This is a genomic window from Shewanella sp. 10N.286.52.E4 (assembly GCF_041468785.1).
In the GTDB taxonomy this organism is placed as follows: domain Bacteria; phylum Pseudomonadota; class Gammaproteobacteria; order Enterobacterales; family Shewanellaceae; genus Shewanella; species Shewanella electrodiphila.
The window spans coordinates 57,672-159,656 of the sequence record NZ_JBFRJJ010000005.1; the positions used below are offsets into that span (position 1 = coordinate 57,672).

At 38.6% G+C, this 101,985-nt stretch carries 83 protein-coding genes and 3 tRNA genes (1 of these 86 cut by a window edge); 36 read left to right on the forward strand and 50 right to left on the reverse strand.

Going from position 1 to position 101,985, the window contains the following annotated elements:
* From AB4153_RS02600 to AB4153_RS02610, 3 genes are all read left to right on the forward strand, one after another.
* On the forward strand, positions 1-360 hold the 3' portion of the coding sequence (locus AB4153_RS02600; RefSeq protein ID WP_303517632.1) for an NUDIX hydrolase. The gene continues 72 nt to the left of window position 1, outside the view; only the last 360 of its 432 coding nucleotides appear in the window; its start codon lies beyond the left edge, outside the window; its stop codon occupies positions 358-360.
* Positions 361-487: 127 nt separating this feature from the next.
* Positions 488-1,108 (forward strand): FMN-binding negative transcriptional regulator, encoded by a 621-nt coding sequence (locus tag AB4153_RS02605; RefSeq protein WP_371996265.1) that lies wholly within the window; start codon positions 488-490, stop codon positions 1,106-1,108.
* 26 nt (positions 1,109-1,134) lie between these two features.
* Positions 1,135-1,608 carry a GNAT family N-acetyltransferase gene (locus tag AB4153_RS02610; RefSeq protein ID WP_371996266.1) on the forward strand — a complete coding sequence of 158 codons (474 nt, stop codon included), beginning with the start codon at positions 1,135-1,137 and terminating at the stop codon, positions 1,606-1,608.
* A gap of 77 nt (positions 1,609-1,685) precedes the next feature.
* Here AB4153_RS02610 and rrtA read toward each other — a convergent pair whose 3' ends face one another.
* Both rrtA and queC read right to left on the reverse strand, forming a co-directional pair.
* Positions 1,686-2,321, reverse strand: coding sequence for a rhombosortase (gene rrtA, locus AB4153_RS02615; protein ID WP_102527223.1), 636 nt, complete (start codon positions 2,319-2,321; stop codon positions 1,686-1,688).
* 101 nt (positions 2,322-2,422) lie between these two features.
* Positions 2,423-3,106: a 7-cyano-7-deazaguanine synthase QueC gene (queC, locus tag AB4153_RS02620; RefSeq protein ID WP_229371814.1), complete on the reverse strand. Its 684-nt coding sequence runs from the start codon at positions 3,104-3,106 to the stop codon at positions 2,423-2,425.
* Positions 3,107-3,344: 238 nt separating this feature from the next.
* On the opposite strand from queC, the gene queE reads away from it, so the two are divergent.
* The gene (gene queE / locus AB4153_RS02625; protein ID WP_248956341.1) at positions 3,345-4,013 is read left to right on the forward strand and encodes a 7-carboxy-7-deazaguanine synthase QueE; all 669 of its coding nucleotides are present in this window, start codon (positions 3,345-3,347) and stop codon (positions 4,011-4,013) included.
* Between the two features lie 122 nt (positions 4,014-4,135).
* Here queE and AB4153_RS02630 read toward each other — a convergent pair whose 3' ends face one another.
* The 4 genes from AB4153_RS02630 to AB4153_RS02645 all read right to left on the reverse strand — a co-directional run bounded on the left by AB4153_RS02630 (position 4,136) and on the right by AB4153_RS02645 (position 5,784).
* Entirely contained in the window at positions 4,136-5,197 is a 1,062-nt protein-coding gene (locus AB4153_RS02630; RefSeq protein WP_303517618.1) for a PLP-dependent cysteine synthase family protein, read from the reverse strand.
* 222 nt (positions 5,198-5,419) lie between these two features.
* Positions 5,420-5,504 (reverse strand) — tRNA-Tyr (locus tag AB4153_RS02635).
* 80 nt (positions 5,505-5,584) lie between these two features.
* Positions 5,585-5,669, reverse strand: a tRNA-Tyr gene (locus AB4153_RS02640).
* Positions 5,670-5,699: 30 nt separating this feature from the next.
* Positions 5,700-5,784 (reverse strand) — tRNA-Tyr (locus AB4153_RS02645).
* A 124-nt stretch (positions 5,785-5,908) separates the two neighbouring features.
* Between AB4153_RS02645 and AB4153_RS02650 the strand changes: the two genes are divergently transcribed.
* The 3 genes from AB4153_RS02650 (at position 5,909) to AB4153_RS02660 (ending at position 9,242) form a co-directional block, all read left to right on the forward strand.
* Complete coding sequence (locus tag AB4153_RS02650; RefSeq protein WP_229368580.1) at positions 5,909-6,412, forward strand: VC2046/SO_2500 family protein; 504 nt, start codon at positions 5,909-5,911, stop codon at positions 6,410-6,412.
* A gap of 132 nt (positions 6,413-6,544) precedes the next feature.
* Positions 6,545-6,832, forward strand: a complete 288-nt coding sequence (locus AB4153_RS02655; protein ID WP_102527228.1) for a DUF406 family protein — start codon at positions 6,545-6,547, stop codon at positions 6,830-6,832.
* Between the two features lie 232 nt (positions 6,833-7,064).
* A complete protein-coding gene (locus AB4153_RS02660; RefSeq protein WP_229368697.1) occupies positions 7,065-9,242 on the forward strand; it encodes an EAL domain-containing protein in 2,178 nt (725 codons plus the stop codon).
* A gap of 28 nt (positions 9,243-9,270) precedes the next feature.
* On the opposite strand, the gene AB4153_RS02665 is transcribed toward AB4153_RS02660, so the two are convergent.
* Positions 9,271-9,753, reverse strand: a complete 483-nt coding sequence (locus tag AB4153_RS02665; RefSeq protein ID WP_371996270.1) for a YchJ family protein — start codon at positions 9,751-9,753, stop codon at positions 9,271-9,273.
* Between the two features lie 147 nt (positions 9,754-9,900).
* On the reverse strand, positions 9,901-10,512 hold the full coding sequence (locus AB4153_RS02670; RefSeq protein WP_303517189.1) for a DUF4440 domain-containing protein: 612 nt from the start codon (positions 10,510-10,512) through the stop codon (positions 9,901-9,903).
* Between the two features lie 128 nt (positions 10,513-10,640).
* On the opposite strand from AB4153_RS02670, the gene smrA reads away from it, so the two are divergent.
* Positions 10,641-11,231, forward strand: a complete 591-nt coding sequence (gene smrA / locus AB4153_RS02675) for a DNA endonuclease SmrA (RefSeq protein ID WP_371996272.1) — start codon at positions 10,641-10,643, stop codon at positions 11,229-11,231.
* Positions 11,232-11,307: 76 nt separating this feature from the next.
* Here smrA and AB4153_RS02680 read toward each other — a convergent pair whose 3' ends face one another.
* The 3 genes from AB4153_RS02680 to AB4153_RS02690 form a co-directional block, all read right to left on the reverse strand.
* A complete protein-coding gene (locus AB4153_RS02680; protein ID WP_371996273.1) occupies positions 11,308-11,448 on the reverse strand; it encodes a hypothetical protein in 141 nt (46 codons plus the stop codon).
* 547 nt (positions 11,449-11,995) lie between these two features.
* Entirely contained in the window at positions 11,996-12,136 is a 141-nt protein-coding gene (locus AB4153_RS02685) for a hypothetical protein (RefSeq protein ID WP_157936199.1), read from the reverse strand.
* A 623-nt stretch (positions 12,137-12,759) separates the two neighbouring features.
* The gene (locus AB4153_RS02690; RefSeq protein WP_371996275.1) at positions 12,760-14,634 is read right to left on the reverse strand and encodes a M2 family metallopeptidase; all 1,875 of its coding nucleotides are present in this window, start codon (positions 14,632-14,634) and stop codon (positions 12,760-12,762) included.
* 193 nt (positions 14,635-14,827) lie between these two features.
* Here AB4153_RS02690 and AB4153_RS02695 point away from each other — a divergent pair, with 193 nt between their 5' ends.
* Together AB4153_RS02695 and AB4153_RS02700 are read left to right on the forward strand one after the other, a co-directional pair.
* Complete coding sequence (locus AB4153_RS02695) at positions 14,828-15,472, forward strand: TetR/AcrR family transcriptional regulator (RefSeq protein WP_102527232.1); 645 nt, start codon at positions 14,828-14,830, stop codon at positions 15,470-15,472.
* Positions 15,473-15,481: 9 nt separating this feature from the next.
* Positions 15,482-17,758 carry an acyl-CoA dehydrogenase gene (locus tag AB4153_RS02700; RefSeq protein ID WP_371996277.1) on the forward strand — a complete coding sequence of 759 codons (2,277 nt, stop codon included), beginning with the start codon at positions 15,482-15,484 and terminating at the stop codon, positions 17,756-17,758.
* Positions 17,759-17,883: 125 nt separating this feature from the next.
* On the opposite strand, the gene pyk is transcribed toward AB4153_RS02700, so the two are convergent.
* Both pyk and AB4153_RS02710 read right to left on the reverse strand, forming a co-directional pair.
* Complete coding sequence (gene pyk, locus AB4153_RS02705) at positions 17,884-19,323, reverse strand: pyruvate kinase (protein ID WP_102527234.1); 1,440 nt, start codon at positions 19,321-19,323, stop codon at positions 17,884-17,886.
* A 206-nt stretch (positions 19,324-19,529) separates the two neighbouring features.
* The gene (locus AB4153_RS02710) at positions 19,530-20,384 is read right to left on the reverse strand and encodes a MurR/RpiR family transcriptional regulator (protein WP_076541003.1); all 855 of its coding nucleotides are present in this window, start codon (positions 20,382-20,384) and stop codon (positions 19,530-19,532) included.
* 330 nt (positions 20,385-20,714) lie between these two features.
* Between AB4153_RS02710 and zwf the strand changes: the two genes are divergently transcribed.
* The 7 genes from zwf (at position 20,715) to AB4153_RS02745 (ending at position 27,874) form a co-directional block, all read left to right on the forward strand.
* Entirely contained in the window at positions 20,715-22,187 is a 1,473-nt protein-coding gene (gene zwf / locus AB4153_RS02715) for a glucose-6-phosphate dehydrogenase (protein ID WP_371996279.1), read from the forward strand.
* 9 nt (positions 22,188-22,196) lie between these two features.
* The gene (pgl, locus tag AB4153_RS02720) at positions 22,197-22,895 is read left to right on the forward strand and encodes a 6-phosphogluconolactonase (RefSeq protein ID WP_229368590.1); all 699 of its coding nucleotides are present in this window, start codon (positions 22,197-22,199) and stop codon (positions 22,893-22,895) included.
* Positions 22,896-22,906: 11 nt separating this feature from the next.
* Complete coding sequence (gene edd, locus AB4153_RS02725) at positions 22,907-24,733, forward strand: phosphogluconate dehydratase (RefSeq protein WP_303517184.1); 1,827 nt, start codon at positions 22,907-22,909, stop codon at positions 24,731-24,733.
* A gap of 19 nt (positions 24,734-24,752) precedes the next feature.
* Positions 24,753-25,394 (forward strand): bifunctional 4-hydroxy-2-oxoglutarate aldolase/2-dehydro-3-deoxy-phosphogluconate aldolase, encoded by a 642-nt coding sequence (locus AB4153_RS02730; RefSeq protein ID WP_229368592.1) that lies wholly within the window; start codon positions 24,753-24,755, stop codon positions 25,392-25,394.
* Positions 25,395-25,557: 163 nt separating this feature from the next.
* Positions 25,558-26,235, forward strand: coding sequence for a class I SAM-dependent methyltransferase (locus AB4153_RS02735; protein WP_371996280.1), 678 nt, complete (start codon positions 25,558-25,560; stop codon positions 26,233-26,235).
* A gap of 68 nt (positions 26,236-26,303) precedes the next feature.
* Complete coding sequence (locus tag AB4153_RS02740; protein ID WP_371996282.1) at positions 26,304-27,287, forward strand: hypothetical protein; 984 nt, start codon at positions 26,304-26,306, stop codon at positions 27,285-27,287.
* A gap of 134 nt (positions 27,288-27,421) precedes the next feature.
* Positions 27,422-27,874, forward strand: a complete 453-nt coding sequence (locus AB4153_RS02745) for a DUF4124 domain-containing protein (RefSeq protein ID WP_303517181.1) — start codon at positions 27,422-27,424, stop codon at positions 27,872-27,874.
* Between the two features lie 124 nt (positions 27,875-27,998).
* On the opposite strand, the gene AB4153_RS02750 is transcribed toward AB4153_RS02745, so the two are convergent.
* The 4 genes from AB4153_RS02750 to yfbR all read right to left on the reverse strand — a co-directional run bounded on the left by AB4153_RS02750 (position 27,999) and on the right by yfbR (position 34,055).
* A complete protein-coding gene (locus tag AB4153_RS02750) occupies positions 27,999-28,556 on the reverse strand; it encodes a DUF1569 domain-containing protein (RefSeq protein WP_371996284.1) in 558 nt (185 codons plus the stop codon).
* Between the two features lie 203 nt (positions 28,557-28,759).
* Positions 28,760-31,378 carry a bifunctional acetaldehyde-CoA/alcohol dehydrogenase gene (gene adhE, locus AB4153_RS02755; RefSeq protein ID WP_102527243.1) on the reverse strand — a complete coding sequence of 873 codons (2,619 nt, stop codon included), beginning with the start codon at positions 31,376-31,378 and terminating at the stop codon, positions 28,760-28,762.
* A 613-nt stretch (positions 31,379-31,991) separates the two neighbouring features.
* Positions 31,992-33,371 (reverse strand): anti-phage deoxyguanosine triphosphatase, encoded by a 1,380-nt coding sequence (locus AB4153_RS02760; RefSeq protein ID WP_229368600.1) that lies wholly within the window; start codon positions 33,369-33,371, stop codon positions 31,992-31,994.
* A gap of 75 nt (positions 33,372-33,446) precedes the next feature.
* Positions 33,447-34,055: a 5'-deoxynucleotidase gene (yfbR, locus tag AB4153_RS02765; RefSeq protein ID WP_102527245.1), complete on the reverse strand. Its 609-nt coding sequence runs from the start codon at positions 34,053-34,055 to the stop codon at positions 33,447-33,449.
* Positions 34,056-34,246: 191 nt separating this feature from the next.
* Between yfbR and AB4153_RS02770 the strand changes: the two genes are divergently transcribed.
* The gene (locus AB4153_RS02770; RefSeq protein ID WP_371996285.1) at positions 34,247-35,155 is read left to right on the forward strand and encodes a hypothetical protein; all 909 of its coding nucleotides are present in this window, start codon (positions 34,247-34,249) and stop codon (positions 35,153-35,155) included.
* A 15-nt stretch (positions 35,156-35,170) separates the two neighbouring features.
* Here AB4153_RS02770 and AB4153_RS02775 read toward each other — a convergent pair whose 3' ends face one another.
* Complete coding sequence (locus tag AB4153_RS02775) at positions 35,171-36,016, reverse strand: endonuclease/exonuclease/phosphatase family protein (protein WP_371996327.1); 846 nt, start codon at positions 36,014-36,016, stop codon at positions 35,171-35,173.
* Positions 36,017-36,173: 157 nt separating this feature from the next.
* Here AB4153_RS02775 and cls point away from each other — a divergent pair, with 157 nt between their 5' ends.
* On the forward strand, positions 36,174-37,625 hold the full coding sequence (gene cls, locus AB4153_RS02780; RefSeq protein WP_371996286.1) for a cardiolipin synthase: 1,452 nt from the start codon (positions 36,174-36,176) through the stop codon (positions 37,623-37,625).
* A 126-nt stretch (positions 37,626-37,751) separates the two neighbouring features.
* On the opposite strand, the gene AB4153_RS02785 is transcribed toward cls, so the two are convergent.
* From AB4153_RS02785 to AB4153_RS02815, 7 genes are all read right to left on the reverse strand, one after another.
* Entirely contained in the window at positions 37,752-38,966 is a 1,215-nt protein-coding gene (locus AB4153_RS02785; protein WP_229368604.1) for a pyridoxal phosphate-dependent aminotransferase, read from the reverse strand.
* A 313-nt stretch (positions 38,967-39,279) separates the two neighbouring features.
* Positions 39,280-39,840, reverse strand: coding sequence for an elongation factor P (gene efp, locus AB4153_RS02790; protein ID WP_102527250.1), 561 nt, complete (start codon positions 39,838-39,840; stop codon positions 39,280-39,282).
* Positions 39,841-39,886: 46 nt separating this feature from the next.
* Positions 39,887-41,134 (reverse strand): elongation factor P maturation arginine rhamnosyltransferase EarP, encoded by a 1,248-nt coding sequence (gene earP / locus AB4153_RS02795; protein WP_371996287.1) that lies wholly within the window; start codon positions 41,132-41,134, stop codon positions 39,887-39,889.
* Between the two features lie 284 nt (positions 41,135-41,418).
* Positions 41,419-41,946 (reverse strand): flavodoxin FldA, encoded by a 528-nt coding sequence (gene fldA, locus AB4153_RS02800; RefSeq protein ID WP_102527252.1) that lies wholly within the window; start codon positions 41,944-41,946, stop codon positions 41,419-41,421.
* Positions 41,947-41,995: 49 nt separating this feature from the next.
* Complete coding sequence (ybfE, locus tag AB4153_RS02805; protein ID WP_055023987.1) at positions 41,996-42,268, reverse strand: LexA regulated protein; 273 nt, start codon at positions 42,266-42,268, stop codon at positions 41,996-41,998.
* 8 nt (positions 42,269-42,276) lie between these two features.
* Positions 42,277-42,498 carry a DUF2788 domain-containing protein gene (locus AB4153_RS02810; protein ID WP_102527253.1) on the reverse strand — a complete coding sequence of 74 codons (222 nt, stop codon included), beginning with the start codon at positions 42,496-42,498 and terminating at the stop codon, positions 42,277-42,279.
* Between the two features lie 133 nt (positions 42,499-42,631).
* Positions 42,632-43,396 (reverse strand): alpha/beta fold hydrolase, encoded by a 765-nt coding sequence (locus AB4153_RS02815; RefSeq protein ID WP_371996288.1) that lies wholly within the window; start codon positions 43,394-43,396, stop codon positions 42,632-42,634.
* A 334-nt stretch (positions 43,397-43,730) separates the two neighbouring features.
* On the opposite strand from AB4153_RS02815, the gene seqA reads away from it, so the two are divergent.
* Positions 43,731-44,354 carry a replication initiation negative regulator SeqA gene (seqA, locus tag AB4153_RS02820; protein ID WP_371996289.1) on the forward strand — a complete coding sequence of 208 codons (624 nt, stop codon included), beginning with the start codon at positions 43,731-43,733 and terminating at the stop codon, positions 44,352-44,354.
* Positions 44,355-44,376: 22 nt separating this feature from the next.
* Positions 44,377-46,017, forward strand: coding sequence for a phosphoglucomutase (alpha-D-glucose-1,6-bisphosphate-dependent) (gene pgm, locus AB4153_RS02825; protein WP_303517174.1), 1,641 nt, complete (start codon positions 44,377-44,379; stop codon positions 46,015-46,017).
* Positions 46,018-46,159: 142 nt separating this feature from the next.
* Here the strand turns inward: pgm and AB4153_RS02830 are convergent, their stop codons facing one another.
* The 18 genes from AB4153_RS02830 to AB4153_RS02915 form a co-directional block, all read right to left on the reverse strand.
* Positions 46,160-47,341 carry a DUF1501 domain-containing protein gene (locus AB4153_RS02830; RefSeq protein ID WP_102527257.1) on the reverse strand — a complete coding sequence of 394 codons (1,182 nt, stop codon included), beginning with the start codon at positions 47,339-47,341 and terminating at the stop codon, positions 46,160-46,162.
* A gap of 1 nt (position 47,342) precedes the next feature.
* Positions 47,343-48,848, reverse strand: coding sequence for a DUF1800 family protein (locus tag AB4153_RS02835; RefSeq protein WP_371996291.1), 1,506 nt, complete (start codon positions 48,846-48,848; stop codon positions 47,343-47,345).
* Between the two features lie 335 nt (positions 48,849-49,183).
* Positions 49,184-49,348: a hypothetical protein gene (locus tag AB4153_RS02840; RefSeq protein ID WP_198589538.1), complete on the reverse strand. Its 165-nt coding sequence runs from the start codon at positions 49,346-49,348 to the stop codon at positions 49,184-49,186.
* A 49-nt stretch (positions 49,349-49,397) separates the two neighbouring features.
* Positions 49,398-49,742, reverse strand: coding sequence for a hydrogenase maturation nickel metallochaperone HypA (gene hypA / locus AB4153_RS02845; protein ID WP_303517172.1), 345 nt, complete (start codon positions 49,740-49,742; stop codon positions 49,398-49,400).
* Complete coding sequence (gene hypE, locus AB4153_RS02850; RefSeq protein ID WP_371996329.1) at positions 49,742-50,755, reverse strand: hydrogenase expression/formation protein HypE; 1,014 nt, start codon at positions 50,753-50,755, stop codon at positions 49,742-49,744. Before hypE ends, hypA begins: the two co-directional genes overlap by 1 nt.
* Complete coding sequence (hypD, locus tag AB4153_RS02855) at positions 50,748-51,869, reverse strand: hydrogenase formation protein HypD (protein WP_371996293.1); 1,122 nt, start codon at positions 51,867-51,869, stop codon at positions 50,748-50,750. Before hypD ends, hypE begins: the two co-directional genes overlap by 8 nt.
* Positions 51,869-52,111 carry a HypC/HybG/HupF family hydrogenase formation chaperone gene (locus tag AB4153_RS02860; RefSeq protein WP_102527261.1) on the reverse strand — a complete coding sequence of 81 codons (243 nt, stop codon included), beginning with the start codon at positions 52,109-52,111 and terminating at the stop codon, positions 51,869-51,871. The genes hypD and AB4153_RS02860 overlap by 1 nt, the downstream gene beginning before the upstream one ends.
* A gap of 1 nt (position 52,112) precedes the next feature.
* Complete coding sequence (gene hypB, locus AB4153_RS02865; protein WP_371996294.1) at positions 52,113-52,829, reverse strand: hydrogenase nickel incorporation protein HypB; 717 nt, start codon at positions 52,827-52,829, stop codon at positions 52,113-52,115.
* A gap of 119 nt (positions 52,830-52,948) precedes the next feature.
* Entirely contained in the window at positions 52,949-55,441 is a 2,493-nt protein-coding gene (hypF, locus tag AB4153_RS02870; protein ID WP_371996295.1) for a carbamoyltransferase HypF, read from the reverse strand.
* A gap of 9 nt (positions 55,442-55,450) precedes the next feature.
* Positions 55,451-57,439 carry a hypothetical protein gene (locus tag AB4153_RS02875; RefSeq protein WP_371996296.1) on the reverse strand — a complete coding sequence of 663 codons (1,989 nt, stop codon included), beginning with the start codon at positions 57,437-57,439 and terminating at the stop codon, positions 55,451-55,453.
* The gene (locus AB4153_RS02880; protein WP_102527265.1) at positions 57,432-57,986 is read right to left on the reverse strand and encodes a HyaD/HybD family hydrogenase maturation endopeptidase; all 555 of its coding nucleotides are present in this window, start codon (positions 57,984-57,986) and stop codon (positions 57,432-57,434) included. Before AB4153_RS02880 ends, AB4153_RS02875 begins: the two co-directional genes overlap by 8 nt.
* A gap of 3 nt (positions 57,987-57,989) precedes the next feature.
* Positions 57,990-58,655 (reverse strand): Ni/Fe-hydrogenase, b-type cytochrome subunit, encoded by a 666-nt coding sequence (cybH, locus tag AB4153_RS02885; RefSeq protein ID WP_229368617.1) that lies wholly within the window; start codon positions 58,653-58,655, stop codon positions 57,990-57,992.
* 29 nt (positions 58,656-58,684) lie between these two features.
* Positions 58,685-60,388: a nickel-dependent hydrogenase large subunit gene (gene hyaB, locus AB4153_RS02890; RefSeq protein ID WP_371996298.1), complete on the reverse strand. Its 1,704-nt coding sequence runs from the start codon at positions 60,386-60,388 to the stop codon at positions 58,685-58,687.
* Between the two features lie 3 nt (positions 60,389-60,391).
* Positions 60,392-61,528, reverse strand: coding sequence for a nickel-dependent hydrogenase small subunit (hyaA, locus tag AB4153_RS02895; RefSeq protein ID WP_371996300.1), 1,137 nt, complete (start codon positions 61,526-61,528; stop codon positions 60,392-60,394).
* A gap of 510 nt (positions 61,529-62,038) precedes the next feature.
* Positions 62,039-64,525: a hypothetical protein gene (locus AB4153_RS02900; RefSeq protein ID WP_371996302.1), complete on the reverse strand. Its 2,487-nt coding sequence runs from the start codon at positions 64,523-64,525 to the stop codon at positions 62,039-62,041.
* A 259-nt stretch (positions 64,526-64,784) separates the two neighbouring features.
* A complete protein-coding gene (locus tag AB4153_RS02905; RefSeq protein WP_371996304.1) occupies positions 64,785-67,019 on the reverse strand; it encodes a multiheme c-type cytochrome in 2,235 nt (744 codons plus the stop codon).
* A gap of 194 nt (positions 67,020-67,213) precedes the next feature.
* Positions 67,214-68,926: an alkaline phosphatase family protein gene (locus tag AB4153_RS02910; RefSeq protein WP_371996305.1), complete on the reverse strand. Its 1,713-nt coding sequence runs from the start codon at positions 68,924-68,926 to the stop codon at positions 67,214-67,216.
* A gap of 136 nt (positions 68,927-69,062) precedes the next feature.
* Positions 69,063-69,917 carry a hypothetical protein gene (locus AB4153_RS02915; RefSeq protein ID WP_371996306.1) on the reverse strand — a complete coding sequence of 285 codons (855 nt, stop codon included), beginning with the start codon at positions 69,915-69,917 and terminating at the stop codon, positions 69,063-69,065.
* A gap of 288 nt (positions 69,918-70,205) precedes the next feature.
* Between AB4153_RS02915 and AB4153_RS02920 the strand changes: the two genes are divergently transcribed.
* Positions 70,206-70,454 (forward strand): YdcH family protein, encoded by a 249-nt coding sequence (locus AB4153_RS02920; RefSeq protein ID WP_102527273.1) that lies wholly within the window; start codon positions 70,206-70,208, stop codon positions 70,452-70,454.
* A gap of 315 nt (positions 70,455-70,769) precedes the next feature.
* Here the strand turns inward: AB4153_RS02920 and AB4153_RS02925 are convergent, their stop codons facing one another.
* The 3 genes from AB4153_RS02925 to AB4153_RS02935 form a co-directional block, all read right to left on the reverse strand.
* Positions 70,770-72,041 carry an ectonucleotide pyrophosphatase/phosphodiesterase gene (locus AB4153_RS02925; RefSeq protein ID WP_371996308.1) on the reverse strand — a complete coding sequence of 424 codons (1,272 nt, stop codon included), beginning with the start codon at positions 72,039-72,041 and terminating at the stop codon, positions 70,770-70,772.
* Positions 72,042-72,246: 205 nt separating this feature from the next.
* Positions 72,247-75,450: an efflux RND transporter permease subunit gene (locus AB4153_RS02930; protein ID WP_371996309.1), complete on the reverse strand. Its 3,204-nt coding sequence runs from the start codon at positions 75,448-75,450 to the stop codon at positions 72,247-72,249.
* 4 nt (positions 75,451-75,454) lie between these two features.
* On the reverse strand, positions 75,455-76,651 hold the full coding sequence (locus tag AB4153_RS02935) for an efflux RND transporter periplasmic adaptor subunit (RefSeq protein ID WP_102527276.1): 1,197 nt from the start codon (positions 76,649-76,651) through the stop codon (positions 75,455-75,457).
* A 433-nt stretch (positions 76,652-77,084) separates the two neighbouring features.
* On the opposite strand from AB4153_RS02935, the gene galE reads away from it, so the two are divergent.
* Together galE and AB4153_RS02945 are read left to right on the forward strand one after the other, a co-directional pair.
* On the forward strand, positions 77,085-78,113 hold the full coding sequence (gene galE / locus AB4153_RS02940; protein WP_371996310.1) for a UDP-glucose 4-epimerase GalE: 1,029 nt from the start codon (positions 77,085-77,087) through the stop codon (positions 78,111-78,113).
* A gap of 469 nt (positions 78,114-78,582) precedes the next feature.
* Entirely contained in the window at positions 78,583-80,184 is a 1,602-nt protein-coding gene (locus AB4153_RS02945) for a glycoside hydrolase family 43 protein (protein ID WP_371996311.1), read from the forward strand.
* Positions 80,185-80,289: 105 nt separating this feature from the next.
* On the opposite strand, the gene tal is transcribed toward AB4153_RS02945, so the two are convergent.
* From tal to xylB, 3 genes are all read right to left on the reverse strand, one after another.
* Entirely contained in the window at positions 80,290-81,240 is a 951-nt protein-coding gene (gene tal, locus AB4153_RS02950) for a transaldolase (protein ID WP_371996330.1), read from the reverse strand.
* Between the two features lie 37 nt (positions 81,241-81,277).
* The gene (gene xylA / locus AB4153_RS02955) at positions 81,278-82,597 is read right to left on the reverse strand and encodes a xylose isomerase (protein WP_371996313.1); all 1,320 of its coding nucleotides are present in this window, start codon (positions 82,595-82,597) and stop codon (positions 81,278-81,280) included.
* A gap of 73 nt (positions 82,598-82,670) precedes the next feature.
* Positions 82,671-84,131: a xylulokinase gene (xylB, locus tag AB4153_RS02960; RefSeq protein ID WP_371996315.1), complete on the reverse strand. Its 1,461-nt coding sequence runs from the start codon at positions 84,129-84,131 to the stop codon at positions 82,671-82,673.
* Between the two features lie 208 nt (positions 84,132-84,339).
* On the opposite strand from xylB, the gene AB4153_RS02965 reads away from it, so the two are divergent.
* From AB4153_RS02965 to AB4153_RS03010, 10 genes are all read left to right on the forward strand, one after another.
* Complete coding sequence (locus AB4153_RS02965) at positions 84,340-85,296, forward strand: Gfo/Idh/MocA family protein (RefSeq protein WP_371996316.1); 957 nt, start codon at positions 84,340-84,342, stop codon at positions 85,294-85,296.
* A gap of 257 nt (positions 85,297-85,553) precedes the next feature.
* Positions 85,554-86,588, forward strand: a complete 1,035-nt coding sequence (locus AB4153_RS02970) for a LacI family DNA-binding transcriptional regulator (RefSeq protein WP_102527282.1) — start codon at positions 85,554-85,556, stop codon at positions 86,586-86,588.
* Positions 86,589-86,953: 365 nt separating this feature from the next.
* Entirely contained in the window at positions 86,954-87,670 is a 717-nt protein-coding gene (locus tag AB4153_RS02975) for an NrtR DNA-binding winged helix domain-containing protein (RefSeq protein WP_102527392.1), read from the forward strand.
* Between the two features lie 134 nt (positions 87,671-87,804).
* Positions 87,805-89,160 carry a glycoside-pentoside-hexuronide (GPH):cation symporter gene (locus AB4153_RS02980; protein WP_248956387.1) on the forward strand — a complete coding sequence of 452 codons (1,356 nt, stop codon included), beginning with the start codon at positions 87,805-87,807 and terminating at the stop codon, positions 89,158-89,160.
* Between the two features lie 89 nt (positions 89,161-89,249).
* The gene (locus AB4153_RS02985; RefSeq protein WP_371996318.1) at positions 89,250-90,317 is read left to right on the forward strand and encodes a glycoside hydrolase family 43 protein; all 1,068 of its coding nucleotides are present in this window, start codon (positions 89,250-89,252) and stop codon (positions 90,315-90,317) included.
* Positions 90,318-90,639: 322 nt separating this feature from the next.
* Complete coding sequence (locus AB4153_RS02990; protein ID WP_371996319.1) at positions 90,640-93,663, forward strand: TonB-dependent receptor; 3,024 nt, start codon at positions 90,640-90,642, stop codon at positions 93,661-93,663.
* A gap of 199 nt (positions 93,664-93,862) precedes the next feature.
* Positions 93,863-94,591: a SapC family protein gene (locus tag AB4153_RS02995; RefSeq protein ID WP_303517148.1), complete on the forward strand. Its 729-nt coding sequence runs from the start codon at positions 93,863-93,865 to the stop codon at positions 94,589-94,591.
* Positions 94,592-94,720: 129 nt separating this feature from the next.
* Positions 94,721-96,208, forward strand: a complete 1,488-nt coding sequence (locus AB4153_RS03000) for a tryptophan halogenase family protein (RefSeq protein ID WP_371996320.1) — start codon at positions 94,721-94,723, stop codon at positions 96,206-96,208.
* Between the two features lie 6 nt (positions 96,209-96,214).
* Positions 96,215-96,898 (forward strand): DUF6445 family protein, encoded by a 684-nt coding sequence (locus AB4153_RS03005; protein WP_102527287.1) that lies wholly within the window; start codon positions 96,215-96,217, stop codon positions 96,896-96,898.
* Positions 96,899-96,911: 13 nt separating this feature from the next.
* Entirely contained in the window at positions 96,912-97,766 is an 855-nt protein-coding gene (locus tag AB4153_RS03010; protein ID WP_371996322.1) for a ThuA domain-containing protein, read from the forward strand.
* Here the strand turns inward: AB4153_RS03010 and AB4153_RS03015 are convergent.
* Positions 97,763-98,773: an SMP-30/gluconolactonase/LRE family protein gene (locus AB4153_RS03015; protein WP_371996323.1), complete on the reverse strand. Its 1,011-nt coding sequence runs from the start codon at positions 98,771-98,773 to the stop codon at positions 97,763-97,765. The two genes, AB4153_RS03010 and AB4153_RS03015, sit on opposite strands and share 4 nt — an antisense overlap.
* Positions 98,774-98,958: 185 nt before the next feature.
* Here AB4153_RS03015 and AB4153_RS03020 point away from each other — a divergent pair, with 185 nt between their 5' ends.
* Together AB4153_RS03020 and AB4153_RS03025 are read left to right on the forward strand one after the other, a co-directional pair.
* Positions 98,959-100,161 (forward strand): endo-1,4-beta-xylanase, encoded by a 1,203-nt coding sequence (locus AB4153_RS03020; RefSeq protein ID WP_371996324.1) that lies wholly within the window; start codon positions 98,959-98,961, stop codon positions 100,159-100,161.
* Positions 100,162-100,723: 562 nt separating this feature from the next.
* Positions 100,724-101,890, forward strand: coding sequence for an endo-1,4-beta-xylanase (locus AB4153_RS03025; protein ID WP_371996325.1), 1,167 nt, complete (start codon positions 100,724-100,726; stop codon positions 101,888-101,890).
* Positions 101,891-101,985 lie beyond the last annotated feature (95 nt).

The following is a 101,985-nucleotide window of genomic DNA, read 5'->3' on the forward strand; positions in this document are numbered from 1 at the left end:
CTCGTATATCGAAGAGATAATATAGACAGCATCCCTTTTCCTAACTTATGGGATTTCCCTGGCGGCGGTAGAGAAGGAAATGAAACGCCTGAACAATGTGTGTTACGTGAATTGCATGAAGAATTTTCTATTGCATTACCTACTGAGAGGTTGATATACAAACAACAAGCCATTAATCAAACATCTGATGGTATTTCATTCTTCTTTGTTGCACAGGCGACACAGCTAGAGATTGAGTCGATTCACTTTGGAGATGAAGGTCAATATTGGCAATTAATGTCGATTGAAGAATATATGAATGACAAAGATGCCATTTTGCCATTACAACAGCGTTTAGCTTATTACTTAGAGACTAAATAACTTGAACTTAGTTAGGTAAGATTATTTATCCAAAGGATAAGTATTAAGATAAAGAGTTAACCTAAACAAGTAGCATAGGGAGTTTATATAAGCTTTTATATAAGCTTTTTTTATAGCAGGGAGCAATATGTATATACCTAAGAACTTACAAATGGAATCACTTGAACAGATCCATGACTTTATAGATGAATTTAGCTTTGCCATTTTAACCACTCAAGACTTAACTGCTTCACATCTCCCTTTATTATTAAAACGTGATGAAGGAGAACTAGGCACTTTATATGGTCATCTTGCTAAAGCGAATAGTCATTGGAAAGCGTTTGATACCAAAGCTATTTTAGCGGTGTTTTCTGGTCCTCATGGCTATATTTCTCCCACATGGTATGACAGTTATCCAGCGGTGCCGACCTGGAATTATGCTGCCGTACATGTAAAGGGGCATATAAGCCTAACAAGCAGCGAAGAGACCTTACAAATACTTTCAGACACGATTCAATATTATGAACCGTCATTAGCTGAAAGTGGCGGTTTTATTCCTGAGGAATATAAGCAAAAACTCGCTAAAGCCATCGTGGGTTTTAAAATTGAAATTACCCATGCTGAGGGAAAACTGAAACTAGGCCAGCATCGCTCAGAGGCTGATCAACAAGGTGTATTAAATGGCTTAGCAAAGTCGTCAAGGATGGATGATAAAGCCTTACTTGCTTATACAAAGAGCCTGATTGAACATTCTGTAAATAAAACCTAATGACTAATTGTGTAAGGCGTGATGGCATGGATAAAAGCGGCAGTGATAGAAAAGACCTCCAAGTGAAAGGGTTTAAAATTAGCACAGATAAAAATGATATTGATATCAATATCGTTCACGAATTTATCACTCACTCTTATTGGGCTAAAGATATACCGATGGCCGTGTTGCAAAAAGCGATAGAGCATTCAAGTTGTTTTAGTGTGTTAACTGAATCAAATCAACAAGTCGGTTTTGCAAGATTAATTACGGACCATGCAACTTTTGGTTATTTAGCAGATGTGTTTGTTGTTGATGAACACAGGGGCAAGGGATTAAGTAAATGGCTTATCGATACCATTATGAATCATGAACAGATTAAAGGTTTTCGTAGAATGATGTTAGCCACACGAGATGCACATGGCCTTTATGCCCAATTTGGTTATTTACCTATAGATAATCCAGAAATTCTAATGCAAGTGTGGCGGCCTAATGTATATCAAACATCACTCAAACGATGATCTTTTGCATCTACTTAATTTGTGGTTAAAGTATCAAACAAAAATGGGTGCAATTGCACCCATTTAATTTATTCGCTCTAACCTGAAACCAATTTCTGATGTTTGAAAAATCTGATAAGAGGCAACCAAACAAGACCACAAAGTAATCCGCTAAGTACACCAATGAAGTGTGACTCAGTGGCGACTCTTGCATTAATCAGTGAGCTAACACTTTCACTCGCGCCAAAGTACATTTCATAAGCCACTTTAAGACAGACTCCGACGAGTAATAAGTAGCCTGAAATATACCCTTTTCGGATGTCTAATAACGCGCCAAAGGTAAATAAGCCGTGCAGTAGACCACTTAAACCGACGTATCCTTTAAGTTCTGGATAAAAGAAGTACAAACCTAGGCCTTCAAGAATACATAAACTGAAAAACAATCCCATAAACTTGCTAGCATGACCTTTGTAGTGCATCTCATGTAAAAACAAAATGACCCAAAAACCAGCTAAGTTCATTAGCAAATGCCATAGGTTAGTATGGAGTAAGTTGCCAGTCGCAATCCGCCATAGTTCACCTGCAGCGATATTGTCGTAACGATAACTGAGTAAAGCATCAATGTTTATGTTTGCCATTGGTGTCATCGTTGAGACAAATAACACAGTGCAAATGACACTGATTACTAGTGCGAAATAGTAGGTTCCTGCACTGCTGTTGCGGCTTCTTGGCATAGTAAAATCCATTTAAATCGAGTCATAGTGTTAATTGTAGCTAAGAATAAACTTTAATCATTGGTAACGATTCTGATTAGAATTAAATAATTCGAATAACGTTATTGCTTAGACTCTAAAGACGCCATCACAGTTGATTTATTACTAAGATAATCATCCAACCCACGTTGACGTAACAAACACGCAGGGCAGTCTCCGCAGCCACTGCCTTTAATGCCGTTGTAACAAGTGAGCGTTTCTTCAGTTACTAATGATAACGAGTGGTACTTATCTGCCAGTGCCCAAGTCTCAGCTTTGTTTAGCCACATTAATGGCGTCACAATTTTAAGTGGCTTATCCATACCTAATGCCAGTGATTGTTGCATGGACTTAATAAATTCATCGCGACAATCTGGGTAACCCGAGAAATCGGTTTCACAAACGCCGGTGATAATGGCGTCGCAACCTAGCTGATACGCATAAATACCAGCAAGAGTTAAGAACAAAATATTTCTACCTGGGACAAACGTACTTGGTAGACCGTTTTCCATCAATTCATGTGAGACAGGAATTGAATCTCGAGTTAACGCTGAAATAGCGAGCTCGTTCAATAAGCTGACATCCATGACCTTGTGACTGGCGATATTAAGCTGTTTAGCTAATGATTGAGCTATTTCAATCTCTTGACGATGACGTTGACCATAGTCAAAGGTTATTGCATGAACTTCATCATATTCTGTCATTGCCTGTATTAGGCACGTTGTGGAATCTTGACCACCACTAAAAACAACGATTGCTTTTGACATAAAATCTCACTGTAAAACTCATATCGGCTTGTTATTAAACAAACTGAACCTCAGTTGTTTAAGAATGACTCGCTATGAGTTTGAAAAATACATTATCCCGCTATTTTATCTTATTGCAGCAAGCGATAGCAAAAACTTGCAGCTACATTGAAAATCATCTATAAATGCGCCCTCGAAACAAAACATACTCTCTATATAGCAGATGATTATCTGCACTTTTTAAAAGTAAGGCATTTACATGAATTATCCAGTAAACGAAGTGTTTGAAACAATCCAAGGCGAGGGAACGTTTACTGGCGTACCAGCGATTTTTGTTCGTCTACAAGGCTGTCCTGTAGGGTGTTCTTGGTGTGATACCAAGCAAACCTGGGAAGTGCTCGCTGAAAACAACGTCTCACAAGAACAAGTGATTCAAGTTGATGGCACTATCGGCCGCTGGTCAGAACATAATGCATCAAGCCTTATTAATGCCTTTAAAGCGAAAGGTTTTACCGCAAAGCATATTGTTCTAACGGGCGGTGAACCATGTTTATATGATTTATCAGCATTAACCAATGAATTGATTGACGCAGGTTACGATATACAAATTGAAACCAGTGGCACATTTGATGTGGTTTGTCATAAAGACGTTTGGGTTACCGTATCGCCAAAAGTGAACATGAAGGGTGGGTATGCCGTACTTGATCAAGCATTAATGCGTGCAAATGAAATAAAACATCCTATAGCAACTCAAAAACATATCGATGAATTGGATGAATTGTTAAACCCAATAGATACCACAGGTAAAACCATTTGTTTACAACCAATCAGTCAAAAGCCAAGAGCGACTGAACTTGCGATGAAAACCTGTATTGCACGTAACTGGCGATTATCAATCCAAACACATAAGTATTTAGATATTGATTAATAAGTTGTACAAGAGAACTTCACGTTAAGTTACTCAGCATTCTGATTATAAAAAAACCGCTATTAAGCGGTTTTTTTATGCAAACTAATCAGTCATTAAATACGCTATTTGAGTAAGCGAGACTATTTAAGTGAACCAGACGTATTAAACTTTTCTAACAATGCATCATACTGCGCTGTTGAGCCGATATTGTTATCAATCCATTGTGCATTGTAATAAGTATCAAGATAACGTTCACCTGAATCACATAAAAGCGTCACTAGCGAACCCGTTTGGCCTGCTTGTTTCATTGCGCAGGCAAGTTCCAGCACACCGTATAAATTAGTTCCTGTAGAGGGACCGACTTTTCTTCCAATCAACTTGGCAAGCCAATTCATGGTTGCAAGAGAAGCAGCGTCTGGGATTTTTTTCATGTCATCTACAACACCTGCAATAAATGAAGGCTCAACTCTTGGTCGACCAATACCCTCAATTTTACTGCCATTTTCACAGGTGATTAATTGATCGCCTTGATGATAGTAGTCGTAAAAGACCGAGTTTTCTGGGTCAACAACACATAACTTGGTCGATAATTGCTGATAGTTCAAATAACGGCCTATGGTAGCGGATGTGCCACCAGTGCCTGGACTCATCACAATCCATTCAGGTATTGGATAGGGCTCTTTTTGCATTTGATTAAATATAGAATCAGCGATGTTGTTATTACCACGCCAATCGGTCGCACGTTCAGCATAAGTAAATTGATCCATATAGTGACCATTTAATTCCTCTGCTAAACGTTGCGATTCTGCATATATTTTACTGCTATGATCAACAAAGTGGCATTGGCCGCCATAAAATTCGATTTGCTCAATTTTGGTTTTTGCGGTCGATGAAGGCATGACGGCAATAAAAGGTAGACCTAATAAACGTGAAAAATATGCTTCTGATACGGCAGTGCTGCCTGATGATGACTCAATGATACTGGTGTGTTCGTTTACCCAACCGTTGGATATGGCATATAAGAACAATGAACGAGCTAATCGGTGTTTGAGACTGCCAGTTGGGTGAGTGCTTTCATCTTTAAGGTAAATATCGATGCCATCAAGTTGCGGAAGGTCTAATTTGATTAAGTGCGTGTCAGCGCTTCTCTGAAAGTCCGCTTCGATTTTGGCGATTGCCTGTTTAACCCATTGTTTAGACATAATGGAACCTTTAAAAGAAAAGAGATCAATATCATAGTCTTATTTATATTTTGCTTAAAGGATGTTTTAGCCGATGAAAGGTAAAAATCATTAATTTACAGTTAGGTAATAGAAGGCGTTCTGATTAATGTGAGCAAGATCAAAAAATATCAGTTTAAAAACGAGACAAACTTAATCAAGAAATAAAGAATAAAATGAGATTTCATTTTAAAGCATAAGAAGTGGTGGAGGGAGAAGGATTCGAACCTTCGAAGGCTGAGCCGTCAGATTTACAGTCTGATCCCTTTGGCCACTCGGGAACCCCTCCACATTTTCTTACTTGTCTTACTTTTTATGCAAAATTGTTGGCCACAACAATTTATTTTTAATAATAACCATACCGATAAATGGTGGAGGGAGAAGGATTCGAACCTTCGAAGGCTGAGCCGTCAGATTTACAGTCTGATCCCTTTGGCCACTCGGGAACCCCTCCACGAAACGGTATATTTATCATTGGTGCAAATGGTGGAGGGAGAAGGATTCGAACCTTCGAAGGCTGAGCCGTCAGATTTACAGTCTGATCCCTTTGGCCACTCGGGAACCCCTCCTCAATTGCGGCGAGAATAATAGTCACGAATTAAATATAAGTAAAGCCAAAATCGAAAATAACTCTCAAGTATTTGTTCAAGTGGTCGATAAAATAACAATCGCAGTAATTAATGATGTTTTTATATGCAAATTGAGTTTCCTTTAGTCAATGAACTACAACTGGGCAATCGTTTAAATGATGCGATTGAACATGATCGTCGTGGTGAATTTGGCCTTCTTTTATCTATGTTGTCTGTTGATGCTCGTGACATGTCACAATTTCAACTTGATAAAGAACTCAATGTCGATGAAAAACTATACAAAACTTTTCAGTTACCTCAAGCTCAACAACTCGTATGTGATTTATCACAACAGCAAGCTATAGATCACGCCACTGATTTTCAACGCGGCGGGGTATCGCAATTTCATTTACAACAAGCTTTAAAACCCGAAGCATTAGTGACTCGCGGGCAATATGAGGATGAAATGCAAATCGTTTTGGCTAATTGCGATGAGCTTACTAAATTAAAACACCAACAATCAGTTCCAGAAATTACAGAAATAAATCAAATTCATTTCTTAGATCAATTAGCCACTCAGCGTAAAATAAGTGAGACTTTAGCAAACCAGCTTTATGCAGTTGCTTGATTTTTAAACTGTAATGATTGTTGTTGTCACATTTGTTGAATATTATGTTCTGCTAATTGTGTGAACTAGCTAGATAATAAATGACAGTTTTTACGTTATGCTGACGCTTTATAGCAGTGAAAGGCGATTAATATGATTAAAACGATTACTAAGCAAGACGTTCAAGTTAGTGATAGCTGTAATGATTGTGGTTCATTTGTTGATATCGGTACTGTGATCGATGAACAAGATACGCAGTTGATTTTGCAAGTTGAAGGCGAAACAGCCTTAGCGGATGCTCAGGCGATTATTGAAAAAGCAGAAACACGATTTGACTCTGTTAACACTCGTTTTGATGAAACCGACAATCACATAACGGTGTTTATTGAGTTTGAATTTACAGCTGAAAAAATGATTTTTCAGTTAGAAAACAGTCTGTAAAAGCGAAAACTCTTGGTTACAATCTAAATTTAAGGGTTACATCTTGCAATTTTATGTCGTAAGTGTAACCTTCGTAACACTAATACTTTTGGGATAGACCTTTTGTTTATTCCTATATACAGGTTTTTTTCTGTATAACACTTATGGGTATGATAATTACCCTGATTTTAAATGGATAAAGACCTCCTAAGAATGAGGTCAACCCGATTGCTATGCTGTCTTTTTGGGAATAATAATGAAGCAAACTGAGCAACACTTATTAGAGTTAATTGTAAACTCTGTGGCTAAAGAAAAGGGGGACTTCACCGGAACCTCTGAATTAGTCTGTAAATTGCTGTTGAAGCATTTTAATGCCACTTGTGTGTCTGTTATTTCTCTACGAAATAAAGCACTTGAGCAAAAAGTTGTTGCCTGCCTTTCCCCAGTAGTCGCTATTAGTGATGCGATTAAGCAATTACGTCATGATAATTTTGCCTCTGAATCATATTTTGAAGAAATCCGCCGTTATAGACACATTGCTAGTAGCATTTCAGCAACTGATAAGCGTTTAAGCTGTTTTTCTGACTATTATAAACAAACTGGAATTGAATCTAATCTTGATGTGGCCATCCGAATAAATGGCCATATCGAAGGTCTACTTTGTATTGAGTTTGATCACCAAGTTGAATTATCCATACCAAACATAGAATTTGCATGTCAATTTGCAGATCAATTAGCACTGACCCTCGCAACGCGTTATGCCTATGACAATAATGAACGACTAACTTTGTTTCATAGTGCGACAGAACAAGCTAAGCATGTACTGATGTTAATCAATCTGAAAACTCAGATCATTGAGTACGTCAATCCTGCTCATGAAAAGATGACAGGGCTTGCTCGCGAAATTGTTCAAGATAACGAGTTAATTACTTTAGATTTTTTCCGTGGTAAACGTGAACTTGCCAATGAACTCACTGAAAAATTAATTGCTGGTGAAACGATTCAAGGTGAAGCAGAGCTGGAGAGAGTCGATAACACTAAATACTGGGTACAGTATCAAGCCAACCGCTTTGTAACAGAGCAAGGTAATTATTATGCCTTGGTTTCTTGTATTAATGTTTCTGAGCAGCGTCGACATAAAGACGAATTAGAAAACCTTGCTTGGAATTGTACTTTAACAGGCTTGCATAATCGGCTGCATTTCACCCAGCAACTTGACCGAGCTTCAAACGGTATACTGTTTCTAATCGATTTGATGGGCTTCAAACGTTTTAATGACACCAGTGGTCATGAGCAAGGTGATGCACTGTTAACTGAAGTTGCACGTAGATTAAAACACTTCGCACTAAGTAATAATGCCATTGATGTTGCACGTGTAGGCAGTGATGAGTTTGCCGTTTTGTTACCTGATCTTGAATCAACAGAAATTCTTGAAGAAGTTGTTTTTAAGCTTTATCAAAAGCTAGCTGTTCCTTCTGTTATCGGTCGCGAAAAAGTTGATCCTAAAGCAGCCATCGCGGTTGTGGATGTCGCTGCTGTTGCATCACAATTCTCACCTTTATCTTGTGCTGATATTGCACTGCAATATGCCAAGAAGAAAGCCATGTTGAATTTTCAGATATTCAATGATGATTTATTAGCCACGTTTAAAAATAATGCTGATATAGAAAGAGATTTAATGTCTGCTATCCGTGGTAGGCAATTTGAACTCTATTATCAGCCGTTAATGGATTTAAAAAACCACAAGTATATTGGTGCTGAGGCGTTAATACGCTGGCATCACCCTAAAAAGGGCATACTTTATCCTGGTGCGTTCATTGAAATAGCAGAACAATCAGGAATGATTAATGCTATCGGTGACTGGGTACTCGAAGCGGCTTGTAAACAGCTTAATTTATGGCAGCGTAAAGATGTCGACATAGTGATGCATGTTAACGTTGCAGCAAGACAGTTCTTCAGTGGCAATTTATTCGAGCAAGTTTGGAATTTAGTCACTCGTTATAGAATAAAACCACAGAGTTTGATTCTAGAAATAACAGAAACTGAATTAATGGGTGATATTCGACATGCCACTCGTTTGTGTCAAGAATTAGCTGACTTGGGTGTAGGCTTAGCCATTGACGACTTTGGTACGGGCTATAGCTCTATGCGTTATCTAAAGCAATTTCCTATTACTAAGTTAAAAATAGATCGTTCATTTATATCAGATTTAACCACTAGCCATGAAAGCCGAGAGATAGTTAGCGCAATTATCGCAATGGCCAAAGCCTTGAACATATCATTGACAGCGGAAGGGGTTGAAACTAAAGAGCAGGAAATATTCCTCGAAGATAGTAGTTGCCATCATGCACAAGGGTATTTATACAGTCCCGCTATAAGAGAAAACGAATTTTCAAAGTTCATTTTTGAGCAAAATACAGCGGTACATTAAGCATTGATTTCACTTTAAAGCTTTAACGTTAGACAATTTTTCGCATGCAACAAGCTTTAAACTTTTGTCCACTGTAGCAAACGCACTTATCATTTCGTTTGGGTAACTCAGCCGCTCTTTGTTCTCCTTCTGTGTAATACCACATGCCATTCAACTTCTGAAATTGTGAACACTCGTAAATAGCATCGATGTCATTATTGTTTATATACCATGCTTTAAAAGTGACTGTGCCTTCGACCAAATCATTTTGCGATTCTTCTACGTCTAATCCTAACCATTCAGTGTCATTTGCGCCTTGCGCTAGAAGTTCAACGGTTAAGCCATTTAAGTAGTCAGGGTGGTGGGTGTCGATTAAGTATTGATGATGCTGTAGAACAAAAGCGCAATAACGAGAGCGCATGAGTGTTTCTACATCATTTGCAGTGTTAACTTTTAAGTGAAATGGCTGGCAACACTGGGCGTAAGTGAGTGTTCTGCCGCAAGGGCAAAGAGATTGAATGTTTATTGTCATGTTAATGGCTAATGATCTGCTGGCATTTTATTGATTAGTATTGAAATGACAATGGTACAGATTTTTAAAGCGTAACAGAATATCTTTATCGATTCACCGTCGTTATGGCATTTCTAATTGCGATTTTATTGACTGAACATGAACAAATTAATGGTCGTGTTCGTCAGACTCTTGATGATTTTCATGTAAAGCCGTGGTTTCTTCATGTGATTCTATTAGTGGGTTAAATTGACGCCCGTAGTATAAGTTTGAACTTGGTTTTGCAGAGAAGTAGAAATCAGGTTTAACTTTAGTATTTGAATCAACGATAAACTGCCATTGTTGCTCACCAACTTTACGAGACACGAGAACAAACTTTCCTGAGAATACACTCGTTGGTTCGCCAGTTTCTTTACGGGGATGGAAACGCACTAAGTAATAACCTACATCGGTTGCATTTTCATCGGTCAATTCTCGGTTGATGACTCTAAAATCGACATCGATATGGGCTGATTTTTTGGCAATTTTCTTAAAAAAGACTTTATACAAGGATAAGATATTTTCTTTACCTGTCACAATTTCTTTATCGAAGGTTTCTGAAATGTAAACGGCATCGTCAGCATAAATTTGATCAATGATGTTGAGATCTAATTTTTCAAATCCTGAAGAAAAGACTTTATAGTTAGCATTAATTAAGTCGTTGTCTGTCATTGTTTCAGCAGTTGAAAAGTGACTGAAAAAAGATAAAACGAAAATAAACAAAAGTTTTATATGGCTCATGTAAATATAATGCTCTTAAAATGAGTTTTAAATGAATGCGTATGCAGTTCAAGATATGGATGACACTATAAATTATTATAATCCGCAGCAAAAGCGTGGAATCTTTACAAATTGTGTAGGAGTTGATGATGCAGCAAGAAGACAGTGATTTATTTTGGGAAGAAATGGCAGGTGTTAAGCCACTTAAGGTCAATGATAGTCATTTTATTCAATCCACTCATTTACCGACTGACTCACAGTTAGCAAGACGAGCTGCGGCAGCACAAAACGAGTATTTGGATAAACTTACTGTTGATCCTGCTTTGATACTACCGGTTGAACCAGAGGAGATCATTAGCTATAAAATCAATGGTGTCCAAGAAGAAGTGTTTCGTCATTTACGTTTAGGTAAATATAAAACTAAATCTGTAATAGATCTGCATGCTTATCGTTTGGTTCAAGCACGTGAATTGTTAATCGATGCTGTTTTACAAGCCTATGGGCGAGGTGAGAGAAATATATTAGTTATTCACGGCAAAGGGTTTAAAAGCAAACCTTTTGCTGGATTGATGAAGTCGGCTGTTAATCATTGGTTAGTTCAGTTAGAAGAGGTACAAGCTTTTCACAGTGCAACCCGCGAACAAGGTGGAACAGGAGCTTTGTTTGTGATGTTAGTCAAATCTGAACAGCAACGCGTAGTAGCAAGTGAAACCAATCGCAAAGGCAGCGGCTTTAGATAATGCATATGTCGTTAGGAATATGTGATTAATAAAGCCCGTGGGAAAGGGCTTTACGTGTTGTTTATCTTTGCTGCAGTTATATCAGTAAATAGCCAAGTACACCGATAAGAATCACAAATATAATGATTGTGGTTGTGTTGTTTGCTTTATCACTGCTTTCGTTATTTAAACGTTGTGAACGTTCATTTCTGTGTTTTTGATAACTTTTCTTGTTCATGTTGTGCCTAGGTTTCATTGTTTGAAACCGATTTAATGTTTTAGAAGGCTGCGGGATTAGGTTTGATGTCTTGTAGACTCGACCATAACTCCTGGAGATCATTAAATTGTATTAAGTAAAACAAAGGATATTGCGGCTTAGATACACCGAACGGAGTCAATATTCTTCTCAATAGAAGCATTCAATCACAGCTAATGATTAAATCTTTTTAAGCAAAAAGTTGTAATCAACAACCATTGGTGACAATCACTAATAACAGTCATTAATTAATAATCACTCACGTTCAAATATTAGTTAGTAGTACTGAGGTTTGAGTGCTACTGAAATTGATTCCATTAATAACTTTGTCATTTTCATCTAAAAAAATAACTATGTTTTATCCATAAATGTGAACTAGTGAGACATTTCATAAAAGATATTGTATAAAGCAAAGCTGATGGTTATAAAATGTTTAAAGTCGAAACTAATAAGTTAATTAACAGTATCTTACATGTTGTGGGTTGTTGCTGAATTATTCACAAAAGGCATCATTGAACCGGCTTTGCACTTACATGACGAAATACAACACTGCCATAGTGATGAAGAGAAAGTGAATGCTAGTTTTGTGGTTAGCATAATTTAATGTCGAACCTTTACGGATCCGTTTAGCTCGACCATTTCTTAGTTTTACATAGTTACTTTTTTTCACACAAAACTCCTTGCTCCTGAATAATTCAAGAAAACAATACTTAGAATGAAGAAGGGCTAATTAATAATTGAATGATTAATTATATTTTTAAACGAAGGCGGGTGTTTAACGGTATTGAAATCAACAGAAATCCGAATGTGGATTGTTGATGTAATAGGATCACCTACGCATTCGCTGCACAAGTAACTCCATTCACTTTGTGTTCGAACGTAAATTACCACAAAGACTTGTCTCATAAACGGCTATTTATGTGATCCAGATCGTATAAGTCAAAATAACAACAGGTGTCATATTAATGTCGTTAAAAGGTGTGCGGCTTTTGGTTGCTCACCTGTTTCTCATTTGTTTTGATCTGGTTAAATTGTGGCGTTGTGTTCAGTAAAGGGATAAATAAGATTTTGTGTGATTGAAGAAGCAAAAGGTTATGTTGTTGGTATTTGTATTCGATTTATATTAATTGATTAGGATATGCAAAGACTGACATTAGCAGTCATCAGGTTAATGTGCCTAGAATTGATTTAAGGCTAAATATTACTGTAGCTACAAAAAGAGCACCTTAATTAGGTGCTCTTTAATGTTTTGATTATTTACCAAAACCAATAGGTGTATCTATATTGACTCGATTACCAACCGCATTGACGATTTTCGGTTTTATTCTGCTCATCAAGCCAAACCTGCAATGGTGCAAAATAATCCAGTACCGCTTTAGCATCCATTGACTTAGTACCAGTAACAATATTCAGTGCTTCAGGCCAAGGCTGACTGAGTCCAGCTTCTAGCATTTGATTTAACTTCTCGCCAGCTTCTTTGTTGCCGTAAATACTGCATCGGTGGACAGGGCCTTCATTACCAGCAATGTCACATAACGATTTGTGAAATTGGAATTGAAGTACATGAGCTAAGAAATAGCGTGTATAAGGCACGTTACCTGGTACGTGGTATTTAGCTCCGGGATCGAAATCAGCTTCTGTACGTGCTATCGGTGCAGCCACACCTTGATATTTTTCACGTAAATCCCACCAAGCTTGGTTGTATTGTTCAGGTGATATTTCGCCATTGAAGACTTTCCAGCGCCACTGATCAATCATTAAGCCAAATGGCATAAAAGCAATTTTATCGAGTGCTTGTTTTAATAATAGACCGATGTCTTTAGAAGCATCAGGTACCTCGTCAAGTAAGCCTATTTGTTTTAAGTAGCTTGGGGTGATTGATAATGCGATGGTATCGCCAATAGCTTCATGGAAACCATCATTGGCAGAGCCTTTAAATAAATGAGGCTGGTTTTTATAGGCTCGTTGATAATAATTGTGGCCAAGCTCATGATGAATAACAGTAAAGTCTTCAGCAGTTTTTTGAATACACATCTTAATACGAATATCATCTTCGTTGTCTAAATCCCAAGCCGATGCATGACAAACGACATCACGATCTTTGGGTTGAACAAAAAGGGAACGTGTCCAAAAAGTATCTGGTAATTCATCGAAACCAAGAGATGAGAAAAAGCCTTCAGCTTGTTCAACCATTTTAATTTCGTCATAATTATTTGCAGCAAGTAGGGCTGTTACATCATAACCTGGATCAGCATCTTCAGGTGCCACTGAATTGTATATGGTTCCCCATTGCTGTGCCCACATGTTACCCAATAGATGAGCAGGAATTGGACCTTGCTTAGGTGCTATGTCATCACCATATTGCTCGTTTAACTCGCCTCGTACGTAACAATGTAGAGAATCATATAAAGGCTTAATGTCACCCCATAATCTATCGAGTTCTGCAGAAAAGTCGTCTGGTTTCATATCATATTGACTACGCCATAATTCAGATAGATCAGCAAAACCTAAGTCTCTAGCGCCTTCATTAGCAAGTTCAACTTCTCGTTCAAACAAAGGGCGCATCGGCTTAGCTATTTCACGCCAACCTTGCCAAGCCTCTAATAATACAGCGGGATCTTGAGACTCTGCCATTAACGCTGAAAGTTCAGGCTGCGTGAGACAACGTCCATCATCAAAACAGTATTTCCCTTTGCCATATAAGCCGTTTAATTCTGAACTGATTTGTGCAAGTTCTGCATTCTTTACTGGATCGAGAGGTGCGGGCAAAACAAGGCTACTGCGTAGAATATGTAACTTACGGGCATTGACAGGATCGAGTTCTACATTGGCATATTTGGCAGCTTCGGTAGCAAAGCTAACTGAGCGAGAAGTCATTTTCTCACCAATAGCAGCTGAGAGTGCGGCTGTATCTTCAGTAATAAAGTTACTATATACCCATTCAGTACGAGCGCCTTCTATAGACAATTGAGCCAACTCAGCTTCTGCTTGATTAATAAACTTAATTGCTGATTCACTATCAATTGTTGATGTTGCTTTAATAACAGTATTTTGAACTTCCGCTGTTGAAGTGATGATTTCTTCTTCTGCTTGTTGGCAGGCAGTAAGCCCTAATGCAATTGAAATAACCAATGCAATTTTGGACGGCTGTTTAAAAGGGTGTTTCATCTTATCGTTTTCCTTATTTTTATTGTCGGCGTTAGTTTACATAAATAAGGCTTATATTGCATATAAGTTAACAGAACCCGCTGTGATGCCTATAAACCTGCTATTAACTTAGTCTGTTAACAGTAAATTAGATTGACAAGTGTGCGCTCAATGTTTAATTTAAACGAGTGTTTTAATTGAAATGGGTCATGGAATGGCAAGCAGAACAGATACAAAAACAAGAATTCTTGATGCCGCTGAAAAATTATTTGCCGAAAGAGGCTTTTCAGAAACATCGTTAAGGTTAATTACCAGTAAAGCTGAAGTCAATTTGGCATCCGTTAACTATCATTTTGGTTCAAAGAAAGAACTCATTCGAGCGGTGTTAGCACGCTACTTAGATGTGTTTATGCCTAGTGCAGCAGCTGAAATACAAAGGTTATTTAAAAATCCAGAGCTTGCTAATTTGAATGAAATATTTTCATCGCTAATTAAGCCCTTGCTGGAACTCAATCAGGTACGTCATGGTGGAACAACGATTTTTCTACAGTTGTTAGGTCGTGGTTATATTGAGAGTCAAGGTCATTTGCGTTGGTTTATCACAACGCATTATGGACAATATTTAGAAGCGTTCGTAAAAGCGGTTTCAGCAAGTGCGCCGCATATTCCGCCTGCAGAAATGTTTTGGCGTCTACACTTTACCTTAGGCACAATTGTTTTCACTATGGCTTCTGCAGATGCATTAAATGAAATTGCTGCAGCAGATTATGGTGAACATAACGATACCGAAGCAATTATACGTAAAGTCATACCATATATGGCAGCTGGCGTTTCAGTACCCATTTTAGCAAAGGAATAAGGGATTAACATGACTGTCCTCATACTAGTTTTAATAGCACTGATTGTGCTATTTGGTGTCCGAAATTTAAGGATGCGTTTTATTACTCGTCCTGTTTTTAGTTTTTTCAAAAAAGTGTTACCACCGCTCTCAAGTACTGAAAAAGAAGCTATGGAAGCTGGCGATGTGTGGTGGGAAGGTGAGTTATTCCGTGGTAACCCTAACTGGAATACGTTACATAACTACGGCAAACCAACACTCTCTGCTGAAGAACAAGACTTTATTAACAATCAAGTGATGACAGCTCTCACAATGATTGACGATTATGACATTGTTCATAATCGTAAAGATCTACCTCCTGAATTATGGGATTACTTTAAAAAAGAAGGTTTTTTCGCCTTAATTATCCCTAAAAAGTTTGGTGGTCGTGAGTTCTCTGCTTATGCGAATTCAACTATTGTAAGTAAAATTGCTACCAGAAGTATCAGTGCTGCTGTGACAGTTATGGTTCCTAATTCACTGGGGCCTGGTGAATTATTGACTCACTATGGTACTCAAGAGCAAAAAGAGCGTTGGTTACCAGCATTAGCGGTTGGTGAAGAATTGCCGTGTTTTGCGTTAACTGGCCCTGAAGCAGGTTCAGATGCTGGTGCTATTCCAGATGTTGGTATCGTTTGTCGTCGTGAGTTTAATGGTGAAGATACCCTAGGATTAAGTTTAACTTGGGATAAACGCTATATCACTTTAGCACCTGTTGCGACCGTACTCGGATTAGCGTTTCAAATGCGCGATCCTGAAGGTTTATTAGGTGATGAACAAAACATTGGTATAACTTGTGCGTTAATTCCTACCGATCATGAAGGGGTTGAAATAGGCCGTCGCCATAACCCACTCATGATGGCATTTATGAATGGCACCACCACAGGTAAGGATGTATTTATCCCCCTTGATTGGATTATTGGTGGCCCTCAATTTGCCGGTAAAGGTTGGAGAATGTTGGTTGAGTGTTTATCAGCTGGTCGCGGTATTTCTCTACCTGCACTTGCCACGGCATCAGCGCAAATGGCGACTAAAACAACAACTGCTTACAGTTATGTGAGACAACAATTTGGCATGCCAATTGGTAAGTTTGAAGGCGTACAAGAAGCTTTAGCCCGTATCATTGCTAATACTTATCAACTTGAAGCCGCGCGTTGTTTAACGACAACAGGTATTGACCTTAAGGTTAAACCGTCAGTAGTAACGGCTATTGCAAAATACCATATGACTGAACTGGGTCGAGATGTGGTTGAAGATGCAATGGATATTCAATCAGGTAAGGGTATTCAGCTTGGCGCTAAAAATTACTTAGGTCATGCATACATGTCTAGCCCAATTTCGATAACGGTTGAAGGCGCAAACATCCTCACTCGTTCTCTGATGATTTTTGGTCAAGGAGCAACACGTTGTCATCCTTATGTCCTTGCTGAAATGGAAACGGCAGTGATGGAAGATCAAAAAGCAGCCATTAACCGTTTTGATGCTTTGTTGATGGGTCATATGGGCTACGCAGCACGTAATGGTGCTATGGCGTTCTTTAATGCATTAACAGCCAGTAAAACTAATTCATCGCCAGTGAGTGGTACCACGCAGCAGTATTACAAAGACATGAGCCGATTATCATCGGGTTTAGCCATCATGACGGATTTGTCTATGCTAATAATGGGCGGTGACTTAAAGCGTAAAGAAATGATTTCTGCGCGTATGGGTGATGTACTTAGCCAACTTTATTTAGCATCTGCCACTTTAAAGCAATTTGAAGACAACGGCCGTCAACAAGACGATTTGCCGATTGTGCATTATGTAATGACAGAACGTTTACATCTTGCGGCTAAAGCGCTTCATGAAGCAACACGTAACTTCCCAAGTAAGCTTGTTGGCATATTATTGAAAGTGATTATATTCCCATTAGGCAATCATTTTAATGCGCCATCAGATAAACAAGCGACGACATTAGCAGACAACTTCTTACAACCATCACCAGCAAGGGATCGTATTACTTTCTTATGTGCTGATTTTGAAGGGGATAAGAGTGGTATTGCTGAAGTTGAACAAGCTTTTCTTGCAAAGATTGAGTGTAAGCATTTATATGCTCGCTTGAGAAAAGCACAGAAGGCAGGTGAACTCACGCCAAAACTTCCTGCTCTAGCTAGTTTCAGTGAGGCGTTAGAAAACCATGTAATTGATCAGCAAGAGTACGACCAATTGGTTGATGCTGATACAAAACGTTTAGCTGCGATTAATGTGAATGATTTTGAATCACTATAATTAATGTTATTTGAAAGATTAAAACACACGTAATAAAAAACCACCTCATTGAGGTGGTTTTTTTATGAAGCTAAATAGCGAGTTAATTACCATTGAGCTTGATGTAAATGTAGTTACAAAATCAACTAAGCTACGACTAACACTTTACAAGTGTTTGTGCCGCCAACTGTTTCCATCGCATCACCTTTAGTCATTAAGACCATGTCACCTGATTTAAGGTAACCAGCTTTAGCGACAGCTTTTAGTGCTTCAGAAGCTAATGCATCGGCAGCGACTGCTGTAGAGTCAAACTGAACTGGCATTACACCACGGAATAATGCAAGCTTTGCTAACGTCTTTTGATGACGTGACAGCGCAAAAATAGGTAATGACGAACTGATACGAGACATTAATTTAGTTGTCTCACCAGATTCAGTCAAACTGATAATCGCTTTAACACCTTCAAGGTGGTTAGCTGCATACATAGTAGAAAGGGCGATAGTTTCTTCAATAGAATTGAACTTTTGATCCAATCTATGTTTAGAAGACATCACTGAAGGATGTTGCTCTGCACCTTTACAAACGTTGCTCATTGCTAACACAGTTTCTTCTGGGAAGTCACCGGCAGCTGTTTCAGCTGAAAGCATTACCGCATCTGTGCCATCTAATACAGCGTTAGCTACATCCATCACTTCTGCACGTGTTGGCATAGGACTAGAAATCATTGATTCCATCATTTGCGTCGCTGTAATAACAACTTTATTAAGTTGACGTGAGCGCTTAATGAGTTTCTTTTGAACAGCCACTAATGCAGCATCGCCAATTTCAACACCTAAGTCACCACGAGCAACCATTACAGCATCAGATGCTTTAATAACATCGTCCATTGCTTCGTCAGTACCAACAGCTTCAGCACGTTCCACTTTTGAAACGATTAATGCATAGCTACCAGCTTCTTCAGCAAGTTTACGAGCTAAGTCTAAATCTGCACCTGTACGTGGAAATGAAACGGCAAGGTAATCAACTTGAATTTGAGCAGCTGTTAAAATGTCAGCTTTATCTTTTTCAGTTAATGCTGGTGCAGTTAAACCGCCACCTTGCTTATTGATACCTTTATTGTTTGATAGAGGACCAGCAACAGTAACAGTAGTGAAAACTTTTTGACCGTCTACTGAATCAACACGAAGTTGAACACGACCATCATCAAGCATTAAGATGTCACCGATAACAACGTCGTTTGGTAACTCTTTGTAATCAATACCAACTTGCTTTTCGTCACCTTCGCCTTTGCCTAATGCCGCATCTAAAACAAAGATATCACCTAAATTCAGTTGAATTTTTTTGTTATCTTTGAAAGTAGAAACACGAATTTTAGGGCCTTGTAAGTCACCTAATACTGCGACATGAACACCTAACTCTTTAGCGATGTTACGAGCGTCAGTAGCACGTTTAAGATGATCTTCTGGTGAACCATGTGAGAAGTTAAGACGCACCACATTCGCACCCGCTGCGATGATTTTACGTAAATTGTCATCACGATCAGTTGCAGGGCCAAGTGTAGTAACGATTTTAGTTCTGCGGAACATAAGATACTCCGTTAATTTAAAGAAAAAGAATTCGGTACATATAATGAAACTATATTAACAGAGATTTTGGCATTATGTAGGAAAGTTACAAACAAAAAGAACGGTTTTTGTGTTTTATTTTTGTGACATAATCGATCTTTAGACAAAAAAAAGGCCGAACAGTTAATACTGTTCGGCTTTTCAGTCTTGTCATTTAAAGGAAATATTTAAATAGTAAGATCTTTATTAACCCGTGATTCTTTTAAAACTTCCTTAACACGCTTCAAATTATCCCGAAAACGTGGGCCTCTGCGAAGGGTAAACCCGGTTGCCAGAACATCAATTGTGACGAGCTGTGCTAAACGAGATGCCATAGGCAAATACATATCTGTATCTTCTGGCACTTCCATCGTCACTGGTAGAGTACATTCGTGTGAAAGAGGGGAATTACGTGCAGTAATACCAATCACGGCAGCGCCGTTCTCACGTGCAATACGGGCTATTTCAATTAATGATTTGGTACGTCCAGTATGTGAAATTAGTACGACCACATCACCTTCATCACAGCCAATGCAGCTCATTCGTTGCATCAGTACATCATCAAAGCATATAACTGGAACATTAAAGCGGAAGAATTTATTTTGCGCATCGTGAGCAACAGAAGATGAAGCACCTAGGCCGAAAAACGAGATGGTTTTAGCTTGAGTCAGGATATCGACTGCTTTGTTAACTGCTACTACATCTAGGCTTTGACGTGCTGTATCAAGGGATGCCATTGAAGATTCGAAGATTTTTGTTGTATATGATTCTGGAGAATCATCTTCTTCGACATGACGGCTAACATAAGGCGTGCCGTTAGCAAGACTTTGCGCTAGATGTAATTTAAAATCAGGAAAGCCTTTAGTGTCTAGACGGCGACAAAAGCGATTCACCGTTGGCTCACTGACGTCAGCCATTTTCGCAAGCGTAGCTATACTAGAGTGGATAGCTGTTTGTGGAGAAGATAAGATAACTTCTGCCACTTTACGCTCTGACTTACTAAATTGTGTAAGGCTCTTTTGCACCTTTTCAAGGGTATTCATAAGCAATTGTCCGCTAAAATGGATGATGTAATTTTATATCATAAATTACATTTTAATAGTAAATGAAGTAATTTTCGTACTTCTATAAACGTTATGTAGTCAGTTTACTGAGTTATTCTGTAACTATAAAGAGATAGTAGAGTAATTTAATCACCAAAATACTATCAGGTTTTATGTTAAAAAGGCTAGATACAAGACAAACGAATATTTTCAAATTATAGATGCACAAATCTATTTCTGTTGTTATATTACAACAAAAGTGTGTTTTAAATCATCGGCAGCACAAAATAATAGCCAATGAGCACACAATATAAAGGAGTATGTAAAGCAATGAGTAACTCATCATCAGGGGCTAAGGCTTGCGATTTTGTACTTTTTGGTACGAAGGGCGATCTCGCGAGACGTAAATTACTGCCTTCACTTTATCAATTAGATAAAGCAAACCTGCTAGATAAAGATACGAAAGTGATTGGTGTCGCTAAAGATGCCTTCACTCATGAAGAGTTTGTCGCCTTAGTACATAAAGCGTTAAACACATTTGTTAAAGACAAATTGTGTGAAGAAACCCTAGAAAGATTTATTGCTCGTTGCCATTACATCGGCACTAACTTTACAGAAGCTGAAGGCTATAAAGCATTCCATGACTTATTAGAGCCTACTAAGCGTGTCATGGTAAGTTATTTTGCAACACCTCCTTCTATCTTCGGCGATATCTGTCGTTGTCTTAATGAACAAAATCTTATTCACTCTGATACGCGTATCGTGCTTGAAAAGCCAATTGGTACTTGTCTTGAGTCTTCAAAAGTTATCAATAATAAAGTATCTGAGTATTTCAATGAAAATCAGGTTTACCGTATTGACCATTACTTAGGTAAAGAAACAGTACAAAATCTGATAGCACTTCGTTTTGCAAATTCTTTATTTGCATCGAAGTGGGATAACCGAACCATTGATCATGTACAAATCACTGTCGCTGAAGAAGTGGGTATTGAAGGCCGTTGGGGTTATTTTGATACTGCAGGTCAAATGCGTGACATGATCCAAAACCATTTATTACAAGTGTTAACCCTTGTTGCAATGGATCCTCCAGTCAATCTTGATGCTGACAGCATTCGTGATGAAAAGGTAAAAGTCCTTAAATCATTGCGTCCAATCACACCATATAACGTTTTTGAGAATACTGTGCGCGGTCAATACACCGCTGGTTTCTTAAAAGGCAGCCCAGTACCTGGTTACCTTGAAGAAGAAGGTGCAAACGTTAAATCAAGTACTGAAACTTTTGTAGCACTGCGTGTTGATATTGATAACTGGCGTTGGGCAGGCGTACCTTTCTACTTACGTAGTGGTAAGCGTATGCCATTTAAGAGTTCTGAAATTGTGGTTTACTTTAAAAATCCACCGTTGAACTTATATCGCGACAGCATGCGTAATTTGCCTCCAAATAAATTAACGATTCGTCTACAGCCTCATGAAGGCGTTGAAATTCAAATGATGAATAAAGTGCCTGGTTTGGAAGAGAAACAGCGCATTCAAACTACCAAGCTTGATTTAAGTTTCACCGATACTTTCAAAAACGAACGCATTGCAGATGCTTATGAACGTTTGTTATTAGAAGCCATGATTGGTAACCAAGCCTTATTCGTTCGTCGTGATGAAGTTGAAGAAGCATGGACTTGGGTTGACGGCATCATGAATTCTTGGGAAAACGGCGGCGAAAAGCCAAAGCCTTACCCTGCAGGCACTTGGGGCCCAGTTGCTTCAGTTGCTCTTATTACTAAAGACGGCCGTTCTTGGGACGAGTAAGGATTGATGATGATAAAAGAATCTGTATTTAAATCATTTGATACACCTAGCGATTTAGAAGCAAAGCTTGCTGATAAAATTGCTAGCCAATTACAAGACGCAGTTGATAGCCGAGGTAAAGCTAGCTTAGTTGTTTCTGGTGGCTCAACACCATTGAAATTATTCAAATTACTCAGTAATAAAGCCATTGATTGGGCCGATGTATACATTACATTGGCTGACGAACGTTGGGTTGATGCTGAAGCCAATGACTCAAATGAGCGTTTAGTCCGTGAACATCTATTACAAAACCGTGCAGCAAATGCAAAATTTCGCGGTTTAAAAAACATGTTTGATAGCCCAGAGAAAGGCTGTGATATGACCATTGAGTCATTAGCTAATTTCCCTAAACCTTTTGATGTTGTTGTTTTAGGTATGGGAACAGATGGACACACCTGTTCTTGGTTCCCGTGCAGCGCTGAATTAGATAATGCATTTACCACCGAGTCTTTGTGTGCAGCGGTTAATCCAACGACAGCGCCACATGCACGTATTACTTTATCTAAAGGTGCAATCTTAAACAGCCGTCAAATCTATCTTCACCTTGTAGGTGAGTCAAAATTATCCGTATATCGCCAAGCGTTAGAAAATGACGATGTGAACGAAATGCCTATCAGAGCAGTATTAGCGCAGCGCAAGACGCCCGTTGATGTGTTCTATAGCGCTTAAAGGAGTCCATTATGCACTCAGTAGTTCAAGCTGTAACCGATAGAATTATCGAACGCAGCAAAGATTCTCGTAAAAAATATTTAGCGGCATTAAATGATGCCAGTGCCAAAGGTGTTCATCGCAGTGCATTAAGCTGCGGTAATTTAGCTCATGGTTTTGCTGCTTGTCAGCCTGCAGATAAAGAATCATTGCGTCAATTAACAAAAGCCAATATTGGTATTGTTACTGCGTTTAATGACATGCTTTCTGCACATCAACCATATGAGACTTATCCAGATTTTTTAAAGAAAGCGTGTCAAGAAGTCGGTAGTGTTGCACAAGTTGCAGCAGGTGTTCCTGCAATGTGTGATGGTGTGACTCAAGGTCAGCCTGGCATGGAACTCAGCTTACTTAGCCGTGAAGTCATTGCTATGTCAACTGCAGTGGGTCTTTCTCACAATATGTTCGACGGTGCATTACTGCTGGGTATTTGTGACAAAATCGTACCTGGTTTATTGATTGGCGCACTGAGCTTTGGTCATTTGCCTATGATGTTTGTCCCCGCAGGGCCAATGAAGTCGGGTATTCCAAATAAAGAAAAAGCACGAGTACGTCAGCAATTTGCCCAAGGTAAAGTTGATCGCGCTGCATTGCTTGAAGCTGAATCAAGCTCTTACCATAGTGCGGGGACATGTACTTTCTATGGTACTGCAAACTCAAACCAGTTAATGCTTGAAATCATGGGGCTGCAGCTTCCTGGGTCATCTTTTGTGAATCCAGACGATCCATTACGTGATGAATTAACCGCTATGGCTGCCAAGCAAGTGTGTCGTTTAACCGAAATGGGCACCCAATACACACCAATTGGCGAAGTCGTTAATGAGAAATCAGTGGTTAACGGTATTGTCGGCATTCTTGCAACAGGTGGGTCAACTAACCTAACAATGCATATTGTTGCCGCCGCTCGTGCAGCTGGCATCATTGTTAACTGGGATGACTTTTCTGATTTATCTGATTGTGTGCCATTAATGGCGAAAGTATATCCGAATGGTCATGCAGATATTAACCATTTCCACGCTGCAGGCGGAATGGCATTTTTAGTTAAAGAATTACTGGATGCAGGCCTTATTCACGAAGATGTTAATACCGTCGCAGGTTTCGGACTACGTAAATACACTCAAGAACCACGTATTCTTGATGGCAAGCTAACCTGGGTAGATGGACCGGTTGAAAGTCTAGACAAAGAAGTTTTAACCAATGTTGCTACACCATTCCAAAATAATGGTGGTTTAAAATTGGTTAAAGGTAATTTAGGCCGTGCAGTGATTAAAGTCTCTGCAGTACCTAACGGTAACCGTATTGTTGAAGGTCCTGCCGTTGTTATTGACGATCAAAACAAACTTGATGCCATTTTCCAAGCGGGTGAATTAGACAGAGATTGTGTCGTTGTTGTTAAAGGACAAGGACCTAAAGCTAATGGTATGCCTGAATTACACAAACTCACGCCGTACCTTGGCACGCTCCAAGACAAAGGATTTAAAGTTGCATTAGTCACCGACGGACGTATGTCTGGTGCGTCGGGTAAAGTACCTGCTGCAATTCATTTAACGCCAGAAGCGTTAGATGGTGGAATGATTGCCAAAGTAGAAGATGGCGATTTAATCCGGGTTAATGCCGAAACTGGCGAATTAAGTTTACTTGTGGATGAAGCAACCTTAGCTGCACGTGTTGCCGGTAAAGTGGATTTACATCATTCAAGTTATGGCATGGGACGCGAACTATTTGGTGCACTTCGAAATAGTTTAAGCAGTCCTGAAACAGGCGCTCGCAGTACCAGTGCCATTGACGAAATTTACTAATTTTAAGGAAGATTAACGAATGCTTGAGAATAACTGGACAATACAGCCGCAAGATATTTTTAAACGCAGTCCGATTGTTCCTGTAATGGTTATCAATAAAATTGAGCATGCTGTACCGTTAGCGAAAGCATTGGTTGCGGGTGGCATAAGTGTTTTAGAGATTACCTTACGCACAGAGTGTGCTTTAGAAGCAATTGAATTAATTGCTAAAGAAGTACCAGAAGCGATTGTGGGTGCAGGTACAATTTTAAATGAACTTCATCTTCAGCAAGCCATTGATGCAGGATCACAATTTATCATTACCCCTGGTGCTACAAAAGGATTACTTGAAGCTGCGAAAAAAGGTAATGTGCCTTTAATTCCTGGTGTTGCGAGTATTTCTGAAGTTATGGTTGGAATGGAGCTGGGTTATACCCACTTTAAATTCTTCCCTGCAGAAGCGTCTGGCGGCGTGAATGCGCTTAAAGCTTTCTCGGGTCCTTTAGCTAATATTCGTTTTTGTCCAACGGGTGGTATTACGCCATCGAGTTACAAAAATTACTTGGCCCTGCCAAACGTTGATTGTATAGGTGGAAGCTGGATTGCGCCAACTGATGCAATGGAGCAGGGTGACTGGGAACGTATTACTCAGTTATGTAAAGACGCGATTAGTGCACTTTAATTATTGCACTAGCACTAGTTTAGTTCTAGATACGCAATGATTGTAAAAACCACCTTAGGGTGGTTTTTTTATATCCAAAAATTGTAATATTGGTTAATCTTTTACCCACTGTGAATTGAATATTTTTGTTTCTGTAAGCTGACTAAATGGACTGAATAATTATATGGATAAGGTCAATGAGACTGTCTCAACTTTTAATAAAATGGCCCAAAAATATCAAGATAAATACATGGACTGTGGTTTATATAGCGACAGTTTAGATAAGTTATGTGGACTAATCTTTGAAGAACAAACATTGAATAGATCAACCATACTAGAGGTCGGTTGCGGCCCTGGTAATGTTAGCCAATACTTATTGAACTGGCGCTCCACAGATAACGAAAAACTTAATATTGATATTGCCGGTTTTGACCTTGCACCATCGATGATTAAACTTGCTAAGCAAAACAATCCGCAATGTCATTATCATGTTAGAGATATGCGTGACTTGAATGATTTACGCCCTCAATCTTCAATTTACGTATTTAATATTGCTATATGTGCGTTTTGTATCCCTTATTTAGAGCAATTCGAGTTAACACAATTTATTACTGATTTAGCTAATGTATTAGCTGCCAACAGTTTATTGTTTATTAGCTTTATGGAAGATGATTATCAGAATTCCGTCACCCAAGAATCAGCAGTGGGTGACCGCGTGCATATGCACTATTTTCAATCTGAAGATGTGATTAAATTATGCCAAGCGCAAGGTTTTGAGCTTGTTGAAAAACATACTAAAGATTATCTGGTTGATGATGTTAAACAAGCCACGGATTGTTTTATTTATCTAAGGCGAGAGTAAATAATTCAGCTATTAATGACTAATGGTAACAATACTAAATAATGTGTTTATAAAGGAATATATCCACCATGACAAAGCACAAGTTAATACTAAAGCTTCCTTTTGTTTGCTTCGTTTGTATGTCGATAGCTTGGTGGTATTTTTATACCCATGATATGTGGCTAAACGATTTTGGCAGAGTAAAAAGTGAATGGCTTTTACTGATTGATATGATGGTGACAATGCCATTAATTTGTTTTATGTGTGTAAAATCCAATAAGTTAGCCTTGCTCAAGTCATTAAGTTACTTTGCGCTGTTTGTCGCTCTCGGTAGTTATGTTATTCCAGCTGAAAATCAAGTCTTATGGCTACACTTAACAGATTTACGCTATGTACTAATCACGGGATTTTTTATCATAGAGTTAAGTGCTATTTTGTGCGTAATACTTGCTATTAGGCAAGCCGTAAAAAGCGGTGAAGATCCTGATATAGCTATTGAGAATTCAATTATAAACCTCGTAGGCAATGGCATACTGGCCAGTGTGCTAATGCTTGAAACGCGAGTATGGAGTTTTGTTTTTTGCAGTCGTTTTATTAAACCAAGTAGCTATAAAGGGGAGCAACATTTTTATTATCACCTTAAGGATGCTAATCAATCGAATGCACTTGGTTTTATGTTAATGATTGCTTTTGAAATCCCCTTAATGCATTTACTGATTCATTTTATATGGTCACCTTTTGCTGCAAACATCATTACTGGTTTAACCTGTTTTAGTTTGGCTTTTTTCATTGCAGAGTATCGCGCGATGTCACGTCGTCCTATCAGCATTGACCAACAAACATTATATGTGCGCTATGGGGTGTTAAACCAATTTACGATTAGTCTGTCTAACATCACCTCAATTAATATCAATCAAGATGTGATTGCTCGAAGTGAACATATTAAGCGTTACAATTTCAGTGGTGTACCTAATGTCCGTATTTTACTTACAAATCCTGTCAACGGTATTGATGCCATTTATCTTGGCGTAAATGAACCACATAAGTTAATCAGTGCTATTCATAATAGTTAATAAAATATGTATGCCTTTACCTATACGGTCATAATTACCGTAAAATTGAATTAGACACCCTAAAGAGCTATTTATTTTTGAACTTACTTTCAGTAAGTTAGGGTTACTATTCATAATTATTATACGATTTACAAATGATAAAATTAAATATTAAGCCTTCCCTCATATCCACTAGCTTATTAATAGTGCTCTCCTACCCAGTGTCTGCAGAAATTTATAAATGGGTAGATGAGGCTGGAGTGGTGCATTTCTCTCAGCATGAACCTAAAAATTTACAGGTTGAAGAGATTGATGTTGCCGTCGTTAATAATATGAAGACCAGTGGTTCTCACAGCAGCGCTGCAGGTTTATCGCAATTAAATTGTGATAAAGCGGTACGAAATTCAACTAAGTTAATTTTAGCGGATTTGAAAAGTAAAGCTGAAGGTCAGTCTAACCTGTTTATTAAAACCATGAGTTCGCCAAGCTTTATAGATGATGGCGTTAAGCGGTGTAATAGGGATAAAAACGATCCTAAACGCGCAGGTGCTTGGCTGTGCCAACAAAGAGCAGTATCTGCCAGTGCTGTTAAAAGTTGTGAAGCTTAAAGTTTTCTACCGCGGTAAATGAATGCACTCAATTATTTTATTATTATTTTTTTCATTAAGTCAGTTTTAATGAGTTAATTACTCGCTGACTCAGTTAGGTGTATTTAAGTTCGGTGTATTTAAATTAGACCACCATAATTTCTTTTAAATGGTTATTAAAGTGCATCACATGTGCTAATTCATATTCTGATTTCGTTAATTCGCCATAAGCGAAGTGTGGTTGCAGCTTACCTGCGTGTTGCTGGAAGTCAGTTAATGACAGTTGCAGACGATTTAAAGCCACATCAATATCTTTAGGGGTGAGTAGTGGTGCGCCTGGTATTGCTTCGCTGAGGTTATGACTCATTTTCCCTTTTGCAGCAAATGCTGAAAAAGCGAAGCTACCGAGGGTATTTTTGAATAACTCAGATTTATGCTCTGGGTATTCGCTGATAGAGTATTCAACACTTTGAGCACAATGATTTAAAATTTGGCTAAGTTCCCAATTACCAGTCGTTAAAATTCTTGAATCGTTTGTCTGTAAATTCAGTAAATTCTGTTTCATTTCAGCAATGCGCTTCAACGTATACTCAATAGTTAACGGACCTTCTTCGGTATCCATGGCAATCCAAGTGGTTGCGCCTGCAACCGTTAATATAGCGCTACCAGTTAATACAGATTTTAGAAGTAAACGACGTTCCATTCAGACCCACATGATTGTTGTGTTAGCTGACTAGTTAATCAGAAGGGCAAGAAAACAGCAATGGATTAACAATAAACAGTGATTGATTAGATTAATTAAATTAACTGTCAAAAATGAAAAACGCCAATCAATTGATTAGCGTTTCATTATTGAAAGCTGAATAGTAAAACAGAATCTATTCAGACTGAGTACTTTGACTATGACTATGCCTGTTTATCTTGATACTCTGTACCGTAAAAGCTATCGAGTAAAATCTGTTTTAGCTCTTTGATTAATGGGTAACGTGGGTTAGCACCAGTACATTGGTCATCAAAAGCATGTTCTGCTAATTCATCTAATTTTGCTAAGAAATCAGCCTCATTTACACCCGCTTCTTGAATAGAGGCTGGAATGCCCACTACAGACTTTAATTGATCAATTTTAGCAATTAATAACTCAACTTTTTCACTGTCAGTATCAGCAGTGTCGACGCCTTCAATTTTTAAATGTTCAGCTATGGTCGCATAACGACAAAGTGCTTTAGGGCGATCGTATTGGCTAAATGATGCTTGTTTTGTTGGCATATCTGTGGCGTTAAATCTAATAACATTACTGATCAATAATGCGTTTGCTAAACCATGGGCTAGGTGGAATTCAGCCCCTAGTTTATGTGCCATAGAGTGACAAATTCCAAGGAATGCATTTGCAAATGCAATACCGGCAATCGTTGCGCCATTGTGGACTTTTTCACGTGCCACTGGCGCATTTGCACCTTGTTCATATGCTGCTGGTAAATATTCAACCAGTAAGTCTAGTGCCTGCAAAGCTTGCCCGTCACTAAACTCATTAGCCATCACACTGACATAAGCTTCAAGTGCGTGTGTCACTGCATCGATACCACCAAATGCTGTGAGTGATTTTGGCATATCCATGACTAAATTTGGATCGACAATAGCAATGTTAGGCGTGAGTTGATAATCGGCAATAGGGTATTTCATACCAGAAACTTCATCTGTGACTACCGCAAATGGAGTTACTTCAGAGCCTGTTCCTGACGTAGTTGGTATCGCGACCATTTGCGCTTTTACACCTAACTTAGGGAATTTGTAAATACGTTTACGAATGTCCATAAAGCGCAGTGCTAAATCGGCAAAATCTACATCTGGATGCTCGTATAATACCCAAATGATTTTGGCAGCATCCATTGGCGAACCACCGCCCAAAGCAATGATCACATCTGGTTGAAAACTTTGTGCGACTTTAGCGCCTTGTTTGACGATAGCTAAAGTTGGATCTGCTTCGACTTCGTAAAAGACTTCAGTTTCTAAACCCTGTGCTTTAAGTATTTTAATTGTTTCATCACAATAACCATTATTAAATAGGAACTTGTCGGTAACGATTAAGGCGCGCTTTTTAGTTTCCAACTCTTCCAGTGCAATAGGTAAGCTGCCGCGACGAAAATAAATAGATGAAGGAAGTTTATGCCACAACATATTCTCAGCCCTTTTAGCGACGGTTTTCTTATTAATTAAATGGCTCGGTCCGACATTTTCAGAGATAGAATTACCCCCCCAAGAGCCACAACCTAAGGTCAGTGATGGTGCTAACTTAAAGTTATATAAATCACCAATGCCCCCTTGCGACGCGGGTGTGTTAATTAAAATGCGGGCTGTTTTCATTCTAAAGCCAAAGGCTTTAACACGCTCGGTTTGACCGTCTTGGTCTGTATACAAACCTGATGTGTGGCCAATACCACCTAGGGTGACTAAAGCTTCAGCTTTATCCATTGCATCATTAAAGTCAGTTGCGCGATACATACCTAAAAGAGGCGATAGTTTTTCATGGGCAAAAGCTTCGGCATCACTAATGTCAGTCACTTCACCGATAAGTACTTTGGTCCAGCTTGGCACATCTATGCCCGCCATATCTGCAATGGTTGATGCACTTTGACCGACAATATCTGCATTTAAATTGCCATTTTTCAGGATCACATCTTGCATCGCTTTTGTTTCGGCAACGGACAAGATATAACCGCCGTGGCTGGCGAATCTTTCTTTTACTTGCTCATAAATACTATCAACGACTACAACAGCTTGCTCTGACGCACAAACCACGCCGTAATCAAAGGTTTTAGACATTAAAATTGAGCTAACTGCGCGCTTAATATCGGCTGTTTCATCAATAACGATAGGGGTATTACCAGCGCCAACTCCAATGGCTGGTTTTCCTGATGAATAAGCCGCTTTCACCATACCAGGGCCACCAGTTGCGAGAATTAGATTGATTTGCTCGTGGGTCATTAATTGATTTGATAAAGCCACTGATGGTTCATCAATCCAACCGATAATGTCTTTGGGTGCACCTGCTTCAATAGCAGCTTCAAGCACGATTCTTGCTGCAGTAGTCGTCGACTCTTTTGCACGAGGGTGAGGTGAAAAGATGATCCCGTTACGTGTTTTAAGGCTGATTAATGCTTTAAAGATTGCAGTAGATGTTGGGTTGGTAGTTGGTACGATGCCGCAAATAATGCCTACAGGCTCGGCAATTGTAATGGTGCCGAACGTCACGTCTTCAGCAATGATGCCACAGGTTTTATCATCTTTATATTTGTTATAAATATACTCTGATGCAAAGTGGTTTTTAATTACTTTGTCTTCTAACAAACCCATATTGGTTTCATTGGCTGCCATTTTGGCTAATGAAATACGCGCATCAGTTGCAGCGAGGGCTGCAGCTCTAAAGATTTTATCAACCTGTTCTTGGCTGAAATTAGCAAACTCTTTTTGCGCTTTTGATACGCGGTCCACTAACTGGTTAAGTTGCTCAGTGTTGGTGACAGTCATAATCACTTCCTTTAAAAATAGTTAACTAAACAGTTTTAGGTAACAACTCTCAAATATCTCTAAATCATTTTGTTTATAGCTAAGAATTCTTAATCCTTGTTATAAAATTACCTCTTTAGGGGCATGGTTATCGTGATCAAACCCACAAAATGATGCTTATTGGTAATTTTATTACGTTGTTTGGTTTGTAAATAAAGGCTAGGTCACATAGTAAACCTAAACGTTGTTGTTTAAAGATTAATGACAGTCAAATCAACTGAAAGTTGAAGTCTACTTGAAGGCTATTAGATAAGGGCTGTTAGATAAGGGTTATTAGATAAGAGCTATTAGCATTGGCCAAATTGCTTGTTTAAGCTTAAGTATAAGTATCTGTATAAGTTTCTTTATAAATTAAGGCTCAAACATTAAGAATGAAAGTTTGGCATAGTGAGTAGAAGATATTGAGCAAGAGGAAGTGTGCAAAAGGTCGTGTGAAAGAAATAGCGTGAAAGAGATAGTGTGTATGGATAGAGTCCGATCTGCCCATTCAACTTCTAACTTGGTTGAATAGGCTAATCATAAAAGTGAAATGAGTTTTGATATCTTTGCTGTTTAGTTGTGTATTCAAAAAATATCAACGTTCTAGGCTAATTTCAAAAATTCCTGCTGATTTAGGGCCGAAAAGTTGTTGATGTAATCGTCCTGCAAATTCATCGGTCATACCGGATATATAATCAGCGATAACGCGCATTTCATTTAAATTATTATCTTTAGCATGTTGCCAACGCTCCTGGGTATTAAGTGGCAATAACCTTAAAGGATCTGATTCAAATGCTTCAAACAGCTCCATGACAATTTGTTGGCCTTTGTACTCTAGCATTTGTATTTCTGGTTTACGGATAACATACTTAAACACGAACTGTTTTAATGTATTTAACGCATCTGCGAATGCTGGCTGAAGTTTGGCATTGTATCTCAATAAAGGTTCTTCAAATTGAGTATCTTCGACAACAATGATATCAGTTACAAAACCATTCACTAACGTGCCAATGGCATCTTTTCTTAAGTGATGATGCGGTGAAAATAGCTTGTCTGCTATCGTTTTAAATTCGTTGCTAAGCCATTCGTCTTCACTTTGAGATAAGTGACTTGCGACGTCTTGTTGCCACTGCGCAGGGGAGACAATTCCCATGACGATAGCGTCTTCTAGATCGTGTACTGCGTAAGCGATATCATCAGCTAATTCCATGATGGAACAATCAAATGATTTATATTGAGTTCTATTATGCGGGTAAGTGTCGGTTTTACTGGGTTTTGAGCTCACAAAACGGTTTCTGTCTTTAACTGATAAACCTGCTAACACCCAATCATAAATGTCTTTATCATCATCGAATAAACTTTTAACCGGTGGCCATTGTGACGGTTTAAGCTGACGATGGCTCTTAATTTCTTCAGTACCAAGATCTACATGTAATTGACTGTATAGAGCAGGGTATTTAAGGATCCCTAACAGCGTACGTCTTGATAGGTTCATTCCCCAATATTGGGTGTAGGGCTCAAGCCTTGCCAAGATACGAAAGGTTTGCCCGTTTCCTTCAAAGCCTCCATGGTTTCGCATCATGTAGTTGAGCGCGACTTCTCCACCGTGGCCAAAAGGTGGGTGGCCAATATCATGGGCTAAACACAAGGATTCAATCAAACTCATTGAATCGAGTAAATCGTTAACATGGGGGTGTTTTCGTTTTAGTTGCGCAGCGATCCCTGTTCCTATTTGCGATACTTCAAGTGAATGAGTCAATCTTGTTCGGAAAAAGTCGTTCATGCCGATGCCGTGAACTTGGGTTTTTGCTTGTAATCTTCTAAATGCAGCTGAATGTAAAATTCGTGCTCGGTCACGTTGAAAAGGGCTGCGATGATCGTTGCGTCTTAACTTATCTTCACCCAAGCGTCTATCATGCCAAGGATTATGGGGTTCATTGGTATCAGGTTGTTTATATGAAATCGTATCTGGCATTGTCATTCCTGTTATCAAGTGAATTAATACATCAGCTCATTACGTTAGAAGGGTTATCGCTAAAGTAACAAGGTTTTAAATATGTGGATCATTTTCAGTTAGTTTATCTAAGGTTGATGTGCAACTGTCTAAAAAGATATCGATAAAGCATTTTACTTCGGGTAGCTGCTGCTGTATTTCGTTAAGTTTTTTATCTAAGTTGTCTTTGACATGATGAAATTCGTCATTGTTAAACCTAAGCTCATTCATGGTTTTAACGTATGCCTGCAATATATCTGCTGCTTTTACGATGGCTTTGTATTCAGGATCAACTTCAGACTGGACCAGTAAAGGTTCCATCTCTTCTCTTAAATCTTCAGGCAGCGAGGCTAAACATTCTTTCTCTGCTAAATCTTCTAACTTTTTAAAGGCTTTAGTAAATTCAGGGCTGTGATACTTGGTATTTGAATTGATATCTTGGAGCTTGGTTTCTGAGACTTCATGATAAAGGGCAATAGTGGCGGCTGTTTCCGGGTTCAAATTACCATTAAACCGTTTGTTTTTGATGACAACCAATAAATGTGCGATGACTGCGACTTGATGGCAATGCTCTGACACGTTTTCTTTTTGGAAGCAGTGCATTAAAGCCCAGCGTTCGAGTAAAGGCATACGGGTGATCCATGCCATAAAAGTACTTGATTTCATATGCGTCCCCTAGAGAGTGTGACTCGCTGAATACGGAAGATGGTAATCCTCTTATAGTTATAACATTACTGTAGTTGCAGTCGAACTGCCAGATAATCAATTTGTTTTTATTCAATAAATTAACACTATAATTTGATCTCATATCTGCATAGCTTTACTCTTAGTTATTGGAATAAATATAGAGTACTAAGATGGATGATGCCCGTTGTGTTGAATTACAAAAGACTGTTACAAATGAAGATTTGTATTTAATCGACGACGTTAAATCTTATCAGTTTGTATGTGACGAGTGCGGGATTAGTTTAATACCATGTTCATACAAAAAAGCAGTTAATCTGCGTAAACCCTACTTTAAAACAGGTAAAAACAGCGAACACCTTGTTGGTTGTTATGCCAAAGCAACCTCTAAAATACGCGAACAAGCTAAAACCGCTAGGATTTCAACTGATGAAGGCTTTCCATTAGCCTATCCCAATCGTTTCAATTTAACGGCTGCTAAATCAGTAAAAACAGAGAAAAGTTCAACTAGTGATATACAAGCACAGCATGGTGTGATTAAAAAACAATTTGATAATGCCAGTCGAGGTAACAGCAAGCAAAACTATGTGACCAGTTCTTTTCAAACCTTAGTGGACCAATATTTTAATTACCCCTTCGATCGCGATCGTGAGCTAACGTTTGTTGGGATTAGTGGTCATCAATATCAGCAGGTTTTTCAAAAAATACAAAACCCGATAGGTAAACAAAAATTTCGTTTTCAATCTGAGAAACCGGAGACAAAGGTCTTTTTTAGTAGCTTGTCCTGGGAGAAACCAGAAATTATTGATGATCAGATTATTGTGAAACTGTCAGCTGGTTGGTGGCAAGAAAGTGACGGTAAGAAAAAGAATTTACGCCCCTATTTTGTCGAAATCAATACTGCAGAATGGAGCAAAACAGTCCTTAATAATTTTACACAAAGGCTAACTCAAATAAGAGAGTTAGTGAAAGGTACAGATAAAAAAGCCATGATGGTGTTTGCTGGCAAGCAAGACCGTGAACAGGATTTTTATCGTTTTACCTGTGATGAGTCGCGGCTGATTTGCTTTAAAGTATTTTAAGTTGTGAGTAGAGACTTAACGTAATTCGAACTGAGTTTGTATCGGATTATGATCAGATGCTGTGGTTTTATCTGAATTAGCACCCGTTAAATGTAAACCACGATAATATAGGTGATCTAAAGGTAGCCCGAATACGCGTTTTCTAAAGTCGACTTTGTAATGGGCTTCTTCTAGTCGTAAACCTTGCGCTAACTGTGTGACAATATTCATCCGACCTTCACGCCATGTATTGAAATCCCCAGCTAAAATCACCGGCCCTCGATGCATTGTGACCTTATGCAGAATTTGTTTGAACTGGGCTTCAAAACTACTTAATCGCACATCAAAATTCACACCATGTAAATTAATGACTAATAGCTGTTCACCTGATGAGAGCGGGTAACGGCTGACTAAGGTTGATTTAGCAAAACGAATTAGTGGCTCGGTTGTTTGATAGGCGCAGGCTTCATTAGCCGGTTGTGTCGATAGATTCATGACCCCCATTGGTACATTCATTAACTTGAAGCCTTTAGCCATCAATACATGAAACTGATGGTCATCAAGATATTGAACAAAGGTACTGTTAAGCTTTGCTTCTTGAAGTAATACTAAGTCGTTTTGTTGGGTTAATTCTGTTAGTACAGGCTGCCAATCAATTTTCTGCTGTTTATAAATATTCCAAACAGCAACGTTTAGTTTACCTTGTCTATCGATCGGGGCAGATTCAGAAGTCTGACTAGAGCACTGAGATACAAAAAAAGGCGGCTGTTCACTCATCATTATCTCCGGTTGACCATTAAACGTCGAAATTACATACATATAAGACAACAAGGTGCCGGTTATGATGATGAACAATAAAGGATATATGACACGTTTAATAATAAAGACCTTATTATTGTGATGTTTATTAGCACTTTAAATAGAATAGCATCTATAAAGCTACGCAAATTATGACGTTAGATCGAATATTCAGTACAATCAAACTTTACTATTAATTTATAACAAATTCACTATAAAGCTTAGGGCGAATCAAATACCTATGGATCAAATAACCCAAATAATTGCCGTGCTTGGTGTTTTCCTTTATTGGTTAATTCTGGGCGGCGTTGCAACGCGCATTGTGATTAAACGCAGAAGTGTTGGGGTTTCTTTTTCGTGGTTATTGATTATTTATTTCCTGCCTTTTGTGGGGGTTATTGCTTACTTATTATTTGGTGAATTACACCTTGGTAAAGCGCGTTCTAGCCGCTCTAAAGCCATGTATAAACCTTATGCTGATTGGTTTTCAGCTTTATATCAGCACAACGCACATCAACCTGAGCGTCAAAGTGATTATGCTAGTTCGATAAGTAAATTATGTGATGTGCAATTAAATATTCCTTCGTTAACAGCAAACGAATTAGTGCTGCAACAAACACCTGAGCAAATACTGAACTCGATTATTAGTGATATTAATCATGCCCAAACGCTCATCGATATGGAGTTTTATATTTGGCACCCAGGAGGACTAGCTGATGAAGTCGCTATAGCACTCATCAATGCATCAAACAGAGGTGTTTCAGTTAAGCTACTACTAGATGCAGCGGGTAGTCGTTTGTTTTTCAAATCATCTTGGCCTTCAAAAATGAGAAATGCTGGGATTAATGTTGTTGCCGCATTGAAAGTTAGCCCACTAAGAATGTTTTTTAGAAGAATGGATTTACGCTTGCACCGTAAAATAGTGGTCATAGATAACACGATTGGTTATACCGGCTCTATGAATTTAGTTGATCCCAAATGCTTTAAACAATCTGATGGTGTAGGTGAGTGGATTGACATTATGGTTAGAATTACTGGCCCAGTTGTGCCGGTAATGAATACCGTAAGTGCTTGGGACTGGGAAGTTGAAACTAATGAGCGAATTTTACCGGAAATACCACCTGAGGCTCATTGTACAGATACATCCTCTTTAGTTCAGGCTATCCCGTCAGGACCTGGTATGCCGGAAGAAGTTATTCATCAAGTATTATTGCAAAGTCTGTATCAAGCTGAACATAAAATTATTATTACGACTCCTTACTTTGTTCCCAGCGAGCAATTGCTAGATGCGCTAGTGACAGCTTCATTACGAGGAGTGGATGTTAACATCATCATTCCACGTAAAAATGATTCTACTATGGTAAAATGGGCTAGCAGCTCCTTTTTTACAGAGTTATTAGCAGCTGGAGTGAAGATTCACCAATTTAATGGTGGTTTATTACATACCAAGTCAGTGCTGATAGATGAGGAACACTGCTTAATTGGTACTGTGAATATGGACATGCGCAGCTTATGGCTAAACTTTGAATTAACCTTAGCTGTGGATGATGTCAAATTCGCCGCAAGGTTAGGGCAACTTGTACAAGCCTATATGGATGACTCAGATATTTTAACCGATGAAGAGTGGCAGCAACGTCCTATGTATAAACGTTTTATTGAGCAAGTCTTTTATCTATTTAGTCCGCTTTTGTAATGATTAACGATTGCAGTTTATAACGCCTCAAGAATAAAATTAAGCGCATATGACAACAAAAAGCCACTTAGAGAACTGAGTGGCTTTTGGTTTAATGGGTTGTACTACCAACTTAATCTCTGTGGTTTATTGGGAATAATCTTCTAAAAAATTACCAAAGTCGGTGAGCGCCTTAGATAAGTCTTCTTTATGTGGTAAGAACACCACTCGAACATGATCTGGTTCTGGCCAGTTAAAAGCCGTTCCTTGTACTAATAAAATCTTTTGTGATTTCAATAGGTCGAGCACTAATCGTTCATCATCGCGCAAGTTAAATTTTTTCATGTCTAACTTAGGGAATGCGTACAAGGCGCCTTTGGGTTTTTTAACACTGACTCCAGGAATACTATTAAGCGCATCAAAACATACATCTCGTTGTGCTGTTAAGCGCCCATTTGGCAGTATTAACTCATTAATACTCTGATAACCGCCTAATGCAGTTTGAATGGCATGTTGATTGGGCACATTAGAGCATAAACGCATTGAGGCCAACATATCTAACCCTTCAATGTAATTAGCTGCAGACTTTAAATTTCCGCTTAGTACCATCCAGCCAACTCGGAAACCTGCGGCGCGATATGCTTTTGAAAGGCCGTTAAAAGTAACCGTTAAAATATCGTCTGAAAGCGACGCCGCATGGGTGTGTACTGCGTCATCGTATAAAATTTTGTCGTAAATTTCATCGGCAAATAAAATAATGTCATGTTGGCGACAAAGTTCGATCACATCTAATAACAACTCTTTACTGTATACCGCACCAGTGGGGTTATTGGGATTAATGATCACAATACCGCGTGTACGGGAGGTGATTTTACTTTTGATGTCTTCTAAGTCTGGGAACCAATCTGACTCTTCGTCACAGCGATAATGAACCGCTTTACCACCTGCTAGGTTTGCAGCCGCTGTCCATAATGGATAATCAGGCGAAGGAATAAGTACTTCATCGTCAGTATTCAGCAAGCCCTGTAATGCCATGCAGATAAGTTCTGATGCACCATTGCCGATATACACATCTTCAATGTCGATACCGTGTATACCTTGAGCTTGATAATGTTGCACAATGGCCTTACGAGCTGAGAATAACCCTTTTGATTCGCAGTAACCTTGAGCACTGGGTAAGTTTAAAATAACATCACGAACAATTTCTTCTGGGGCTTCAAATCCAAATGGGGCCGGGTTACCAATGTTAAGCTTTAAGATTCGATGTCCTTCATCTTCAAGACGACGAGCTTCTTTATGTACAGGGCCACGGATGTCATAGCATACGCTATCGAGTTTATTGGATTTGATTATAGGGCGCATAGTTGCCTCAACATTACTAATTACGACTTAAGTCTGCGAACAATAACGAATTTAACCTTTAGTTTAAAGGTTTTTTTATAAGGTTTTTTGCAATAATTAGCGTTTTATACTGCAGTGATGTTTTATTAATACCTGTGACGATGTTAAATCCTGTATATGCTTAGCTAAGTAGTTTATTAATCTTCGAAAGGGCTATTGGATAGATATTGTCTCTTATGAACTCAAACTGGCTTTAACCAATTAAAAACAATAAAAAAAGCCAGCATGAGCTGGCTTTTTATACATATCGTAATCTAGATCTAAAATGCGTGGATTAAACGCGCTTTTTGAATTCGTTTGTACGAGTATCAATTTCAATCATGTCGCCAATCTTTACGAATTCAGCAACAGTCACAGTACCGCCACCAGTAATAGTCGCAGGCTTCATTACTTTACCTGAAGTATCACCACGAGCAGCTGGTTCTGTGTAAGTCACTTCACGTACGATTGTAACTGGTAACTCAACAGAGATAGCTTTACCTTCGTAGAAAGTTACTGAACACTCTTCTTCCATACCGTCAACGATATAAGCAGCTGCATCACCTAAGTTATCAGCTTCAACATCATATTGATTGTACTCAGCATCCATGAATACGTACATTGGATCAGCGTAGTAAGAATAAGTACATGCTAAACGTTCTAGGATGATATCTTCCATCTTGTCATCACCTTTGAAGGTGGTTTCAGTGGTTGAATCTTGTAGAACATGCTTAAGCTTCATTTTAACGATTGCAGCGTTACGGCCAGAGCGAGTTGTTTCAGTTTTCTGAACAACCCATGGGCTGCCATCTAACATGATCACGTTACCAGGACGGAGTTCATGAGCAGTTTTCATTACTTTATTCCTATTTTTAGGTATTAATTTTTAATTGCGCAGTATCTTAGCTGGTTTTCACAAATTCAACCAGTCGTGAAGCGAGATCTGCATCCTTTTTAGCATCAACAGGCCAATCTTTAGCATGCTGCTGCAGTGGCAATTGTGCTGAAATGAGTTGCTGCCAATGTTCAACGACATTGGTATCTTGCTGATTAAAAGCAAAATTGGTTTTAGACCAAGTATTTGCGATATCATTTTCAAGTTTCAGGCTGTAGATATTAACAAAAGCCTGTAATTTTACTAGATGATAATCATCTTCTTGTGGGTATATGTGCCAAATAAATGGTTTTGCTGCCCATTGCGCCCTTAAAAATGAGTCCTCACCGCGAACGATATTAAAGTCGCAGCTCCATAAAAGGCGATCAAACTCAGTCTGATCAGTCATGGGCAATATATGTATGGTCAAATTACCCATAGAGAATCGCTGGGTTGCTTTTATAGTGTCGAACGACACACCTAATAAACTGATAATACTATGCAGACTCTTACCCATAGGAATTAAGGCATGTATCTTTTGGGTGTTAACTTCAGACTTAGCTGCATTAATCCAATACTGGCATAAAGCGGTTAGCGCGTCAGTTTCATAACTAAAAACGCTAATAACGTAATCATTTACATTAATACCGGTTAAACCAAGCCGCTTAAACAGGGCTAGTTTATTTTTATCATCCGATTGCCAGCTATCACGTTGGTTAAATAAATTTTCTTCACAGATTAATCCACCACTGTGATGACTAAATCCTGGGAAGTAGAAATATTTTTTAATGCCGCTTGCTTGCATTGAGGGCAGGCCATGGCATCCATCAACCCAATCTTCAGCCGAAAGGTATTCAAGGTTTATCCATACAGGTGGTTCACTGACATTATTTGCTAAACTGCTATTTGGCTCAATTGTCTGATGCGCTTTATGTTGCGATTCAATTATGTCGATTACTGATGAGGGCAATTCACAGGCGAAAGCTTCTATTAATAGTGAACCAGGAATGTAAGGTATATCCAGAGGGGTGTTCCATTGTAAAATATTCACACCAAAAAAGCGCTGCTTTGAGAGTTTACAATCTAGCTCTGGTAAAATATGTGAGAAGCTTTGTAAGTCATCGACCCACAAGTTAATGTCAATTTGATATTCAACTGCTAACTGTTTTGCTAGACGCCAAGTAACACCAATATCACCATAGTTATCAACCACAGCACAAAAGATATCCCAGTGTGTTGCTTGGTTTTGAGTAAATGAATCACTCAAGCTTGTCATATAGCGTTTCCTTTGTACTGAAGTTGTAGTTTGTAAACTTGCTGCCATTGGCTCTTTCTAGCAATTAGGTGTTATGGATTGTAAAAATTAATTCTAATATCGAATTTAAAAATTGACTTAAATAAGCAACTTAAATAAGCAACTTAAATAAGCAACTTAAATAAGCAATTAGAATAACCGGCTTCTACAATTAAATTTAAAAACTAGATTCAAAAAAAGCGGCTAATGCCGCTTTTTTTATTCAAGCTATCGAACTGATATCCGATAACTGATGAGATATGTGGTTAGTCTTCTAACTCTGCTAAGCACATTTCTTCGTAAATTTGTTTAACCCAAGCGTCTACACGCTCTTCTGTTAATTCAGGTTGACGATCTTCATCGATACCTAAACCAATAAAATGCTTATCATCGACTAAGCCTTTAGAAGCTTCAAAATCATAACCTTCAGTTGGCCAGTTACCAATGATAATGCCACCACGTGCAGAAACGATGTCACCAACCATGCCCATAGCATCAAGGAAGTATTCAGCATAATCTTCTTGGTCACCACAACCGAAGATTGCGACTAACTTGTCAGTAAAGTCTACTTGCTCAAGTTCTGGGAAAAAGTCATCCCAATCACATTGTGCTTCACCGTAATACCAAGTTGGGATACCGAATAAAATTAAATCGAATTCAGCGATTTGTTCTTTAGTGCTCTTGGCGATGTCTTTCACATCAACCATTTGCTTACCCAGTTTCTTCTGGATCATTTTGGCTACAGCCTCGGTATTACCAGTGTCACTACCGAAAAAAAGACCTACAGTTGCCATTTGCTATCCTTTAAATATCTAGTTCGCTTTGCGAATTATAAAATATGGTTCAGTTGTCGATTTGTTGTTGCAGGATTAATTCGATTAACTGGCTACGGCTGATGTTACTGGCCAATGCTTGTTCGTTCAAGGCGTCATACAAAACTTGTGACACCTTTAACTCTATTCGTTTTAATCCATTAGCGCGATCCCGTTGGATCTGATTACGCTTATTGATTTTTAACTGTTGTTCCCGACTTAAGGGATTGCTTCTTGGACGTCCACGACGTTTTTCAGAAGCAAACAGGTCAATCGTTGTTCTGTCTGTTGATTCTTTTGCCATCGTTTTGTTTAACCGATGCCTGAGCCTTCCCAGGTCATCTGAATAATACCTTTTGCTACAAACCCGGCACAGCCAAGGAATAATACTAACCAAACGATATATCGACCAAACTTAGGCACTTTGCCTTGTTTGAGTACATCGTGAATCGCCATGCCGATAAAGAAAAAAATTAAAGCAAAAAACAAGTTTAGACCGAGAGTCTCAATTTGATCCATGTATTGATTCAACATGTTTTTACCTTCAGTTTTACTTTAAGGCTAAAAGAGGGCGGGAATATACCACAATGATGATACGTGGGCTATATCTGCAGAGTTCATTTTTTTAAATTTACACAGATGCCGACCTAACTGAGCCTTATGCTAGTTAACTTTGGTGCTTATCAATAAATTCAACCACTAAACGATTAAATATTTCAGGTTTTTGTGCATGTAACCAATGGCCTGTGCCATTGATTGTTTTTGCGCTTACTTGTGGAAACTGTTTCATAATGGCGCTTGTATGTTCCGCCAATACATATTCAGAGTCACCACCCCGAATGAAAAAACATGGTTTTGGATATACAGCATCAGGCATGTCCCAACCAATAATATGTGGGTAATTTTCGATTAAACCTTCTAAGTTCATTTTCCATTCAAAACCATTATCGGTTTTCTGTAAATTTTTAAGTAAAAATTGTGCCGTACCAAGATCAATGTCTGCGTGAGTGAGGTGATCTAAAGCAAATTTTCGTGAAGTAACATTTGCTAACGGTAAACTTGTTAATCCGGCAAATACTTTTTGATGGCGTGGGCTGTATGCGACAGGGGCAATATCAGCAACGACCAAACTCGTGACCATTTCAGGGTGCAATAAAGCTAACGCCATGGCCACTTTACCCCCCATGGAATGACCGACAAAATGCGCCTCAGATAATTTTAATTGCTGTAAAAGCTCAACACATTCCTGAGCTAGGCTTGGATAATCCATAGAATGCCAATGCTCACTATTGCCATGATTGGGCAAATCAACACGAATGACTTGGTAGTTTTGTTCTAATGCACTGGCTAGGTTTTTGAGATTGTCTGAATTACCAAATAAGCCATGAATTAAAATTACTGCTTGGCCTTCGCCTGATGAAACAAAATGCATTGAGTATTTATCCGTTGTCACGATCATTTAGGCGGTGATTTTGCCTGTAAATTAACTTAAATTTCAACACTTGATGTGATTTTTTCTTGAAACAAATGTTCATTAAACAATCCACCAGCAAATTGATTTAATGAAATTGACTAATTATGAACGATTTAGTGACTTTAGCTCTTTAACCTACAGCGACAGATGGGTAGACTGTAATTATTAATTTGATCGATCAAAATCGATCCTTTAGCCGCCATTATTCAGCATCTTGTTAAAAGAAGTGCACAAAAAAGATTAACAGCATTAGGCGGCATTCGTTTTTTAAGACCAAAGGAAGCAGACTAATATGAAATATATTGAGATAGACGAAGAACTCTATCGTTATATTGCAAGCAAAACGGAACGTATCGGTGAAAGCGCATCAGATATATTACGCCGATTGTTAGACCTTTCTGTTGAAACATCAGAACCTGCAGAGCCTCTTGCTATTAGTCACCCTAGTTTAGAATCTACCAATGACGCCATTGAAATAAAGCCGGTTACAAACAATCAAGTTGCTAACGTTCAAGTTAAAGAAGAAAAAGTTGCAGTTGCTGAAGCTGAAAATCTCATAGACACTAGTGAACATGTTGATGTCGATTTTAAAGATGTTGTGCATGAACATATGCTTGCTCAACAAAAAGGTGCAGTAGGGCGATTTATGTTCTTGTTGGAATCATTGTCTGCATTAACACCTAAGACATTTGAACAAATCTTAAAAATCCAAGGACGCGGGCGTCTTTATTTTGCCCGTTCTAAGGCTGAGTTATTATCAGCAAGCCAATCAGCTAATCCAAAAGAAATTGGCGAGAGCGGTTACTGGGTGACAACCAATAATAACACCGCTAAAAAGCGCACTATTTTATCAGAAGTGTTATTGCAATTAGGTTGTAATGAAGAACTGGCACAATCGATTTCAGAAAGAATTTAAAATCTAAATAGGGAGAACATGGGTGGCGATTCACAATAGAGCAGGAAAGGTGGCGTTACAAACGGATTTGATCAATTTACCCAAATTGATGAGTTATTATTATCGTATCACCCCCAACGTTGAAGATGTGCAACAGAAAGTCACTTTCGGTACATCTGGACATCGCGGCAGTGCGTTAAAGTCGAGTTTTAACCAAAACCACATTTGGGCAATCACTCAAGCCGTAGTTGATTACCGTCAACAAGCTGGCATAAAAGGGCCTATGGTTGTTGGTTTTGATACTCATGCATTGTCTTACGCAGCTTATTTGTCAGTACTTGAAGTATTGACAGCTAATCAAGTCGCTGTGAAAGTTCAAAAAGACGATGGATTCACCCCTACACCCGTTGTATCTCAAGCCATTATTGCAGCTAATGCAAATGGTGGGGAATTAACTGATGGGTTAATTATTACCCCTTCACATAATCCGCCACAAGATGGCGGTATTAAATACAATCCTCCCCATGGCGGTCCAGCGGAAGCTGACATCACCAAACAAATTGAAGCAAAGGCGAATCAATATTTAGCTAAACAGCTATCTGGTGTGCAGAAAGTTAATTATGGCGTTGCACTCGATTCAGGTTGGATTGATGAGGTTGATTTCATCGCGCCTTACGTCAATGCGTTATCTAGTGTGATTGATTTAGAAGCCATTGCTAAAGCTAAAATACGTATTGGTGTTGACCCATTAGGTGGTTCAGGTATTTATTACTGGGAACATATTGCTAAGCAACATGGTTTAAATATTACCTTAGTTAATGAAAAAGTTGATCCGTCATTTGGTTTCATGACATTGGATAAAGATGGCAAAATCCGCATGGATTGTTCATCCCCTTATGCGATGGCGGGTTTGTTAGCTCATAGTGAAAGTTATGATGTTTGTGTGGGTAACGATCCAGATTACGACCGTCACGGAATCGTGTGTCCTGGTTTTGGATTAATGAACCCTAATCATTACTTAGCTGTAGCAATTGATTATTTGCTGACATATCGCCAAGGTTGGTCTGCAGATTTAGCCATTGGTAAAACATTAGTATCAAGTGCGATTATTGACAGAATTTGTCAGTCTCATAATCGTCAATGTTTAGAAGTGCCAGTTGGTTTTAAATGGTTTGTGGACGGCTTGGCAAATAGCACAATTGCATTTGGTGGTGAAGAAAGTGCAGGCGCTGCATTTTTAAATAAAGACGGTAGCACTTGGTGTACCGATAAAGATGGCTTTATTTTAGCCTTACTTGCCGCTGAAATTTTGGCCGTAACCGGTAAAACACCCGCGCAGCGTTATGTTGAACTTACTGAACAGTTTGGTGAAAGCTTTTACACTCGCATCGATAGCCCGATCAGCTTGAAGAAAAAAGCCAAGTTTGAAAAGCTATCTTCCGACAGTTTTACTGACAAAGAGCTTGCAGGTGAAACTATTACTGCTATTTTGTCACATGCGCCAGGTAACAACGCGGCAATTGGCGGTATTAAAGTGACGACTGAAAATGGTTGGTTTGCAGCGCGTCCATCTGGCACCGAAGCGCTATTTAAAATATATGCAGAGAGCTTCATAAGTGAAGATCACCTTGCTGAAATAATCAGTCAAGCACAAGTTATGATTGATGCAGCGCTTAAAGCTTAGAGTTAACATCATTAAAGCCACTTCATAAAGATTTGGCTTTGAAGTGAATGGTAAAAATGCCTGACTATTTAATATGATAGTCAGGCTTTTTAGTATTTTGCTCTTGGTATGTAAGTAGGGATTGAAAACTTATCGCATATTTTTACATCATTATTTGATTACTATATGGCTTATGTAAGGGAAGGACTTTTGCGATGGCGTCATCGCTTAACTGCCAATGTTGCTTCAATATACTGGCTATCCAACTAAAACTATTAGTTGTTGGCTGTAAATCACGTTGTTTAAATAGTTGCTCAGTTTGAAGACCCGGCCAATCACCTAATACTTTACCGCCTTTTACCTGGCCACCAGCAATGAACATTGCACTGCCTGTACCGTGATCGGTTCCTTGAGTGCCATTTTCTTTTACGGTGCGACCGAACTCTGTCGCTACAATCACAACAGTGTCATCCCATTGAGAACCCAAAGAGGACTTTAAGGCTGCTAAGCCACTGTCTAATTCAGTTAACTGTTTCAATAAACGCTTATGCTGATTGTTGTGAGTATCAAAGCCACCCATTTCCAACATGGCACAATCAATGTCATCACTCTTTACTAAGAAATTACCACATGCTTTTGCTAACTCGATAAATTTGCGACTGGTTTTTTTACTATCATCAATCATGGCAGTGTCTTGAAGTGCTAACCCATCGGTTAAATTCTGCAGTAAACTTTTATCATCTTGATATAAGTTATTTAATTGACGATAAATATCGTCATCTGCAGCTTTGATATTTGCTGGGTACCAGGTGTTAACAGCGTTGCTTCCACGTAAGCTAATTGGCGTACTATTGGCAATGGCAATCGCTGATGAAGTTTGTTTACTATATTTACTCGTACTTATAGCAGAATTAGAAAGACCACTTAAAGATCTCGCTAACCATCCAGAATCTAAGTTATTTAAATTACCGCCGCTTTCGAGGTAATCTTGACCATCAAAATGTGAGCGACTTTCATAACCTGATGATACAGCGACAATAGGCAGTAATTGCTTGTCTAAGTACCATTTATGTAAATGAGTTAAAGCGGGATTAAGCCCAAACTGGTTATCTAATGCTAAGGCACTTTTCATCACGCTCTTAGCTAGAGTAGGCCGTAACGTGAGTAAGTTGTCGTCTTTTATCGGAACTACAGTGTGCAATGGGTCTAAAGCGCCTCTAAGCATGACCCAAACTAGATTCTTTTTATTGGTTTTGATATCGGTTGCTAGTGCTGATGTCGATACTCCACTACTTAACATCACTAAACTGGCACCGAGTCCTTTGATAAATTCGCGACGTTCCATGTTATCTCCTTAAAAATTCAGGACTCAATAGCAGTAATGCAAGTGCTTGATCGCGACTTTCAGCTCGGGTAATGGTCTTATAAGATGACTCTGTCATGGTTTGACCAAAAGTATTTACAATCAAATCTGCTGCCATTTGTTTACGTTGTCTCTCCGCTAATCTCACCGACCAGTTAATTTTGGTCATCAGCGCATTGGCTCCATTCCAATCTTTCTCATCGTCACTAAAGCCTGCTGGAGAATTAGCTTTAAAAGGCTGCTGACCTAACTCCGTGATTAACTGAATCATTTTTCGACCTTTAGGCACAGAAATATCAAATGCTCGATAAGCTGAGATAACAAACTCTGTGGGTGTTTTAAACTTCTGCCGTATAGGTTGCCATGCCTCTGTTGAGCTAATCATGGTGATCATCACTTGTTTGATATTCCCGTTAGTGCGAATCCAGGTTTTCACTAATTGATTTTGTAATGACGCGGAAGGTTTATCTGCAATAAAGTGTTTGGCTAACTTATAACAAAGATGTTTTGCAGTTTGAGGATGCCTTGCTATATCTACCAGCATGGTTTGCCCTTGTTCAATACCGGATTGAGGGTACTGTTTGCCAAGTAACTTTCTTGTGCCTGATTCATGGCCATTTGAGCGAAACATAAACCCGGTTTGTTTGTCTCGTTTTGGGTTAGCAATACTCCATCCACTAATGCCTTTTGCTAGTTCAATCACATCAGTTTGTGAATAGCCGCTATTTACCCCTAAGGAATGTAATTCAAGGATTTCACGGGCGAGATTTTCATTTAACCCTTTGCCTCTTTTACCTAATTTTGAATTAGCGCCAAAAGACTTTTCATTGTTTAAATATTTAATCATTGCTGGATGGGCTGTAACAGCAAGCAACATATCTTCAAACGAGCCTAATAGATTAGGCGCGATAGCCTCACGTTCTAGCGTCGGTGCTAGTCCTGTCATGAAAGGCCCTTGAGCTGTAACGCTGAAGTGATTAGAAAAGAATTGTAATAGCCGCCAACTCAGGGAGTTCGGTGAGTCAATTGCGCTCTGTAAACTACTGGTGGTTAATTCAATAAAAGCTTTTCTAAATGGCGGTTTGTTTTTCGGCTTTAGAGGAGCAGCCTTGACATTGTCTGTCGCATCTGAGTTAGCCATACTTGTATCAATAGACATACTGTTAGCAGTTTCTGTGGGTATATTTATACCTACAGTGCTCGTTTCAATCGCTTTTCTATCTCGTTGTTTCTGTTTTTGATAGTCTGCTAAAAGCTGCATTATTGAATCAGAACTATATTGAGTGGGTAAAAACTTAGGTATGACTAATTGATTAATCAAAAAGGCTTGCGGATCTTTTTCCGCATGGGTTAATTCGTTAGGTTTTGCGCCGAGACCAAAACGATTTACTGCAATCACGGCATTATTTTGTGAAATGGCATTTTTAGTTGAAATGAAGTCTGCAGCTTCACTTACAGTAAAAGGATCATCTAGCAATTCTTCTGGCATCACGCTTCCTTGAATATGTCTTAATTAGCTTCGATTAAACTGTATGAACTTCATGATTAAACATAACCTATTATTTTATTAATTAGTAAAAAGTGACATAGCTTTACATTGCTTTGCATAAATGGACATGACTCTGATTGTTTTATGTTCAAAGTTGGAATAAAAACAGCGATAGGAGATTAATACGATTCGACATAAGCGTTTGCAGTTTGTGTGTATCTCAATTTTACAATGTAATAAACACAAGTTTGCTTCAAAGATGGGGCAAAAAAATAACCTACTTTAAAACGAGAGAGCCCTGTATCTAGAGCTCTTCGAGAGATATCTATCGTTATTTATTTAGTTTTTTGATAAATAACAAATGCGACGATTGCAACCAGTGTAATTGCTGGTGCTAGTTCATATAAATGATGAAATAAGCCCATACCACCATGACCTTCATGGGCAAAAACAGCCGTCGGTGCAGTCGCGAATAATAGAGCAATTAATTTAGTGTTCATTATTAATTTCCTTTTGTAAGAATTGATTCTAAGTACCTAGTTTGTTTTATTACGTATTCATCTCTAATTGCATCAACATCATTTCTTCACCTTCAACCACTTGAGTGTTATAACTCATACATAAAGGGCAGATAACATTTCGTTGTTCAAGCGTTGTTTCTTTATCACATTGCCTACATTTAATTATTAAGGGCTGTAGCTTGATGTTAAGGAAGGCTGACTTACAAATTGTTTCCAGTTTAAAAGTATCAAATGCACGCAGAAGTAAATCTGGCTCAACACCACTAAGAACGCCCACTTTAATATCAACCCTCACAATACTGGTGGCCTGGTTATCTTTGGCTAACTGCTCAATTTGTTCCATTAGTGACATGACGATGGAGTATTCATGCATTAGCAAATCCTTGGCAATAATTCACCTTGAGGAATGTTTAAGTATCGACTGCTTCCCCATGGGGTATTTAAAATGACTTTGCCATTGTGCGCGTCTGTGACATAACCAATAATACTGGCCTGATCGCAATGACAATACTGGGTCATGACTTCTAATGCTTTATCTGCTGCGGCTCGTGGCAATGCCATGATGAACGTCCCCTCATTGGCTAAATCATAGGGTTCAAAACCATATAGCTCACATAAACCTTGCACTTCGGTCGAAACAGGAATCAATTTTTCATCGACACTAATGCCAACATTAGATGCCATTGCCCATTCATTTAATACTGCAGATAAGCCACCACGGGTTGCATCTCTCATTGCATGAATGTCAATATTTGCTGTGATAAGTTGCTCAACAATAGGCCACAGACTTGCACAATCACTGGTTAAATCTGATTCTAAAGACAAACTGTCACGGGCCATGAGTATTGCAGCACCGTGGCGTCCAATATCCCTTGAAACAATGATCACATCATCATTTTGAAGATTGTTGACTGATATGCCTTGTTTGATAATTTTGCCGACACCAGAGGTATTGATGAATATGCCATCGGCGCAGCCTTTAGGGACGACTTTGGTGTCACCGCAAACAATATGAGCGCCACTTTGCTGCATTTCTTCAGCCATGCTGGTCACAATAGTTTGCAGATCCTTTATGGCAAAACCTTCTTCAATAATAAAACTACAACTTAAATATTCTGGCAGTGCGCCCATCATGGCAAGATCATTCACTGTTCCAGCTATGGCTAGTTTTCCAATATTGCCACCAGCAAAAAATAAAGGGTCGACAGTAAAAGAATCAGTAGTAAAAGCCGTTGCGCCTGATAGTTGTAACTGAGCTGAGTCTTCTTGAGATGTCAGAATTGGATTCGCAAACGCAGTAAAGAACATATCGTTAATCAATGCATTCATTTCTTTGCCACCACCGCCATGACTAAGTTGTATTTGTTCGAACTTTTTATTAAGCATGAGATACCCCAGCATATCGATAATAAGCATTACAAGCGCCTTCAGAGCTCACCATACAGCTACCTAATGGAGTTTCAGGAGTACAGCCACGCCCAAATACTTTGCAATCAGGTGGATTAGCTATGCCCCGTAAAATATCACCACATTGACATGCTTTATGATCGTTGATTTCTTCTGTAGGCAGCACTGTTGAATAAATAATTTCAGCATCGCGATGGGAAAATTCATCTTTAAGACGTAAAGCCGAATTGGGAATGGGGCCTAGTCCTCGCCACCTAAAACTGTCTCGTAGGGTCAAATATTTGTTGATTAACTGTTGAGCTGCAAGATTGCCGTCTTCAGTCACTGCTCGGCTATATTGAATATCCAGCTCAGCAATTTGGGCATGTTTTTGTTTAACGATACGTAAAATTGATTCCATAACATCAACTGGTTCAAACCCTGATACAACAAGCGGTGTTTGATATTGCTTTACTGCAGGTCGATATACTTTAGCGCCACTAATGACACTGACATGAGCAGGTCCGATAAAAGCATTAACCTTACACTCTGTATCAGCCATGACAGTGTCAATGGCGGGTGGAACAAGCACATGGTTGATGTGAAACAAAAGGTTTTCAATGTTTTGTTTCTCTGCTTGATCAATTAATACTGCAGTCATAGGGGTAGATGTTTCAAAACCAATAGCAAAGAAAATGACTTTTTTATACGGATTCTCTTTGGCTATCGTGATCGCATCTAAGGGATCATAAAGCGGTCTAATATCTGCGCCTTTAGCCCGAAATTTAGCCAGGTTCCCCTTAGACCCTGGTACTCTAATCATGTCACCTAATGTCAGTAAAATCGTATTGGGTAACTGGGCTAGGGCTGCGGCATGGTCAATTCTCTCCTTAGGCATAATACAAACAGGACAACCAGGGCCGTGAATAAATTTGATGTTTGCAGGTAGTAGTTGGTTCAAACCATATTTCATTATCGTATGAGTATGCCCCCCACAAACTTCCATGATATTAATATCCGTTTCGACTTTACTTGCGATTTTTTTTATCGCTTGCGACAAAGCTCGTATAGTTTCAGGGTTTCTGAACTGCTGGTATAAATCAGAGAGTATCATTAGGCTTGCTCCTCAAGGGCTAGCTTTTCAACTATCTCTTTGTAGAGTGCTAAACTTAAGTTGGCTTCTGTTTCATCAATTTTATTCATCACGAAACCAATATGGATAAGAACAAAATCTCCAATTGCTAATGGTTCCGTCATTAAATGAGCACTGACACGTCGCTTAACACCTAATGTATTAACGGTTACGCTTGCATCATCATGTAATTCAGTCACTTGTGAAGGAACAGATAAGCACATATTACAATTCCTCTTGATGTTTAAGGATCCACTGAGCCACAGCCGTAATCGACTGTGGATCTTTTACTGAAACAGGCATTAAAGTGACATTAGGGTTTAATTTTTCGAGTTGTTTACGACACTCAACTAAGGAAAAGTTAAAGTGTTCTACTAAATCCATTTTAGTAATCAGGACTAGATCTGCGCGGCGGAACATGACGGGGTATTTTTCAATTTTGTCATCGCCTTCAGGTACAGATAATAAGACGATGTTGTGGTGGGTACCTACATCATAACTGGCTGGACACACCAAATTGCCGACATTTTCTACAAAACAAACATCGATAGGCTTTAGGTCAATATGGTGTAATGCTTGATGCACCATGAAAGCGTCTAAATGACATGCCGAACCCGTTTGAACTTGGTATGCCTCAATTCCTTTAGCTATTAATCTGTCAGCGTCTCTTGAGGTTTCAAGATCGCCTTCGATTACCGCATATTTTTTAGGTAAGTATTCATGTAAGTGCTCAAGTAGGGTTGTTTTACCGCTCCCTGGACTACTCATGAGATTGAAAGCTGTCACTTTATTCGCTTCAAAGTGCTGTCGATTATGTTGCGCTTCGTGATCGTTCTTATCTAAGATTTTATGAATAACAGATAATGTTTTGGTGTCATTAAGCTGTGGATTCGTATGAAGGTTTGAGTGATCCGTTAATGAACATCCGCAATCTTGGCACATACTTTAACTCCTTTAAAAACCCTATTTACCATTGTCGTACTGGTTATTGTTTATTCAATATTAACTCGTCATTCATTTGATACTTTGATTGACATCAGTAAATCGAAACTCTTTAGACTCTAATGCTGGGTTTGTGATTTGTTCAGTTGTTGGTAGGCATACCAAATTTGTCCTAATGAAATGCCTGCATCATTTATGGGAACCAATTTGCTTGGTAACACCTTATCTAGTGAATAATTAAAATGACGATTTAGATGTTGTAAGGTCATTTCATATAACAATTTATTTTGAAAAACACCGCCACATAAAATCAGCTTATAGCTCGGATATAGCTTTGCCATGTAGCAAACAACTTGGCTTAAACTTTCGATAAACTCTAAACACAGTTGGTTAGTCACGTCTGGCAGGTCGTTGCTATTTTTTGTGTTTATTAAACGTGTGATTAACTGATAGATAAGTTGTGAAGGTTCAAAAATTTGAATACTTTTTGTTTTTGTTTTTGTTTTTGTTTTTGTTTTTGTTTTTGTTTTTGTTTTGGTGAGGGGAGTTACATCATTAATAAGATCCTCATTTGAGATTATCGACAACTTACCTAAGGTCGATGGGGCACTGATTAGATTGTTAGCGTCATTATATTGTTCTGTTTCAATAGCCATATTTGCGTGAGTGCTTATCAGCATTCCAGCTTGTGCTTCAAAATCATTTTCAATTATAAGGTTCAGGGCAACTGCAACAGCATCGAAAATACGTCCTACCGAGCGGCACTCAATACAAGCGCTGTTATTAAGCCACATGTTGTGAAGATTATTGACTGTTGATTTATCCATTTGCTGTATGGCATTAATCGGCAATGTCATGACTTCATCAACAGACATGGTGTCGAATAACAAGGCTAACAGAATACGTACTGGTTGCTTTATCGCTTGCTCACCGCCTATCAGTTTAAATGATCTAAAGTGCGCTTTAACTTCAAAATTATGCGCATCTGCAAGCATACATTCGCTGCCCCATAATTGGTTGTCATCTCCAAGCCCTGTGCCATCGAAGCTAAATGCTAAGACTTGTTTATCATAATTGTTGGCAGCGAGAACACTCAATACGTGAGCATAGTGATGCTGAACATTGGCAAACGGGAGTTTTTGTTCATTGGCCTGTGACTTAGCCCATTGTGACGATGTATATTCTGGGTGCTTATCAGCGATGATTTGTTCTGGTGTAAATTGATAAAGGCGGCGAAAAGTATTGATTGTTTGCTCGAAATATTGATTAGTTTCTAGATTATGTAAGTCACCAATATGTGGACTTACAAATGCATTTTCGTTAAACGCAAAACACAGGGTATTTTTCTGTTGAGCGCCAACAGCTAATAGGTGATGCTGTAATTTATTGCTTAAAGGGATGCTAAGTGGTGCATAACCTCTTGCGAGTCGAATGACTTGGATCTTATCGTCAATGACTTGCACCACACTGTCATCGCAGGCATTAACTATTGGCCTGTTATGATCAACAATTCCGTCTACCACCTCGCCAAGCTTTTGTTTGATTTCATTACCATCGGTAATGATAGGTAAGCCAGAAATATTAGCACTGGTTGCAACTAACGGTTTTCTAAAGGCTTCAACTAATAGATGGTGCAGTGGTGTATATGGCAGAAATATACCTAAAGTATCAATATCAGGCGCAAGCGCAGGACTTAGGTTAATCTCCATATCACTTCGCTTTTTCATCAGTGTAATAGGGTTTTCTGCTGAACTAAGGATTTGCCATTCTTTAGGTGTACCTTCAACCATTTGACGAGCATTAGGTAAATCGGTTGCCATAACCGCTAAAGGTTTAGCTTTACGATGTTTGCGCTGACGTAGACGTTTTACTGCAATATCATTAGTGGCATCACAAATGATATGAAACCCACCTAATCCTTTTATGGCAATAACTTTTCCATTATTGAGTTCACTAACAATTTTGCTGATTATTTGTTGGTTGGTAAGAGCACTAAAACTGTTTGAATTAGCTGTACAGTCGATATAGTTCAGTTGTGGCCCACATTTGGGGCAACTGACCGGCTGGGCGTGATATCGTCGGTTTAAAGGATCGTTATAGGCATACGCGCATTCATCGCACATCACGAAGTTTGCCATTGATGTATTGATGCGATCGTAAGGCAGATTGTTAATGATGCTATAACGAGGCCCGCAATTGGTGCAATTGGTAAATGGATATTGATAGTGACGGTTTTTGGGATCGCGCATTTCCAGTAAACAGTCACCACAAACACTTTTGTCGGCAGAAATAGACACGACAGCTTCATCACTACTTGTACTTGTTTCAATAACAAAGTGTTGCAGTGAGCTATCTATAGCTTCTTCTTTTATTAACAACTTGTCGATACGTGCGAGAGGTGGGGGATTGACTTTTAGTTGATGTACGACCTTATTGATATCAGTATTTAAACCTTGTAAATGAATACACACACCTTGTTGGTTATTTAACACTGAACCCACTAAATTGGATTGAGTTGCAAGCCGGTACACAAAAGGTCTAAACCCAACCCCTTGTACGATGCCGTTTATATTTAACCTGACTTGTTGGCGATAACCACTATGTATTGTCATCAATGGCTCCTATCGACGTCGTTTAGCAAGGTACAAACCACCAACAGCAATGTTGGCACCTTCTAAATCAAGTTGACGATTCACAACTAAAGGATAGTTTTTGCCAAGTCGGATACACAATCTGTTTGCCATGACTTCATAACTAAAGTTGTTTCCGGCTAACACTACCGCATCTATGCCTTGCTCTTGTTCTAAATGATCTATCCAGTTACTCAAATAGTCGGTTAATGAATCAAAAAAACCAAAGGCTAAAATGGCAGGGTTGGCACCCGCTAATTTAAAGCTCATTAGACTTGCGAGTGTTTTACGCCAATTAATAGAACGTTTATGTAGGGCATTGTTATCTTCACTATTAATCGCACACAGCGGAAAATCGACTCTAGGAGCATTATTGCCATGATAACTTTGCGCCAATGCGTGGAATTTGTCTGCTAACTCTTGGGCATTACAAACAGGGGTGTTAGCAACAGGGGCGTTAGAAAATGGTGAACTAGGACCATTCTTTCTAACTTGTTCATCAGGTAATACTATTAACGCTGCGTATGCCATAAAGGTTTGCAAGCTAACTGCCTGAGTCCCTGAAGTTAACGTAAAATCAGTTAATATCTTGAATACTTCAGGGTAGGCTACACAATATTTGTTAAATATAGTGTTCATATCAGAGGACACTAACTCTTTAATTAATTGCTGACCACTTTGTGGCAGTGTAGGCATTTGTAAAAATGAACTAATTTCTCCTTGCTGATTTTGAGTAATCACAGAGCTTGATTGACTATTTGATAAATAAATACAAGCGAGCTTTTTAAGACTAGAAGAAGCCTCTAATGAACTATTAATGCTAGTGACACAACCCGTATTTAATAAACCAGCATGTAAAGCACAAGTTGCTGCGTCTATACCTTGTAATGGTTTTTGTTGAATCAGACTGCTAGCTAATGTTTCATTTGATTCAGTAACGGTACATTTCAACGTATTTTTTTGCCACGACACATTATATATATGATTACCTTGAAGATATCGATTGTCATCGTGCTTTGGCATGGGGGCTTCAAAGTTTAAGTCAGTTGTCGTTTGGTTTTGAACCCACACATTATTGACCCAAGACACGCTAAGGTTATTTTGTGGCTTTTTGATATATAACCAATTAATTTGTTGTCTTTTTAATAGTGCTGCAACACGAATGAGTAACCGGCTGTCAGCGAAAGTCACATTGTAATAGCTTTCATTTAAATCTTGATTCAGTTCACTCCGGTCGATGTTTGATTTTTTATTCGGGGCAAGCTTTAAAAAAGGTTTCTCGAAGCTAGATAAAGCAAGAGACTGGTGCTGTTTAATGATAAATGAAGATGAAATAACAGCTGGGTGGGTAATCAACACTTGCTGTAAGGAACTTAATTCTAAGAGATTAGGATGTAATTCTGTGGTTTGATTAGTAATTATGGGATTCAAGCTCAAACAAAGTGAGTTATCTTGCTGGCCAATCCAAACTTCTTCACCTTGCAGTATCCTGTTGACTAGGTTTGATATATCTTGCTGATTGAAACCAATTTCATACTGTTTAAGGTTGCGCTCACCTAAACAGTGGGGGCAAGGAACGGCTATTTCTTTATATAAGTCTTTATCTGAGCTGTTATCTAAGTTCGAAATCAATGGCTCACATTCACTGCAATAACCTTGATGGACTGCTTGGTGTTGTAAACACGTTTTAGTGCCTTTTCTTACGTCGATAGCAATGACTTCGGCGCTTTTAAGCCAAATTGAATATAAAAATTTAGCCGCTATTTCATCAGCTAATTGGGCTAATTCAGACTGTGAAGCTTCTACTTCAATAAAGTAAGTATGTATCGGTGTGAATTGGGCATGTTGAGCGATTTGGCCATTATTAATATTATGGCCAACAGTAAAATCAAAACGGTTATCCGCGAGGTATGAATTACAGAGATCTGCATATAAAGGAATATCGCGATGGCAAAAAAAGTTAAAACTGATTTTAGGCATATGCTAGTGTTCCGCGTTTATATGAATCAGGAATAAGTGCGTTAATATCTACTTCAGCTTTTTGCTGATAAGTAAACCCTTGTTCAGTAAGGTGCTTAAGTAATACTTTTTCCATAGTGGGGACCGCTGCTTGGATAGAAGGTGTCAGCCCCAACGTCATCGGTTCTATCACTGTTGGTGTAACCCCCACAACATGGGTATCAGGTCTATCGCCAACCATTTCCATCATGATAAGGGTTTGCAGCATCTCAACTTCATGAGCGCTGCCTTGCCAATCGATTTCCGGTGGCGCTTGATCAAAGTTAAAATAATATACTTCACCTGGATTAACTCCTGGACTGTTGACAGTATCAACAACAATTAAGTTATCGTAGCGACATAGAATAGGGATTAACCCTTGTGCGAGTGTGCCACCATCGAGTAAATCAATGCTGTCTGTTGGGTGGTAAAACTGATATTTCTCTTGGATATAATTAACGAAATGTACGCCGATACCTTCATCAGCGTACAGTACGTTTCCTATCCCGATGAGTAGAGTAGTAGACAAGGCTTAGTGATCCTTATGGTAATCATAACCAGAGACAATTGAGTCAACAGAGTTATGTTTAAAGCGAATACCTGACCAAACAGCCATGTAAACATGGATAACCATGAATACAATAAATGCCCATGTGATAATGTGGTGCCAAATTCTAACTTGTGCCAGTCCTCCCATAAGGGCAGTAAACCAAGCTGAAATCTCCCATATTAATCCACCGAATCCTTCATGGTACACATTAGCGTAAAGCACTAAACCCGTTATACACATGAATAATGCTGCCAATGAAATTCCTACATAAGTGACGAATTGTAGTGGACCATATACACCAGCTTTATTAAGGTGCCCCATCCAAATGTAAGATTTAATTTGGGTTATCCAGCTGTTAATACTTAATACATCTTTAACTGAACGTCTTTCAATGGAACTCCTTCCAAAGAAAAACAGATAAAAACGCACTATGGTGACGCTGGTTAATGCGAAGCCAAAAATAACATGGGCAAAACGTATCCATCCTTGCACTAATACATCGGATGATTCTGGTGCCACTAAAAATGGCCAAGAAATGTAAAATCCAGTAGCTATGAGTACTACAATCGATAATGCCCTAATCCAATGAAATATTCGGATGGCAGGCGAGAAAATTAATTCTCTATGATGGGTAGCAACCTGAGTCATAATCAATTCCTCTTTGGTTTGCGAAACGATTAAAGACCATTAGGGTCAATACGGAACTCACCCAAACTTGTGCCTTTGTAGTCCATGACATGAACTGCACATGCCATACAAGGATCAAAAGAGTGAATTATACGAATGACTTCAAGTGGTTTACTCGGATCTTCTAGCTCTAAGCCTATTAACGAAGCTTCATACGGACCAACTTTACCGTTGACGTCTACCGGCCCAGCATTCCACGTAGTAGGGACAATCGCTTGGTAGTTTTCAATTTTACCGCCTTTGATCCTTAACCAATGACTGAGCATGCCTCGCGGCGCTTCAATCATCGCGTGACCAACGTACTCTTTCGTTGAATCAATCTCAGGCGTAACGTAAGTACTTTCATCTGTCTGCATGTTGATAAGCATCGCATCAAATGTCTTTAACCCTTCTTCAGCGACAATAACAGTTTGTAGCATCCGAGCAGCTGTTCGACCAAGCGTGGTAAATAAGGCTCCAATGGGTAAGCCTGTTGCCTCAAGTAATCCGTTTACTGCACTAACGACGACTTGGTTTCCACGAGCATAACTCACCAATAATGATGCCAGAGGACCAACTTCAACGGGTTCGTCTTTGTATCGAGGTGATTTAACCCAGCTATATTTTCCATCGCCATCTACTGTAGGTAATTTTCCGTAGACAGTATCTCGTTCGACGAAACCGGTGTAATCGGGTACGGTCGTTCCGTCATAGGGATGTTGTGGGCCATCAGCTTCATACCATGCGTGCGTAACATCTTCTTTGATTGAATCTGGGTCAATGTCTGTCACACCAGCAAGATCGCCAGCCATTATCACGCCTTGATCAAACATGTATTGACCGTCAGCCAGCACAAAGTCATTAGTTGCCATAAAGTTGTTTACATTAACGCCCCCTAGCACACTTGGCTCATTACCAAAGGCCGCTGCAGCCATCACAATATCGGCTTTATATGCGCGAATAATAAAATCTTGCACTATGGCATGTTTTTGCTTCCATTCTTGCAAACGAGCAGGGCTTAACATGTCTCGAACAGAAGTGACGCCACCTACAACTAGCGATTGTGGGTGAGGGGATTTGCCGCCGAAAATGGCTAACATCTCTGCAGCGACGCGTTGAACTTCTAACGCTTTTAAATAATGTGATAAAGCGATTAAGTTTTGCTCTGGGGTAAATCGATAGGTTCTATTACCCCAATAGGCATTGGCAAATGGCCCTAACTTACCTGTATCCACGAGACCTTTAACGCGCTCCTGTGCAGCGCGTAAATCACCTTCACCGGCAGCGATAGGATTTGCAGTGTATTTACCTGCCTCTTGTGCTGCTAATGCGGGATCCGCGCTCAATGCTGAAACCACATCAACCCAATCTAAACCATGTAAATGATAAAAATGAACAATGTGGTCATGCATATACAAAGAGGTTTGCATCAGTGAGCGCAAGTATTTTGCATTTAAAGGAATTTTCACACCTAATGCATTTTCTACCGCTTCTGTTCCGCAGCGATAATGAGAATAAGTACAGACACCACATATACGTTGAACAATAAGGCCCACATCCATCGGAGTACGACCTTTTAAAATAACTTCAATGCCACGCCATAAAGTAGAAGAAGACCAAGCCTTTTTAATAACATTATTTTCATCAACTTCGACTTCTACACGCAGGTGACCTTCGATTCGAGTAATAGGATCGATTACAACACGTTTGTTCATGAGTTATTCCTCTAAAGGCTTAGCAAATAGACTTGCGACAGCATGTGCACCTATACCAACAACGGTTGCGCCTAGTATTACAGCGCCAATGGTGTCAGCTGTTGCATCAACCCCATGCAATAACTGTCTCCCTAATGGTTTCTCGAAATCTGCCATGTCATCCCAGAAATTAGGTTCTGAGCATCCAATACAGCCGTGACCCGCTAATACTGGCCAGCTTGTATGATGATTAAAACGTTCAGTAGGGCAGTTGTTGTATGTGTACGGTCCTTTACAGCCCACTTTATATAAGCAGTAGCCATCTTTTGCGCCTTGATCGCCAAATGTTTCAACGAATTCGCCTGCATCAAAACGTCCACGTCTTTCACAGTTATCGTGTACGCGTGCGCCATAAGCCCATTTAGGTCGATTGAACATGTCAAGCGCAGGTAGTTTTCCAAACATAATGAAATACATCAAAGTGCCGACAATATTTTTTTCACTTGGCGGGCAGCCGCCTAGATTAATAACAGGTTTATCAATAACGTCTTGAACACCTTTGGAACCCGTAGGGTTTGGCGCTGCCGCTTGAACACCACCGAACGCTGCGCAAGTTCCCACCGAAATAATCGCCGCAGCACCTTCAGCTGCCTCTTTGACAATCTGCATTCCAGTGTGGCCTTTACAGCCAACAGTTAGAAATGCACCGTTATTTGCTGTTGGAATGGCGCCTTCAACTGCCAATAAATAGTTGCCTTCGTAGGCTTCCATGGCATGTTCAAGGTTTTCTTCAGCTTGCCAGCCAGAAGCTGCCATTAATGTTTCGTGATATTCCAATGAAATATGATCGAAGATTAAGCTGTCGAGGTTGGGCGTATCAGTGCGGATTAGCGACTCAGAGCAGCCTGTACATTCGGCCATATGTAACCAAATGAGTGGAACTCTGTCAGCCAGCTCTGCGGCTTCAGCTACTAAGTTGGTAAAAGGAAGGGGAAGTGCAAGTAATGCGGTTACTGAAGCACTCCATGTCATGAATTCGCGTCTTGTTATGCCGTTTTCTTTTAGTTTTTCATCTAACGTTACGGTTTGTCGAGGCGCTGTTTCACGTAGTTCTGCTAAACGGCTTTTACACCGATGATATAAAGCTGAATGTGTATCCATGTTATAACCTATTCCGTTTGGGAGGAACAAACTGCCTGATCCCAATATAACGGGATGGATAGATTAAATATTGACCTGAATCAAAGTTGAAACACTTGATTGAACTTTTTATGAAACAATCGTTGTTGATTTGTTTTTAATCAATTAATGCTAATTAAGGACAGTTTCAACTGAGCATAATTTTTGATAAAAGTTTGATGTTGAGCAGTTATTACGAAGGGTTATTTCATTTTTTGCAATTTGAATTCCGAAAAATGAAAATGCGGATGTTACATAATGAAAAGTGAATTAAGACAAACGCAAACGGAAATGACGTTACAATTTGCTAATGGGAACAATCTGTATGACTCCATAACGACTTGAGGTTTACATATACTGCAGGCTTGACATGATGTTTTTTATCACAAAACACTCAATAAATTTTGTTGAGCTATTACTCTTTCTAGATTGACCAATTTCTAGATTAACCCATTTTTAGATTAGCGCATTTTTGGATTGATAGTGTTCAACTTACTGACTCATCGAAATCTTGCGTAAGCCCCAATTGGTGTCAGTTGCAGGGCTAGATATGTTATTTAACCATTTAAGCTCTATGATTTTTTCACCTGTAGTGTCTATAGGAATTAGAATTGACGATTGTTGCCACTCTGTGTCTGAGGCGGGCACAGTTAACTGAGCCTTTGACTCACCATTAACGATAACTTCTATTATAAAGCCAGAGTAGTTGTCAGGTAGTTTTCTTTCTCCAGGTTTATTTATCGATTCAAAATTGATAGCAATATCTTTAGTGTTTTCTACGGTAACTTTCCAGCTTATAGCAGCATCACTTTTCCATACGGATCTGGCTTGTTCATCTTCGTAATAAGACCAAGCCCAACTATCTTGTAATTTATAAAAATTGTTAATGTTAACGTTTAAATCCTGGATAGCTGAATAATCACTTATATCTATTTGGCTGATCCCTTGGGAATATCCAGCTACAAATAATTGCTGAGAACATGTTGAAAAGACTAAATCAGCTATACCAATTCCGACATTAGCATTAATTTTTTGCCAATTGATACCAGCATCATTACTGATATGTAATTCACCTTCGTTTTTGTGAATCCAATTGGTTAAACTCACGACAATTCGTTCTGGATTAAGTGGATCGATTACCATGGCATCAACAGCACCTACGACGTTAAAGTCTTTAACCAGTTCCCATTCACTTTCTGGATTTTGCTTTTTGAAGACAGCAGCTCCATGTCCGTCCTGTTCAGAATTAGCAGAACCAGCATAAACAGCGCCATCCTGACTAACTACAAGGTCATATACATACTTCTTTTTAAGACCAGTATGAACCCATGTCTCACCATCATTGTTGGTACTATAAACCCCGTTGGATGCTGTACCCCAGTATAAAATATTGTTTAATTTATCTTGATCTAAAGCATTATAAATTCGTTTACTCGGAGGCTTAGTAAGCGAGCGCTGCCATTCATATCCACCATTCGTAGAAATATATAAACCATGACCATCAATGCCTAAATAGAACTTGTTTGGATCATTTTTATCAGCGATTAAAGCTCTAGCATAACCTTTGCTCCAAATTGGCCAGTCTGTAGAATAATAAGAAGGAAGTCCCTGACTGACACGCTGCCAAGTCACGCCACTATCTTCGCTGATGACTATTTGGTTTGCTTCAGATTGCCAGGCGCTGCTGGTGGCGATTATTTTTTTAGATTGAACAATAACATTCCAGAAATGTCCCGCCATATCGTTATCAAAATATTGGTCTGTAGCGATTGGTAAAAGTGACGTGGGTTGTCCATTTGTTGGGTACCGGATGAGGCCAACGTCCATTGAAGCGGTAACAACATCACCATTTTCAGTAATAGCAATACCTGAACCCACAGTGTTAGAGGCGCCAGTTTTGAAATTTTCAGTCCAAGTCTCGCCAGCATCAATACTTCTCCATATGCCCCAATAAGTCGTGAAGTAGAGTATGTTTTCATCTTTGTAATCAAAGTTTACCGACATGATTTTACTGATATCGTTATGGTTCCAACTTCGGGTTGGGTTTGTATTTGAATAATCAATTTCTTTTAAACTGTTTTGCCAGGTTTTCCCTGAATCATGGCTGACCAAGATCCCCGACTTCCAATCTTCATACCAAGCAACTATAAGACTGAACTCTCCTAAGCTATTACTCTTGACCGCGAGTCTATGTGCCACACTCGTATCAGAGATGTGTGCTTCTAGATTAAGAGATTCCCAATGCACACCGTCATCAACAGAAATTAATACCTGATTGTTGCTGGTAGCAAATAGAGATTGCTGGTCATTTAATCCAGCTACTGTGAGATCCAGTGTCGTACTCGGATGTTGTTTCGTCAGTTGCCATTGATTGTTTAGCTGACGAAAAATATAACGGCTAGTTGATGTGCCTGCCACTATAGTACCTTGATTACTAACAATAAGACTTGAAATTACTTCTTCTGATGGGGTTGTGATCAGTAGTTGAGCATGTTCAGATTCATAACGATAGATATTGCCTTTTCTGTCACCAAAAATGAATTCAGTTGGCATTGACTCATCGATAGCGATGTTATTGAACGTTTCCCATCGTTTGAAATTTACGTTATCGGGGAGGTTGTTGAGATCTTGCCATGTTTCACCACCATCAATGGTTTTAGAAATACCTGATTTTGTTGTTGCGTAACCAATGAGTGGTTGAGATGTAGAAAAGACAATATTCGATACACTCAGGTTAGCAAGACCTGAATTAGTTTGTTGCCATTCAGCTTCTGCAAAACCCGCATTCCAGATCCCTGAAACATCCGATGTTAAGTAAACTTTATCGTTGTGGCTTAAAATTTTAGGGTAAGCACCGCCACCAGACCAGTCTAATTGGTGTTGGTTTGTTGGACAAATTTTGACTTGTTCTGCTAAACAAGATGATATTGACAATATAGCCACAACTAATGTGATACACCGTATAGAAGTAATATCCATATTCAATTTATCCCTTAGCGTCAAATTCATCTTTAACTTTTAAATAAAGTAGTACTCAATATTATAGTGAGATGGTGGATTAATAACGCCAACTTTAGTTGGAAATACAGTTATAACGATGAATTATACTCAGCAATGCTTTCGATTTTGCTACGAATATATTGCAGCACTCAAATACTCAATATGCATTCATATAATTGCTTCCTCACTCGTTCACATAGAGAGGAAGCCATTATTTAAAGAATGATTGTCTTATCAATTATTGTCCTATCAATTGTTGTACAACTTGCGGGGGGACTATCTTAGCAAGTTGATTGATACAAGCTTGTGTCGTTGGATCTCGATGCCTAATTTTAAACTCACAAAGCGCATATAGATGTTGAGGATTGCCACCAACTTCATAAGCCTTGCTAAGCGACTTCATTGCTTGGGTAACACTGACTTTTTCTTGCGCAAGACCTAGTACATACCAGTATTGTGGGTTAGTCGCTTCAATCTCAGTTGCTTGCTCTAAATAATCAATCGCACCTGTTAGTTGTTGCTGTCTGTAAAGATTTAAGCCAGCGCTGTACCTTAACAATGCTGCCTTTGGTTGATTCGCAATCCCTTTTTTTAAGGTCGCTAATGATTTCTCATCATCACCCAGTTGACGGTATAAGTCTGCAAGGTTTGCATAGCTTGTTGCAAATATTGGTTCTATCTCGATGGCTTTTAAGTAAAGCTTTTCTGCTTGCGTTATGTTGCCTTTAGCGTTGTGAATATTACCGAGGTTCATCAATCCGAAACCTCGGTCAGAATTGAATTGTTGAATTTCAATATATTCATTTAAAGCAGGGTTCAATAGTGCTCTTTGATCATCATTCATATTTTGCCATTCACTCACCAAAGTGCTGGCAGTTTCAGTTCTGACAGCATATACAGGATCACTGAGTAATGGACTGACTATTTGCCAGCGGTCATTAAACGGATAAGGAGCAGAACCGGTTAATGCACCTAATCTTATTTGAGGGTCTTTATGCTTTATACCTCTCATCACTGCGACCATAGTATTCTGGCTTGGGAATCTATCCATTCTACTAAGCGCCGAAGCCCGAATAATGTTGGATTCTAGGTGGTTTTGAGCAATATATGAAAGCTTATCTCCACTTGTTTGCACACCGGCAGATGCTTGTGCGAATGCTAACGAAAAACTGTCACTGTTTTGATAACTGGAGTCTGGAAATTGCTTTTCAAGGGCATTAACAGCCCATTGATTAGATTTTTCATTGTGACAAGAGGTACATACGTTTGGTGTGCCGATTTTTTTACTAATATCAGGTCTAGGAATTTGAAAACTATGATCTGCTCTAGGGTCTACTTGCATATAGGTTGTTTTTGGCATGTGGCAGGTTACACATTGAGCAGCTTCAGTTCCATCTTGGTGTTGACTATGTTTGGCTGAAGTATATTCGCTAGGTAAATGGCATTGAAAACAAATTGATTCAAGTGGCGCTTTGAGTTTAGTACTGTGCGGATTATGACAATCACTACATACAACGCCAGCAGCGTGCATTTTAGATTGTTTGAACGACCCCATGACAAAGACTTCCTCGTAAATTTGTCCGTCGGGATAATATAAATTTGGTGTGATTGCATTTAGATTATATTTATCGAAAAAATCACCTTTAATAGGGTCATGACTGTTATTGAGTTGTGCTCTTCTACTATGACATTGGGCACAAGTATCTAACTGATCGGAATCTGTCAGTTGTTTAGGTTGAAGTATTTTTTGTCCTTTCGTAAATTCCCATGAGCCAACTTTAGGTTTCAAGTTACGATCAAAGCCATTTAAGGGATTCGTATTATTAGGAGTTTGAGCCCATATGATGTGCTCGCTTGCCGGCCCATGACACGCCTCGCAGGCAACGTTAATTTCAGACCAAGTGGTGTTATAGGTGTTTGTTTTACTATCATAGTTTTTGTCGATGTTTGTAGAGTGGCAATCTGCGCACATATAGTTCCAGTTTTGGCCATTATTAGTCCAAAAAAACTCATCATGTACATCCATGTCAGGATAAAGATTAAACCAACGTTGGCCACCTTGGCCTTTATCTCTGCTATCCCAAGCTAGTGGAATAAGTTGCACTCTACCATCCGGAAATTTAACCATATATTGTTGTAATGGCTCATAGCCAAATGTATAGCTAATTTCATAGTCATGGCTTTTACCGTCAGGTCCTTTGGTATTGACCCAATATTGAGTGTTTTTACGATAAAACCTATGTGATTGATTGTTTTCTTGAAGTGTTTGATTATCAAAATTACCGAGAACGGAATCTTCACTAGCATGGCGCATGGACATATCGTGATGAGAAGCTTGCCAGTCAGAATACTGTTGCTGGTGGCAGTCAATACATTGTTCAACACCAACATAATCAGCAGCGACAGAGTGAGTTTGATGTATAACAAAAATGATGACTAAACAAATAAAAACAACTAGCTGATTGAATTTCATATTAAAACTGCACCCAAGATTAATTAACCCTATCTTAAGGTCTAATTAACAAATCACCAACACCAAACCTGTGACTATTTGTAAAATTCAATCTCACTATGAGTTAATCATTTTTATAATGAGAAAGGCTGCCTACAGCAGCCTTTACACCAACATCTATAAATTGAGGTGGATTTACGTTGAGAAGCTTGTCGCTACTTTACCAAAACCTCTTTTAGTGGGTATCCGACAGCACTTGAAGGAGCGTTGATATTCATCAATGCACTGAGTGTCGGTGCTAAGTCGACAGTTGCAACAGGCCTGTTTATAGTTTGTCCTTTAAGTTTCATGCCAGCAAATATAATAGGAACATGGGTGTCATAGCGCCACGGAGAACCATGTACAGAGGCAACATTGAGACCGTCAAAATCTGCCACAAACACATTTGGCTCAAAAACTAAGTAAATATCTCCTGAGCGGCTAGGGTAAAAACTGTTTTGCACTTTTTGAGTAATTTCATCGTTAGGCACATTGCCATTTAATAAATGATTAAAGCTATATGCTCGATGAATACCTGAAACACTATTGAGTACATTAGCGACTTTTGTTGTTGCTTCCGCTAATGGCACTTTTTGTTTAGCTAGCTTGTCATGATCCAAATTAATATAGGGTTGCCATGCATTAACAAACAAATCCCCTGTAATTTTCCATTTGCTTTTTAAAGACTGAATGGCAGTATTTTTTTCTAAACTTGCTAAGTCGAAATGTTTAGCTTTGATACCAAATTGCGTTAAGTATCCCGGCGCCTCAGGAGCACCATGATCAGCTGATAACACGATCAGTGTGTTTTCTAAACCAATGTTGTCATCAATAAAACCAAATAAAGAGGCCAATGTCCTATCGAGTCTAAGTAGATTATCTTCTGCTTCTAAGCTGGATGGGCCAAAGATATGGCCAACATAATCGGTTGATGAAAAGCTTATCGATAAATAATCAGTCACGATTTGGCTATCATGACTATTGTTACCAAGATTATTGTTAGTAATGACTGTTTTAGCGAAATCAGCAGTCATTTCATCACCGATAGGGCTTACGGTTAAAAAAGTACTAAAGTAGGGGTTATCACTAGGGCCAAATTCATGTGGGAATGTAATTCCGTAACCCGGTAATTTTGTTTTCCAATCGTGATTCTGATTATCACCGAATAAATATTGCTGAGCAGGTTTTGATAATTGCCATTGGGTGTTGGCATATGTCGATATTGGATTCGCTTTATTCCAGTTTGTTACCCATTGTGGATATTGTTTGTAATAATAATCGCTACTAACAAATTCACCGGCTGATTTAGAAAACCAAAATGCTTTTCCTGTGTGACCTGCTAATGTGATAGCTCCGCGGTCCTTAACTGATACTGCAAAGACTTTAGATTGGCCATTGTTACTGGCAGTAAGCTCATCACTAAACGTGGTCGCCATAATATTTTTTGGTGAACGGCCTTCAACTTTACTGGCTTTTTGTGTGGGATCGATTTCATTTTTTGCATCGACAGCAGCATTTGCACTTAAAAGTGGGTGTTGTTCATCTTGTACATTGTAAATTGGTTGCTGCATTTGCTTATCAAACCATAAATTACTCACCATGCCGTGTGTTGAAGGATGTGCTCCTGTGGCTAGCGTTGTATGCCCTACAACCGTTTCAGTAATCGCATGTTGATGGTGAGCTTCTTTGTAATAAATCCCTTCATTGATTAAATATTCAAAGCCATCGTCAGAGAAATGCTGCTGATAACGTTGCAATAAATCCCCCCTGAGTTGATCTACAGTGATTTGTAAAATCAATTTTGGTTGTTTTGCCTGAGCATCTTTGAATGGGGTGACTAGTGTAATTAAGCTTATCGAGACGATTGATATTGCTGAAAGCCATTTCATCAACTATTCCTTCTATTAGTACTATTTGATAACAAATCCTTGTATGAATAGTATTAGCAGAGAAATAGGCAATGATAAATAATGCTTTGGTGTTGATAAGCAAAGAAAAGGGTATTGTTAAAGTAAATTCTTAAATCTACTGATAGCCAGATAAATGTTGCTGACACAGTGCTAAATTAAAACGAATTTTATCTAACCATGTTGAAGCTTCATTATCAGATAAATACCAAAAGCCTGATAATTTTTCAGGGTATTGGTCGAAAAACACTTGTTCAACATCAAGCAGTTTTTGTTGTGTCACTGCAGCCAACCAAGCAGACTGCGGAAGTTGGTTAAGATATCGTAAATTATTGAGGGCAGCATGGGAGCTTTGATTTTGTAACGTTAACTCAATCATTAACTGATATGGGTCATGTATTTGATGCTGAATAGAATCAGTTATAGGTATAACTTGTGTAACACGGCTAGATTTTTGAGTCTGGGAATCAGTTTTCCGTGCTGCCGTTTCATTCAATAATAGAGCAGGCCACATAGCTTGTTGTGCATTACTTTGTTGATGAACTTCTATTGCAATCCTACGTTCACCAAGCCAATTATGAACAACACAGGGTAAATGTTGTTTTAACGACATATCTTCACTGCGTTTAAGGCTAGGTAGTAATGACATTCTTTCAAGTGCTAACTCACAGTTTAATCGACTAAATAACACAAAACTGACTAACCCAGATGAAGGCCAGCATTTGAGCTTCAATTCTAATTCGCGAGCGACTATTGATAAATTGGTTGTTAACCAATCACTATGAGGTCCAGTAACGACAAAATCTTCAGTTGAACCTGCATAAGGACCATTACAAATATTGATAATGTTATCGCCACTAGCAATAGTGCCATTAAATATAATGGTATAACCGTGAGTAGCAGCTTGCCAATCACCATTGGCATTACCAATAATAGTGACTTTGCCAAATTGGGGTTGTGCTTTAGATGTCATATTGAATTCGATTCGTACTCTTTTTTATAGGCATATATTTTAGCAGTGATTCAATACTTTTATTCAAAGTTTTGAATAGATTAGGTCAAACACCTTGTATCTATAAAAGATTGAATGTTTTTTGAGCACTTGTTTTGTGTCAGAAATTCTATATTGAGAAAATATGCTTGTATTTTATGCTAAGTGCTCTACATTTTATATGAGATTTAAAGTTGAAAATCGTTACCTTCAAAACTCGAAAATAGAACCAATGAACATGTAATATTAAGATAAATAAATGAGGCTTATATGTTAGGTGAAAATCACTCTCTTCGAAATGAATTTCCTGATCACTTAGACACCATTGCAGCGCTAAATAAATCTGATGCTGAATTCGCAACTGTATTACAGCAATACGATAAGTTGGACAAACAAATTCGTGAATTAGAATTAAAAGATTCACCCATATCTGATGATTCTATTCATGACTTAAAGCAACATCGCGTTGAGATGAAAGACAAGTTATATCAACAAATCATGGCGGCCGAGAAAAGTTAGTGAGATTCAGTGCAACAAAGGCCAATTAGATTTACGTAATTGGCCTTTTAAGTTGGATTTGCATAATTGATTTTTTTACACAAAAAGTAACTGATAGGCTATTCACCCGTTATCAATAATTTTATATCTAGTTTGTGCATCTCTTTACCTAAGCAAACAGGTTACCACGAAGGCGTTTTGCCTCAGCAATCATGTGATTCATAATGTTCCCTTACATTTACGCTTTCAATGCGGTAACAAACCAATTTAACCGTTTAGCTTACTCAGTTAACTCCTCATAAAAGGCTTTAGATTGGTTTTATCCATTTAGTTGTTTTAATGTTTTAAAAGCGGACTTAATACTGACAATTCACCATCAATCTTTTCTGTTACTGTTAAACCTAAAATATGAGCGATGAGAGGGTACAGGTGAATGTTTTTAGCTTGTTGTATCGTAGCGCCTTGTTTAAACATTGGCCCTTGAGCATAGAGTACGGTATTCATATCTGTGATTACTTCAGGATCATAACCATGCTTGCCGATAACGCCTGGTTTAGCATCGGTACTAGTAATATAGTAATTATTACTCACAATGACAGCATCCCCAATTGAAGCATTACCGGTAAAGTGCAGGTGGCTTGGCACATCTGCTTGTAAGTAAAACTCGAGTCCTTCAACCTGAGAAACCAACTCTTTAAGTTGCTTGAGATCCTGTTGTTTATCTTTACCCGTTGCTGTGACTAACGAAAATGCCGCGTCATTGTTAAAAATAAACTTTTTAATTAGTTTTTGATTATTGGCGATTAACTGATCTGTATATACCCGATCAAATTCATCCACTTTTGCCATACCATGATCTGAAGTGATAATCACGTTAACTTCAAAAGGTAAACCTTTTAATTCAGTAAGCAAATTACCGATCATAGTGTCTATATATAGTACTGCATCTCGCGTTTGTGATGCTTCTGGACCATGGTGATGTCCTGCGCTATCAACATCTGAAAAGTATAATGTCACGAATTGTGGTCTTTTATCTTCAGGTAACGAAAACCAGTCTATCACTTGCTGGACTCTTTCTTCATTAGGAGTACGTCCATCATATTTGAGCCAGTAATTCGGTCTAAAACCCGCTATTTCAGCTTCTGAACCAGGCCAAAAATAAGTAGCAGACTTTAACCCTTGCTGACGCGCTAATGACCATAACGGTACACCTTGATAAAATTGACCATCCGTTACGGCTTCACTAATGTTCATCGCATAATCATGTTCTAATTCAGGATTATAAAAACGGTTTGAAATAATGCCGTGATTCGCAGGATACAGGCCGGTAACGAGTGTCAAATGATTCGGGAAAGTGACTGTTGGAAAGGAGGGCACAAACTGCTTAACGGTGGCAGCATTGTTGGCAAACTCTTTGATATGTTGTGGTTGGTGTAGTTCATTATAGTCATAGCGGTAACCATCAATTGATATCAACAATACGTGCTCTTGTGTAGATTCTGAAGCATCATTAAACGGCTGTTGTATATCGGTAGCTGTGACAGATATCGATAATATAATACTGCCTAATGTAAATATGAATTTCGAAACTAAGGGAATCTTTGACACAATTGATCCTTACTAATTATTGTTATGTTCATTCTCATCATAGCGTCACTATATGACATTCTTTTGTAGTTGTAGCTGATTTAACAAAACCTCTAGGCATCGATACTAAATTTATGAGCTATTACAAAAAAAGCGAAACTGACGTTTCGCTTTTTTGATTAAGGTAATCGTTTAACGATAAACCGATTAATACATACTGAGTTATTTAACTAGCACGATGACTAGGTTGTTGCTCTAAGCCTGAATTTGTTTCTGCTGGTTCCGGAACATATAATCTCCAAATTCTTTGAGCAATACCGCGCATATCTTCAATGGCGATATAAAGACAAGGGATTAAACAAAGCGTCACCACCGTTGCAAACAAAACACCAAAGGCTAGTGATACAGCCATAGGAATAACCATCTGCGCTTGCATACTGGTTTCTGTCATAATCGGCATCAAACCAATAAATGTAGTTAACGAAGTCAACATGATCGCTCTGAATCGACGACAACCCGCATTAATAACCGCTTCATTTAACGGTATACCTCGCTTACGAGAGTTATTAACGTAATCGACCATTACCAGAGAGTCATTCACCACCACACCCGCAGCTGCAATAATACCGAATACAGAAAGGGCACTTAAATCTATACCTAAAATGATATGGCCTAACATCGAACCAATAACACCGAATGGGATCACAGACATAATCATAAATGGCTGTACGTAAGATTTAAGTGGAATAGCAAGTAAACTGTAAATCACTAACATTGAGATTATAAAATCTCGTAGTTGCGTGTCAGCACTGTCCAATTGCTCTTGAATATTACCTGACACTTCACTTTTAACCCGTGGATATTTGGTTAATAGTTCTGGCATGAAGTTATCACGAATATCTTTTGCAAGTTTAAACGGCTCAGCTTGCTCAGCATCTACAGATGCCCATACGTTAATGGTTCGATTACCGTTTTCGCGGCGAATACTATTAACCCCTTGTACTACTTCGATGTTAGCGACTTCAGATAAGGGAAGTTCTGCACCTTGAGGTGTTTTAATTAATACCTCTTGTACCAAGGCGATGGAGTTACGTTGTGCTTCAGGGTAGCGAAGCATTACTTTAATTTCTTCACCATTACGAATGATACGTTGTGCTTCAAGACCGTAAAAACTATTACCCACCTGCGAAGCAATATTCGCCAGGGTTAGCCCAAGACTATGGGCTAATGGTTTTAAGTTAAACTGCACTTCTTTCGCTGAAGACTGACGGCTGTCATTAACGTCACTAACCCCTTTTAAGGTGTTAAGCTTATCTTTTAGTGCTTGAGAAGCAGCGATCAGCTGTACGTCATCGTTGCCTTCTAATCTAAAGCTAATATCACCATCATCGCGTCCACCACCAAACAAGCTATCTTGAACTTCAAAAGACTTAACGCCGGGTATTTTCGGCATTGCTTGACGCCACATTTCAGCGACTTCAAAGGTATTAATCGGCCTTAATTCTGGGTCAACAAGTTTGGTTCTTACTTCAGCACGAGTACGGCCTTGTAATTCAACTTGTAATTCAGCAATCATGCCTTGTCCGTATTTATCTTCAAGCTCAGTTTCAACTTGTCTTAATGCGGCTTCGATAGAATGCGCTGCATCAAGTGTTGCAGTCTCTGCTGCATCAACATTCATTTCCAAGCTGATCCTTGGAAAATCATGTGGAATTTTGGGTTGCCCAATAAAGCGGACTAAACCACTAATATATAACGCAGCACAAATCACAATGAGCATAATAAAGGTTGAAATAACCGCATAACGGTATTTAACGGCTAATGTAAGACTTGGTTTGTAGATATTGCTGATAAATAGGGTTAAGTACTTCTCAATTTTACCCTGAACAAAATTAACCCCATTTCGTAACCAATCTAAAGGATTTTTAGAGCCTGGTTGAACAACCTTAGGTTTATTCATGTGGGCTAAATGAGAAGGGAGGATCAGTTTAGATTCTACTAATGAGAACAGTAAACAGAGTATCACTACAAAACCGATTGCCTGACCAAAGGCAGAAGAAGGGCCATCATCAAGAGTGATTGGCAAAAATGCGGCTATGGTGGTTAATACACCAAATGTTGCCGGCATTGCGACACGCTTTACACCAAGGATCACGTTATCAATATTCTGACCATTTTCTTGGCACTCAGTATGGGCACTTTCACCCATCACAATGGCGTCATCAACGACAATACCCAGTACTAAAATAAACGCGAATAAGCTAATTACGTTAATGGTCACATCAATAAACGCCATCGGCATGAATAATAAGGTACCGAGGAAACAGACGGGTAACCCCATCATCACCCAAAAAGCTAAACGTACACGTAAAAATAATGCCAGCATGAAAAAGACCAACACAGCACCTGTTTTCATGCTGTCTAGCATTAAATCAAGGCGACCATCAAGATAGTAGGTCATATCTACCCATGGCTCTAGCGTGACTCCTTCTGGTAGTAAGGCCTGCTTCTTGGCAATGTAGGCTTTCATGGTATCAGCGACATCGGTGATACTCTGATTTTTAGCCGCACCGACAAAGAAAGTCACTGCATTTTGGCCATTGAATTTAGAATACTGAATCCCTTCTTCAAAGCCGTCATTGACAGTCGCAACATCGCCTAATAAGAGGTTTGTCCCATCATCTAAAGTGAGTAAGGGCAAATCTTCGAATTCATAGCCGACATAAGCTTGGTTTTCTACACGTAGGTTAATATATCCATTTTCTGCTTTGATTTGACCAGCAGACATGTTGCGAGAATAACCTCGAACTGCTTCAGCAACATCATTAAAATTAAGCCCAAACTCACGTAATCTATCTTTACTGACTTCAACACTAATTTCATAATTTAACCCACCATAGAAGTCTGCAATGTTAACGTTAGGCAGCTGCATGATTTCTTTATGGATTTTTTCACCTAAATCTTTAAGTTGTCGCTGTGACAAATCTCCATAAAGACTTAAGTACATGACTTCTTGACGAATCTTGATACGTTCTACTTTTGGAAACTCCATTCCAGCAGGGAAGGTAGATACTGAACCAATTTCAGATTTAACTTCATCAAGTACGATTTGCGGATCATAAGAATCTTCAATTCGAAAGTAGCCATTAGCTTGATTTCGATTAGAGTAGGTGATGACACGTTGTAATCCCTGAACGGTTTCAAGTGCCTGTTCAATTTTTACAGTAATGCCTTCTTCTACTTCTTGCGGAGCAGCGCCTGGATATACAGCACTGAATTCAATCCAGTTGATTTCAACTGCGGGAAAAAATTGTTTACGAATCGTATTAGCCGTTAACAAGCCGCCTAATAAAATAATGATCATTAATAAGTTTGCCGCAACGCTGTTACGGGCAAACCAAGCAATTATGCCTTTATGAGTATCTTCCATGAATTTATTCCTTATCGTCCATGGCGATAGCAGTGTCAGAATCAACACCAACCTTAGGCTCTACTTGAAGAATTTTATCGGTCGGTAAGGCCACCGTCATTCCTTCAACAGGGTAATCAAGAGCAGAAGTAATGATGCTCATACCTTCTGCTAAACCACTTGAGATAATGACGTTGCTGCCATCTTGTCTGATAATATTAACGGGCAGGTAACGTAATTTTTTGTCTTTATCCATTGTCGCAACAAGGCCATTCACGATTAAATGGCGCGGGACAACGGCCACTTGACCTGCATGAGTACCGCCAATGTGAGCAGTAACATAAGTACCGTATCTTAATTCTTTATGGTTACTATTAAGCCCATATGGGTCATCAATCTCAGCAACTAAGTATGTCATCCGACTTTTACTGTCAATCACCCCTTCGCTACGAACGATAGTGCCAATCCATTCTTGTTTTTCACCTGCAAAGTTACCCACCAAAGTGACTTCTGCATTTGCACCTTTACGATCTAAATATTGCATTTCTTTGTCTGCAAGTGGTAATCGAACTTCAGCTTTATCAGTGCTATAAACTAAACCGATAGGCGATCCGTTACCTACGTATGTGCCTAAACCGATATTACGACTGCCAATTAATGCATCATAGGGCGCTTTAATTATTGCTCGTTCAAGATTCCTTTTTGCACGTAACAATCCAGCTTCAGCACTTTTTAGTTTGGCAATTTCTTGGGCCAATTGTGGTTTACGCAAGCTTAAATCACTTGGCTTACTGTCAGTAATCTCAGCCCATTCACGCTCAGCTACTTGTGCGTTAGCTTTTTCTTGAACTAACGTTGCTTTGGCTGAAGCCAAATTAGCTTGTGCATCTAACAGCGCTGACTCGTAGTCGCTAGGATCAATTCTTGCGAGGACGTCGCCTTTTTTAATGAAACCACCTTTAACAAATGCGTCAGATAAATAAGTAATTTCACCACTAACTTGTGCCACCAATTCAGTATGATATTTGGCATTGACGACACCATAAGAGCTAACGGTAAATGTCATTGGTTTATAATTAATGGTTTCGACAGATACAAGCGGGGTATTATCAACTGGCGGCTTCTCTTCGGGTGGTTTTTGCATAGAAACCAACAAACCAGTAATGATTACGCCTACACCTATTATGCCAATAGGGAGAATAATTTGCTTTGCAGTAGCCACGGCACTTCCTCTTGCTTAAAGCTAAATCATAGACCTTTGCCTATGACAAATTCGTTAACAGTATTATAAGTGCATGTTACAGAGTTTGTTAAACCCTTACTGTTTGAATGTGTAATTTTATGTGTCAGATGTTTCAAACTGGTTTTAATTTTTAATAACCGTAAAAATATCAATAGGATGAGCGTAAATAATTAAATTACTGAGTCAAATTTAGATATAATATATTCAGGAGTAAGCCAAAAATCATATCTCAACTTTTTAATTTAACTGTAATAAAAGAACATAAACCCATTGTTTACAGTGGTTTTTGTTGAACCCCGCTTTTTTTATTAGCTTTTTTTGTAATAAAAGTTCAAAATCAGTAAATGTAAACATGATGTGAGCAGAAATGGTTAATGACCATTAAATAGTATGAATTCATTAAGGAAGATAAATGAACGTTTTAGTTACAGGTGGTGCAGGGTATATCGGTTCGCACACTGTTTTGTCATTATTAGAAAATAACTGCAATGTAGTCGTTTTCGATAATTTATTTAATTCAAGTATTGAATCTATTAAACGTGTTGAATCATTAACAGGTAAAAGTGTTACCTTTATTGAAGGCGATATAAGAAACAAGCATCAGCTGTCCAACGTATTTAGTTCGCATAATATTGATACAGTAATCCACTTTGCAGCGCTTAAAGCTGTAGGTGAATCTGCACAAATTCCATTAGAGTATTATCAAAATAATGTTCATGGCTCGGTTTGTTTGCTAGAAGCGATGGCAGAACACAAGGTCAATAATTTTATTTTTAGTTCATCAGCAACCGTTTATGGTGAAGAAAATGAAGTGCCTTATGTAGAGACCATGAAATTAGGTACGCCATCAAGTCCTTATGGGGCAACCAAAGTAATGGTTGAACGTATAATGGCAGATACTGCAGCTTCAAATCCGCATTTTAGAGGTGTGTCACTGCGCTATTTTAATCCTATTGGAGCACATGAAAGCGGCAAAATTGGTGAGTCACCAAAAGGTATCCCAAATAATTTATTACCTTATGTAGCGCAAGTGATGGTAGGTAAGCGCGAAAAACTGAGCATATTCGGCTCAGACTACCCAACAAAAGATGGGACGTGTGAACGAGATTACTTACATGTGATGGATCTTGCTGAAGGTCATGTCGCAGCAATGAAATGGTTGAACGACAATCAAGATTTTGCTGGAGTTGAATCGTTTAATTTAGGAACAGGCAATGGTGTGTCTGTTTTTGAAATTGTTACTGCGTTTGAGCAAGCAGTAGATAAGAAGATACCCTATGAAGTTAGTCCACGAAGAGCAGGTGATTTACCTGCTTTTTGGGCAAATGCAACTAAAGCTAATGATTCCTTAAACTGGCAAGCCAATCGCTCTTTAGATCAAATGATGGTCGATACTTGGCGCTGGCAATCAGCCAACCCTAATGGCTATGATGAAGATTAATAATGGAATGAAAGTCTAAACAGTGTTTTTGTTCCTTATTCAAGGTTTAGACATGAAGTCGCTGTCACATATTGCTGGTTTTAAAAACGATAAGCTAATTTTGAATCTTAATGTCACTCATAACAGAGTGACATTTTTTAGCTGTTTAACACCATATAAATTTTCTGATAAATCTTAGTTTAAAAATAGTTCAACTAGATACTAAGCATTAATCTTCATTTTAAAACTATGTTTTAATTTACCCCGCAAACCTATACAGAAATTCGAAAAGTATAGCGTTATTTTCAATAGTAAAAACACGATTAAACACTCCCTCGATTTAACTTTTGTGCTGTCTTATCATAAAAAATTTGCAATCAATTTAGTAATGATGATAGTAAACTCATTAAAATCGATGTTAGCGCTAACAGTAGTGTTGTGATATAAAAACAATTAATGAATAACATTTTAGTCACACTGCAGGTTACTTATGAGTCAACAAATAAATCCAATTTTGCCAGGTTTTCACCCAGATCCCAGTATTGTGAGAGTGGATAATGACTATTACATTGCCGTATCTACTTTTGAATGGTATCCAGGGGTACAAATTTATCACTCAGTGGATTTGGTAAACTGGACATTAATCAGCAGGCCATTAAACAGAGCTTCATTATTGGACATGACAGGTTGCCCCGACTCTTGTGGCATTTGGGCACCTTGTTTGAGTTATTCAGATGGTTTGTTTTATCTCATTTATACTAACGTCCAACGATTTGATGGTAACTTTAAAGATTGTCCCAATTACCTTACGACTTGCTCCACAATTGATGGTGAATGGAGCGATCCAGTTTACTTAAACAGCAGTGGTTTCGATCCATCATTATTTCATGATGATAATGGCAGTAAATGGCTAGTGAATATGTTGTGGGATCACCGTCCTGGTAAGCATCCTTTTGCAGGTATTGTGCTACAACAATATTGCCAACAGCAGCAAAAACTCATTGGCACCGCAGTCAATATATTTTCTGGCAGTAAACATCAGCTGACCGAAGGACCGCATTTATACAAGATTAATGATTACTATTACTTATTAACTGCAGAAGGTGGGACGAGCTACGAACATGCTTGCACGTTTGCACGCTCTAAAAGTATCACCGGTCCTTATGAAATTGATCCTAATGTTCATGTGCTAACGTCTAAAGATAATCTGGATAAGCCTTTGCAACGAACTGGACACGGTGGATTAGTGCAATCTCCAGATGGACGATGGTTTTTGACGCATCTTCTGTCTAGGCCGATTACATTAGTAAACGGAGACAAGCGCAGTCCACTTGGTCGAGAAACAGGTATTCAAGCCTTAATTTTAAAAGATGATGGCTGGTTTAGCTTAGCATCGGGCCAAGTTTACGGAGAAATTAATCCTATAGGACTAACAGGAAAACCGCTGCGAGATTATTCACATCATGATGATTTCTCTAGCCCTGTATTACCTGATCATTATCAATGGCTAAGAATCCCCAATCCTGAATGCTTTTATAGTTTAACTGATAACAAAGGTGCGCTAACGCTATACGGAAAACATTCAGTTGGCAGTACGTTTAAACAGGCATTAATTGCCAGAAGACAGCAACATCATTCATTCGTTGCACAAACACAATTGCGCTTCAAACCTACGAGTTTTCAACAACAAGCAGGATTAATTTGCTATTACAATGCCCATAAATTTCATTATCTATATGTATCATATGATGAAAATGGGATACATATCGATGTCATGAGCTGTTTAGGTGATGAGTCTTTAAAGGCTGACTTTCCTATTTATCAACAACGTATACCTATTACCAGTCAGCAAAGTGAACACATAGGCTTAAGAGCTGATATTGATTATGGACGGTTAACTTTTAGCTACTCTGTAGATGGTAATGTGTGGCTGCCGATATGTGAATTAGATTACAGTCTCATTTCTGATGAAGCAGGTAAGGGTGAAGGTGCTAACTTTACAGGGGCATTTGTGGGTATGTGTTGCCAAGATCTAACGGGAGCAAATATTGCTGCTGAGTTTGATTATTTTACCTATAGCGAAAGACATTAGTACATTCTTCATCGATCGATAAACAAACATTTGGAATTAACATTAAGGCCATCATAAAAATTATGATGCCCTTAATGTTAACTTAAATCTCAGTTAACCTTTTGATTAACTCTCTGCTTTGCCAAGCTGTTGGATCATTTCAACTAAGATAGTCTGATCTTTAGCAAAATTACGGATCCCTTCTGATAATTTATCACAAGCCATTTCATCTTCGTTTAGCTGCCACGAGAATTGTTCAAAACTCAACGTTTTAAGTGCCTTAGGCTTAATTTTACATATTTCTTTAGCATTTAATTTATGGACTACCTCACCTTGAGTATTGTTTAATACAGTCAGTAAACTAGGTGCGATAGTAAGTAAATCGCAACCGGCTAACGCTATAATTTCGTCAATATTTCTGAAGCTTGCTGCCATAATTTCTGTTTGATAGTCATATGTTTTGTAATAGTCAAAAATAGCTTTGACAGACAATACGCCAGGATCTTCAAAAGCCTCAAATTGCTTACCCGATTGTTGTACATGCCAGTCTAAAATTCGTCCCACAAAGGGGGAAATTAAGGTGACTTTTGCTTCAGCACAGGCTATGGCTTGATTCATTGAAAAAAGCAAGGTGAGGTTACAATGAATACCTTGTTTTTCAAGCTCTTCAGCTGCCTTAATACCTTGCCATGTCGCGGCTAATTTAATTAGTACTCGGCTTTTATCTATGCCATTGGCGGCATATAAAGCAATTATCTTTTTTGCTTTCTCAATGCTTGCTACCGTGTCAAATGACAACCTAGCATCAATTTCACTGGATATACGTCCTGAAATACACTTTAAGATTTCACAGCCAAAATTAACGGTTAAATGATCACAAATATCATCGATGTTGTCTTTACCTTGAGATATCGATTTAGTAACAAGGTATTGGTATTGTGGTAGTTTTGATGCTTGTAAGATCAGAGAAGGGTTAGTCGTTGCATCTATAGGTTTGTGAAGCTTAATCGCATCAATATCACCGCTATCAGCAACTACAGTTGTGATTTTTTTTAATTGTTCCAACATATTCATGATAAAAAAATCCCCCATTTATTAGATGGGGGAACAGTCCTTAGATATAACGATTGACGACGTTTTCGAGTAGTTCTTGTCGCCCTGAAGTCGATGTAGGATTGATATTTTGTTCATGAACGACTTTTGATAAGCTTTCTAAGCTATGTTGTCCATCAAAAATATCTTTACCTAGGCCTTTATTCCACCCTGCATAACGTTGCTCTACAAATGAAGATAACGGCTCATCTTCAATAAGTTGGGCTGCGTTGAGTAATGATTTAGCCATGGTATCCATACCGCCAATGTGGCCATGAAATAAATCGTCATTTTCACATGACTGACGACGAAGTTTTGTATCGAAATTTAACCCGCCAGTGGTAAAGCCACCTGATTTTAAAATTTCATACATGACTAACGTACACTCAGCTACGTCGTTCGGGTATTGGTCTGTATCCCAACCATTTTGCATATCGCCACGGTTAGCATCAATACTGCCCATAATGCCTTCAGCACATGCTACAGCTACTTCATGATGAAAACTATGACCAGCCAAAGTAGCGTGATTCGCTTCAATGTTGACTTTGATTTCATTCTGTAAACCGTGCTTGTGTAAGAAACCTGCAACTGTTGCGGTGTCATAGTCATATTGATGCTTAGTCGGCTCCTGTGGCTTTGGCTCAATTAATAATGTGCCTTTAAAACCGATTTTATGTTTGTGTTCTACGACCATTTTTAAAAAGCGAGCATACTGTTCACTTTCTTGTTTTAAATTAGTATTAAGTAGTGAGTCATAACCTTCACGGCCGCCCCATAAAACATAGTTCTCACCACCTAAACGGTGAGTGACTTCCATGGCATGTTTAACTTGTGCAGCGCCATAGGCAAAAACTTCAGGGTTCGGGTTTGTTGCACCACCGGCACAAAAACGTTTATTTGAAAATAAATTGGCTGTACCCCAAAGTAATTTAACCCCAGTGCGTTGCATTTCTTTTTCTAGTACATCAGCAATATGATTTACGTTAGCATGGCTTTCTTTTAATGTAGCTCCTTCAGGTGCTATGTCCGTATCATGAAAGCAAAAGTAAGGTACACCGAGTTTTTCAAAAAATTCAAAAGCGACTTTAGCTTTTTGTTCTGCTAATGCAAGTTGATCACCGACAGGTTGAATCCAAGGTCTATCAAAGGTGCCTTCACCAAATATATCAAAACCTGTAGAACAGAAGTTATGCCAGTAACATGCAGCAAAACGTAAGTGTTCTTTCATTGTTTTACCCATTACTACACGGTTTTCGTCGTAGTAACGAAATGCAAAAGGGTTTTTACTCGATTCGCCTTCGAATTTGATTTTTTCTACGTTATTAAAAAATTGTTCGCTCATGATGACTCCATATTTTTTCGGTTAGTTTGTATATGATTTGTGTTAGATTTTTATCTTATTTATAAGGTGCTAATTAGATAAAGAGGTGTTTAGTGGCTTGATATAAACTTTTGAATTGTTGATATTGCGTGGCGTAATATCCCTGCATTTCAGGATTAGGTAATACAAGGTGTTTAAGTTTGCCAGAGGTACAGACTTTTTCTGTGGGACTTTGCTCAATGGCTATTCTTGCTAATCTAGCTACACCATAGGCAGGGCCAACTTCGCCGCCTTCACGATAGGACAATGGACGGTTTAATACGCTAGCAAGAATATCTCCCCATAATCGGCTTTTTGAGCCACCACCGATAACCGTTATTTCTTCAATCGTTGCACCAGCATCTAATAAAACTTGCTGCCCATCGGCAAAAGCAAAGGCTACGCCTTCTAATACCGCTCGCCCCATGGTGGCGGCATCAGTATTATGGTCTAAACCAAAGAAAACCCCTTTAGCCGTCGGATTATTGTGAGGTGTACGCTCACCTGATAGATAGGGTAAAAACAATACTGAGTTTGGTTGGCTAAAATCACATTTAGCTATTTGAGCTAATAAAGCCGATTCGTTGTCGTAGCCCGTTAGTTTAGTCACCCAGTTCAAGCAACTTGCTGCACTTAATACCACAGACATTTGGTGCCATGTATTACTCAAGCAATGGCAAAATGTATGTACCGCATTATCCGGATTGGGTAAATATTGCTCATTTGCCACAAAATATACCCCAGAGGTGCCCAGTGATAAAAATGCTTGATTTGGTTTTATTACACCAATACCTATAGCTCCAGCTGCATTGTCACCTGCACCTGCGACAACAGGCACCGTGTTCATTCCCCATAAACTGGCGATGTTCGCGCTTAATGTTCCGGTAATGTCAGTGCCTTCATATAACAACGGCATTTGCTCAATCGTCATTGATGTTGCTGTTAACATTGCTTCAGACCAGCAACGGTTCTTTACGTCTAGCCAGAGTGTACCGGCAGAATCAGACATGTCAGAGGCATAGTCTCCGGTCATTTGTAAACGTAAGAAGTCCTTAGGTAATAGAACCTTAGCAACTTTATTAAAGTTTTCTGGTTCATTCTCCTTTACCCATAATAATTTAGGGGCAGTGAAGCCTGGCATCGCGATGTTGCCAGTAATATCACGTGAATCAGGTTCAATTTCTTCTAAGGTTTTACATTGAAGTTGGCTACGGCCGTCATTCCACAATATCGCTGGACGAATAATTTGGTCATTACTATCGAGTAAGGTGGCGCCATGCATCTGGCCTGACAAACCAATAGATTTAATTTTTTTGAGTAAATCAGCTTTGGTTAATTTGAGCTCAGCCATTGCTAAACAGGTCGCTTGCCACCATTGATTCGGATCTTGTTCTGACCATTGTGATTGTGGTCGAGATATTGTTAGTGCTGAACTAGCTTGTGCTAACAACTGATCATCATTGTCTAAAATAATGACCTTTACACAAGAAGTTCCTAAGTCGATTCCAAGATACATAATTCAATCCGTTGTTATATTGCGTTATATTTTGTTAGCGCTAACATTAGCATTGAGTTTTAAATCTATCAAGGGTATTTTGTGTAATTAATGTTAACGTCTGCTGCTTGTTAATTATTGCTTTAGCCAATTAACCTTGGTGTTAACACAGCAATTGCGATGTAGTTTTTTTGCAAAATATATCTTTAAACACAAAAGGGAATGAGAAATGACTCAACTAAATTGGGGTATTGTGAGTGCAGGAAGGATTGCAGGTTTATTTTGCCAGGACTTAGTGTTTTCAAAGAACAGCCATTTATATGCAGTAGCCGCAAGAAAGCAAGCTGACGCTGATGAATTTGCTAAACAATATAATGTTGAAAAATCCTACCAAGGCTACCAAACATTATTTGATGATCCCAAGGTGGATATTGTTTACGTCGCCACGCCTCACAATTTTCATTTTCAACAAGCCTTTGATGCCTTATCTGCAGGAAAACACGTACTGTGCGAAAAACCAATGACAGTCTCACATAAAGAATGTGAAATATTAGTCAGGTTAGCGAAAGATAAAGGTTTGCTAATAATGGAAGCATTATGGACCTATTTTTTACCAGCGATGCAAAAAGCTAGAGAGTGGTTAAATGATGGCCGCATTGGACAGCTTAAACATATTAAAGTTGATTTCGGTTATCCTGTGCCATTTAAATTAGATGGTCGAGAGTACAATCCTAATTTAGCGGGAGGGTGCTTATTAGATATGGGTATTTACCCGTTAGCTATTGCAGATTTCTTTCTTGAAGCAGATATCGATAACTTGTTTGTTAAAGCCAATTTCTGTGAAACCGGTGTTGAGGATGATGTCATTATCATAGGTCAAAGTGATGATGTGATGGTCAGTCTTGCGACATCCTTTCAATGTCGATTAAGTAATAATGCCTATCTTATCGGTGATGAAGGTTATATTTTAATTCCTGATGCCTTTAGAGCTAAAGAGTGTCGTTTATTTCACCTTGATGAATTGGTTGAAAGTTTTACTGATAACAGGCAATCACTGGGCTATCATTTTGAAGCAGATGAAGCATGTCGAGTCATTGAAGAAGGGAAGTTGCAAAGTACGGTTGTTAGCCATCAACATAGCTTATTATTTCAAAGCCAGCTGGCCAGTGTCAAAGCTCTTTTTTAGCGCTCTAATTTAGTTCTCATATTTATATAACTACTGATTGTCTTTAGAACGTTACTAGCAATTACGTAGAACGTGTAGCGTGAGTTTGATTTCATTATTTAAATATGACTAATGGTCGCTTCTTAGGAAAGTACGTTTTTACATTTATGATTTTAAAAATGTTATTATTCAGAATGTAACGTATCAAAATAGCTGTCTATCTTCATACAGTTATTAACTGTTTAATTTCTCGATGTAGTTTTATTAGTAGGTAAGCAATGGTCAAAGTAAAAAAAGCCCGCATACAAGATGTAGCGCTAGAAGCGGGTGTGTCAATGATGACTGTATCAAGAGTGTTAAATCAAGATCCTAAAGTCAGTGATAGCACTCGCAGTAAAGTGCTAGCCGTTGCCGAACAGTTACAATATCGACCTAATGAATCTGCTCGTCGTTTAGCCAGTAATAAATCTTATTTAATTGGATTACTTTATGATAATCCTAGTGATGCCTATATAAGTCAGTTTTTGTTAAGCGCGTTAAAAAGTTGCCGAACTAAAGGGTTTCATTTAGTCGTTGATGAGGCGGATAAGAACATTGAAAAAACACTGCAATCTGTAAAAGATTTGATCAATGAAACCAAAGTCGATGGGATGATATTATTGCCGCCTGTGTGTGAGCAAAAAGAAATTATTGATTGCTTACAAGATGCTAATGTTCCATTTGTGAGAGTGGCTCCCGACAGTCAGTTAACCATCTCTCCGTATATTTGTATGGATGATTATCAAGCTGCGTTTGATTTAACTGAAATGCTTATTAAGCAAGGCCATAACAAAATTGGCCATATTATCGGTGATGCTAATCAAGGTGTTAGTCGCTTACGCTATCAGGGTTATTTAGATGCTTTACGCTCAAATAAAATCAACACGCCACCAGAATACATTGAACAAGGTTGCTTTACTTATCAATCTGGCATGGTTGCAGCGAAAAAAATGTTAGCTTTAAAAGACAAACCTAGTGCCATATTTGCTGCCAATGACGATATGGCGGCAGCGGTAATCTCAATTGCACAAAATCAAGGGATCAATGTCCCAAATGATTTATCCGTTGTCGGATTTGATGATACAACCCTTGCAACGGTAGTATGGCCAAATATTACGACAGTAAGACAACCTATTGATGAAATGGCAAAGTTAGCTGTGAGTTTGTTTACTTCTAATAAGGTTAAAGATTTTACCGAGTTAAAAAGCAATCAATTACGTAATATTTTAGATTTTAAAATAATTCAAAGAGAGTCCAGTAAACCAATTGAATAAGCTTTTGTGGTAAAAAATTTTATACAATATAAGCAGGACTACAGTTTCGAGTTAGTCGGTGAATGAATATTTACAGATAAATATTCAATTTATTTTGTAAACACAAAGTGTCTGTTTATCAATTGGCCAAAACCGCAGCTATACAGACGCTTATCACACCAGGTATTTCTTCCTTTTTATTCAACTCTTCATCCTAAAAGCGATAAATGGATTCTGTAACAGTCATTTACAATTATGTTTTTGATGAGTAAAGTGATTATCAATTCTGTTGTGTTTAACTGTTAGAACATTTGGTAGTGGTGACTTAACTGCCGTGCGTCTTAATGTTTTATATCAAAGCTTGCTTTAATAATTGGAAACCTCCTGTGAATTTTATAAATGAAGTTATTGATGAAGAAACCATCCCAACTGATTGTATTAGTAACTTAACCGTCGATAATCTTATTTTTACCCTACATGAAGGCAAACTGAAAGTGTTGCTGGTTAAATATAATCAAGGGCTTGCAACAAATAAGTGGGGACTAGTAGGTCACTGGGTTCGTAGTAATGAAAACCTTGAAACGGCAGCATCTCGAGTTGTAAAAAATACTACAGGTGTTGAAAACTTGTACTTAGACCAACTTGGTGCATTTGGCGATGTTGACCGCTATCCTGCTAGACGCATTATTACCATTGCTTTTTATTCCTTAGTCCGTTTTGATGACACCAACTTAACTCATGGTGCTAATGCGATTGAGTGTGAATGGTTCGATGTTAGACAAGTACCAACACTGATGTTTGATCATGATAATATTTTAGCCAGTTGTTTAAATCATCTGAAATACAAAGTAAGGCATGAACCTATTGGTTTCAGTTTATTACCTGAAAAGTTCACTCTGTTACAACTGCAAGATTTATATGAATCTATATTGGGCGTAACGCTAGATAAACCCAACTTCCGCAGAAAAATATTAAAAATGGATTTACTCATCGACTGTAAAGAAAAGCAACGGAATGTAGCGCATCGTGCCGCTGCACTGTATCGGTTTGATGTGGAAGTCTATGAAAAATTAGCACAATTCGGTTATACATTCGAATACTAAAATCAAATTTAAAAATATCACAAAGACAGCATTCGCTGTCTTTTTTTACATCTCGCTAAAAGTTAATCAAAGTTGTTTACAATGTTAATGGTTTGATATAGTGTTTGTGACTATAACCTTTAGTTGGAACAGTAATGGACACTTTTATTAATAAACTCAGCATTAAAGAAAAGCTTGGATATGGCCTTGGGGACACTGCAAGTAATATCGTGTTTCAAATGGTCGCTAATTTCATGCTGATTTTTTATACCGATGTTTATGGCTTGTCGGCAGCTGCAGCTGGCACATTACTTCTATCAGTACGATTGTTTGATGGATTCACTGATCCAATTATGGGCGGAATCGCCGACAGAACCCGTACACGTTGGGGCTCATATAGACCTTACATTCTATTTTTAGCATTACCTTACGGTCTATTAGCCTGTTTAGCGTTTATAACCCCTGATTTTGATAGCACAGGCAAACTCATATATGCCTACGTTACTTATGGACTGTTAATGACATGTTACACCGCAATTAATATTCCTTATGGTGCATTAGGCGGAGTGATGGCGTCGGATCCTAAAGAACGTACATCATTACAATCATATCGATTTGCCATGGCAATGGCTGCATTAGTGGTTATCGTGTGGGCAATACCGCGTTTAGTTGAATATTTCGGTCAAGGCGAAGATGCTGTTGGTTATCCGCTAGCGATGATATTCATGGGCTCATTAGCTGCAGTTTGTTTTTTATTGTGTTTTGCAATGACAAAGGAAACATTAACCAACGAAACTGATAAACATGAACGCTCAACTCAGAGTATTTTTAAAGACTTTTTTCAGCTATTTAAAAATGACCAATGGCTGGTTATCGCGATTATTAGTCTTGCTACGTTGATCCTTATCGGAATTCGAGCATCTGTTGCACCGCACTATATTAAATATTACATCGGTGATGAGGACTTACTATCAAACTTCTTAACCTTGGCGGCAGTTGGTTCAGTCTTGGGGGCAATCTCGACTAACTTCCTCTCTAAATTCATTGAGAAAAAGATTCTGTTTCAAGTGGCTTTAGTGGTTGTTATCATTTCTCATTCATTATTTTACGTCATTGATAGTAATCAAATCGCACTTATATTTGTGACTTATTTCATTGCTAACTTTGCACATATGATCATAACGCCCATCATGTTTTCTATGGTTGCTGACACTGTTGATTATGGTGTTGAGAAAATCGGTAAAAGACTGACTGCAATTACATTTTCTGGACATTTACTGGCAATTAAATTTGGTTTTGCAATTGGTGGGGCGTTAGCTGGCTGGATATTATCAGCTTATGATTATATTCCTAATCAAGTGCAAACAGATCATACACTATCAGGTATTTTACTTGCCTTTGCTGGTATACCTATTATTTGCACGGTTGTTTGTCTAGTTGTTATTAGTAAATATCGATTAACAGAATTAGAAGTTAAAAAGATTCAATTAAACCTGGCTGAAATTAAGTGAAGTTAAGAAACCTTATTCATTATAATTAAGGTTTAACTTAATTATGTGCTGGTTAATTAAGCACATTATAAAATTGTTGAGGAATTATTATGGCTTCTGCCGTAAATAAAAGGGAAATCATGATTAATAATGAAGTGAGTGATGCTGAAAGGAAGCAAGCGTTAGATATTAAAAAAGCCAATTCTTTTAAACAAAAGGATGAAGCATTAATTACTAGCATTTATACAGCAGATCCATCTGCTCATGTTTTCAATAATAAAATATATATTTATCCTTCTCATGATATAGAAACAGATAATGCTATTAATGATGATGGCGACCACTTTGCAATGCGTGATTATCATGTCTTGTCTATTGAGAATGACACAAATGAAGTTATTGATCATGGTGTCGCATTGAGTCTTGAGAATGTTAAGTGGGCTAGCAAACAACTTTGGGCGCCAGATGCAGCGCATAAAAATGGCACTTATTATTTCTATTTTCCCGCACGAGATTTAGAAGGGATTTTCAGAATAGGCGTTGCGACAAGTTTATCTCCAGCAGGGCCATTTATCGCTGAAGACAGTTACATCGAAGGATCTTTTAGTATCGACCCTGCTATTTTTGAAGATGATGATGGTAGTTATTACTTATATTTCGGTGGTTTATGGGGCGGTCAATTACAAAACTGGCATCAAGGACAATTTTCATCTGAAGATCAATATCCAGCTGATGATCAAGCTTCATTACCGGCTAAGATGGCTAAACTATCAGACGATATGTTGTCACTTGCCGAACCTGTGAAAGATATAGTTATCCTTGATGAAGATGGAAACGCCATCACAACTGAAGACAATGAGCGCCGCTTTTTTGAAGCGTCATGGGTTCATAAATATAATGGTAAATACTATTTTTCATACTCAACAGGCGATACCCATAATATCGCATATGGTATTGGTGATAACCCATATGGGCCTTTTGTTTATCAAGGAGTGATATTAAACCCAGTGTTAGGTTGGACAAATCATCATTCAATTGTATCCCATCAAGGCAAATGGTTTTTATTTTACCATGACTCTACTTTATCAAAGGGTCAGACACATTTACGATGCGTTAAAAAAACAGAATTACTTCACGATGAAAATGGAAAGATAATCACAATAACGGCTTATGAATAAAGAAATCATAGTTTAGGTTGTGATTTTTATTTGTCCAAATAAGTAATAGTCAAAAGGACTAGCAGCTAATAACCAATTAGGTTTTAAGCCTAATGACGCAGAAAAGTTTACACATTTAATAAAGCAATAAATGAGCAGAGAATCGACAAACTATAGCTTTATATTGAATTTAACGATTTAATAACATACGAAATCGATTGCCGTCTTTGTTAGTACTCTTTATTGGATTTTTAAATCAAGAAATTAGTGACTTCTGGGGAAGTTACTAATTTAAAAAGGAGTCATTGCCATATTGGCAATAACGAAGCGAGGGGAGAGTGAAATGTTTAATAAAAAGATAATAACCACTTCAATTCTAGCAGCACTAGGTTCTATGGCTGCAACACAAAACAGTTTTGCTGATGAAGCAACTGATGAAGTAGAAGTGATTCAAGTTACAGGTATTCGTAGCAGTTTAGTCCGTTCAATGGATTTAAAGCGAGAAGCAAATGGCGTAGTCGATGCTATTTCTGCTGAAGATATCGGTAAATTCCCTGATACTAACTTAGCTGAATCATTACAACGTATCACTGGTGTTTCGATTGATCGTTCAAACGGTGAAGGGAGTACTGTCACTGTACGTGGTTTTGGGTCAGAGCAAAATTTAATTACTTTAAATGGTCGCCAACTACCGAACACTACAGGTAGCCGAACCTTTGATTTCGCAAATATAGCTGCAGAAAGTGTATCAGGTGTTGAAGTTTATAAAACTTCAGATGCCAGTGTTACTTCTGGCGGTATCGGTGCGACAATTAATTTAACCAGTTTTAAACCACTAAGCGCGCCTGGTTTAACAGCAACGATTTCAGGTAAAGCTGTTGACGATCAATCAACTGAGACTGGTGGTGTCACGCCTGAACTGAGTGGTTTATATTCACAGACTTTTGCTGATGACACATTCGGTATCGCTATATCGGGTAGTTATCAAGAACGCGAAAGTGGTATGAAACAATTCCTTCAAGATCAGGGGTATCGCGCAAGTGATTACACCAATACAGGTTGGGGTGGTGTTCCTGCTGGTGAAGCCGGTGGTTCAAACCGTCCAACATCTGGAATTTACTCAAACCCTCAACAGCCACGTTATGTTATTGAAGAACGTCAACGTGAACGTATTAATGGTCAATTAACGCTGCAATACCGTCCTATAGAAACGCTAACTATTACAGCGGATTACACGACTTTTAGAAATACTATTGAAGAGCAACACACTGATGCATCAGTTTGGTTCAACTATGCAGGTGATCGAAGTGAATCAGTATGGACTGGCGAGCCCAATGCTGTACCCCTTATTTACTCTGAAATTTATGACATTAATAGCCCTGCAGATTTGCGAGATACTTCATTAACAGTAGGTGCTTGGGGCCGTGAAGAAATCACAGATTCAATAGGGTTAAATATTGATTGGCAAGTAACTGAGGATTTAGTGTTAACACTGGATCATCACAGCTCTAAAGCCAATATGGAAGCAACTGATCCGCGCCATGGTACGCGAAACAATGTTCAACTGCCTTCATATACTCGTACTCGTTCAGGTCTTGATTTAACAGGAAGCCTACCTGGTATTGCTATCGGTGATATTGAGAACTTTAATCCAAGTACCATGCGTTTATCGGGTAGTTGGTTTGCCAATGATAAATATACTTCAGAAATTGATCAAACTCAGTTGGATGGTAAGTACCATTTAAACAGTGATTTAAGTATCGATTTTGGTGTGTCAGTTAATACTGTTAATAACCGCTATCGCCACACCCAAGTACAACGTCCTGATTGGGGCGGAGTGGGTGAAGAAGGTGATTTCGAAGATATTAATTGGACTGAAGACACCATCTTAGACAAGTTTGATGACAGCACTGGCAATTTTGAAGGAACAGCGACTCAAAGTGATTATGATTTATTCAATCGTATTTTCTTTGCTGATTTTGACGAAATTATTAATGCTGCAGAATACGCAGATCCCGTAGCTAATGTTGATGGTTTATATGGTGACTGTCAGGCCGCATCTGGCGCAGCAGCTGGACCTAATGGTGAAGGCCAGTTCTGTGCTTCAACCCAGTGGGATGCTGATACTAACCGCTTTACTGAAGAAGAAACCACCGCTGCTTACATTCAAGCAAATTACTTAGGTGACATGTTTGATATGCCATTTAGTGTGCATGTTGGCTTACGTTACGAGCAAACAGATGTGGTATCAACAGCATCAGCACCAGGTTATAGCCGTGTTGAGTGGAATGAAGATACATCGACTTCAGTTACTGGGCAAACAGGTATTGAAACCTTAAGTCAAAGTGCAGATTATGATTTGTTCTTACCTAACATTAACTTCAATCTTGATGTAACTGACGAATTACGTGTCCGTGCTGCTGCGGGTAAGACGATTTCTCGTGCGGGTTATAACTCATTACTAGGTGGAACCACAATTAATACCGGCGGTAACTTAAGCGGTTATACCGGTAGTTCAGGTAACCCTGGCCTTGAGCCATTAGAGTCAATCAATTACGACTTATCGACAGAGTGGTATTACGACGAAGGAAGCTATGCATCTATCGGCTACTTCAAAAAAGACGTGTCGAACTGGATTAGTTATGGATCGAAACAATCAGATATCTTCAATTTGTCAGATCCACTTAATGGCGATAAATTTAATGCGGCAGTTGCTGCTTTAGGTGCTAATGCGTCAAATGAACAAATTAGAACTTATATCTTCGAAAATTATGCAGATGATCCAAATGTAACACCAAATTTTGATGAAGATGGACTGCTTGATGGCGGTAGTATTGTTGGCGACCCATTAACGGATGAAGGTGTAGTATTTAACCTTAATGTCCCTGTGAATGGCGATACAGAACATACTATCGATGGTTTTGAATTCAACGTTCAACATTTATTCTGGGACTCAGGTTTTGGGGGGATAGCTAACTACACCATGGTTGATTCTGACCTGCAATATGATGATAGTTCGCTTGAAGATACTGAAGCCTTGGTTGGCTTAAGTGATACCGCAAATTTAGTCTTGTTCTATGATAACTATGGTTTTCAAGCTCGTATAGCTTATAACTGGCGCGATCAATTCTTATCAGACAAAAGAGTTAACGGTGATTTAACTACGCCTATTTATACTGAAGAATATTATCAAATAGACTTTAATGTTAGTTATGATATTCCTGCTGTTGAGGGCCTAACCGTCTTTGCTGAAGGTATTAACATCACTGAAGAAGTCGTAAGAAAACATGGTCGTCAAAGCCAATTAGTGTTTGAAACGACACAAACAGGCGCAAGATATGGATTAGGGGTTCGCTATACGTTCTAGTAGCGAGCTGTAAATGATAGCGGCTGCCCCCAGTCGCTATCACCCTTTATCCAAATCAAGTACAAAAACTGAATTTAAAGCTAATCACAACTCGCTGTTAAATATGCATATTGTCTTCACAATAATCATCAAATTGTATGGTTAGTTCTTCATTCACGCATAACTCAACAGTAATCAATCATTATCAAAGGGTATACCCATGGCCAAGCATGTACTGCTCAATAACATTGAACATAAAGACCTTAAAATCATTACCGAGCGTTCTGCAAAATACGGCGATGACCAGTGGTTTTCCCAAACATTTGTGGCGGAATTTAAAACCGTGCAAGCTCATTATCCGATTATGTTCCAAAAGAATGCTGATACGGGAGAATTTACCCCAGTGACTTTATTTGGCTTCACTAATAATGAGAATCTATTCTTAAACGATGGTCATTGGGATGCCAGTTATATCCCTATCTCAATGCAAAGAATGCCTTTTTATATTGGAATGCAGCAATCAACGCTAAGCAGTAACACTGAACCTCAACGTGTAATTACGCTTGATATTGACTCTCCAAGAGTGAATGAAGAAACAGGTATTGAGCTATTTCTACCCTATGGTGGTAACAGTGAATATTTGGAAAACATTGCCAATATGTTGGAGTTGCTTCACCAAGGTGTTGATGAAAATAAAATGTTTATCGAAGTCCTTACAAGATATGAGTTATTGGAAGCGGTCACTATCGACGTTGAGTTAAACAATGCCAGCAAACATCAACTGATCGGCTTTTATACTATTAACGAAGATATATTGGGTCAATTAGCAGCAGAAAAAGTACTGCATCTGCACAAAGAGGGTTATCTAGAAGCAATATATATGATCATTGCTTCACAAGCCCATATAAGAAAGTTGGTTGAACTTAGAAATAAGCAGCAAACACACTAGTCATTTTTTATGTCTTATAGTGTTTTTAAAAAAGTTTATCAAACTGTTTTATATAGATTTTATTTCAAATCTATCATAAGTTATAAAAACAAATTCCATTAGTACTAATAAATTTTGCAGGCGACTCACATGACAATAAAAATAACCAATGTAGTAATCGCTGGCGGCGGCACTGCAGGGTGGATGGCCGCAGCGGCTTTCTCAAAGTTATTAGGTAAAAATATTAATGTGACGTTAGTTGAATCGGACTTGATCCCCACCGTTGGCGTGGGCGAGGCCACAATACCCACCTTGCATGTGTTTCATGACTTATTAAAAATTAAAGAAGCCGACTTTATGGCGGCTACCAATGCCACGTTTAAGTTAGGTATCTCATTTGAGAATTGGCGAGATGTTAACCAAGACTATATGCATTCATTTGGCTATATTGGTCAAAGTTGTTGGGCTGCGGGGTTTCAGCACTTTTGGCTTAAAGGCTTTAAGCAAGGCGTTGCTAGCGACATCGGCGACTATTGCCCGGAGCATGTAGCAAGTCGTGTCGGTAAATTTGCAGTGCTACCTAACCAAGACAGAAACCATGCTTTTCATACTGATGCAGGCTTATATGCCCGCTTTTTGAGATCCTTTGCTGAAAAGCACAGCGCAAAGCGTATCGAAGGAACAATAGCTAAGGTAAATTTGAATAATGAAAATGGCTTTATTGATTCATTAACGTTAGCTAATGGTGAATGTATTGCTGGTGACTTATTCATTGACTGCACAGGCTTTAAAGGCCTGTTGATTGAAGATGCGCTTCATACTGGTTATGACGACTGGCGCCACTGGTTACCTTGTGACAGTGCTGTGGCAGTACAAACTAAACAAACAAAACCATTAGTACCCTATACTCGTTCTATTGCGCGAGAGTCAGGTTGGCAATGGCAAATTCCACTACAAAATAGAATGGGTAACGGATTGGTATTTTGTAGTAAGTACTTAACTGATGATCAAGCCAAAGCCTTGTTAGTGGAAAATATTGAAGGTGAACAACTTAATGAACCTCGGGTATTAAAGTTTCGTACCGGCACACGACGCAAGCATTGGAATAAAAATTGTGTGGCTATTGGGTTATCCAGTGGTTTTATTGAGCCGCTAGAATCAACCAGTATTCATTTGATCCAACAGAGCATAGTAAGATTAATGCAAAATTTACCAACAACAGCCATGGAAAGCGGCGTTGTTGATGATTTTAATCAGAAAATGCGAGTAGAAATAGAAAATATTCGTGATTTTATTTTACTTCATTACCATGTAACTGAACGTCAAGACAGTGAATTTTGGCGTTACTGCAAGCAAATGGATATACCAGAGAGCTTACAAAAACGAATTGATTTGTTTAAACAAAGTGGCCAAGTGTATAAAACAGATCAAGAGTTGTTTGGCGAAGCTTCATGGCTACAAGTGATGTTAGGCCAAGGGTTGTTACCTGAACAATATCACCCCATTGTCGATAACATGTCAGATCAAGAATTGGCACAATTTTTAGGGACAATTAAGCAGTCTATAAAGCGTCGAGTTAATAGCTGGCCTAATCATATTGATTTCATTAATAATTATTGCAAATCTAATATACTGTAAAGCGCTATGTTCAGTATTAACCCTAATATTACACCCAGTGTTGAGTATATTGGTAACAGTAGAATACCTATTGTTATTATTGATGATTATATTGCAGATATAGCACTTGTTCGTGATGTCATTATTGCTGGCGCATATTTTACACAGGACAAGCATACTCAATATCCGGGAATAAGATCTGCCATGTCTAAAGCTGATGTGGTTTCCTATCTCAAACCTTTGATGCAGCCTTTATATAGCGTTTTTAACTTGCCTCGGGAGCTTACTCCAAGCCCACGTGATAACTACTATTCGTTACTGACAACACAGGAAACTGATTTGTCATTAATACAAACCATTCCGCATTTTGATACTTATCAACCAAACCTGATTGCTTGTATTCATTACTTATCTAAATATCAACATGGTGGTACAGCATTTTATCGACATAGAAGCAGTGGTTATGAATTTATTAATGAAGGGCGTTTACCTGAATACCAAGCGACAGTAAATACGATATCACACAGTGGTTATTGCGGTGAGCATCATCCAGATTTTGAATGTTATAAAGTGATCCCATACCAAGAAAATAGGCTGATTATTTTCCCTGGTCAGTTACTGCATTCTAGCCTAGTAATACCAGAATCAGACATCAATACCAATCCAATGACTGGAAGGTTAACAGCCAATCTATTCATTAAATTTAACTAGGATACTAATGATAATGAATACGTTTTTTAAGCACGAAATACCTCAATCCAATTTGACCATTAGTCATTTGTTGTTTGTTTTTTTGCTTGTCGTCTTTTGTCTGCCTATTAATAAATCAGCTCATGCAACGAGCTTTGACTCTCTGCCTGACAAACAATTCAATGTGCTGTTGTTTACTAAAACAAATGGATGGCATCATAAGTCAATTCCAGCAGGTGTTACGGCATTAGAACAGTTAGCTGACAAACATTATTTTAATTTGATTTGGCATGAAGAAAGCCATTACTTTAACGACGAATATCTGAGCAATGTTGATGTAGTGATATTTCTGTCGACGACAGGTGATATTCTGTCTAATGAGCAACAACAAGCGTTGAAACGCTATATACAGTCGGGCAAAGGGTTTGTCGGTATTCACAGTGCATCAGATACAGAATACGACTGGCAATGGTATCAACAACTCGTTGGGCATACGTTCGTTATACACCCAGTAGTGCAAACAGCTTGGCTGTCTAAAGTGTCTAGTGAATTTCCTGGTCTAGAGTCAATGCCTGAAAAGATGCTGTGGACTGACGAATGGTATGAGTTTGGTGAAGCTAATTCAACGGGACTGAATTATCTTTTAAGTGTCGATGAAACCAGTTATAACCCTAACGCTGATTGGGGAACAATAAAGGGCAATGGTATGGGAAGCTTTCATCCCATTGCTTGGTACCAGAACTATGATGGCGGCCGCTCATTTTATACATCACTAGGTCACATCAAACCCGTTTATCAAAATGACGTCTTCTTAGCTCATTTATACGGCGGCATATATTGGGCTGCAACAGGAAAAGGAATTGACACCACTATTAAGACATTAGATTAATTTGAATGAGTTGGTGTTATGCCTGGGATATTAGATTTAAAGGTAAATAAACCATTGCCAGTAGTGACTAGAATGGTTTTTAAGTCTTTTCCACCAAAAGCTAAGTTAGTAATTTTAGGGGCGACATAAACACTTTGAAGTAATTCGCCCTGTGGGTTATAAACATATAAATTACCTTCATTATGACTGGCTGCATAGATGTTTCCTGCGCAATCCACATTAATTCCATCCGGTGTATCAATGTCTATTTTGAACAACAACTCCCCAATTTCATTATTTTTGGTAAGTTGAAGTGCAAATATTTGATGACTGTAATCCCCGATATATATGATTTTATTGTCAGGAGATAAGCTAATACCATTGGGTTTAATGAACTTTGTTGATAATAAAGTGACTTTATTATCTTCACTGACTTTGTACACGCCAGTGAAGGGGGTTTGTTGTGGTCGCTCACTTAGTTGCCAGTCTGGATCAGTAAAGAATAACTCACCAGAAGGATGTTTTATAAGGTCATTGGGAGAGTTAAACAGCGCGTCGTTATAATCATTTACCATTACCACTCGTTCTTTAGTCGTTAGCGAAAAATTACTCACTGAACGTGTATCATGATTCATGCTGATTAACTGTTTACCATCAGACAAGAGTCCGTTGGTACCGCTATTTTCAATAAACAGTTCAATACCGTCTTGTTCGCTCCATGAATAAATAGCGGCTTCTGGCCCATTTGTTTGAGGGCTATTAAAATCCATTTCTGAAAAATAAAACTTATCTGTAAACGCTGACCAAGTTGGCCCTTCTAAGAATTTTAGCTCAGAAGTAATTAACAGGGGTGATAAGTCACTTGCAAGAGGCAGTATGTTTTTAGGACAAGTTTCTATTATTTCAGGAATTGTATCTTTTATATCCATACTGTGTAGCTTATCAACTGCCATGGGATGTGATGAAAAAGCGGCCAATACTCCAAATGTAAAAAATCTTTTTATCATTATATTACTTATTGTATTCATTCTAAAAATGTCTCAGTGAGTATTGTCATCAATGCAATTTCTTGGATCGGTTTGAGCAATAAAGTTAACGGCCTAGAGCAGCGCTGCAACACCAAGTTAACAAATATAAACTTAATGGTCAAATTGACTATTAGCTGAAAATCCTAATAAGATGACTAACACTATTTTATACAAAGGATGTAAGAATGAGACAAATCTTAAAAACGTTATTTTTAAAACATCAGGGTTTAAAACAATTGGTGGCAATGTTAGGTGTCACAATATTTCCGATAATGTTTTCAGCTCATAGCTCAGCAGAAGAAAAGGCAACGTTAAATGACTCAAATAATAAAGAAATTTTACAGCAACATTTTAAAAATGATTTTAAAATTGGTGTCGCTGTAAATGATGAAATAGTCTCAGGGCTTGATCCCGTTAGTGCAAAAATTATCACCAAACAGTTCAATACCATCACCATTGAAAATGCCATGAAGGCAGAAATCGTTAACCCACTTCCAGATCAATTCAACTTTACGGCAGCGGATCAATTTATTGATTTTGGTAAAAATAACGATATGTTCGTCGTTGGGCATACGCTTGTGTGGCATAACCAAACCCCTGATTGGTTTTTCAAACAAAAAAATGGTGAACAAAATTCTCCAGAACAACAAATTGAACGTATGGAGCAACACATTAAGTTAGTTGCAGGAAGGTATCGTGGCAAAGTGGATGCTTGGGATGTGCTCAACGAAGTCATTGGTGATGATGGCAACTATCGTCAAACCGTGTGGACTAATGTCATCGGCAATGGTGATGAAATGGCAAAAGCCGCTTTTACCTTTGCCGCCAAGTATGCGCCCAATACTGAACTTTACTATAACGATTTTAATGCCTGGAAACCGGCCAAGCGTGATGGCATTGTTAAAATGATTAAAATGCTCCAACGTGAGGGCATTAAGATCGATGGAATAGGGATTCAAGCCCATTGGGGGCTCAACTTTCCTAAACGTCATCTCATCGAAGACGCAATAGATGTATACGCAGCATTGGGGCTGAAGGTGATGATAACTGAACTCGATATTGATGTGTTGCCATTTACCAAAGAAGGGCAAGTTATTGGGCAAGGGTTTATGCACCCGCAGTTTCAAGAGCAAGAATTTAAAACTTACTTAGATCCATATTCAGATCATTTACCCGCTGACATTGAAGCAAAATTAGCAGCACGATATACAGAGCTATTTGATATATTCAAAGCAAAGCATGAAAAGATCGACAGAGTCACATTTTGGGGATTACATGATGGAATGTCGTGGAAAAATGACTATCCAATTCCGAACCGCACCAATTATTCGCTGCTATGGGATAGAAAACACCAACCTAAGCCTGCATTCAAGGCACTGTTTAACTAGACATTCGATTTCAAGCTGAATGCTTAGCGCCGCTGATAGACATTGTTGTTATTTATTTCATATTGCCGATCTTAGTGGTTGATAAACCTTATAGCCATTTGGTACTGGCTTTAACGGCTATTGGTGATAACGACTCTAATCATTCGTTTGGTGCTGAAGTTAAATCGTCAGTGAATATAAAATTAATGTTACTTAAATGTTTTAATAAGCAGCCAAATAGTCTATTTTAGATCAGCTTATTGTCCAAAAGACTATTTGGTGATTTCTCATTATAACCTAGCAGTATAGGAATAATCATAATGAGTGATTTGGACTTGATTTACAAAAAGGGGCGACCAACTGAAAACTTTACTCATCAGTTAGGCATTTCTAACCTTGGTATTAGCAGGCTATTGGTTGCAGGCATAATTAAGAGCCTGTAATTAAAGCCAATATTTATTCGGATGAGAGACTGTCAGTCACTAATTAGATCCGATTAAACGACAACTATAAACCTTGTTTGGTCTATGTATTGCATTAATATTCGGCCAGATTACTTACAAATAGCTGGACATGGAAAGTAATGAAAATAATTAATAAATTCAATAAATCCTTAATTGCAACTTGTGCCACGGTAGTTTTAGGGCTGTCAGGCTGTAATAGTGGCCAAGGTGTCACTCAGCAATCAAAACCTGAAGCACCAGCAACATTGACTCATGATATTATTTTAAAAAATCAATTTGCTGAAAACTTTAAAATGGGTACAGCAATCAGTAAATCTCAAGTATTGAACCCTACCGATCCAGAGCTATTGTTAGCGGCTAAACACTTCAATACCTTCACGCCTGAAAATTCGATGAAATGGGAGTCAGTGAATCCGCTACCTAATGAATATCAATTTGACGTTGCTGATGCATTAGTAAACTTTGCTATGAACAACAATCAACAATTGGTTGGGCACACTCTTGTTTGGCACTCGCAAACGCCAGATTGGGTGTTCGAAGATGATGCAGGAAACCCTTTAAATCGTGAGCAATTATTAAAGGTTATGGAAACACATATTAAAAATGTCGCTGGTCGTTATGCTGATCAAATATTTGCTTGGGATGTAGTCAACGAAGCACTTAATGAAGATGGCAGTTTGCGTGAATCAAAATGGCAGCAAATTATTGGTGATGACTTCATTGAACAAGCCTTTATTTATGCACAACAAGCAGCGCCTAATGCCAAACTGTATTACAACGATTACAACATGTTTAAACCTGAAAAAAGAGCAGGCGCTATTGCGTTAATAAAGCGACTGAAACAAAAAGGCATTCAAATTGATGGTGTTGGCATGCAAGCGCATTATTCACTAGATTATCCTGACTTCAAGGAAGTTGAAGATTCAATTGTCGCGTTTGCAGCAGCAGGTGTTGATGTCATGGTCACAGAGCTTGATATTTCAGTCCTACCATTTCCTGAAAACTTAGCAGCAGGCGCTGATGTTTCATTAGATGTCGCACTTCAACAACAATATAATCCGTACGCTGCAGGTTTACCCATTGAAGTAGAGCAGCAATTAGCATCCCGCTATCAAAATTTGTTTGCTATCTATAAAAAACATAGCGAAAGCATAGGCCGTGTTACGTTTTGGGGCGTGAGTGATAAGCAAACTTGGCGCAATGGTTGGCCAATGGAGGGGCGAACAGATTATCCGTTACTCATTGATAGAGATATGAAGTTAAAAGCTTTCGTGAATTCTTTATAAGCCTTTATACAAACGACAAAACAGCCACTCTTTGAACAATCACTGAGTGGTTTTTTATGATATGTAAAGGAGGTTAGAGTCTGAGGGATCCCCAC

What these genes read in the sequence shown, in the direction of transcription:
- AB4153_RS02860 (WP_102527261.1), bottom strand. Translation starts at nt 52,111, where the DNA reads ATGTGCTTATCTGTTCCTTCACAAGTGACTGAATTACATGATGATGCA.
- AB4153_RS02665 (WP_371996270.1), bottom strand. Translation starts at nt 9,753, where the DNA reads ATGACAATAAACATTCAATCTCTTTGCCCTTGCGGCAGAACACTCACT.
- AB4153_RS02695 (WP_102527232.1), top strand. Translation starts at nt 14,828, where the DNA reads ATGGCAAGCAGAACAGATACAAAAACAAGAATTCTTGATGCCGCTGAA.
- AB4153_RS02840 (WP_198589538.1), bottom strand. Translation starts at nt 49,348, where the DNA reads ATGAACACTAAATTAATTGCTCTATTATTCGCGACTGCACCGACGGCT.
- AB4153_RS02655 (WP_102527228.1), top strand. Translation starts at nt 6,545, where the DNA reads ATGATTAAAACGATTACTAAGCAAGACGTTCAAGTTAGTGATAGCTGT.
- AB4153_RS03015 (WP_371996323.1), bottom strand. Translation starts at nt 98,773, where the DNA reads ATGAATACAATAAGTAATATAATGATAAAAAGATTTTTTACATTTGGA.
- AB4153_RS02815 (WP_371996288.1), bottom strand. Translation starts at nt 43,396, where the DNA reads ATGCATTTTGTTTCATCAGGCGAAGGCCAAGCAGTAATTTTAATTCAT.
- pyk (WP_102527234.1), bottom strand. Translation starts at nt 19,323, where the DNA reads ATGTTCCGCAGAACTAAAATCGTTACTACACTTGGCCCTGCAACTGAT.
- fldA (WP_102527252.1), bottom strand. Translation starts at nt 41,946, where the DNA reads ATGGCAACTGTAGGTCTTTTTTTCGGTAGTGACACTGGTAATACCGAG.
- AB4153_RS02785 (WP_229368604.1), bottom strand. Translation starts at nt 38,966, where the DNA reads ATGCGCCCTATAATCAAATCCAATAAACTCGATAGCGTATGCTATGAC.
- AB4153_RS02995 (WP_303517148.1), top strand. Translation starts at nt 93,863, where the DNA reads ATGGCCAAGCATGTACTGCTCAATAACATTGAACATAAAGACCTTAAA.
- xylB (WP_371996315.1), bottom strand. Translation starts at nt 84,131, where the DNA reads ATGTATCTTGGAATCGACTTAGGAACTTCTTGTGTAAAGGTCATTATT.
- seqA (WP_371996289.1), top strand. Translation starts at nt 43,731, where the DNA reads ATGAAATATATTGAGATAGACGAAGAACTCTATCGTTATATTGCAAGC.
- queE (WP_248956341.1), top strand. Translation starts at nt 3,345, where the DNA reads ATGAATTATCCAGTAAACGAAGTGTTTGAAACAATCCAAGGCGAGGGA.
- rrtA (WP_102527223.1), bottom strand. Translation starts at nt 2,321, where the DNA reads ATGCCAAGAAGCCGCAACAGCAGTGCAGGAACCTACTATTTCGCACTA.
- AB4153_RS02760 (WP_229368600.1), bottom strand. Translation starts at nt 33,371, where the DNA reads ATGCCAGATACGATTTCATATAAACAACCTGATACCAATGAACCCCAT.
- AB4153_RS02735 (WP_371996280.1), top strand. Translation starts at nt 25,558, where the DNA reads ATGGATAAGGTCAATGAGACTGTCTCAACTTTTAATAAAATGGCCCAA.
- AB4153_RS02830 (WP_102527257.1), bottom strand. Translation starts at nt 47,341, where the DNA reads ATGGAACGTCGCGAATTTATCAAAGGACTCGGTGCCAGTTTAGTGATG.
- earP (WP_371996287.1), bottom strand. Translation starts at nt 41,134, where the DNA reads ATGACAAGCTTGAGTGATTCATTTACTCAAAACCAAGCAACACACTGG.
- AB4153_RS02905 (WP_371996304.1), bottom strand. Translation starts at nt 67,019, where the DNA reads ATGAAATTCAATCAGCTAGTTGTTTTTATTTGTTTAGTCATCATTTTT.
- AB4153_RS02745 (WP_303517181.1), top strand. Translation starts at nt 27,422, where the DNA reads ATGATAAAATTAAATATTAAGCCTTCCCTCATATCCACTAGCTTATTA.
- AB4153_RS02930 (WP_371996309.1), bottom strand. Translation starts at nt 75,450, where the DNA reads ATGGAAGATACTCATAAAGGCATAATTGCTTGGTTTGCCCGTAACAGC.
- AB4153_RS02900 (WP_371996302.1), bottom strand. Translation starts at nt 64,525, where the DNA reads ATGGATATTACTTCTATACGGTGTATCACATTAGTTGTGGCTATATTG.
- AB4153_RS02710 (WP_076541003.1), bottom strand. Translation starts at nt 20,384, where the DNA reads ATGAATACCCTTGAAAAGGTGCAAAAGAGCCTTACACAATTTAGTAAG.
- AB4153_RS02915 (WP_371996306.1), bottom strand. Translation starts at nt 69,917, where the DNA reads ATGACATCTAAAGCACAACCCCAATTTGGCAAAGTCACTATTATTGGT.
- AB4153_RS03025 (WP_371996325.1), top strand. Translation starts at nt 100,724, where the DNA reads ATGAAAATAATTAATAAATTCAATAAATCCTTAATTGCAACTTGTGCC.
- hypF (WP_371996295.1), bottom strand. Translation starts at nt 55,441, where the DNA reads ATGACAATACATAGTGGTTATCGCCAACAAGTCAGGTTAAATATAAAC.
- AB4153_RS03000 (WP_371996320.1), top strand. Translation starts at nt 94,721, where the DNA reads ATGACAATAAAAATAACCAATGTAGTAATCGCTGGCGGCGGCACTGCA.
- efp (WP_102527250.1), bottom strand. Translation starts at nt 39,840, where the DNA reads ATGAAAACTGCTCATGAACTCCGTCCTGGTAACGTGATCATGTTAGAT.
- AB4153_RS02910 (WP_371996305.1), bottom strand. Translation starts at nt 68,926, where the DNA reads ATGAAATGGCTTTCAGCAATATCAATCGTCTCGATAAGCTTAATTACA.
- AB4153_RS02810 (WP_102527253.1), bottom strand. Translation starts at nt 42,498, where the DNA reads ATGTTGAATCAATACATGGATCAAATTGAGACTCTCGGTCTAAACTTG.
- AB4153_RS03020 (WP_371996324.1), top strand. Translation starts at nt 98,959, where the DNA reads ATGAGACAAATCTTAAAAACGTTATTTTTAAAACATCAGGGTTTAAAA.
- smrA (WP_371996272.1), top strand. Translation starts at nt 10,641, where the DNA reads ATGCAGCAAGAAGACAGTGATTTATTTTGGGAAGAAATGGCAGGTGTT.
- zwf (WP_371996279.1), top strand. Translation starts at nt 20,715, where the DNA reads ATGAGTAACTCATCATCAGGGGCTAAGGCTTGCGATTTTGTACTTTTT.
- hypD (WP_371996293.1), bottom strand. Translation starts at nt 51,869, where the DNA reads ATGATACTCTCTGATTTATACCAGCAGTTCAGAAACCCTGAAACTATA.
- edd (WP_303517184.1), top strand. Translation starts at nt 22,907, where the DNA reads ATGCACTCAGTAGTTCAAGCTGTAACCGATAGAATTATCGAACGCAGC.
- ybfE (WP_055023987.1), bottom strand. Translation starts at nt 42,268, where the DNA reads ATGGCAAAAGAATCAACAGACAGAACAACGATTGACCTGTTTGCTTCT.
- pgl (WP_229368590.1), top strand. Translation starts at nt 22,197, where the DNA reads ATGATAAAAGAATCTGTATTTAAATCATTTGATACACCTAGCGATTTA.
- AB4153_RS02650 (WP_229368580.1), top strand. Translation starts at nt 5,909, where the DNA reads ATGCAAATTGAGTTTCCTTTAGTCAATGAACTACAACTGGGCAATCGT.
- hypA (WP_303517172.1), bottom strand. Translation starts at nt 49,742, where the DNA reads ATGCATGAATACTCCATCGTCATGTCACTAATGGAACAAATTGAGCAG.
- AB4153_RS03005 (WP_102527287.1), top strand. Translation starts at nt 96,215, where the DNA reads ATGTTCAGTATTAACCCTAATATTACACCCAGTGTTGAGTATATTGGT.
- AB4153_RS02990 (WP_371996319.1), top strand. Translation starts at nt 90,640, where the DNA reads ATGTTTAATAAAAAGATAATAACCACTTCAATTCTAGCAGCACTAGGT.
- AB4153_RS02945 (WP_371996311.1), top strand. Translation starts at nt 78,583, where the DNA reads ATGAGTCAACAAATAAATCCAATTTTGCCAGGTTTTCACCCAGATCCC.
- AB4153_RS02605 (WP_371996265.1), top strand. Translation starts at nt 488, where the DNA reads ATGTATATACCTAAGAACTTACAAATGGAATCACTTGAACAGATCCAT.
- queC (WP_229371814.1), bottom strand. Translation starts at nt 3,106, where the DNA reads ATGTCAAAAGCAATCGTTGTTTTTAGTGGTGGTCAAGATTCCACAACG.
- AB4153_RS02875 (WP_371996296.1), bottom strand. Translation starts at nt 57,439, where the DNA reads ATGCCTAAAATCAGTTTTAACTTTTTTTGCCATCGCGATATTCCTTTA.
- AB4153_RS02700 (WP_371996277.1), top strand. Translation starts at nt 15,482, where the DNA reads ATGACTGTCCTCATACTAGTTTTAATAGCACTGATTGTGCTATTTGGT.
- AB4153_RS02985 (WP_371996318.1), top strand. Translation starts at nt 89,250, where the DNA reads ATGGCTTCTGCCGTAAATAAAAGGGAAATCATGATTAATAATGAAGTG.
- adhE (WP_102527243.1), bottom strand. Translation starts at nt 31,378, where the DNA reads ATGACTGTCACCAACACTGAGCAACTTAACCAGTTAGTGGACCGCGTA.
- AB4153_RS02740 (WP_371996282.1), top strand. Translation starts at nt 26,304, where the DNA reads ATGACAAAGCACAAGTTAATACTAAAGCTTCCTTTTGTTTGCTTCGTT.
- AB4153_RS02630 (WP_303517618.1), bottom strand. Translation starts at nt 5,197, where the DNA reads ATGTCTAAACAATGGGTTAAACAGGCAATCGCCAAAATCGAAGCGGAC.
- AB4153_RS02680 (WP_371996273.1), bottom strand. Translation starts at nt 11,448, where the DNA reads ATGAACAAGAAAAGTTATCAAAAACACAGAAATGAACGTTCACAACGT.
- AB4153_RS02970 (WP_102527282.1), top strand. Translation starts at nt 85,554, where the DNA reads ATGGTCAAAGTAAAAAAAGCCCGCATACAAGATGTAGCGCTAGAAGCG.
- AB4153_RS02980 (WP_248956387.1), top strand. Translation starts at nt 87,805, where the DNA reads ATGGACACTTTTATTAATAAACTCAGCATTAAAGAAAAGCTTGGATAT.
- AB4153_RS02730 (WP_229368592.1), top strand. Translation starts at nt 24,753, where the DNA reads ATGCTTGAGAATAACTGGACAATACAGCCGCAAGATATTTTTAAACGC.
- AB4153_RS02670 (WP_303517189.1), bottom strand. Translation starts at nt 10,512, where the DNA reads ATGAGCCATATAAAACTTTTGTTTATTTTCGTTTTATCTTTTTTCAGT.
- AB4153_RS02610 (WP_371996266.1), top strand. Translation starts at nt 1,135, where the DNA reads ATGGATAAAAGCGGCAGTGATAGAAAAGACCTCCAAGTGAAAGGGTTT.
- hypE (WP_371996329.1), bottom strand. Translation starts at nt 50,755, where the DNA reads ATGCTTAATAAAAAGTTCGAACAAATACAACTTAGTCATGGCGGTGGT.
- xylA (WP_371996313.1), bottom strand. Translation starts at nt 82,597, where the DNA reads ATGAGCGAACAATTTTTTAATAACGTAGAAAAAATCAAATTCGAAGGC.
- galE (WP_371996310.1), top strand. Translation starts at nt 77,085, where the DNA reads ATGAACGTTTTAGTTACAGGTGGTGCAGGGTATATCGGTTCGCACACT.
- hypB (WP_371996294.1), bottom strand. Translation starts at nt 52,829, where the DNA reads ATGTGCCAAGATTGCGGATGTTCATTAACGGATCACTCAAACCTTCAT.
- AB4153_RS02750 (WP_371996284.1), bottom strand. Translation starts at nt 28,556, where the DNA reads ATGGAACGTCGTTTACTTCTAAAATCTGTATTAACTGGTAGCGCTATA.
- AB4153_RS02965 (WP_371996316.1), top strand. Translation starts at nt 84,340, where the DNA reads ATGACTCAACTAAATTGGGGTATTGTGAGTGCAGGAAGGATTGCAGGT.
- yfbR (WP_102527245.1), bottom strand. Translation starts at nt 34,055, where the DNA reads ATGAAATCAAGTACTTTTATGGCATGGATCACCCGTATGCCTTTACTC.
- AB4153_RS02690 (WP_371996275.1), bottom strand. Translation starts at nt 14,634, where the DNA reads ATGAAACACCCTTTTAAACAGCCGTCCAAAATTGCATTGGTTATTTCA.
- hyaA (WP_371996300.1), bottom strand. Translation starts at nt 61,528, where the DNA reads ATGGATACACATTCAGCTTTATATCATCGGTGTAAAAGCCGTTTAGCA.
- cybH (WP_229368617.1), bottom strand. Translation starts at nt 58,655, where the DNA reads ATGACTCAGGTTGCTACCCATCATAGAGAATTAATTTTCTCGCCTGCC.
- AB4153_RS03010 (WP_371996322.1), top strand. Translation starts at nt 96,912, where the DNA reads ATGAATACGTTTTTTAAGCACGAAATACCTCAATCCAATTTGACCATT.
- cls (WP_371996286.1), top strand. Translation starts at nt 36,174, where the DNA reads ATGGATCAAATAACCCAAATAATTGCCGTGCTTGGTGTTTTCCTTTAT.
- hyaB (WP_371996298.1), bottom strand. Translation starts at nt 60,388, where the DNA reads ATGAACAAACGTGTTGTAATCGATCCTATTACTCGAATCGAAGGTCAC.
- AB4153_RS02770 (WP_371996285.1), top strand. Translation starts at nt 34,247, where the DNA reads ATGGATGATGCCCGTTGTGTTGAATTACAAAAGACTGTTACAAATGAA.
- AB4153_RS02835 (WP_371996291.1), bottom strand. Translation starts at nt 48,848, where the DNA reads ATGCCAGAAGAATTGCTAGATGATCCTTTTACTGTAAGTGAAGCTGCA.
- AB4153_RS02920 (WP_102527273.1), top strand. Translation starts at nt 70,206, where the DNA reads ATGTTAGGTGAAAATCACTCTCTTCGAAATGAATTTCCTGATCACTTA.